This is a genomic window from Ruegeria sp. AL3, from assembly GCF_056536065.1.
The window spans coordinates 3132973-3229691 of the sequence record NZ_JBQFJG010000001.1 but is presented as its reverse complement, the minus strand read 5'-3'; the positions used below and the strand labels follow the sequence as shown (position 1 = coordinate 3229691).

97 protein-coding genes, 1 tRNA gene and 7 pseudogenes (1 of these 105 running past the window's edge) are annotated in these 96719 nt (G+C 58.7%); 69 read left to right on the top strand and 36 right to left on the bottom strand.

Annotated features, from left to right (window positions below; translation table 11 throughout):
* Window positions 1–169 precede the first annotated feature (169 nt).
* From ACR3E6_RS16375 to ACR3E6_RS16365, 3 genes and pseudogenes are all read left to right on the top strand, one after another.
* Window positions 170–593, top strand: a pseudogene (locus ACR3E6_RS16375) (acyl-CoA dehydrogenase family protein).
* Window positions 554–817, top strand: coding sequence for an acyl-CoA dehydrogenase family protein (locus tag ACR3E6_RS16370; protein ID WP_480488066.1), 264 nt, complete (start codon window positions 554–556; stop codon window positions 815–817). Before ACR3E6_RS16375 ends, ACR3E6_RS16370 begins: the two are co-directional and overlap by 40 nt.
* On the top strand, window positions 790–1329 hold the full coding sequence (locus ACR3E6_RS16365) for an acyl-CoA dehydrogenase family protein (RefSeq protein WP_480488065.1): 540 nt from the start codon (window positions 790–792) through the stop codon (window positions 1327–1329). Before ACR3E6_RS16370 ends, ACR3E6_RS16365 begins: the two co-directional genes overlap by 28 nt.
* Window positions 1330–1381: 52 nt before the next feature.
* Here ACR3E6_RS16365 and ACR3E6_RS16360 read toward each other — a convergent pair whose 3' ends face one another.
* Window positions 1382–1984 (bottom strand): OmpW/AlkL family protein, encoded by a 603-nt coding sequence (locus ACR3E6_RS16360; RefSeq protein WP_171227945.1) that lies wholly within the window; start codon window positions 1982–1984, stop codon window positions 1382–1384.
* A gap of 136 nt (window positions 1985–2120) precedes the next feature.
* Between ACR3E6_RS16360 and ACR3E6_RS16355 the strand changes: the two are divergent.
* From ACR3E6_RS16355 to ACR3E6_RS16205, 31 genes and pseudogenes are all read left to right on the top strand, one after another.
* A pseudogene (locus tag ACR3E6_RS16355) lies at window positions 2121–3649 on the top strand (AMP-binding protein).
* A gap of 361 nt (window positions 3650–4010) precedes the next feature.
* Window positions 4011–5612, top strand: a pseudogene (locus ACR3E6_RS16350) (carboxyl transferase domain-containing protein).
* 1 nt (window position 5613) lies between these two features.
* The gene (locus ACR3E6_RS16345) at window positions 5614–6039 is read left to right on the top strand and encodes an ASCH domain-containing protein (protein WP_480485206.1); all 426 of its coding nucleotides are present in this window, start codon (window positions 5614–5616) and stop codon (window positions 6037–6039) included.
* A gap of 5 nt (window positions 6040–6044) precedes the next feature.
* Window positions 6045–7977, top strand: a pseudogene (locus tag ACR3E6_RS16340) (acetyl/propionyl/methylcrotonyl-CoA carboxylase subunit alpha).
* A gap of 78 nt (window positions 7978–8055) precedes the next feature.
* Window positions 8056–8906 (top strand): annotated as a pseudogene (locus ACR3E6_RS16335) (hydroxymethylglutaryl-CoA lyase).
* A 1-nt stretch (window position 8907) separates the two neighbouring features.
* Window positions 8908–9686: pseudogene (locus tag ACR3E6_RS16330) on the top strand (crotonase/enoyl-CoA hydratase family protein).
* Between the two features lie 194 nt (window positions 9687–9880).
* Window positions 9881–10246: an NADH-quinone oxidoreductase subunit A gene (locus tag ACR3E6_RS16325; RefSeq protein ID WP_050602775.1), complete on the top strand. Its 366-nt coding sequence runs from the start codon at window positions 9881–9883 to the stop codon at window positions 10244–10246.
* A complete protein-coding gene (locus ACR3E6_RS16320; RefSeq protein WP_010442777.1) occupies window positions 10237–10770 on the top strand; it encodes a NuoB/complex I 20 kDa subunit family protein in 534 nt (177 codons plus the stop codon). The genes ACR3E6_RS16325 and ACR3E6_RS16320 overlap by 10 nt, the downstream gene beginning before the upstream one ends.
* A gap of 11 nt (window positions 10771–10781) precedes the next feature.
* Window positions 10782–11363, top strand: a pseudogene (locus ACR3E6_RS16315) (NADH-quinone oxidoreductase subunit C); the annotation flags it as partial.
* Window positions 11364–11681: 318 nt separating this feature from the next.
* On the top strand, window positions 11682–12905 hold the full coding sequence (locus ACR3E6_RS16310; RefSeq protein ID WP_480488064.1) for an NADH-quinone oxidoreductase subunit D: 1224 nt from the start codon (window positions 11682–11684) through the stop codon (window positions 12903–12905).
* A gap of 199 nt (window positions 12906–13104) precedes the next feature.
* On the top strand, window positions 13105–13377 hold the full coding sequence (locus tag ACR3E6_RS16305; protein WP_480488062.1) for a hypothetical protein: 273 nt from the start codon (window positions 13105–13107) through the stop codon (window positions 13375–13377).
* Entirely contained in the window at window positions 13377–14534 is a 1158-nt protein-coding gene (locus tag ACR3E6_RS16300) for an NADH-quinone oxidoreductase subunit E (RefSeq protein WP_480488060.1), read from the top strand. Before ACR3E6_RS16305 ends, ACR3E6_RS16300 begins: the two co-directional genes overlap by 1 nt.
* Before the next feature lie 30 nt (window positions 14535–14564).
* Window positions 14565–14786, top strand: coding sequence for a DUF5337 domain-containing protein (locus ACR3E6_RS16295; RefSeq protein ID WP_480485197.1), 222 nt, complete (start codon window positions 14565–14567; stop codon window positions 14784–14786).
* Window positions 14787–14798: 12 nt separating this feature from the next.
* Window positions 14799–16097 carry an NADH-quinone oxidoreductase subunit NuoF gene (gene nuoF / locus ACR3E6_RS16290; protein ID WP_209832595.1) on the top strand — a complete coding sequence of 433 codons (1299 nt, stop codon included), beginning with the start codon at window positions 14799–14801 and terminating at the stop codon, window positions 16095–16097.
* A gap of 5 nt (window positions 16098–16102) precedes the next feature.
* Window positions 16103–16519, top strand: a complete 417-nt coding sequence (locus ACR3E6_RS16285) for an MAPEG family protein (protein WP_210092583.1) — start codon at window positions 16103–16105, stop codon at window positions 16517–16519.
* A gap of 37 nt (window positions 16520–16556) precedes the next feature.
* Window positions 16557–16907, top strand: a complete 351-nt coding sequence (locus ACR3E6_RS16280) for a hypothetical protein (RefSeq protein ID WP_171631153.1) — start codon at window positions 16557–16559, stop codon at window positions 16905–16907.
* A 98-nt stretch (window positions 16908–17005) separates the two neighbouring features.
* Window positions 17006–17410 (top strand): DUF5333 domain-containing protein, encoded by a 405-nt coding sequence (locus ACR3E6_RS16275; protein ID WP_171631156.1) that lies wholly within the window; start codon window positions 17006–17008, stop codon window positions 17408–17410.
* Between the two features lie 5 nt (window positions 17411–17415).
* Complete coding sequence (nuoG, locus tag ACR3E6_RS16270; protein WP_480488058.1) at window positions 17416–19437, top strand: NADH-quinone oxidoreductase subunit NuoG; 2022 nt, start codon at window positions 17416–17418, stop codon at window positions 19435–19437.
* Window positions 19434–19652 carry a hypothetical protein gene (locus tag ACR3E6_RS16265; protein WP_171631160.1) on the top strand — a complete coding sequence of 73 codons (219 nt, stop codon included), beginning with the start codon at window positions 19434–19436 and terminating at the stop codon, window positions 19650–19652. The genes nuoG and ACR3E6_RS16265 overlap by 4 nt, the downstream gene beginning before the upstream one ends.
* A complete protein-coding gene (nuoH, locus tag ACR3E6_RS16260; RefSeq protein ID WP_152458581.1) occupies window positions 19645–20682 on the top strand; it encodes an NADH-quinone oxidoreductase subunit NuoH in 1038 nt (345 codons plus the stop codon). Before ACR3E6_RS16265 ends, nuoH begins: the two co-directional genes overlap by 8 nt.
* Before the next feature lies 1 nt (window position 20683).
* The gene (gene nuoI / locus ACR3E6_RS16255) at window positions 20684–21178 is read left to right on the top strand and encodes an NADH-quinone oxidoreductase subunit NuoI (protein WP_152458580.1); all 495 of its coding nucleotides are present in this window, start codon (window positions 20684–20686) and stop codon (window positions 21176–21178) included.
* On the top strand, window positions 21175–21585 hold the full coding sequence (locus tag ACR3E6_RS16250) for a carboxymuconolactone decarboxylase family protein (protein WP_170476531.1): 411 nt from the start codon (window positions 21175–21177) through the stop codon (window positions 21583–21585). Before nuoI ends, ACR3E6_RS16250 begins: the two co-directional genes overlap by 4 nt.
* The gene (locus ACR3E6_RS16245; RefSeq protein WP_480488055.1) at window positions 21582–22184 is read left to right on the top strand and encodes an NADH-quinone oxidoreductase subunit J; all 603 of its coding nucleotides are present in this window, start codon (window positions 21582–21584) and stop codon (window positions 22182–22184) included. Before ACR3E6_RS16250 ends, ACR3E6_RS16245 begins: the two co-directional genes overlap by 4 nt.
* Complete coding sequence (locus tag ACR3E6_RS16240; RefSeq protein ID WP_480488053.1) at window positions 22181–22669, top strand: hypothetical protein; 489 nt, start codon at window positions 22181–22183, stop codon at window positions 22667–22669. The genes ACR3E6_RS16245 and ACR3E6_RS16240 overlap by 4 nt, the downstream gene beginning before the upstream one ends.
* A gap of 4 nt (window positions 22670–22673) precedes the next feature.
* Window positions 22674–22979: an NADH-quinone oxidoreductase subunit NuoK gene (nuoK, locus tag ACR3E6_RS16235; RefSeq protein WP_005984024.1), complete on the top strand. Its 306-nt coding sequence runs from the start codon at window positions 22674–22676 to the stop codon at window positions 22977–22979.
* 6 nt (window positions 22980–22985) lie between these two features.
* Window positions 22986–25136 (top strand): NADH-quinone oxidoreductase subunit L, encoded by a 2151-nt coding sequence (gene nuoL, locus ACR3E6_RS16230; RefSeq protein WP_171722963.1) that lies wholly within the window; start codon window positions 22986–22988, stop codon window positions 25134–25136.
* Entirely contained in the window at window positions 25136–26680 is a 1545-nt protein-coding gene (locus ACR3E6_RS16225) for an NADH-quinone oxidoreductase subunit M (protein WP_171167325.1), read from the top strand. Before nuoL ends, ACR3E6_RS16225 begins: the two co-directional genes overlap by 1 nt.
* A gap of 15 nt (window positions 26681–26695) precedes the next feature.
* Window positions 26696–28138: an NADH-quinone oxidoreductase subunit NuoN gene (gene nuoN, locus ACR3E6_RS16220; RefSeq protein ID WP_480488050.1), complete on the top strand. Its 1443-nt coding sequence runs from the start codon at window positions 26696–26698 to the stop codon at window positions 28136–28138.
* Window positions 28139–28192: 54 nt separating this feature from the next.
* On the top strand, window positions 28193–28942 hold the full coding sequence (locus ACR3E6_RS16215) for a biotin--[acetyl-CoA-carboxylase] ligase (RefSeq protein ID WP_171631171.1): 750 nt from the start codon (window positions 28193–28195) through the stop codon (window positions 28940–28942).
* Between the two features lie 11 nt (window positions 28943–28953).
* Complete coding sequence (locus ACR3E6_RS16210) at window positions 28954–29733, top strand: type III pantothenate kinase (RefSeq protein ID WP_171631173.1); 780 nt, start codon at window positions 28954–28956, stop codon at window positions 29731–29733.
* A complete protein-coding gene (locus ACR3E6_RS16205) occupies window positions 29730–31397 on the top strand; it encodes a ribonuclease J (protein WP_480488048.1) in 1668 nt (555 codons plus the stop codon). The genes ACR3E6_RS16210 and ACR3E6_RS16205 overlap by 4 nt, the downstream gene beginning before the upstream one ends.
* A 10-nt stretch (window positions 31398–31407) precedes the next feature.
* On the opposite strand, the gene ACR3E6_RS16200 is transcribed toward ACR3E6_RS16205, so the two are convergent.
* Together ACR3E6_RS16200 and ACR3E6_RS16195 are read right to left on the bottom strand one after the other, a co-directional pair.
* On the bottom strand, window positions 31408–32109 hold the full coding sequence (locus tag ACR3E6_RS16200) for an NUDIX hydrolase (RefSeq protein ID WP_480488046.1): 702 nt from the start codon (window positions 32107–32109) through the stop codon (window positions 31408–31410).
* 25 nt (window positions 32110–32134) lie between these two features.
* The gene (locus tag ACR3E6_RS16195; protein ID WP_480488044.1) at window positions 32135–32533 is read right to left on the bottom strand and encodes a DUF983 domain-containing protein; all 399 of its coding nucleotides are present in this window, start codon (window positions 32531–32533) and stop codon (window positions 32135–32137) included.
* A 219-nt stretch (window positions 32534–32752) separates the two neighbouring features.
* On the opposite strand from ACR3E6_RS16195, the gene ACR3E6_RS16190 reads away from it, so the two are divergent.
* From ACR3E6_RS16190 to ACR3E6_RS16175, 4 genes are read left to right on the top strand one after another with little or no spacing between them, the layout of a single operon-like run.
* Window positions 32753–33223, top strand: a complete 471-nt coding sequence (locus tag ACR3E6_RS16190) for an EF-hand domain-containing protein (RefSeq protein ID WP_171631177.1) — start codon at window positions 32753–32755, stop codon at window positions 33221–33223.
* 6 nt (window positions 33224–33229) lie between these two features.
* Window positions 33230–33847, top strand: a complete 618-nt coding sequence (locus tag ACR3E6_RS16185) for an RNA polymerase sigma factor (protein WP_171631179.1) — start codon at window positions 33230–33232, stop codon at window positions 33845–33847.
* Window positions 33837–34190, top strand: a complete 354-nt coding sequence (locus ACR3E6_RS16180; RefSeq protein ID WP_171631181.1) for a hypothetical protein — start codon at window positions 33837–33839, stop codon at window positions 34188–34190. The genes ACR3E6_RS16185 and ACR3E6_RS16180 overlap by 11 nt, the downstream gene beginning before the upstream one ends.
* Window positions 34187–34660 (top strand): periplasmic heavy metal sensor, encoded by a 474-nt coding sequence (locus ACR3E6_RS16175; RefSeq protein ID WP_480488042.1) that lies wholly within the window; start codon window positions 34187–34189, stop codon window positions 34658–34660. The genes ACR3E6_RS16180 and ACR3E6_RS16175 overlap by 4 nt, the downstream gene beginning before the upstream one ends.
* Before the next feature lie 5 nt (window positions 34661–34665).
* On the opposite strand, the gene ACR3E6_RS16170 is transcribed toward ACR3E6_RS16175, so the two are convergent.
* Entirely contained in the window at window positions 34666–36066 is a 1401-nt protein-coding gene (locus ACR3E6_RS16170) for a diguanylate cyclase (RefSeq protein ID WP_480488040.1), read from the bottom strand.
* Window positions 36067–36154: 88 nt separating this feature from the next.
* On the opposite strand from ACR3E6_RS16170, the gene ACR3E6_RS16165 reads away from it, so the two are divergent.
* The 5 genes from ACR3E6_RS16165 to ACR3E6_RS16145 all read left to right on the top strand — a co-directional run bounded on the left by ACR3E6_RS16165 (window position 36155) and on the right by ACR3E6_RS16145 (window position 40529).
* Window positions 36155–36439, top strand: coding sequence for a DUF3572 domain-containing protein (locus tag ACR3E6_RS16165; RefSeq protein WP_171631188.1), 285 nt, complete (start codon window positions 36155–36157; stop codon window positions 36437–36439).
* A 24-nt stretch (window positions 36440–36463) separates the two neighbouring features.
* Entirely contained in the window at window positions 36464–37156 is a 693-nt protein-coding gene (locus ACR3E6_RS16160) for an HAD family hydrolase (protein WP_480488038.1), read from the top strand.
* Between the two features lie 118 nt (window positions 37157–37274).
* On the top strand, window positions 37275–38834 hold the full coding sequence (locus ACR3E6_RS16155; protein WP_480488036.1) for a trimethylamine methyltransferase family protein: 1560 nt from the start codon (window positions 37275–37277) through the stop codon (window positions 38832–38834).
* A gap of 118 nt (window positions 38835–38952) precedes the next feature.
* Entirely contained in the window at window positions 38953–39540 is a 588-nt protein-coding gene (locus tag ACR3E6_RS16150; RefSeq protein ID WP_171631195.1) for a heme NO-binding domain-containing protein, read from the top strand.
* Window positions 39537–40529: a GGDEF domain-containing protein gene (locus ACR3E6_RS16145; RefSeq protein WP_210092572.1), complete on the top strand. Its 993-nt coding sequence runs from the start codon at window positions 39537–39539 to the stop codon at window positions 40527–40529. The genes ACR3E6_RS16150 and ACR3E6_RS16145 overlap by 4 nt, the downstream gene beginning before the upstream one ends.
* Window positions 40530–40566: 37 nt before the next feature.
* Here the strand turns inward: ACR3E6_RS16145 and ACR3E6_RS16140 are convergent, their stop codons facing one another.
* The 8 genes from ACR3E6_RS16140 to ACR3E6_RS16105 all read right to left on the bottom strand — a co-directional run bounded on the left by ACR3E6_RS16140 (window position 40567) and on the right by ACR3E6_RS16105 (window position 48140).
* Window positions 40567–41265 carry a CbiX/SirB N-terminal domain-containing protein gene (locus tag ACR3E6_RS16140; protein WP_480488034.1) on the bottom strand — a complete coding sequence of 233 codons (699 nt, stop codon included), beginning with the start codon at window positions 41263–41265 and terminating at the stop codon, window positions 40567–40569.
* A gap of 61 nt (window positions 41266–41326) precedes the next feature.
* Window positions 41327–42259 (bottom strand): AEC family transporter, encoded by a 933-nt coding sequence (locus ACR3E6_RS16135; RefSeq protein ID WP_480488032.1) that lies wholly within the window; start codon window positions 42257–42259, stop codon window positions 41327–41329.
* 54 nt (window positions 42260–42313) lie between these two features.
* Window positions 42314–43111: an MBL fold metallo-hydrolase gene (locus tag ACR3E6_RS16130; protein WP_171631213.1), complete on the bottom strand. Its 798-nt coding sequence runs from the start codon at window positions 43109–43111 to the stop codon at window positions 42314–42316.
* Entirely contained in the window at window positions 43108–43914 is an 807-nt protein-coding gene (locus ACR3E6_RS16125) for a TatD family hydrolase (protein ID WP_480488029.1), read from the bottom strand. Before ACR3E6_RS16125 ends, ACR3E6_RS16130 begins: the two co-directional genes overlap by 4 nt.
* Window positions 43911–45032, bottom strand: coding sequence for a DNA polymerase III subunit delta' (locus tag ACR3E6_RS16120; RefSeq protein ID WP_480488027.1), 1122 nt, complete (start codon window positions 45030–45032; stop codon window positions 43911–43913). The genes ACR3E6_RS16125 and ACR3E6_RS16120 overlap by 4 nt, the downstream gene beginning before the upstream one ends.
* Before the next feature lie 3 nt (window positions 45033–45035).
* On the bottom strand, window positions 45036–45662 hold the full coding sequence (gene tmk, locus ACR3E6_RS16115; protein ID WP_171631219.1) for a dTMP kinase: 627 nt from the start codon (window positions 45660–45662) through the stop codon (window positions 45036–45038).
* Complete coding sequence (locus tag ACR3E6_RS16110; RefSeq protein ID WP_480488025.1) at window positions 45659–46825, bottom strand: D-alanyl-D-alanine carboxypeptidase family protein; 1167 nt, start codon at window positions 46823–46825, stop codon at window positions 45659–45661. Before ACR3E6_RS16110 ends, tmk begins: the two co-directional genes overlap by 4 nt.
* A gap of 16 nt (window positions 46826–46841) precedes the next feature.
* Complete coding sequence (locus ACR3E6_RS16105; protein ID WP_480488023.1) at window positions 46842–48140, bottom strand: SPOR domain-containing protein; 1299 nt, start codon at window positions 48138–48140, stop codon at window positions 46842–46844.
* A 202-nt stretch (window positions 48141–48342) separates the two neighbouring features.
* On the opposite strand from ACR3E6_RS16105, the gene ACR3E6_RS16100 reads away from it, so the two are divergent.
* Window positions 48343–48432 (top strand) — tRNA-Ser (locus ACR3E6_RS16100).
* Window positions 48433–48594: 162 nt separating this feature from the next.
* Complete coding sequence (locus ACR3E6_RS16095) at window positions 48595–48720, top strand: hypothetical protein (RefSeq protein WP_480488021.1); 126 nt, start codon at window positions 48595–48597, stop codon at window positions 48718–48720.
* Window positions 48721–48807: 87 nt separating this feature from the next.
* Here the strand turns inward: ACR3E6_RS16095 and ACR3E6_RS16090 are convergent, their stop codons facing one another.
* The 3 genes from ACR3E6_RS16090 to ACR3E6_RS16080 form a co-directional block, all read right to left on the bottom strand.
* Complete coding sequence (locus ACR3E6_RS16090) at window positions 48808–49374, bottom strand: TetR/AcrR family transcriptional regulator (protein ID WP_171631227.1); 567 nt, start codon at window positions 49372–49374, stop codon at window positions 48808–48810.
* Window positions 49365–50441: a flavin monoamine oxidase family protein gene (locus tag ACR3E6_RS16085; protein ID WP_171722979.1), complete on the bottom strand. Its 1077-nt coding sequence runs from the start codon at window positions 50439–50441 to the stop codon at window positions 49365–49367. The genes ACR3E6_RS16090 and ACR3E6_RS16085 overlap by 10 nt, the downstream gene beginning before the upstream one ends.
* Before the next feature lie 91 nt (window positions 50442–50532).
* Window positions 50533–51201 (bottom strand): cupin domain-containing protein, encoded by a 669-nt coding sequence (locus tag ACR3E6_RS16080; RefSeq protein ID WP_171722980.1) that lies wholly within the window; start codon window positions 51199–51201, stop codon window positions 50533–50535.
* 599 nt (window positions 51202–51800) lie between these two features.
* Between ACR3E6_RS16080 and ACR3E6_RS16075 the strand changes: the two genes are divergently transcribed.
* The 4 genes from ACR3E6_RS16075 to ACR3E6_RS16060 all read left to right on the top strand — a co-directional run bounded on the left by ACR3E6_RS16075 (window position 51801) and on the right by ACR3E6_RS16060 (window position 56484).
* Window positions 51801–52751, top strand: a complete 951-nt coding sequence (locus tag ACR3E6_RS16075; protein WP_257599011.1) for an ABC transporter substrate-binding protein — start codon at window positions 51801–51803, stop codon at window positions 52749–52751.
* Window positions 52752–52829: 78 nt separating this feature from the next.
* The gene (locus ACR3E6_RS16070; protein WP_170343819.1) at window positions 52830–53867 is read left to right on the top strand and encodes a quaternary amine ABC transporter ATP-binding protein; all 1038 of its coding nucleotides are present in this window, start codon (window positions 52830–52832) and stop codon (window positions 53865–53867) included.
* Entirely contained in the window at window positions 53860–55449 is a 1590-nt protein-coding gene (locus ACR3E6_RS16065; RefSeq protein WP_480488018.1) for an ABC transporter permease, read from the top strand. Before ACR3E6_RS16070 ends, ACR3E6_RS16065 begins: the two co-directional genes overlap by 8 nt.
* Window positions 55450–55503: 54 nt before the next feature.
* Window positions 55504–56484: an arginase family protein gene (locus tag ACR3E6_RS16060; RefSeq protein WP_171631238.1), complete on the top strand. Its 981-nt coding sequence runs from the start codon at window positions 55504–55506 to the stop codon at window positions 56482–56484.
* Here the strand turns inward: ACR3E6_RS16060 and ACR3E6_RS16055 are convergent.
* Window positions 56481–57449 carry an agmatinase gene (locus ACR3E6_RS16055; RefSeq protein WP_480488015.1) on the bottom strand — a complete coding sequence of 323 codons (969 nt, stop codon included), beginning with the start codon at window positions 57447–57449 and terminating at the stop codon, window positions 56481–56483. The genes ACR3E6_RS16060 and ACR3E6_RS16055 overlap by 4 nt on opposite strands.
* A 73-nt stretch (window positions 57450–57522) precedes the next feature.
* A complete protein-coding gene (locus tag ACR3E6_RS16050) occupies window positions 57523–59043 on the bottom strand; it encodes a trimethylamine methyltransferase family protein (protein WP_480488013.1) in 1521 nt (506 codons plus the stop codon).
* A gap of 181 nt (window positions 59044–59224) precedes the next feature.
* Between ACR3E6_RS16050 and ACR3E6_RS16045 the strand changes: the two genes are divergently transcribed.
* The 5 genes from ACR3E6_RS16045 (at window position 59225) to ACR3E6_RS16025 (ending at window position 66216) form a co-directional block, all read left to right on the top strand.
* Window positions 59225–61660: a GcvT family protein gene (locus ACR3E6_RS16045; protein ID WP_480488011.1), complete on the top strand. Its 2436-nt coding sequence runs from the start codon at window positions 59225–59227 to the stop codon at window positions 61658–61660.
* 90 nt (window positions 61661–61750) lie between these two features.
* On the top strand, window positions 61751–62722 hold the full coding sequence (locus ACR3E6_RS16040) for a LysR family transcriptional regulator (RefSeq protein ID WP_480488009.1): 972 nt from the start codon (window positions 61751–61753) through the stop codon (window positions 62720–62722).
* Between the two features lie 222 nt (window positions 62723–62944).
* Entirely contained in the window at window positions 62945–63553 is a 609-nt protein-coding gene (locus ACR3E6_RS16035; protein ID WP_171631249.1) for a carboxymuconolactone decarboxylase family protein, read from the top strand.
* Between the two features lie 261 nt (window positions 63554–63814).
* On the top strand, window positions 63815–64738 hold the full coding sequence (ppk2, locus tag ACR3E6_RS16030) for a polyphosphate kinase 2 (protein ID WP_480488007.1): 924 nt from the start codon (window positions 63815–63817) through the stop codon (window positions 64736–64738).
* Window positions 64739–64857: 119 nt separating this feature from the next.
* Window positions 64858–66216, top strand: coding sequence for an MATE family efflux transporter (locus ACR3E6_RS16025; RefSeq protein WP_348539499.1), 1359 nt, complete (start codon window positions 64858–64860; stop codon window positions 66214–66216).
* Here ACR3E6_RS16025 and ACR3E6_RS16020 read toward each other — a convergent pair.
* Both ACR3E6_RS16020 and ACR3E6_RS16015 read right to left on the bottom strand, forming a co-directional pair.
* Complete coding sequence (locus ACR3E6_RS16020) at window positions 66213–66614, bottom strand: hypothetical protein (RefSeq protein WP_171631253.1); 402 nt, start codon at window positions 66612–66614, stop codon at window positions 66213–66215. The genes ACR3E6_RS16025 and ACR3E6_RS16020 overlap by 4 nt on opposite strands.
* Window positions 66615–66616: 2 nt before the next feature.
* A complete protein-coding gene (locus tag ACR3E6_RS16015) occupies window positions 66617–67819 on the bottom strand; it encodes a pyridoxal phosphate-dependent aminotransferase (RefSeq protein ID WP_480488004.1) in 1203 nt (400 codons plus the stop codon).
* Between the two features lie 92 nt (window positions 67820–67911).
* Here ACR3E6_RS16015 and ACR3E6_RS16010 point away from each other — a divergent pair, with 92 nt between their 5' ends.
* The 3 genes from ACR3E6_RS16010 to ACR3E6_RS16000 all read left to right on the top strand — a co-directional run bounded on the left by ACR3E6_RS16010 (window position 67912) and on the right by ACR3E6_RS16000 (window position 69133).
* Complete coding sequence (locus ACR3E6_RS16010; RefSeq protein WP_152458492.1) at window positions 67912–68304, top strand: helix-turn-helix domain-containing protein; 393 nt, start codon at window positions 67912–67914, stop codon at window positions 68302–68304.
* A gap of 29 nt (window positions 68305–68333) precedes the next feature.
* Window positions 68334–68558: a succinate dehydrogenase assembly factor 2 gene (locus ACR3E6_RS16005; RefSeq protein WP_170344713.1), complete on the top strand. Its 225-nt coding sequence runs from the start codon at window positions 68334–68336 to the stop codon at window positions 68556–68558.
* A 77-nt stretch (window positions 68559–68635) separates the two neighbouring features.
* Window positions 68636–69133, top strand: coding sequence for a MarR family winged helix-turn-helix transcriptional regulator (locus tag ACR3E6_RS16000; protein ID WP_171231368.1), 498 nt, complete (start codon window positions 68636–68638; stop codon window positions 69131–69133).
* A gap of 117 nt (window positions 69134–69250) precedes the next feature.
* On the opposite strand, the gene ACR3E6_RS15995 is transcribed toward ACR3E6_RS16000, so the two are convergent.
* Both ACR3E6_RS15995 and ACR3E6_RS15990 read right to left on the bottom strand, forming a co-directional pair.
* Entirely contained in the window at window positions 69251–69952 is a 702-nt protein-coding gene (locus ACR3E6_RS15995) for a DUF1194 domain-containing protein (RefSeq protein ID WP_209832655.1), read from the bottom strand.
* Window positions 69949–70377, bottom strand: a complete 429-nt coding sequence (locus ACR3E6_RS15990; RefSeq protein ID WP_171631261.1) for a VOC family protein — start codon at window positions 70375–70377, stop codon at window positions 69949–69951. Before ACR3E6_RS15990 ends, ACR3E6_RS15995 begins: the two co-directional genes overlap by 4 nt.
* A 175-nt stretch (window positions 70378–70552) precedes the next feature.
* Here ACR3E6_RS15990 and thyX point away from each other — a divergent pair, with 175 nt between their 5' ends.
* Window positions 70553–71461, top strand: coding sequence for an FAD-dependent thymidylate synthase (thyX, locus tag ACR3E6_RS15985; RefSeq protein ID WP_152458489.1), 909 nt, complete (start codon window positions 70553–70555; stop codon window positions 71459–71461).
* Window positions 71462–71826: 365 nt separating this feature from the next.
* Here thyX and ACR3E6_RS15980 read toward each other — a convergent pair whose 3' ends face one another.
* Window positions 71827–72033 carry a cold-shock protein gene (locus ACR3E6_RS15980; protein ID WP_152458488.1) on the bottom strand — a complete coding sequence of 69 codons (207 nt, stop codon included), beginning with the start codon at window positions 72031–72033 and terminating at the stop codon, window positions 71827–71829.
* Between the two features lie 215 nt (window positions 72034–72248).
* Between ACR3E6_RS15980 and ACR3E6_RS15975 the strand changes: the two genes are divergently transcribed.
* Window positions 72249–72566 carry an ArsC/Spx/MgsR family protein gene (locus ACR3E6_RS15975; RefSeq protein ID WP_171631264.1) on the top strand — a complete coding sequence of 106 codons (318 nt, stop codon included), beginning with the start codon at window positions 72249–72251 and terminating at the stop codon, window positions 72564–72566.
* A 40-nt stretch (window positions 72567–72606) separates the two neighbouring features.
* A complete protein-coding gene (locus ACR3E6_RS15970; protein WP_171631266.1) occupies window positions 72607–72975 on the top strand; it encodes a hypothetical protein in 369 nt (122 codons plus the stop codon).
* A gap of 1 nt (window position 72976) precedes the next feature.
* Here the strand turns inward: ACR3E6_RS15970 and ACR3E6_RS15965 are convergent, their stop codons facing one another.
* The 5 genes from ACR3E6_RS15965 to thrS all read right to left on the bottom strand — a co-directional run bounded on the left by ACR3E6_RS15965 (window position 72977) and on the right by thrS (window position 77661).
* Window positions 72977–73495: a DoxX family protein gene (locus tag ACR3E6_RS15965; protein WP_480488000.1), complete on the bottom strand. Its 519-nt coding sequence runs from the start codon at window positions 73493–73495 to the stop codon at window positions 72977–72979.
* Entirely contained in the window at window positions 73492–74253 is a 762-nt protein-coding gene (locus ACR3E6_RS15960) for an HvfC/BufC family peptide modification chaperone (RefSeq protein WP_480487998.1), read from the bottom strand. Before ACR3E6_RS15960 ends, ACR3E6_RS15965 begins: the two co-directional genes overlap by 4 nt.
* The gene (gene bufB / locus ACR3E6_RS15955) at window positions 74250–75107 is read right to left on the bottom strand and encodes an MNIO family bufferin maturase (RefSeq protein ID WP_480487996.1); all 858 of its coding nucleotides are present in this window, start codon (window positions 75105–75107) and stop codon (window positions 74250–74252) included. Before bufB ends, ACR3E6_RS15960 begins: the two co-directional genes overlap by 4 nt.
* Window positions 75108–75178: 71 nt before the next feature.
* Window positions 75179–75481 carry a BufA1 family periplasmic bufferin-type metallophore gene (locus ACR3E6_RS15950; protein ID WP_171631275.1) on the bottom strand — a complete coding sequence of 101 codons (303 nt, stop codon included), beginning with the start codon at window positions 75479–75481 and terminating at the stop codon, window positions 75179–75181.
* A gap of 221 nt (window positions 75482–75702) precedes the next feature.
* Window positions 75703–77661: a threonine--tRNA ligase gene (gene thrS / locus ACR3E6_RS15945; protein ID WP_171631277.1), complete on the bottom strand. Its 1959-nt coding sequence runs from the start codon at window positions 77659–77661 to the stop codon at window positions 75703–75705.
* A 210-nt stretch (window positions 77662–77871) separates the two neighbouring features.
* Between thrS and ACR3E6_RS15940 the strand changes: the two genes are divergently transcribed.
* From ACR3E6_RS15940 to ACR3E6_RS15925, 4 genes are all read left to right on the top strand, one after another.
* On the top strand, window positions 77872–78621 hold the full coding sequence (locus tag ACR3E6_RS15940; protein WP_171722994.1) for an alpha/beta fold hydrolase: 750 nt from the start codon (window positions 77872–77874) through the stop codon (window positions 78619–78621).
* Entirely contained in the window at window positions 78621–79613 is a 993-nt protein-coding gene (locus ACR3E6_RS15935) for an alpha/beta hydrolase (protein WP_480487993.1), read from the top strand. Before ACR3E6_RS15940 ends, ACR3E6_RS15935 begins: the two co-directional genes overlap by 1 nt.
* A 44-nt stretch (window positions 79614–79657) precedes the next feature.
* Window positions 79658–80272, top strand: a complete 615-nt coding sequence (locus ACR3E6_RS15930; protein WP_480488162.1) for a hypothetical protein — start codon at window positions 79658–79660, stop codon at window positions 80270–80272.
* A gap of 85 nt (window positions 80273–80357) precedes the next feature.
* Window positions 80358–81068 carry an alpha/beta fold hydrolase gene (locus tag ACR3E6_RS15925; RefSeq protein ID WP_480487991.1) on the top strand — a complete coding sequence of 237 codons (711 nt, stop codon included), beginning with the start codon at window positions 80358–80360 and terminating at the stop codon, window positions 81066–81068.
* On the opposite strand, the gene ACR3E6_RS15920 is transcribed toward ACR3E6_RS15925, so the two are convergent.
* Both ACR3E6_RS15920 and phaZ read right to left on the bottom strand, forming a co-directional pair.
* Window positions 81065–81652 (bottom strand): DUF6151 family protein, encoded by a 588-nt coding sequence (locus tag ACR3E6_RS15920; protein WP_480487989.1) that lies wholly within the window; start codon window positions 81650–81652, stop codon window positions 81065–81067. The two genes, ACR3E6_RS15925 and ACR3E6_RS15920, sit on opposite strands and share 4 nt — an antisense overlap.
* A 5-nt stretch (window positions 81653–81657) precedes the next feature.
* Window positions 81658–82929, bottom strand: a complete 1272-nt coding sequence (phaZ, locus tag ACR3E6_RS15915) for a polyhydroxyalkanoate depolymerase (protein ID WP_171631288.1) — start codon at window positions 82927–82929, stop codon at window positions 81658–81660.
* Between the two features lie 111 nt (window positions 82930–83040).
* On the opposite strand from phaZ, the gene ACR3E6_RS15910 reads away from it, so the two are divergent.
* The 3 genes from ACR3E6_RS15910 to phaR all read left to right on the top strand — a co-directional run bounded on the left by ACR3E6_RS15910 (window position 83041) and on the right by phaR (window position 86107).
* Window positions 83041–84843 carry a PHA/PHB synthase family protein gene (locus tag ACR3E6_RS15910; protein WP_480487987.1) on the top strand — a complete coding sequence of 601 codons (1803 nt, stop codon included), beginning with the start codon at window positions 83041–83043 and terminating at the stop codon, window positions 84841–84843.
* A gap of 130 nt (window positions 84844–84973) precedes the next feature.
* On the top strand, window positions 84974–85420 hold the full coding sequence (locus ACR3E6_RS15905; protein ID WP_171228035.1) for a phasin family protein: 447 nt from the start codon (window positions 84974–84976) through the stop codon (window positions 85418–85420).
* A 135-nt stretch (window positions 85421–85555) separates the two neighbouring features.
* Window positions 85556–86107: a polyhydroxyalkanoate synthesis repressor PhaR gene (phaR, locus tag ACR3E6_RS15900; RefSeq protein ID WP_480487985.1), complete on the top strand. Its 552-nt coding sequence runs from the start codon at window positions 85556–85558 to the stop codon at window positions 86105–86107.
* Between the two features lie 64 nt (window positions 86108–86171).
* Here the strand turns inward: phaR and ACR3E6_RS15895 are convergent, their stop codons facing one another.
* The 7 genes from ACR3E6_RS15895 to ACR3E6_RS15865 all read right to left on the bottom strand — a co-directional run bounded on the left by ACR3E6_RS15895 (window position 86172) and on the right by ACR3E6_RS15865 (window position 95017).
* Window positions 86172–87386 carry a DegT/DnrJ/EryC1/StrS family aminotransferase gene (locus ACR3E6_RS15895; protein WP_480487983.1) on the bottom strand — a complete coding sequence of 405 codons (1215 nt, stop codon included), beginning with the start codon at window positions 87384–87386 and terminating at the stop codon, window positions 86172–86174.
* Window positions 87387–87499: 113 nt separating this feature from the next.
* Window positions 87500–88804 carry an NAD(P)/FAD-dependent oxidoreductase gene (locus ACR3E6_RS15890; protein WP_480487981.1) on the bottom strand — a complete coding sequence of 435 codons (1305 nt, stop codon included), beginning with the start codon at window positions 88802–88804 and terminating at the stop codon, window positions 87500–87502.
* A gap of 8 nt (window positions 88805–88812) precedes the next feature.
* Window positions 88813–90171: a glutamine synthetase family protein gene (locus ACR3E6_RS15885; protein WP_171631301.1), complete on the bottom strand. Its 1359-nt coding sequence runs from the start codon at window positions 90169–90171 to the stop codon at window positions 88813–88815.
* The gene (locus tag ACR3E6_RS15880; RefSeq protein WP_171723001.1) at window positions 90171–90851 is read right to left on the bottom strand and encodes a type 1 glutamine amidotransferase; all 681 of its coding nucleotides are present in this window, start codon (window positions 90849–90851) and stop codon (window positions 90171–90173) included. The genes ACR3E6_RS15885 and ACR3E6_RS15880 overlap by 1 nt, the downstream gene beginning before the upstream one ends.
* Before the next feature lie 58 nt (window positions 90852–90909).
* Window positions 90910–92229, bottom strand: a complete 1320-nt coding sequence (locus tag ACR3E6_RS15875; protein ID WP_171631306.1) for a glutamine synthetase family protein — start codon at window positions 92227–92229, stop codon at window positions 90910–90912.
* Window positions 92230–92362: 133 nt separating this feature from the next.
* Window positions 92363–94549, bottom strand: coding sequence for a xanthine dehydrogenase family protein molybdopterin-binding subunit (locus tag ACR3E6_RS15870; protein ID WP_480487978.1), 2187 nt, complete (start codon window positions 94547–94549; stop codon window positions 92363–92365).
* A gap of 3 nt (window positions 94550–94552) precedes the next feature.
* Window positions 94553–95017: a (2Fe-2S)-binding protein gene (locus ACR3E6_RS15865; RefSeq protein WP_171631310.1), complete on the bottom strand. Its 465-nt coding sequence runs from the start codon at window positions 95015–95017 to the stop codon at window positions 94553–94555.
* A 141-nt stretch (window positions 95018–95158) separates the two neighbouring features.
* On the opposite strand from ACR3E6_RS15865, the gene ACR3E6_RS15860 reads away from it, so the two are divergent.
* Entirely contained in the window at window positions 95159–95761 is a 603-nt protein-coding gene (locus ACR3E6_RS15860) for a TetR/AcrR family transcriptional regulator (RefSeq protein ID WP_171723003.1), read from the top strand.
* A 138-nt stretch (window positions 95762–95899) separates the two neighbouring features.
* Window positions 95900–96719 carry the 5' portion of a tRNA dihydrouridine(20/20a) synthase DusA gene (dusA, locus tag ACR3E6_RS15855; RefSeq protein ID WP_371807723.1) on the top strand. It continues 176 nt past the right edge of the window, so only the first 820 of its 996 coding nucleotides appear in the window; its start codon is at window positions 95900–95902; its stop codon lies beyond the right edge, outside the window.

Below are 96719 nucleotides of genomic sequence, written 5' to 3'. Positions count from 1 at the left end.
AGTCTTGACCAAGCGGGTGCGCCTGCGGCGCACGCTCGATCTTTGAAACGCCGCCCTTTTCGGGGCGGCGTTTTCTGTTTCGGACGCGCTGCCACAAAGATTGACCGGCGGCAGATTCGCTGCTAGAGATTTATTGAACACTTGTTCATTAAAGCGGAGGAAGACGCAGATGTTCATGGCCACGATGAAATTCGATCTGGGTGAGGATGTGAATGCCCTGCGCGAGATGGTGCATCGCTGGGCGCAGGAGCGAGTCAAGCCGATGGCGGCCGAGATCGACGCCACCAATGCCTTTCCGAATGAGCTGTGGAAAGAGATGGGAGACCTTGGTCTGCTGGGTGTTACCGTGCCGGAAGAGTACGGCGGTGCAGGCATGTCTTATCTGGCGCATACGATCGCCGTCGAAGAGGTCGCGCGCTTCAGCTTCGGTTTCTTTGTCATACGGGGCGCATTCGAACCTGTGCGTGAACCAGATCAAGCTGAACGGCAATGAAGAACAGAAGCAAAAGTACCTGCCGAGGCTTATCTCGGGCGAGCATGTGGGGCGCTGGCCATGTCGGAACCTTCGGCCGGGTCGGATGTGGTGTCGATGAAGCTGCGCGCCGAAAAGCGGAACGACCATTACCGTCTGAACGGCAACAAATACTGGATCACCAACGGGCCGGATGCGGATACTCTGGTGGTTTATGCCAAGACGGACCCCGATGCCGGATCAAAGGGTATTACCGCATTTCTGATCGAAAAAGAGATGAAGGGTTTTCAACCTCGCCCCATTTCGACAAGCTGGGTATGCGCGGGTCGAACACGGCTGAGCTGATCTTTGAAGATGTAGAGGTTCCGTTCGAGAACGTGTTGGGCGAAGAGGGCAAGGGTGTTGCCGTGCTCATGTCGGGGCTGGATTATGAACGGGTCGTGCTGGCAGGCATCGGGACCGGCATCATGGCCGCCTGTCTGGACGAAGTGATGCCTTATCTGGCTGAACGCAAGCAGTTCGGCAAACCCATCGGCAGCTTTCAGTTGATGCAGGGCAAGATTGCCGACATGTACACCGCGATGAACTCGGCGCGGGCCTATGTTTACGAAGTCGCCAAGGCGTGTGACCGCGGTGACGTGACCCGGCAGGATGCGGCAGCGTGTTGCCTTTACGCGTCGGAACAGGCGATGGTTCAGGCCCATCAGGCGGTTCAGGCGCTGGGCGGGGCGGGCTTCCTGTCGGATGCGCCGGTCAGCCGGATTTTCCGGGATGCCAAGCTGATGGAGATCGGTGCAGGCACCAGCGAGATTCGCCGGATGCTGATCGGCCGCGAAATGATGAATGAAATGCTCTGAAAGAAAAAACACCCTGCGGACGAGGTAACCGCAGGGCGCTTTGGAAACGGGATCAGAACCGATGGACGTAGGAAACACCGACCAGCCAGGGATCGATTTCCGCGGTGCCGATGGGGGCGCCGTTGAGCGAGACGTCCGAGTCAATGTCGAACCAGCGCACGTTCAGGCGGATCGCCCCGTTGTCGGTGACCATGTAATCCAGACCGGCCTGCAACGAGACGCCGAAGGAGTCATCGACCTTGATGTTGCCCAGGGGCGATTGCTCGTCGAAGAAGATCGTATAGTTGAGACCGGCGCCGACATAGGGTTTCCAGGCGCTGTTGGTCGGGAAGTGATAATTCAGCGACAGGGTGGGCGGCAGGTGCTTGACCGTGGCCGCGTCCGTACCGCCAAGGGCCACGGTGTGTTTGAACGGGGTCGCCGCCAGAAGCTCAATGCCCAGGTTGTCGCGAATAAAGTATTCGGCGGTGAAAATCGGGCGGGTGTCCGCGTCGATCGTCGCTGCCGCACCGGCCAGCGTGCCGTTGTCGGATTTCGGATCCAGATAGCCAACACCGATACCCAGCGTCCAGTCCCCTTGCGACTGGGCCAAAGCCGGAGCCGCCAGGGCGACCAGCGCGGTAGACAGTGTCAAAGCGGCGAGTTTCTTTGTCATATTCTTGCCTTTGGTTATGTTGATGCTCTTGGTTTCGCAAAGGCGGTGTCCGGCCACTCTGATCTGCATCAAGTTTGTGTGATGTGTCCGCCCAAGGTCAGGTCGCGAAGCATCAGGAAAACAAGGGGAATTCGCGTTGTTGCACGCTGAGCGCATACCGGGTTTGCGCTCAGGAGGAGGCTGGGACATACCGGACCGGCTGAACATGGCGCAGCAATGTCTGAACCATCCGGGTGATCAGGTGGCGCTTATTGATCTGACCGGATCAGGGCAGCGGCTGACAACCTATGGGCAACTGGCGCAAATGGCTGATGGGATTGCCCGCGCCCTGCTGGCCCGCGTCCGGCCCGGTGATCGGGTCGGAGTGCTGCTGAGCCAGTCACCCTGGTGTGCGGCAGCTCATCTGGCGATCTGGAAGATCGGCGCGATTTCGGTGCCCTTGTTCAAGTTATTCAAACGGGATGCGCTGCGGTCGCGGGCGGGCGATGCAGGCGTTCAGATCGTGCTGACTGATGCTGAAGGGGTGGATTTGCTGGGCGATCTGGCTGAACCTCTGATCGCATCCGAAATTGGCGTGGCCGGTCCTGCGCTGCCCTATGCCGCGACAGGGCCCGAGGATCCTGCCGTATTGATCTACACCTCTGGTACAACCGGCAGCCCCAAAGGCGCACTGCACGGGCACCGGGTTCTGACCGGGCATGTGCCGGGTGTCTCGATCAGCCACAATCACCTGCGCGAAGGAGACTGCCTGTGGACCCCGGCGGATTGGGCGTGGATCGGCGGGTTGTTCGATGTGCTGATGCCGGGCCTTGCGCTGGGCATTCCGGTTGTCGCGGCACGGCTTGAAAAGTTCACTCCCGAAGCCTGCGCCGAGATCATTGCGCGGGGCGGGGTGCGGAATGTGTTCTTTCCGCCGACCGCCCTGCGGATGCTCAAGGCGGCGGATCAGGCGATCCCGGGTTTGCGCTCGGTTGCGTCCGGGGGTGAACCGCTGGGGGCCGAGATGCTGGCCTGGGGCCACGGTGCGTTTGGTCTGACGATCAACGAATTCTACGGCCAGACCGAATGCAATATGGTCGTATCCTCCTGCGCCGAGGATTTCCCTGTTCAACCCGGCTGTATCGGAAAGCCGGTGCCTGGGCATGAAGTCGCGGTGATCGACGAGGATGGCATCCCGACCAGCGAGGAAGGCGATGTTGCCATCCGGCGGGGTTCGGCCTCGATGCTGCTGGAATACTGGAACAATCCGCAAGCGACGGCCGAGAAGTTCCGGGGTGACTGGCTGATCACCGGAGACCGCGGCGTGTGGGAAGGCGACTATCTGCGCTTTGTCGGTCGGGATGATGACGTGATCACCTCGGCCGGTTACCGCATCGGTCCGGCCGAGATCGAGGATTGCCTGCTGACCCATCCGGCTGTGGCCACCGTGGGCGTGGTCGGCAAGCCCGACCCGCTGCGGACCGAGATCGTCAAGGCCTACGTGGTGTTGAAACCGGGGCCGAGGCCACGGGTGCCGAGTTGCAGGGTTGGGTCAAGGACCGTCTGGCGCATTATTCGTACCCGCGCGAAGTGGCATTTCTGGAGGAACTGCCGATGACCGTGACCGGGAAGGTGATCCGCAAGGAGTTGAAGGCGCGGGCGGCGGGGGAAGATGTAGGGGAATGAAAGTACTCGATAGAATTAGTGGGCTCCGATGTCCTTGTTGCGACGCACCTGTCACGTGGAATATCGCAAATACAGCGAAGGGCAGTGAGGGCTACATACCTTTCGTCGAATGTGGAAAATGCAATGAGAAGCTCAGAGTCGCGAGCGGTTCTGGTCTCATCCACGCAATAATAGCTTGCACTCTCGTGACCGTTTTTTGGTTCGCCTTTGGAATGATGGGCTTGTTCGGCGTCGACGGCGTGTCACTGTTCCCAAGTTGGGTGCCGATTGGACTATTAGGAAAATCAATATTGTTTGGCATTGCTGTGGTTTTCATAGCTCTTCCAATTGCCAATCGGTCTTTGAAAATAGAGGTATGCAAATGAAACTCACATCCAAAGCTATGCCCGCCTCTGAGGGCTTCAAAGCCAACCGCGCAGCCCATCTCGACGCGCTGGCGCAGATATCTGCCGCCGCCGAGGCAGCCCGCATGGGGGCGGCGAGAAATCCGCGCGCGGCATGAATCCCGCGGCAAGATGCTCCCCGCCGAAGGGTGGCGAACCTGCTGGATCCGGGGTCTCCGTTCCTCGAAATCGGGGCAACAGCGGCGCATGGGATGTATGGCGGTGCCGCGCCCTGTGCTGGGGTGATTGCGGGCATTGGCCTTGTGCAGGGGCAGCAGGTTATGGTTGTGTGCAATGATGCCACCGTGAAAGGCGGCACCTACTATCCGATGACGGTCAAAAAACACCTGCGGGCGCAGGAGATTGCCGAGGAAAACCATCTGCCCTGTATCTATCTGGTCGACAGCGGTGGCGCGAACCTGCCCAATCAGGATGAGGTCTTTCCCGACCGCGATCACTTTGGCCGCATTTTCTACAATCAGGCGCGGATGAGCGCGAAGGGGATCGCTCAGATCGCCGTGGTCATGGGGTCATGCACGGCCGGTGGCGCCTATGTGCCGGCGATGTCGGATGTGACGATCATCGTCAAGGAACAGGGCACGATCTTTCTGGCCGGCCCGCCGCTGGTCAAGGCAGCAACGGGAGAGGTCGTCAGCGCCGAAGATCTGGGCGGCGGCGATGTGCACACGCGCCTGTCCGGCGTGGCCGATTATCTGGCCGAGGATGATGCGCACGCGCTGGCCTTGGCCCGTCGGGCGGTTGGGTCACTCAATCGCCGCAAGCCGCAGACGGTGGACTGGGCCAGCCCCGAAGATCCGGCCTATGACCCCGAGGAAATCCTGGGCGTTGTCCCTGCTGATCTGCGCACGCCCTATGACATCCGTGAAGTGATTGCGCGTCTGGTCGATGGGTCTCGGTTCGACGAATTCAAACCGCGCTTCGGCGAAACGCTGGTCACGGGGTTTGCCCATGTCAAAGGCTGCCCGGTTGGGATCATCGCCAACAACGGCGTGCTGTTTTCCGAGGCGGCGCAGAAGGGTGCCCATTTCGTCGAGCTGTGTTCGCAACGCAAAATCCCGCTTGTGTTCCTGCAAAACATCACCGGGTTCATGGTCGGTCGCAAATACGAGAACGAAGGCATCGCGCGGCATGGGGCCAAGATGGTGACGGCGGTGGCCACGACGTCGGTGCCCAAGATCACGATGCTGGTCGGCGGCTCGTTCGGGGCCGGGAACTATGGCATGGCCGGTCGTGCCTATCAGCCGCGCTTTCTGTGGACCTGGCCGAACTCGCGGATTTCGGTGATGGGTGGAGAGCAGGCCGCTGGCGTTCTGGCCACCGTCAAACGCGACGGGATAGAACGGCAGGGCGGCACGTGGTCCGCCGAAGAAGAGGCCGAGTTCAAACGCCCGACGCTGGAAATGTTCGAGGAACAGTCGCATCCGCTCTATGCCTCGGCGCGACTGTGGGATGACGGCATCATCGACCCGCGCAAAAGCCGCGACGTGCTGGCGCTGTCGTTGAACGCCGCGCTGAACGCTCCAATCGAGGAGACACGCTTCGGCGTGTTCAGGATGTAAAATGAGCGTGACTTTGAAAGACCTTATGGCCCGCTATCCAGGTGCGCAAACCTTCAAATTCGGCGACAACCCGGTGCTGAGTGCAGAGCTTCTGGCTTTGGTCCGTTCTGGCCGTAAAACAGCGACCTGCGATGCGCTCGGCAACTATCCGGACGGCAGCCTTGAAATGCCGAAGCCCGGTCGACGCGATATTGCGCTGAACTGGGATGACACACCGGCTTTGGTCATTGAAACCGTCGGTGTCTCGATCCAGCGCTATTGTGATGTGACCGAGGAATTCGCTTTGGCTGAAGGTGAGAATGAAACGCTTGAAGGATGGCGGGAAGATCATCGCCGTTATTTCCAACGAAACGGCGGCTTTGATCCTGAGATGAAACTCGTGTGCGAACGGTTCCGTCTCGTCGAAGATCTGGCAGTGGAAGGGTGAAAGACATGTTCAACAAAATCCTGATTGCCAACCGGGGCGAGATCGCCTGCCGCGTCATGGAAACGGCCCAGTCCATGGGCGTGTCCTGCGTTGCTGTCTATTCCGATGCGGACGCGGCGGCCAAACACGTTCAGATGGCGGACGAGGCGGTTCATATTGGCGGCCCCGCCCCGGCGGACAGCTATTTGAAGGGCGACGTCATCATTCAGGCCGCGCTGGATACCGGTGCACAGGCGATCCATCCGGGGTATGGCTTTCTGTCCGAGAACCCCGGTTTCGTGGATGCCGTGCAGGCGGCGGGGCTGACGTTCATCGGCCCTTCGGCGGATGCGATCCGCAAGATGGGCCTCAAGGACGCGGCGAAGGTTCTGATGGAGAAGGCCGGCGTTCCGGTCGTACCCGGCTATCACGGCGACAATCAGGACCCCGAGCATCTGGCCGGTGCGGCGGATGCGATCGGCTATCCGGTTCTGATCAAGGCCGTTGCGGGCGGCGGCGGCAAGGGGATGCGCCTAGTCGAACGCCCCGAGGATTTCGCGACCGCGCTCGACAGCGCGCGGGGCGAGGCCCGGACCGCCTTCGGCAATGATGCCGTACTGGTCGAAAAATTCGTGACCAAACCCCGCCATATCGAAGTGCAGGTGTTCGGCGATGGTACTCATGCCGTGCATCTGTTCGAACGCGACTGCTCGTTGCAGCGCCGCCATCAGAAGGTGATCGAAGAAGCCCCCGCCCCGGGCATGACGTCTGAGATGCGCGAGGCCATGGGTCAGGCCGGCGTGCGCGCCGCCGAGGCGATCGGCTATAAGGGCGCGGGCACGGTCGAGTTCATCGTCGATGCCTCTGACGGGCTGCGCCCCGACAGGTTCTGGTTCATGGAAATGAACACGCGCCTTCAGGTAGAGCACCCGGTGACAGAGGCCATCACGGGGATCGATCTGGTCGAGTGGCAGCTTCGCGTGGCCGCAGGCGAGCCTTCCCAAGAAGCAGGATGATCTTGCGATCTCGGGCCATGCGTTTGAGGCCCGGCTTTACGCCGAGGACGTTCCGAAAGGGTTCCTGCCCGCGACGGGAACGCTGACTCATCTGGTTTTCCCAGCCAATTGTCGCGCCGATAGCGGCGTTCGCGCCGGGGACACGATCAGCCCGTGGTACGACCCCATGATCGCCAAGGTGGTGGTGCATGGTTCGACACGTGCCGTTGCACTTGAGACGTTGAACCGGGTGCTGCAACAGACCGAAGTTGCGGGTACCGTTACCAATCTGGCCTTTCTGGGCGCGTTGACGCGTCACAAAGGATTTGCCTCGGGCGATGTCGATACGGGTCTGATCGGGCGGGACCTTGAAACGTTGGTACAGGAAGCCGAGCCGTCGGATGTTACCGCGGTTGCGGCGGCGATGACGGCACTGGACCTGGTGGATGTCGATCCGGAAACCGGGTTTTCGCTGTGGGCGCCGCTGCATCGCGCCGTGCAATTGTCCCGTCGTGACGACGTGCTGGATCTGGACGTGCAGGTCGACGGGCCGGATCGCCAGATTTGGCAGATTGGCGAAAACCGCGTCGTTGCGGAACGCACCGCCGGGCGCTGGATGTTGAACGGCGCGCCGATGCCTCGCGTTGCCGCACATAACGGGACCCTGACGGTTTTCACCGATTACGGTCAGAGCTTTGACGTCATCGATCCGCTGGACCGCGATACCAGCGCGACCGGCAACACCAATGTGATCGAGGCGCCTATGCCCGGTCTGGTCAAAGCCGTCTTTGCCACAGCGGGACAAACCGTACAGAAAGGCGATCGTCTGGCAATTTTGGAAGCGATGAAGATGGAGCATTCGCTGCTTGCGGCGCGGGACGGGATCGTTGCCGAAGTGCTGGTCGGGGATGGTTCGCAGGTCGAAGCCGGGGCTGCCTTGGTGAGGTTGGAGGAAGAAGCTTGATCTGTACCCGCGCAACGCGGCGTGCCAAGGTCAGACGATATTTGCTTGAAACGACGACAATCCAGAAGGGGGGCGGACATGGGTGAGCTGGTCGAAATCTATGAGGTCGGGCCGCGCGACGGGCTGCAAAACGAAAAACGCGAAATACCGGTCGCGGACAAGATCGCCTTGATCGACTGTCTCAGCCGGGCGGGGTTTCGCCGGATCGAAGTTGCAAGCTTCGTGTCCCCGAAATGGGTGCCGCAGATGGCGGGTTCCGCTCAGGTGCTGGGGGGGATCACGCGTGCGAATGGGGTGCGCTATGCCGCGCTGACGCCGAACATGCATGGCTATGGCGACGCGCTGGCGGCCGGGCGGACGAGATTGCCGTGTTCGCCTCGGCCTCCGAAGGATTCTCGAAGGCCAATATCAATGCCTCCATCGCCGAGTCGATCGAGCGGTTCACGCCGATTCTGGAGGCGGCGCGCCATATCGACCTGCCGGTTCGTGGCTATGTCTCATGCGTTACGGATTGCCCATATGACGGTCCGACGCCGCCCGAAAAAGTGGCTGAGGTTGCTGATCGGCTTTTCGCGCTGGGCTGTTACGAGGTTTCGCTGGGCGACACGATAGGGCAGGGAACTCCGGACAAGGTTGCACATATGCTTCTGGCAGTGCGCGAGTGGGTTCCAGTGACGCGGCTGGCGGGGCATTTCCATGACACCAACGGGCGCGCGATCGACAACATCGATGCGGCATTGGCGCTGGGCGTGCGGGTGTTCGATGCAGCAGTGGGAGGGTTGGGCGGTTGCCCCTACGCCCCGGGTGCGGCCGGTAACGTGGCGACCGAGGAGGTTGCGGCACATTTGCATCGGCTGGGATACGAAACTGGCCTGGATATCGACGTTGTTGAAGAGGCCGCGCAGATGGCCAGGGCTTTGAGGGGCTGACATGTTTGAAACGATCACGATCTCGACGGATAGGCGTGGTGTCGCGACGCTCACCCTGAACCGGCCGGAAAAACACAATGCCATGTCGGGGCAGATGATCACGGAATTGACCGACGCCGCATCGCAACTTGGTCAGGATGACGCGGTCCGGGCGGTCGTTCTGGCCGCGGCGGGCAGGACGTTTTGTGCCGGCGGTGATCTGGGGTGGATGCAGGACCAGATGGCGGCTGACAAAAAGACGCGTTTTGTCGAGGCGCGCAAACTGGCCGAGATGTTGCAGGCTCTGAACACGATGCCAAAGCCTCTGATCGGGGCGTTGCAGGGCAATGCCTTTGGGGGCGGGGTGGGCATGGCGGCCGTGTGCGATGTCGCGATCGGGGTCGACGGTCTGATGATGGGGTTGACCGAAACGCGCCTGGGCTGATCCCGCAACAATTGGCCCCTATGTCATCGCCCGCATGGGCGAAGCGCGCGCGCCGGGTCTTCATGTCGGCCCGTCTGTTCGATGCGTCCGAGGCCGTTGATCTGGGCCTGCTGGCGAAAACCGTGTCGGCAGATCGGCTTTCGGAGGCCGTTGAGGACGAAATTCGCCCCTATTTGTCTTGCGCGCCCGGGGCGGTTGCCTCTGCCAAGGCGCTGGTGCGCGCTTTGGGGCCGCGCATCGACGATGCCGTGATCGATCAGACCATAGGCGAGTTGGTCGAGCGGTGGGAAACACACGAGGCACGCGAAGGGATCGCGGCGTTTTTTGAAAAACGAAAACCTGCATGGAATAAGTAGGTTTTACAAGGTTCCGCCATGCCAATGCCAAACGCGGGTGCTGCGATTCTATGCCGCGCTGTCAAGCGCAGGTTTGATCGCGAAGGGGGCTGTGTTCGGTTGACCCTCTGACCCCGCGGGGATAGAGAATGTCCAGTCAACACGCCAATTGACGGCGCACCCGGATCGGGGCATGCGCAGGAAAGGAGCTATTCGTGGAAGACCTGCTGCGGGAGTACCTCCCGATTCTGGTGTTTCTGGCCGTTGCCGTTGGCCTTGGGATCGTCTTGATTCTGGCCGCCGTCGTACTGGCCGTCCGCAATCCCGACCCCGAAAAGGTCAGCGCATATGAATGTGGTTTCAATGCCTTCGACGATGCGCGGATGAAATTCGACGTCCGATTCTATCTGGTTTCGATTCTGTTCATCATCTTCGATCTTGAAATTGCCTTCCTGTTTCCCTGGGCCGTCGGCTTCAAGGACATCAGCGATGTCGGGTTCTGGTCCATGATGGTGTTCCTGGGTGTTCTGACCATCGGCTTTGCCTATGAATGGAAGAAAGGGGCGCTGGAATGGGAGTGATGACAGGTGCAAACACCGCTGGCGTCGACAAAGAAGTCGCCACCCAGGCCCTGAATGCCGAGCTGCAGGACAAAGGGTTCCTGCTGACCTCGACCGAAGACATCATCAACTGGGCCCGTACCGGCTCGCTGCACTGGATGACGTTTGGTCTGGCCTGCTGCGCAGTTGAGATGATGCATACCTCGATGCCGCGTTATGATGCGGAACGGTTTGGCATTGCCCCCCGAGCGTCTCCGCGTCAGTCGGATGTGATGATCGTGGCCGGAACCCTGACCAACAAGATGGCGCCCGCGCTGCGCAAGGTCTATGACCAGATGCCCGAGCCGCGCTATGTGATCTCGATGGGGTCTTGCGCGAATGGCGGTGGGTATTACCACTATTCCTATTCCGTCGTACGTGGCTGTGACCGGGTTGTTCCGGTGGACATCTACGTGCCCGGATGCCCTCCGACTGCTGAGGCACTGCTTTACGGTCTGATGCAGTTGCAACGCAAAATCCGCCGTACCGGCACAATTGTCCGCTGAGGAGAGAGCTGATGAGCGAAGCACTCAAGGAACTCGGCGCGCAGCTGGAAATCAAACGATCTGATTGCGTTCTGTCATGGGACGTGACCCATGGCGAACTGAACGTGGATGTGGCGCCGTCAAACCTTGTGGAATTCGTCGAATTCCTGAAATCCGACCAGAGCTGCAAATTCTCGTCGCTGGTGGATATCACCGGTGTGGATTACCCCGAACGCGCCAAACGGTTCGATGTGGTCTATCACTTCCTGTCGATGTACCAGAACCAGCGCATCCGGCTGCGGGTGTCGATCCGCGAGGATGACATGGTGCCCTCGATCGTCGATGTTCACCCCTCGGCCAACTGGTTCGAGCGTGAGGTGTACGACATGTTCGGCATCCTGTTCTCGGGCCACCCAGATCTGCGCCGCATCCTGACCGACTACGGCTTTCGCGGTCATCCGCTGCGCAAGGATTTTCCGACCACTGGCTATACCGAGGTCCGCTATGACGAGGCGCAGAAACGCGTCGTCTACGAGCCGGTCAGTCTCGTGCAGGAGTACCGTCAGTTTGATTTCATGTCCCCATGGGAAGGTGCGAACTACATTCTGCCGGGGATGAGAAACAGGAGACCGAATAATGGGTGGCATCTGGTGGCTGATCCTGTCTGCGCTGACCATCATTCCGATGGTGAAGATATTGCCGTTCTTCGGGATCAACAAATACTGGTGCCTGCTGTGTCTGGTTCCCTTTGGCACGATCGCCCTGCTGTGGTGGGTCGGGCTTAAACTGCAAGAGCTGGAGCGCCGCTGATGGGTCTGGGGAACTGATCGCGTTGGGGGCGCTGGGGTTCTGCTGGCCGGGGCTGCTGCCAAAGCGGCCGAGGCGGAAAAGGTTCGGGTTCGGGCCGATGCGAAAAAGAAACGAGGGCGTTGATGGACGGCTCAAGATACGATGACGGCAGCACGGACGCGCTGAGCGGAGAACAGAAGATCCGCAACTTTAACATTAACTTCGGCCCGCAACACCCTGCGGCGCACGGGGTTCTGCGTTTGGTGCTTGAACTGGACGGCGAGATTGTCGAGCGCTGCGACCCGCATATCGGCCTGCTGCACCGCGGCACCGAAAAGCTGATGGAAAGCCGAACGTATCTGCAAAACCTGCCCTATTTCGACCGTCTGGATTACGTGGCGCCGATGAACCAGGAACATGCCTGGTGTCTGGCCATCGAAAAGCTGACCGGGGTTGAAGTACCGCGTAGGGGTTCGCTGATCCGGGTTCTGTATTCCGAGATCGGTCGCATCCTCAACCACCTGCTGAACGTGACCACGCAGGCGATGGATGTGGGCGCGTTGACCCCGCCGCTCTGGGGCTTTGAAGAGCGCGAAAAGCTGATGGTGTTCTATGAGCGTGCCTGCGGGGCCCGCCTTCACGCGGCTTATTTCCGACCCGGCGGTGTGCATCAGGACCTGCCGCCGGAACTGCTGGACGATATCGAGGCCTGGAGTCACGAGTTCCCAAGCGTCCTTGATGACATTGACGGGCTGCTGACCGAAAACCGCATCTTCAAGCAGCGCAACGCCGATATCGGCGTGGTGACCGAAGATGACATCCAGAAATACGGCTTCTCGGGCGTGATGGTGCGTGGATCGGGTCTGGCCTGGGACCTGCGTCGCGCGCAGCCCTACGAGTGCTACGACGAGTTCGAATTCCAGATCCCCGTCGGCAAGAACGGCGACTGCTATGACCGCTACCTTGTCCGCATGGCGGAAATGCGCCAGTCGCTGCTGATCATCCGTCAGGCCATCGCCAAAATCCGCGAGTGCCCCGGTGACGTTCTGGCGCGCGGCAAGATCACCCCGCCAAAACGCTCGGACATGAAGACCTCGATGGAAAGCCTGATCCATCACTTCAAACTGTATACCGAAGGCTTCCACGTGCCGGCTGGTGAGGTCTATGCCGCCGTCGAGGCCCCCAAGGGCGAGTTCGGCGTCTATCTGGTCGCCGACGGCACCAACAAGCCTTATCGCGCCAAACTGCGCGCGCCGGGTTTCCTGCACCTGCAAGCCATGGACCACGTTGCCAAAGGCCACCAACTGGCCGACGTCGCCGCCATCATCGGCACCATGGACGTTGTGTTTGGGGAGATTGATCGGTGAGATGCTTTGCCCTGATTCTGGCCCTCGTGGCTGCCCTACCGGCGCAGGCCGCATCGACTCACCCGACGGCAAAAGTGCTGGAGGTTATGCGGGAAAACGGCTGTCGGCTGGATATTTCGCAAACCGAGGAGGCTTTTTCTGCGCGTGACCTGCGCCCCGAGGATGTCAGCGCCGTGATCAATTCCTGGCCGAACGGGGGTTGGCTGGTCTGGACGGTCCCGTATTCGAGATTGCGCCTGCGATTTGCGGTGCGCATGGACTTGTGCCCGAGGATACGGCAAGGCGTGCCGACGCCTTATTTGACTTCGTGCGTTTGAATGGGTGCCGTATGGTCGAAGAAGAAGCCGAGATAAAATTGCGCCCCGCCGGTTTTACACAGGCCGAAACGCCTGATCTGATTGCCTTCCTTGTCGAACAAGGTCGCGCGCATCAGAACGCCCCCTATATCATCGTGATCGGAGATGCCTGCTAATGCTGCGCCGTCTGCACCCCGAACAACCCGAAAGCTTTGCCTTCACCGCTGCCAACCAGCAATGGGCCAAAGCGCAGATTACCAAATACCCCGAGGGGCGTCAGGCCAGCGCGGTCATTCCGCTGCTGTGGCGCGCGCAGGAGCAGGAGGGCTGGCTGAGCCGTCCGGCGATTGAATCGGTCGCGGATATGCTGGGCATGGCCTATATCCGCGTGCTCGAGGTCGCCTCGTTCTACTTCATGTTCCAGCTGCAACCAGTAGGATCTGTGGCGCATATTCAGGTCTGCGGCACGACGTCCTGCATGATCTGCGGGGCCGAGGATCTGATCGCGGTCTGCAAGGAAAAGATCGCTGCCAAGCCGCATGAACTTTCTGCCGATGGCAAGCTGAGCTGGGAAGAGGTCGAGTGCCTGGGATCGTGCACCAATGCGCCGATGGCGCAGATCGGCAAGGATTACTATGAGGACCTGACCGCCGAGAGCTTTGGCAGGATCCTCGACGATCTGGTGGCGGGCAAGGTGCCGACGCCCGGTCCTCAGAATGGGCGTTACGCGGCCGAGCCGTTGAAAGGGCTTTCCAGCCTGTCCGAATATGAAGCCAGCAAGCCGAAATACAACGCGAGTGTTGAACTGGCGACAGAGCTTGGGGACACGGTCAAGCGTATCGACGGAACCGAAGTTCCGATCCTGACTCCTTGGCTTGGTAAGGATGGCAAAGCCGAAGCTTCCGGTTCCGCTCCTCAACCGCCGAAAAAGCCGGAGCCCGGCAAGACGGCGGCACAACAGAGTGCAACCAAAAAATCTACCCATACCGAACCGGCATCTCCCGAGGGCGCTGCAGCAAAGACGGATGGCCCGGACGTTCAGGAGACCCAGCCTAACACTCTAACCGCGGCACGTGACGGCAAGGCGGATGACCTTAAATTGTTGAAAGGCGTCGGCCCCAAGCTGGAAGAAACGCTAAACGAGCTGGGTTTCTATCACTATGACCAGATCGCGGCCTGGACGCCCGAACATGTGGCCTGGGTCGATGCGCGATTGAAATTCAAAGGCCGGATCGAACGCGATGGCTGGATCGAGCAGGCGACCAAGCTTGCTGCCGGTGAGGAAACCGAATTCGCCAAACGTGCCAAAGAAGACGGCACATACGAAGACTAGACGGATGCCCGTTCCGGGCTTCGGGGGAAGATGGACAAGCACAAGGAACAGGCCATAGCCCGCAAGGGCCGACATATCGGGGTGGTCATCGCCGTGACCATGCTGATCTGGCTTGCGATGAACCTGTTCATTGGCCCCGCGCTGGGTTTGACAACCCGGCATGCGCTGCTGTTTGATTTCGCCGCTCTGGCGGGATTCATCTATGCGGGCGTCAACATTTTTCAACTCTGGCGCATGCGTCAGGACAGCTGAAGGTAACACGCGATGCTGAAGGATCAGGACCGGATCTTTACCAACATCTACGGGATGCATGAACGCACGCTGAAAGGTGCGCAGGCCCGCGGGCATTGGGACGGCACTGCTGGCCTGATTGATAAAGGGCGCGACTGGATCATCCAGACGATGAAGGATTCCGGGCTGCGCGGACGCGGCGGCGCGGGTTTCCCGACCGGTCTCAAATGGTCGTTCATGCCCAAGGAAAGCGACGGGCGCCCGTCCTATCTGGTGGTCAACGCGGACGAATCCGAACCCGGCACCTGCAAAGACCGCGAGATCATGCGCCATGATCCGCATACGCTGATCGAGGGCTGCCTGATCGCGTCTTTCGCCATGAATGCCCACACCTGCTACATCTACCTGCGTGGTGAGTACATCCGCGAACGCGAGGCGTTGCAGGCCGCGATTGACGAGGCCTATGACGCGGGTCTTCTGGGCAAGAATGCCGCGGGCTCGGGCTGGGATTTCGACCTGTTTCTGCACCACGGGGCGGGCGCCTATATCTGTGGCGAGGAAACGGCGCTGATTGAAAGCCTCGAAGGTAAAAAGGGCATGCCGCGGATGAAGCCGCCGTTCCCGGCAGGTGCGGGTTTGTATGGCTGCCCGACGACCGTGAACAACGTCGAATCCATCGCCGTCGTACCTACGATCCTGCGCCGTGGGGCGGATTGGTTCGCAGGTTTCGGCCGCCAGAACAACGCGGGCACCAAGCTGTTTGCGATCTCGGGTCACGTCAACAACCCCTGCGTCGTGGAAGAGGCGATGTCAATTTCCTTCGAGGAGCTGATCGAGACCCATTGCGGCGGCATTCGCGGTGGCTGGGACAATCTGCTGGCCGTGATCCCCGGAGGATCCTCGGTTCCGTGTGTGCGCGGTGAGAACATGCGCGACGCGATCATGGATTTCGATTATCTGCGCAACGATCTCGGCTCGGGGCTTGGAACGGCGGCGGTGATCGTGATGGACAAGTCCACCGACATCATCAAGGCGATCTGGCGCCTGTCAAAATTCTACAAACACGAAAGCTGCGGCCAGTGCACGCCCTGCCGCGAAGGCACTGGCTGGATGATGCGGGTCATGGACCGCCTGGTGCGCGGCGAGGCCGAGCTGGAAGAGATTGACATGCTGTTTGATGTGACCAAACAGGTGGAAGGTCACACGATCTGCGCGCTCGGCGATGCGGCCGCCTGGCCGATCCAGGGCCTGATCCGGAATTTCCGTGAAGAAATCGAAGACCGCATCAAGGCTCAGAAATCGGGCCGTATGGGTGCGATGGCGGCGGAGTGATCGGGATGGACATGTTTGCAGAATACAGCCACGCGATTTCATCGGTTGTGCTTTTCACGCTGGTGGTTCTGTTCTTGGCCCCGTTTTCAGCGCTGGCCAAGCAGGGCAAAGGCCTCGCGCCTGGGGCGACCCCTGAGCAGGACTATTCCGACCAGGCCTATCGACTGAACCGGGCCTATCTGAACGGAACGGAAACGCTTCCGGCGTTTGTGGCTGTTGTGACTGCGGCGGTATTGCTGGGCGTCAGCCCGGTCTGGGTCAATCTGCTGGCGTCTGTCGCATTGGTTGCGCGGTTGGTGATGCTGGTGGTGCACATCAAAGGCATAGGCAAGCCGAACAGTGGCCTTCGGTCCGTGCTGTATGTATTGGGCTGGGCCTGCATGTTTGTGATTGGGCTTATGGCATTGGTGGCGGCTTTCTGATGGCGTCCCGGCAGATGAGAACACGAAGAGGGATAGTATGAAGGCCTCAAGAACCCTTGTAGTCCTGCTGGCACTGGCAAGCGTGTCCGCCTGCGGCATCATCAAGCCGTCGGAAGATCGTATTCTGTTCGATGGAAAAGCGTTCAAGGCAAAGGCGAAGGCGGTCGACAAGAAAGCATCGCCAACGGACTTTACCGTTGTGGTAAAGGGTGCGTCCGCATCGCTGGACGGCGCACGTGAGGCCGGCCGTCATGAAGGAACCAAGTTTTGCGTGCAGAATTTCGGGTCTTCGCGGATCGATTGGAAAGTGGGGCCGGACACCGAACCGCAAAACCTGCGCATCAGTGATGATCAATTGACCTTTGCGGGAAAATGCCAACGGCCATGACGCGCGGTTTTGCATATCACGACACGGATTGCCGGCCGCTATTGCCTAGCAAGACCGGACCGGTTCGTTTTGGTGCGTCCAAAACGAAGGGAAAATCCATGTCTATTGCCAAAACACTTGCGCTGGCTACCTTGGTCACATTGCCTGCCGTTGCAAATGCGAAGCCGCCCTTGAGGGATGTCAAAGAGATCGACGACGAACTCTATTACATCGCGATCGCAAATGAAATTTCGGAATATTGCCCCTCGATCAGCGGGCGTCGATTGAAAGCGATCAGTGTGATGTGGGGGCTGCGCTCCAAGGCGAACAAACTGGGGTATTCGGACACCGAAATCCGCACTTACGTCGAATCGGATGCTGAAAAAGACCGGATGCGCGCCAAGGGCGAGGCGTATCTGGCTTCGAATGGCGTGACCTATGACAACCCCAACACATTCTGCACTCTGGGGCAGAAGGAAATCCAAAGAAACAGCGCCATTGGCGTTTATTTGAGGGCGAATTGAAAGCCATGTCTGACCTCCGCAAGATCAATATCGACGGACAGGAAATCGAAGTCGATGGCGCGATGACCCTGATCCAGGCTTGTGAACAAGCCGGGGTCGAAGTGCCGCGCTTTTGTTATCACGAGCGTCTGTCGATCGCTGGCAATTGCCGGATGTGCCTGGTCGAGGTCGTCGGCGGGCCGCCGAAACCTGCGGCCTCCTGCGCGATGCAGGTGCGTGACCTGCGTCCGGGGCCTGAAGGTCAACCCCCGGTGGTCAAGACGAACTCGCCCATGGTCAAAAAGGCCCGCGAAGGCGTGATGGAGTTCCTGCTGATCAACCATCCGCTGGATTGCCCGATCTGTGATCAGGGTGGCGAATGCGACCTTCAGGATCAGGCGATGGCCTATGGCATGTCCGGATCCCGTTTCAAGGAAGCAAAGCGGGCGGTCGATGATCTGGATCTTGGCCCGCTGGTTGGCACCGCAATGACCCGCTGCATCAGCTGCACGCGCTGCGTGCGCTTCACCACCGAAGTTGCCGGGATAACTCAGATGGGTCAGACCGGGCGCGGTGAGGATGCCGAGATCACCTCGTATCTGAACCAGACGCTGGATTCGAATTTGCAGGGCAACATCATCGATCTGTGCCCTGTCGGGGCGCTGACCTCCAAGCCCTACGCCTTTACTGCACGTCCGTGGGAATTGACCAAAACCGAAAGCATCGATGTGATGGATGCGTTGGGATCGAACATACGCGTCGATACCAAAGGCCGTGAAGTCATGCGTTTCCTGCCGCGCAATCATGACGGCGTGAACGAGGAATGGATCAGCGACAAGACCCGCTTTGTCTGGGATGGCCTGCGCCGTCAGCGTTTGGACAAGCCCTATGTCCGTAAAAACGGCAAGCTGCGCCCGGCCTCATGGTCCGAGGCGCTTACCAAGGCAGCAGAGGCGCTGAAAGGCGCCGAGAAACCCGCCGGTATCGTGGGCGATCTGGCTCCGGTCGAGGCGGCGTTTGCGCTGAAACAGATGATCGAAGGGCAGGGTGGTGTTGTCGAATGCCGTGCCGATGGCGCAAAGCTTCCGGCGGGCAATCGTGGCGCTTACGCTGGCACCGCCGCGATTGAAGATATCGACACCGCGGAACGTATCCTGCTGATCGGTACCAACCCACGTGACGAAGCGCCTGTCCTGAACGCGCGCATCCGCAAGGCGTGGGCGCATGGGGCCGAAGTCGCTTTGGTCGGTCCTGCGGTCGATCTGACATATGAGTATCAGCATGTTGGCGATGATCGAACAGCGCTGCAAAAAGTTGTCGACATGGGCGGAGATGATGAGATCAAGGGAAAACGGTCGTTGGTCATCATCGGTCAGGGCGCTTTGCAGGAAGCGGACGGCGCCGCCGTGCTGGCTGCTGCGCAAGCCATCGCGGCCAATACAGAAAGTGGTCTGATCGTTTTGCACACTGCGGCATCGCGCGTTGGTGCGATGGATGTGGGTGCCACGAACGAAGGCGGAATGGACGCGATCAGCGCCGCCGACGTGATCTACAACCTTGGTGCGGATGAGGTCGAGATCGGCGAAGGCGCCTTTGTGATCTATCAGGGCAGCCATGGTGACCGGGGCGCACACCGCGCCGATGTGATCCTGCCAGGCGCGGCCTATACCGAGGAAAACGGCGTGTTCGTAAACACCGAAGGTCGCCCTCAACTGGCGATGCGGGCCGGTTTTGCGCCGGGTGAGGCGAAGGAAAACTGGGCCATCCTGCGCGCCTTGTCGGCCGAACTGGGCGCAACACTGCCCTACGACTCTCTGGCACAGTTGCGCACGGCCTTGATCGAGGCGGTTCCGCATCTGGCCCGTATCGACGAAGTGATCGAGAACGATGTGAAAGCTCTCGACGCCGGTATTCTGGGCAACGCAGCTTTCCGCTATGCGATCAAGGACTTCTACCTGACCAACCCGATCGCACGGGCTTCACAGTTGATGGCCGAGCTTTCGGCACAGGCGCAGGCCCGCAAATCCGAGAAGATCGCGGCGGAATGACCCAGACCATTTTCATATCGCAGATCGGCGCATCCGGTGCCGGGCGGCAGTTGGCCGCGCCTGATTTGCGTGTGAAACCGAATATTAAGGGTGGCGCAATGGCGGCAGATGCTGTTTACACCAACGCGCCGACCCAGCCGCAGTTTGCGCAGGCTTCTGGCCTTTGCATCGCGCGCGGAAAACGGAATACCCACGGTGTGAGGACCAATGGCTGAATTCTTTAACACCCCAGGCGGAATAGCCATCATCATTCTGGCGCAAGTGCTTGCCGTTGTTGCCTTTGTGATGATTTCACTGTTGTTCCTTGTTTACGGGGACCGCAAGATCTGGGCCGCTGTCCAGATGCGCCGAGGCCCCAACGTGGTGGGCGTCTATGGCTTGCTGCAATCGGTGGCGGATGCCCTGAAATATGTGGTGAAAGAGGTCGTCATTCCTGCGGGCGCCGACCGGACGGTCTTTATCCTCGCACCGCTGACATCCTTCGTTCTGGCGATGATCGCCTGGGCGGTGATCCCGTTCAACGATGGCTGGGTTCTGTCGGATATCAACGTCGCGATCCTCTATGTATTCGCGGTGTCTTCGCTCGAGGTTTATGGCGTGATCATGGGCGGTTGGGCGTCGAACTCAAAGTACCCGTTCTTGGGCTCGCTGCGCTCGGCCGCGCAGATGATTTCGTACGAGGTTTCGATCGGCCTGATCATCATCGGTGTGATCATTTCGACCGGCTCGATGAATTTTGGCGACATCGTGCGCGCTCAGGACGGCTCGTTCGGCTTCTTCAGCTGGTACTGGCTGCCGCATTTCCCGATGGTGTTCCTGTTCTTCATCTCGGCCCTGGCCGAAACCAACCGACCACCGTTTGACTTGCCCGAGGCGGAATCGGAACTGGTCGCCGGTTATCAGGTCGAATATTCGGCCACGCCTTTCCTGCTGTTCATGGCAGGCGAATACATCGCCATCTTCCTGATGTGCGCGCTGACCTCTCTGCTGTTCTTCGGCGGCTGGCTGTCCCCGATCCCTGGCCTGCCGGACGGCGTTCTGTGGATGGTGGCCAAGATGGCGTTCTTCTTCTTCATCTTCGCAATGGTCAAGGCGATCACACCCCGCTACCGCTATGACCAGCTGATGCGGCTGGGCTGGAAAGTGTTCCTGCCATTCTCGCTGGCTTGGGTGGTTTTCGTGGCCTTTGCGGCGAAATTCGACTGGTTCTGGGGCGCATTTGCCCGTTGGAGCGTAGGAGGCTGATATGACCCAAATCGACTACACCCGCGCTGCCAAGTACTTCCTTCTACAGGACTTCTGGGTCGGCATGAAGCTGGGGCTGAAGTATTTCTTCGCGCCCAAGGCCACGGTGAACTATCCGCACGAAAAGGGCCCGCTATCCCCACGTTTCCGCGGCGAACACGCTCTGCGCCGCTATCCGAATGGTGAAGAACGCTGCATCGCCTGCAAACTCTGCGAGGCGATCTGCCCGGCCCAAGCCATCACCATCGACGCTGAACCGCGCGAGGACGGCAGCCGCCGCACCACGCGCTATGACATCGACATGACCAAGTGCATCTATTGCGGCTTCTGTCAGGAAGCTTGCCCGGTCGATGCCATCGTCGAAGGCCCGAATTTCGAATTCGCAACGGAAACCCGCGAAGAGCTGTTCTATGACAAGCAGAAACTGCTGGACAACGGCGAACGCTGGGAAGCCGAGATCGCCCGCAATCTGGAACTGGACGCGCCTTACCGATGAGTGACAGCCCGACAAATCCGTTCGAGCTGATGATGAAGCAGGCTCAGGACATGGCCAAGGCGATGAACCCGGCGATGGAAAGCTTCTCGCCCAAGGGGTTCGAGGCGCTGTGGCCAACCATGCCGAAAGAGGTCATGGAGATGATGTTTGGCAACACCGTCAACAAAGACGGGCTGGATGCCAAAACCCGCCTTCTGCTGACGCTGGCCGGGCTGACCTGTCAGGGCGCTCAGGCGGACTCGGCAGTGCGTCAGACCGTGCGCCACGCTTTGGAGGCGGGTGCCAAGAAACAAGAGATCGTGGAAACGATCGGTCAGATGTCGGTCTTTGCCGGCATCCCGGCCATGACCCGCGCGCTGGATCTGGCGCAAGAGGTCATGGGCGACAACGAGGATGAGGATCAATGACCGTCTTTGCCTTCTACCTGTTTGCCATCAGCGCCATCACCGGCGGGCTGTTCACGGTGATCAGCCGTCAGCCAGTGCACTCGGTGCTGTGGCTGATCCTGTCCTTCCTGTCTGCGGCGGGGCTGTTCGTGCTGCTGGGGGCCGAGTTCGTGGCGATGCTGTTGATCATCGTCTACGTGGGCGCGGTCGCTGTGCTTTTCCTCTTCGTTGTGATGATGTTGGATGTGGACTTTGCCGAGCTAAAGGCCGAGATGGCGCGCTATATGCCGCTGGCCCTGCTGATCGGTCTGGTCATCCTGATGCAATTTGTCTTGGCTTTCGGCGCCTGGGACAGCGCGCAGGGTGCTGCCGAAAATCTGGCGCAGCCGGTCCCGACTGACCGCCACAACACCGAGGCGCTGGGTGTCATCCTTTACGATCAGTACTTTCTTCTGTTCCAACTTGCGGGCCTGATCCTGCTGGTGGCTATGATCGGCGCCATCGTTTTGACGCTGCGCCACCGTCAGGATATCAAGCGTCAGGACATCGTCGGCCAGATGATGCGCGATCCGGCCAAGGCGATGGAATTGAAGGACGTGAAACCGGGGCAGGGGTTGTGAGGTTCAAAGCCGTGATATCTGGGCTAAGTTTCGCTTTTTTCCCCGCGACTGTTTTCGCAGCGGGTATCGAAGCTTGCGAAGCTCTTCCGATTATGTCGCATCACGTGTTCGAGACGAACCACAGAATCGTTGGCAACGGCGTTGTCTCTTACTCTGAGATTGGCTCTATCTGCACCGACGAATTGGGATGCACACATACTGAGTTTGTTTTGTTTGCGGCTTGTGAAAGCGGTCAAACGATGCGCGTCGTAGCGAATCTTGAACGGGACTTCGACGGTACTCATTTGGATCGCGTCGATGAAGCAATTGAAGTTGTCCAAGTACTAGCATCTGCTGAAACAAGTTATTCGTGGACTTCGGCAACAAAAGCCTTTGAGCGAAAGGCATTCCAGATCGACGACTACATTGAATCGAAAGAAAACTGCGCCTGTGCAATGGCGTTTCCCGAGCTTCGCAACGGGAAAGAGAAATTCGAGGGACTCTAAGACGATGATCGGACTTGAACACTATCTTACGGTCGCGGCGACGCTGTTCGTCATCGGCATCTTCGGTCTCTTCCTGAACCGCAAGAACGTCATCATCCTGCTGATGAGCATCGAGCTGATGCTGCTGGCGGTGAATATCAACCTCGTGGCGTTTTCCAGCTTCCTTGGCGATCTGGTCGGGCAGGTGTTCACGCTGTTCGTGCTGACCGTTGCGGCGGCCGAGGCGGCGATTGGTCTGGCCATTCTGGTCTGCTTCTTCCGCAACCGCGGCACCATCGCGGTTGAAGACGTCAATATGATGAAGGGGTAAGAGAACATGGAAACCACCATCCTCTTTGCCCCGCTGGTGGGCGCGCTGCTCTGCGGGTTTGGCTGGAGATTCATTGGCGAGAAGGCCGCCATGTGGACGGCCACGGGCCTGCTGTTTCTGGCTTGTCTGCTGTCATGGCTCGTGTTCTTCTCGTTCGACGGGCTCACACAACAGATCGAGATCATGCGCTGGATCGAAAGCGGGTCGCTCTCGACCTCGTGGGCCATCCGTCTGGACCGGCTGACCGCCATCATGCTGATCGTGGTCACCACGGTTTCGGCGCTCGTGCATCTCTACAGCTTTGGCTACATGGATCACGACCCGCAATGGCGCGAAGGCGAAAGCTATAAGCCGCGTTTCTTTGCCTATCTGTCCTTCTTTACCTTCGCGATGCTGATGCTGGTGACGGCGGACAACCTTGTGCAGATGTTCTTTGGCTGGGAAGGCGTGGGTGTTGCCTCGTATCTGCTGATCGGCTTCTACTATCGCAAGCCGTCGGCAAATGCTGCGGCGATGAAAGCGTTCATCGTCAACCGTGTGGGCGATTTTGGCTTTGCTCTGGGCATCTTCGCGCTGTTCTTCCTGACCGACAGCATCAACTTTTCGGACATTTTCGCATCGGCACCCGCGCTTGCAGAAGAAAAGCTACATTTCCTGTGGGGCGAATGGACCGCGGTCGAGGTGATCTGTGTTCTGCTGTTCATCGGTGCGATGGGTAAATCCGCGCAGCTGATCCTGCACACCTGGTTGCCGGACGCGATGGAAGGCCCGACGCCGGTGTCGGCCCTGATCCACGCGGCCACCATGGTGACAGCGGGCGTGTTCCTTGTCTGCCGCATGTCGCCGCTGATGGAGTTCGCGCCGGGTGCGACCGGGTTCATCACTTTCCTTGGGGCCTCGACAGCGTTCTTCGCGGCGACCGTGGGTCTGGTACAGACCGACATCAAGCGCGTCATTGCGTATTCGACCTGTTCCCAGCTGGGATACATGTTCGTGGCCGCGGGCGTCGGCATGTATTCGGCGGCGATGTTCCACCTGTTCACGCACGCTTTCTTCAAGGCGCTGCTGTTCCTCGGTGCGGGGTCCGTGATCCACGCCATGCATCACGAGCAGGAGATGACGGAATATGGCGGTCTGCGCAAAAAGATCCCTTACACCTTCTGGGCGATGATGATCGGAACGCTGGCCATCACGGGTGTCGGCATTCCGCTTACCACAATCGGTTTTGCCGGGTTCCTGTCTAAAGACGCGATCATCGAAAGCGCCTATGCGGGCGGAACCGGCTACGCCTTCTGGATGCTGGTGATCGCGGCGATGTTCACCTCGTTCTATAGCTGGCGTCTGATTTTCCTGACCTTCTATGGCAAACCGCGTGGCGACAAGCATACGCATGACCACGCACATGAAAGCCCGATGACCATGCTGGTGCCGCTTGGCGTTCTGTCGCTGGGTGCGGTGTTTGCCGGGATGATCTGGTATGGCAATTTCTTTGGCCATGCGGACAAGGTCGGCAAGTTCTACGGTATTCCGGTTGCCGAAGCGTCAGAACATGCCGAGGCCGGTGATCATGCGGCGGCGGATGCTTCGCACGGTGAAGACAGCCATGCGGATGAAAGCCACGCGGCTGACAGTCATGCCGATGAAGGTCATGGTGAGAAGGATGCAAAGGGTGGCGATCATCACTATGTCTTTGCGGGCCAGCCCGGCGAGGGCGCGCTTTACATGGCGCCGGACAACCATGTTCTGGACGATGCGCATGCGGCTCCGAAATGGGTCAAGGTTTCACCCTTCGTCGCCATGTTGCTTGGCTTTGTCGTGGCCTATTGGTTCTACATCGTGAATACGTCGCTGCCGGCACGTCTGGCTGCAAATCAGCGTCCGCTGTACCTGTTCCTTCTGAACAAGTGGTATTTCGACGAAATCTACGATGCGGTCTTCGTAAAACCCACTGTGGCGCTTGGCCGCTTCCTGTGGAAACGCGGTGACGGCAATACAATCGATGGCTTCCTGAACGGAGTAGCAATGGGCGTTGTTCCCTTCTTCACCCGCCTCGCCGGCAAGGCGCAGACCGGGTACATCTTTACCTATGCCTTCTGGATGGTGCTGGGCATCGCGGCCCTTGTCACCTGGATGTCGATCGGCGGAGGGGCCCAGTAATGGATTATATCCTTTCGATCGTCACGTTTATCCCCGCCATCGCCGCAGGCATTCTGGCCTTGTTCCTGCAAGGTGACGATGCGGCGGCACAGCGGAACGCCAAGTGGATTGCTCTGCTGGCCACCACTGTGACCTTCCTGGTTTCCATCGGCATCTATACAGGCTTTGACCCGTCGAACCCCGGTTTCCAGATGGTGGAAGAGGGTGAGTGGCTGATGGGCCTCAAATACAAGATGGGTGTTGATGGCATCAGTGTCCTGTTCGTTCTGCTGACGACCTTCATCATGCCGCTGACCATTCTGGCCAGCTGGAATGTCACGGACCGTGTCAAGGAATACATGGTTGCCTTCCTGCTGCTGGAAACGCTGATGCTGGGCGTCTTCATGGCGCTTGATCTGGTACTGTTCTACCTGTTCTTCGAAGCAGGTCTTATTCCGATGTTCCTGATCATTGGGATATGGGGCGGCAAGGATCGGATCTACGCCAGCTTCAAGTTCTTCCTCTACACCTTCCTCGGCTCGGTCTTGATGCTGGTCGCCATGGTTGCAATGTATGCGGATGCGGGCACTACGGATATTGCCGCGCTGATGACGCACCAGTTCTCGTCCGAGGGCTTCAGCGTGCTGGGCATCTATGTTGTCGGTGGCATGCAGACCCTGATGTTCCTGGCCTTCTTTGCCTCGTTCGCGGTGAAAATGCCGATGTGGCCGGTGCATACCTGGTTGCCGGACGCCCACGTTCAGGCGCCCACGGCGGGATCGGTCGTACTGGCCGCGATCCTTCTGAAGATGGGCGGCTATGGCTTCCTGCGGTTCAGCCTGCCGATGTTCCCGGTGGGTTCGGCCGTGATGACCGATCTGGTGCTGTGGATGTCTGCCATCGCGGTTGTCTATACCTCTTTGGTGGCGCTGGTGCAGGAGGATATGAAGAAACTGATCGCCTATTCCTCGGTCGCGCATATGGGCTTTGTGACCATGGGTATTTTCGCGGCAAACCAGCAGGGCATCGATGGCGCGATCTTCCAGATGCTCAGCCACGGGTTCATCTCGGCCGCGCTGTTCCTGTGCGTTGGCGTGATCTATGACCGGATGCACACCCGCGATATCGAGGCTTATGGCGGTCTGGTGATCCGGATGCCAGCCTACGCGCTGGTCTTCATGTTGTTTACCATGGCCAATGTGGGCCTGCCGGGCACCAGTGGCTTCATCGGTGAATTCCTGACCCTGATGGGCGCGTTCCAGGTCAACACCTGGGTAACGGCGGTGGCAGCGACCGGTGTGATCTTCTCGGCGGCTTATGCGCTGTGGCTCTACCGCCGGGTCGTGTTTGGCGATCTGATCAAGGAAAGCCTTAAGGCGATGACCGACATGAGCTCGCGCGAGCGATTGATCTTCGCCCCGCTGATCGTGATGACCATCCTGCTGGGTGTCTACCCGTCGCTGGTGACCGATGTAATCGGGCAATCCACAGCGGCTCTGATTTCGAACTATGACACGGCTCTGGCCGCGGCTGAGGCTGCGACCCAGACAGCCGCTTCGCATTAAGGGAGCTTTGGAGACATGATCCAGGCTGATCTGACAATCATCCTGCCGGAAATCGTTCTGGCGCTTTATGCGATGGCGGCGCTGCTGGGGGCTGTCTACACGACAAAGGACGGACTGGCGCCTTTGCTGGTCTGGACCACGGCAGGTCTTATGGCCCTTCTGGCAATCTGGATTGCAACTCAGGGCGGGGGTACAAACGTGGCCTTCAACGGCATGTTCGTCGATGACGGCTTTGCCCGCTTTGCCAAGGTTGCTATCCTTTTGTCGGCGGGTGCAGTACTGGTCATGAGCCAGGAATACATGGCGCGCCGCGATCTGCTGCGTTTTGAATATCCTTTGCTGGTGGCACTGGCCGCCGTGGGGATGATGATGATGGTCAGCGCAGGCGATCTGATGTCGCTTTACATGGGGCTCGAGCTGCAATCGCTGTCGCTCTATGTCGTGGCCGCTCTGCGTCGTGACAGCGCGAAATCGACCGAGGCAGGTCTGAAGTATTTTGTGCTGGGTGCGCTGAGCTCGGGTCTGCTGCTTTATGGCGCGTCGCTGGTCTATGGCTTCACCGGCACCACGTTGTTCTCGGGCATCATCCAGACAGTTCACCATGGCGATGTTTCGTTGGGGCTGCTGTTTGGCCTGATCTTCCTGATCTCGGGTCTGGCCTTCAAGGTCTCGGCCGTACCGTTCCATATGTGGACGCCGGACGTTTACGAGGGGTCTCCGACACCGATCACGGCTTTCTTTGCCACGGCGCCCAAGGTTGCGGCGATGGCGTTGTTCGCGCGCCTGTTGCATGACGCGTTCGGCGGCATTGTCAAAGACTGGCAGCAAGTGATTGTCCTGCTGTCCGTGCTGTCGATGTTGCTGGGGGCCGTGGCCGCGATCGGGCAGCGCGACATCAAGCGACTGATGGCGTTTTCGTCGATTGCCCATATGGGCTATGCGCTGATTGGCCTGGCCGCTGGTACCGAGCTGGGTATCAAGGCCATGCTCATGTATCTGGCCATCTACGTGACCATGAATATCGGCACCTTCGCCTTCATTCTGATGATGGAACGTGACGGCAAACCCATCACTGACATTGACGCTCTGCGGCAATACTCCAAGCGTGATCCGGGCAAGGCGCTGGCGGTGCTGATCCTGATGTTCAGCCTGGCGGGCGTGCCTCCGATGCTTGGTTTCTTTGCGAAATTCGGCGTCTGGCAGGCGGGCGTCAGTGCGGGTCTGACCGGTCTGGTCGTCGTCTCGGCCATCGCTTCGGTCATCGGTGCCTTCTATTACCTGCGGATCGTGTTCTACATGTATTTCGGGGCCGAGAACGAAGAGCCGATCGAAACCCGGTCGACCCCTGTTCTGTGGGTGGCATTGATGGGGTCTGCGGCCCTAATGCTGGTCGGCATCTTCTATCAGTTCGGCGTCGAGGGCGCGGCAGCTGCCGCGGCGGCCACGCTTGTCAATTGATCGTTTCACACATCCGGAAAGAGGGGCTCGGTCGCGCGACCGGGCCTTTTTGATATGACAAAATGGCCCCAAGGCTATGGCCTGCACGAGGTGCAGGAAGTCGACAGCACGCTGAATGAAGCGGCGCGGATTGCTCCGAATGCGCGTGGTCCCGTCTGGATCATGGCGCATCACCAGACGGCGGCGCGCGGGCGGCGCGGACGAAGCTGGGCCAACCCGATGGGCAACCTGGCGGCGACCTTGCTGATGCGTCCTCAGGGCGCGCCGGAACAGGCGGCTTTGCGCAGTTTCGTGGCGGCGCTGGCCCTTTTTGACGCGTGTGTCGCCGTTACCGGGCGGGCTGCCGGACTGTCGCTGAAATGGCCCAATGACGTGCTGCTGAACGGCGGCAAGCTTGCCGGTATCCTGCTGGAAAGCACGGGGCAGGGGCATGGCGTGGCGCATCTGTCCATCGGCATCGGAGTGAATCTGGCCAATGCCCCGGATGCGGACGCGGTAGAGCCCGGCGCGGTTCGTCCCGTCTCACTTCTTTCGGAAACCGGGGCACATGTCTCGCCCGAGGATTTTCTGACCGAACTGGCCGCGGCCTATGCCGGGTATGAAACCCAATTCGTCACCTATGGGTTCGAACCGATCCGCACTGCCTGGCTGTCCCGCGCGGCCCGGTTGGGCGAGGTCATCACTGCGCGGACCGGTACGTCGGAAACGGTTGGAACCTTCGAAACGGTGGACGCAGGTGGTAACCTTGTCTTAAACACCGCCAAAGGCCGCGTGAGCATTCCTGCGGCGGATGTCTATTTCTGAGAGGGGCGCGGATGCTTCTGGCCATCGATTGCGGCAATACCAATACCGTCTTCTCGATCTGGGACGGTGAGGAATTTCTGTGCACCCTGCGCACCTCGACCCACCATGCGCGCACGGCAGACGCGTATTTCACCTGGTATTCGACGCTGGTGAAACATTATGGGATCGAGGCGAATATCTCGGATGTCATCATTGCCTCGACCGTGCCACGTGTCGTGTTCAACCTGCGCATCTTTGCCGATCGCTTTTTTGGTTGCAGACCATTGGTTGTGGGCAAGCCCGATTGCCTGTTGCCTGTCCCTCCGCGTGTGGATGAAGGCACGGTGCCCGGCCCGGATCGACTGGCCAATGCCGTGGGCGCTTTTGACCGCCATGGTGGCAATGTGGTTGTCGTGGACTTTGGTACCGCAACAAATTTCGACGTTGTCGCCGCGGACGGTGCCTATGTGGGGGGCGTTATCGCTCCGGGTGTGAACCTCAGCCTTGAGGCTTTGCATCAGGGCGCAGCCGCACTGCCGCATATCGACATCACGCGTCCCGAGAAGGTGATCGGTACAAATACGGTTGGTTGTATTCAATCGGGCGTGTATTGGGGATATTCCGGTTTGATCGAGGGGCTGATCGCCCGGATCAAGGCCGAGTATGGAATGCCGATGAAAGTCGTTGGAACCGGAGGGCTGGCCCCCTTGTTCGATCAGGCCGACGTGGGGTTCGACGCAATCGAAGATGATCTGACGATGCACGGCCTGACCGTGATCCATCGCTACAACAAGGATAATGGCTCCGTATGAGCAGTGAAAGATTGATCTACCTGCCGCTGGGTGGCGCGGGCGAAATTGGCATGAACGCCTATGTGTACGGCTACGGTGAACCGGGAAAGGAACGCCTGATCCTTGTGGATCTGGGCGTCACTTTTCCTGATATGGACACAACGCCGGGCGTTGACCTTATCCATGCCGATATCTTTTGGCTGAAAGAGCGTGCCGACCGGCTGGATGGTGTTTTCATCACGCACGCCCATGAAGACCACGTCGGTGCCGTGGCCCATTGTTATGAAGCTTTGGGCGCGCCGGTCTATGCGCGCGCCTTCACGGCCAATATCGCGCGCCGCAAGATGGAAGAACACGCGCACCCGACCGAGGCGGTCACGACTGTTTCCGCCTGGCCTGAACAGGTGTCCGTCGGGCCGTTCACGGTTGGCTTCCTTCCTGTTTCGCACTCGATTCCCGAAAGTGCAGCACTGGTCATCGACACACCCGCAGGGCGTGTCGTGCATTCGGGCGACTTCAAGCTGGATGCTGCACCCGTCGTTGGAGAGGCCTTTGACCCTGACCTGTGGGCCGAGGTTGCCAAGACCGGCATCAAGGCGCTGGTCTGTGACAGTACGAATGTGTTTTCGACCCATCCGGGGCGTTCAGAATCCGAAGTTGGCCCCGAGATTGTCAAGCTGGTCGAAGGCGCGGAAGGTATGGTCGTGGCGACCACCTTTGCGTCAAACGTCGCGCGGGTCAAAACGCTGGCCGAAGCAGGTGCGCGGGCCGGGCGTTCCGTCGTTCTGCTGGGGCGCGCGATGCGTCGGATGATCGAAGCAGCGACCGAAACCGGTATTCTTGCGGATTTTCCAAAGGTGATCAGCGCCGAAGAGGCTCTGGACCTTCCGCGCCAGAACCTGATGCTGATCGTGACCGGCAGCCAGGGGGAACGACGGGCCGCAAGCGCCCAACTGGCCCGTGGCAAGTACCGTGGTCTGGAACTGGCCGAGGGCGATCTGTTCCTGTTTTCCTCGAAGACCATTCCCGGGAACGAGCGGGGCGTGATCTTCATCATGAACCAGCTCAGCGAAAAGGGCGTGGATGTCGTTGATGACAGTTCGGGCCTTTATCATGTCTCGGGCCATGCGAACCGGCCGGACCTCGAGAAAGTGCACGCACTGACTGATCCGCAATTCGTGATCCCGATGCACGGCGAACACCGGCACCTGCGCGAGCATGTCAAACTGGCAGAGCAGGGCGGCAGAACCGGAGTGCTGGCGGTGAACGGCACCATGCTGGATCTCAGCGGCAATGCGCCTGTGGTCGTTGATTATGTTGAAACCGGTCGCACATATCTGGACGGCACCGTGAAGATTGGTGCCCTTGACGGCGTGGTGCGGGACCGTATCCGCATGGCTTTGAACGGCCATGTTACAGTGACGGTGGTTCTGGACGAAGAAGACGAACCGCTGGGCGAGCCGTGGTGCGATACCATGGGGCTGCCCGAAACCGGCACGTCCCGTGCCGCGTTGGTCGAAGTGCTGGAAGAGGATCTGAACCAGTTCCTGATGCGGGCCGCTGCCAAGACCCTGCGCGATGACGACAAGCTGGAAGATGAAATGCGCCGCATCGTGCGGCAGACAGCCAAAGCGGAAATTGGCAAAAAGCCCGAAGTGACGGTGGTGGTCAGCCGGATGCGGTGAAACCGATCCGTCAGTCGTGGGTTGACATCGGATAGCCCCTGAGACGCAGGAACAGGTTGGCCTCTTCGTTGTTTTTGTAGAATGGAACTGACGATGGCGGCTCGGGGGACGTAACCCGGGCCGCTATTTCCGCCAGAACGACCTCGGTGATAAACGGCAGATCCAGATCCCGTGCCCGATCCAGTGGCACCCATTGCAGGTGCGACAGCTCATCCGAGGCGTGACTGAAATCATCCACATCACCTTGCAGAGCGTCGGCGTCGACCAGAAAGAACCGCGCATCGAACCGGCGGGGACGGCCCGGTGGAGTTACCGCGCGAAAGACGAACTGAAGCGCAGCCGCAGTTGGCAGGTAACCCAACGCGGCAAAGCTCTGCCAATCGTCAGGTACCTGACCGGGCCATGTGCCCGGCTGGCCGAGAACAAGACCGGTTTCTTCCCAAAGCTCGCGTATGGCGGCCGCGGCGAGGGCGTATTGAATCCCCGGCTCGGCCTGTTCGCCCAAACGTTCAAAGCACAGATCCGGCAAATCCGTTGCCAATGTAACATCCGCGTCAGCCGGATCAACCGCGCCACCGGGAAAGACGAACTTGTTCGGCATGAAGGCCGCTTTGGACCCGCGCTGCCCCATAAGGATCGAGGGGTTTGTCCATCTGTCCCGCAGCACGATAACCGTCGCTGCGTCCCGGATGGCGGTTTTGTCGGGTGTCATGTCCAAACTGGTCAACTGGGTCGGGTCACGCGGTTTTTCCAAAGCCATGCATGCGGCGTGCCCACTGATACGCCACCACTGCACCTTTCAGGCGTGGCAACAGGTACAGGGACAGGGCGACGCAGGCGACGGAAAAGCCGATGGCCATCGTCCACGGATCGGGCCGCCAATGCACGTACGACACGTGCAGAGCAGGCGCCAGCAGGTGGCCGACCAGCAGGATTGTCAGGTAGGCGGGCCCATCATCTGCGCGATGGTGAAACAACTCCTGCCCGCAGTTCGAGCAGGAGTCATTGACCTTGAGATAGCTGTGCAACAGCTTGCCTTCCCCGCAGTTGGGGCATTTGCAGCGAAACCCCTTGACCAGGGCTGGCCATGTCTCACGCTCACCTTCAGAGGTCGTCTCGATCGTCTGATCCGTCATAATGTAACTCGCGAAGTAATCTTTTGCGGATAATGGGCCTGATCGTGGAAATTTAAAAGGGGGGTGCGTCGCTTTGCAACGTCTGCCCGGCACCTCGTCTTGGGGCGGTCCTGAACCTTTCAAAAATAATATCGAATTCAGCGACGGAATTCCTGGCGCGGCCCGTTTGAATGGGTATGAGCGGCGGCACTCGGGCCGCGTCAACAAAAGGAAACGGAAATGAAAAACGTTACATTCATCTCGGCCATTGTCATGTCGGCGGTTGCGATTACCGGTACTTCTGTTTTGGCCGCTGGCTCGGGTGGCCGCGAGCCGGTGTCTTTTCAGGAACTGGACGCCGATGGCGATGGTCAGGTGACGCAACAAGAGATGGAGGCGCACCGAACCGCTCGTTTCACCGAGGCGGACACCAATGGGGATGGAAAGCTGAGCCAGGAAGAAATGCAGGCTGCCGCCCAGAAGAAAGCCAGTGATCGGGTTGCCAGGATGTTCGAAAACAACGACGCGAACAAAGATGGCTTCCTCAGCCAGGATGAGTTGCCGAAACCGCGCCGGGCTGACAAGATGTTTGATCGGATGGATGCGGACAACAGTGGCGGAATCTCGGAACAGGAATTTGCCGATGCCAAAGATCGGATGGGACGGCACCATAAGAAAAAGCATCAAAAATCGGATACAAGCGATAACTGATGCAGGATGGAGGATCTGACCTCCCACCCACAAGATGTTCGCGGCGCGGATTGCGCCGCGAACACACTCAGCGACGATGCGTTGCTGAGGCAATTCGCTGATGGTGAGGCGGGGGCGGCACGGATCCTGACCGATCGTTTGGGGCCACGCTGTTACTCGGTTGCTTTGCGCATGTTGGGCAATCGGGCCGAGGCGGAAGACGTGACGCAGGATGCGATGATGCGGTTGTGGCAGATGGCGCCGAATTGGGTTTCGGGTCAGGCCAAGGTATCCACCTGGCTGTATCGGGTGACGCTGAACCTGTGCGTGGACATCAGGCGCAAGAAGACACCCGACAGGTTGTCGGACGTTCCCGAACCCGAAGATGGCAAGGCCAGCGTTGTTGACCGCATGCAGGACGAGGCGCGCAAGGATGCCTTGCAGTTGGCTTTGGCTGAGCTGCCCGAGCGGCAGCGACAAGCGGTCGTGCTGCGCCATATTGAAGAGCTGCCCAACCCCGAGATTGCCGGGATAATGGGCATTTCGGTAGAAGCAGTTGAAAGCCTGACCGCAAGAGGCAAGCGCAGCCTGACCGCGATCTTGGCCGGACGACGCGAAGAACTGGGGTATGACAATGGCGGATGAAGACCTGGAACTTGATCATTTGTTTGCACAGGCACAGCGGCAGCGACCGGCACTGCCGGACGATCTTGCCGTGCGCATCCAGACGGATGCTGAAACTGTTCGCCTCGGTCGTCTTGCGCCTGCACCGCAGCCGATGCCTTCGATATGGAACAGGTTGATAAGCAATGTAGGAGGATGGCAGGGCCTTGGCGGGCTTGTCGCCGCAAGCGCTGCCGGGGTCTGGATCGGGTTTTCCGCACCGGCCTTTCTGCCGGACCCGGCCAGCCTGTTGACGTCAGAGGAGACATCCTTCCTCGTGGCCGACCTTGGATTTGACTCGAGTTTTTTGGAGAGCACGGAATGAACGCTGATCCCAAGCCCAAACGCAAGTGGGTGCCTGTCGTCCTGGCCTTGTCACTGGCGCTGAACCTGCTGGTTGTCGGTGTCGCTGTGGGCACCGTATTGCGCCTCAAAGGTGGGGATCATGCCAAATCACCGCCCGGCTTCGGCCCCGCGTTGTACCGGGCCCTGCCCAAGGATGATCGAAAGGCGATGCGGGGCGAGCTGACGGGCCTGCACAAAAAAGGATCAAAGGGTCGTACTCAGGATTTTGAAGCGCTCAGTCAGGCTTTGCGCGCAACGCCCTTCGACCCGGTCGCCGTTCAGGTTCTGTTGCAACAACAAGCACAGGCCACCGCCGATTTGCAGCAGGCCTTGCAAACGCAATGGCTGGCACGTGTGACCGCCATGAGCAATGATGAACGGCAGGCTTATGCAGACCGATTGCAGGAAGTCGTCAAACGCGGGCCGCATGGGCACAAAAAAAGAGACTGAACAGATCAGGCCGCACTTTGCCTGATACTCACCTGATTGCGCCCTGCCTTCTTCGCAGCATACAGCGCTTTATCCGCGGATTTGATCAGGTTTTCCACGCTTTCAGCCGCATAGTCTTGCCGGGCGAAACCGACCTGAGACAACTTCAACCCGATACTGACCGTCACATCAACTTGTGCCCCATGGTCCGGTAACAGGAACGGGGACTGACAGATGCTGTCACAAACGGTTTCGGCCAGGTTCAACGCCTGTTTGGGCGATACATCGGGCACGCCGATCATGAACTCTTCCCCCCCGATGCGGGCGACAAATCCACGGGATCCCAAGGCATGTTGCATACGTTCCGCCGCTTGCGTCAAAACGTAATCGCCGCTTGCATGGCCATGGCCATCATTGATTGCCTTGAAGTGATCCAGATCGGCCAGCATGATCGCAAAACTGCGCCCCGTTCTGGCGGATTGGCGCGCGATTTGATCCAGCGCGCGCATGGCGTAGCGGCGATTGTGCAGCCCGGTCAACGGGTCGATCCAGGATTCCGCGATGCCTCTTTTGAGAGAGACCCGCATCTGATCCAGTCGCGCTTTGCGGGCAATCTGGTTTTCAAGCCGCAGCAGGATCTCCTGCGCGCAGAACCCGCCCAGACAGACAGCATCGGCCCCTCGGTCCAGAGCTTCCGAAGCCTGTCCGGCGTCTTCGTCTTTCAGCACCCCGATCAAAACCGTGTGCCGGGTCACGCCGCGTGATCTGAGGTCGGCAAGGTTATTGAGGCCGGCCGGGTTCGAGCCCAGTTCAACCACGATCGCATCGGGAACAGAGCCGGACAAAACACCCCGCAGGTTCGACTGAAGATGCCAGTTCAAATCAAATTGACGTTGATCTTCCAGAGCCTTTTGCCAAAGCGTGCCGTTTCGGGCCGTGTGGGTCAGGATATCAACCCGCGCCGCTTTGGACGGTCTGATTATGGGTTGGACCGGCTCTGCGAAGCCAATCGATTGCGATCCGTTGCTGACCTGCAAATCCTGAGTGGCCGCACGAGCACGCAAAAGGCTGCGAATGCGCGCCAATAATATGGTGTCTTTGAACGGGTGCGTCAGAACATCATCCAGCCCGTCCTTTAACGCCCGCAGCCGGGCGTCCCGGTCATTTTGCGCGGCAATCGCCACGACCGGAACGTCGTCAAGGCCGGGTTCCTTCACAATCGCCTTCTTCACATCCGCAGCCGTTCCATCCGGCAACGTCTGAGCCGTCAGAACCAGATCCGGTTGCGTACGCCGCACGAGCGCGGGCAACCCTTCAAGCTTTTCGCCCTGCACCACGTGATACCAGGCCGCCGTCAGCTGTACCTTCAGCATGATGCGATTGGTCGATACCCCGTCGAGGACAAGGATGGTTCCCTGCACAGACATAGTTGTTCACCGTTGATTGCATGCGTGAACAAAGTGTTTATGACTCTGGTTAACAAACCCTTTCCAAGACCGGATCTGACCCAAGTTTATGCCGATATCCTCTGATTCCGCCCAAACTCTTGCGCTGACGGCCCTGGCCTGGCTGGTCAGCAATGACGAGCTTTTGCCTGTCTTTCTGGGCTCTACGGGCGCATCGATCGAGGATGTCCGCGATCGGGCAAGCGATCCCGAGTTTCTGGCGTCGGTTCTTGATTTTCTGGTGCTTGACGATTCGTGGGTCATGGCGTTTTGTGATGCCAATTCACTCGCCTATGATCTTCCCGCCCAGGCAAGGGCGGTATTGTCTGGCGGCGCTGAGATACACTGGACATAGCCATATTTTCCGCAGGAGCACCGGATGCCGATAGATGCGATCATCTTTGACAAAGATGGCACGCTGTTTGACTTTGCAAATACGTGGGGAGGGTTCGGGCGCTCCATGCTGTTGCGCCTGTCCAACGGGGACGAAGATCGCGCCACCGAGCTTGGCCGTATCATCGGATATGATTTCGAGCAAGGGAGATATACCGAAGACAGCATTGTAATCGCCGCCACGGTCGAGGAAATCGCAGAAGTCTTGATTGCCCATGTCTATGGCGCGACCTTACATGAGATCATCGATTTGATGAACTCCGAGGCCGCCTCGGCCCCGCAGGTGCCCGCTGTTCCATTGGTTCCGTTCCTGGAAGGTCTGCAAGATGCCGGAATCAAGCTGGGCGTTGCGACGAATGACAGTGAACATCCCGCTTTGCAGCATCTCGAATCTGTCGGAATAAGGGGGCATTTCGATTTCGTCGCCGGGTATGACAGTGGTCACGGGTTCAAGCCGGGACCGGGCCAGTTGCTGGCCTTTGCCGCCCATATCGGGGTCGAGCCATCTCGTATCGCGATGGTGGGTGACAGTCTTCATGACTTGCAGGCCGGGCGCGCGGCGGGGATGACCACGATCGGTGTTTTGACCGGTTTGGCCGAGGCCGATGCTTTGGCTCCGATGGCGGATGTGATATTGCCGGATATCGGTCATATTCCCGAATGGTTGGCCAAAATCTGATTTTCAAATCCGAGATTCGACAAAACGGGATGAAAAACCGACATATTCTGTCGCAGACGGAGCGGCCATAGGCGTCTCTTCGGGGCTTGCTTGACGAAAGCAAGAACAGGAGGCACCGATGGCCGAAACCAAAACACGCAAGCGCCGCGGAGGAGGGCGCGCAGGGGCGGCTGCGCGCAGGGGCAGTGCAGCGATTGACCAGATGCCCTGGGATCCGCCGGTCAACATCGATCGACCCACAGAACCTTTGGATCAGGCCGGCATCGAAGCGATCCATGAAGGGGCGATGCGCATCCTCGAAGAGATCGGGATCGAGTTTTACAACGAAGAGGCAATAGGCATCCTGCGCGAAGCCGGTTGCACCATCGACGGCGACAATGTCCGCATGGGGCGGGACTTTGTCATGGAGATGATCGCCAAGGCTCCCAGCCGGTTTTCGATCACCCCTCGCAATCCGGATCGCAAGATCGAAATCGGCGGGAAGAACATCCTGTTCGGCAACGTCTCTTCCCCGCCGAATTACTGGGACATGGAGATCGGGAAAAAAGTTCCGGGCAATCGCGAGATGTGCCGGAACCTTCTGAAGCTGACGCAATACTTCAATTGCATCCATTTCGCGGGCGGATACCCGGTCGAGCCGGTCGATATCCACGCCAGCGTTCGCCATCTGGATGTGCTGTACGACAAGCTGACCCTGACCGACAAGGCCATGCACGCCTATTCACTGGGCAAGGAACGCGTCGAAGATGTCATGGAAATGGTGCGCATCGCAGGAGGGTTGAGCCATGAGGAGTTCGAGGCCGCGCCGCGCATGTATACCAATATCAACTCTACCTCGCCGCTGAAACACGATCACCCGATGATCGACGGGTGTCTGCGCCTGGCGCGGCGCGGTCAAGCGATTGTTGTCACGCCCTTTACGCTGGCGGGTGCGATGGCCCCCGTAACCATGGCAGGCGCCGTGGCGCAATCCTTGGCCGAGGCGCTGTGCGCCATTGCGCTGTTCCAATACGTGCGCCCCGGTATTCCCTGTGTGATCGGTACATTCACGTCGAATGTGGATATGAAATCCGGCGCGCCCGCCTTTGGAACACCGGAATACATGCGTTCGACCCAGATGACCGGCCAGATGGCGCGGTTCTATGGTTTGCCCATGCGGTCTTCGGGTGTTTGTGCGGCAAATGTGCCGGACGGGCAGTCTGTGTGGGAGACTTCGAACTCGCTTTGGGCCGCCGTGCAATCGGGCACCAATATGGTCTACCACGCAGCCGGTTGGCTTGAGGGTGGCCTGATCGCCAGTCCGGAAAAATTCATCATGGATTGCGAAATCCTACAGCAAATTCAACGCTATATGAACCCCGAGTTGACCGCCACAGGGCCGGACGAGATTGCATTGGATGCGATCAAGGCAGTCGGCAATGACGGTCATTTCTTTGGCATTCAGCATACGCAGGATCGCTATACCACGGCCTTCTATCAACCCTTCCTGAGTGATTGGAAAAACTATGAAGGATGGGAGGTCGCCGGCGGCATCTGGACGGCAGAACGCGCGCATCACATGTTCAAGGAGATTATCTCGAGCTTTGACGCCCCCCCGATCGATGAAGGCATTCGCGAGGAACTGGCCGCTTTTGTCGAACGCCGCAAAGCGGAAGGCGGCGCGCCCACGGATTTTTGATCGGACAGGTGGTCTCGAGCTGATACTCGGTTGAATTCGCTATAACTCAGGGTGGATTTTGGCTATTTGTTAAGGTTTTTCCGGCCACAGTGCACAGGACACCAAACTGGGGCATCTGATGCATGGTCTGATCAATCGGGCGATACAGTCCTTTGTCTGTGCGACCTACGGGCGATCCTGCTGGTTGCGCGTGACCGAAGCCGCGCGGCTGGGGTTTGTCGAGTTCGAGGCCATGCTCGTCTATGACGATGACATGACGTCCAAGGTAATGGAGGCGCTGAGCGCCGACCTTGATCGACCGCCAGCCGAAGTCTTTGAGGACCTGGGAACGTACCTCGTATCTCATCCGAATATGGAAGGGCTGCGCCGCCTTCTCAGGTTCGGCGGTGTCAGCTACGTGGAATTTCTTCATTCGCTCGACGATCTGGCGGACCGCGTGCGGCTGGCCGTGTCTGATTTGACCCTGCCGGCCTTGGAATTGAGAGAGCTGTCAGCCACGGAATTTCAGCTGAGTTGCTCTCCGGGCCTGCCTGGGTATTCCAATGTCATGGTTGGGGTCCTGCGCGCAATGGCGGATGACTATGGTGCGCTGGTGATGCTGTCACACGAGGGGCAGCAGCAAGGCAGTGATGTCATTTCCATCATGTTGGTTGAAAGCGCTTTTGCCGAGGGGCGGCATTTTGATCTGGGGGCTCGGAACGGATGACAGACACCCAAGAACTGGCTGGTCTACTGGAAACGCTTTGCCCGATGTTCCTGTTGGTGGACCAAAATGGGCATATTCGGCAGGCAGGTCCGACCCTGCAAAAGTTGCGACCTGAACTGCCGCTGGTGGGGCAGGGATTTCTGGATGTGTTTGAACTGATCCGCCCCAGAACGATCACCACCATTCCCGCCCTGATGTCAATGGCGGGGGCGAAGCTGCATCTGAGGTTTCATGATGAACCCCGCACAACCCTGAAAGGCTTGGTCGCTCCTTTGCCGCATTCCGGTGGTGCGGTCATCAATCTGTCATTTGGTATCTCGATTTTGGATGCGGTGCGGGACTATGCGCTGACAAGTGCTGATTTCTCGGGCACGGATCTGGCGATTGAGCTATTGTATCTGGTCGAAGCCAAATCCGCCGCGATGGAGGCATCCCGCTCTCTCAACCTTCGGCTGCAGGGTGCGATGCTTGCAGCCGAAGAGCAGGCCTTTACCGACACATTGACCGGACTGAAGAACCGCAGGGCGATGGATCACTTGCTCGAGCATTTGATTTCGGGAAATTCCACCTTCGCGCTCATGCATCTGGATCTGGATTTTTTCAAATCTGTAAATGACAAGCTGGGCCATGCCGCGGGTGATTTCGTCTTGCAGCAGGCCGCCCGCATCATGCAACAGGAGACACGAAGCAACGACACTGTGGCCCGGGTCGGCGGGGATGAATTCGTCATTGTTTTCAAGGATCTGACTCGGGAAGATACTCTGGCCTGCATTGCTGGGCGTCTGATATCAAGGTTGAATGAACCGATGACGTTTCAGAATCAGAGTTGTTCGATCTCGGCCAGTATTGGCACTGCCTTGTCCACGCAGTTCGACTGCCCCAACGCCGCCGACATTCTTCACGCAGCAGACTTGGCCCTTTATCAGGCCAAGCGCGACGGCCGGTCTTGCCATCGCATGTATTCAGCGTTGAGCAAGGCGCAAACCTGAATTCGTTCAGAAAACACGATGGGCACGTATCGGGGCTTCAGGCTGAATCGAATGCCGCATTTATCTTTTTCGCAATCTGTTGCCGGATCGGAGGCAACTCTCCCACCACCGGCAGGACCACGCCTGAAAACCCCGCGCTATCCAGCTCTTGCGGGACGTCTTCCTGCACATGCCCTCCGGCACAGGCAAAGAACGGAAGGCACAGCGCCTGATCTTCGGTACCGTTTGCAGCGTCAGATATGGAAGGTGGCTCTTCGACGAAACCGACGCGAACGGATTTGAACGCCACCAGTCCCGCAAGCTGTTTCGCAAACTGCAACGCCACGGTCGACGGGTTCCGGCTGCGCCCGGAACCATGCGCGGCAATGACCAGATCGGTGGACCGAGCAGCCCAGTGTTTGTCGGACAATTCCGATCGCAGGGCCTCTGCGGTCAGGGCCGGCAGGTCCGGGTCAATTCCAAGCGGGTCCAAAATCCGTGCCGGATGGTGCCCAAGCCGTTTGGGTAGAGCGCTGGTGACAAACCACCCTTTTGCCATGAAAAGTGGATAGATGACCGAGTTTTCGGGCGCGCGGTCAAGCTTCGACTCCAACGCACCCGGCGCTGCCAGAGTGGCCGAATCCACCGCTATGTGCCCGGTAAGCGCGTTGACCTTGGCGGCGAATGCCGCAAGTGCAGCTTCGGCCGGTTCCGGGTCTGACGGTTGGCCATGAGCGACAATTATGGCATGTGACATGCGGATCTCCTGCAGCGTTGCGCGATAGGTGTTTCACATCAACCTGAAGTCAACACCTCAGTTAGCCCAAAAGTGTCAGCCATAGCCAGACGGTCAGAATGGACGAGGCCGTTCCGATAAGTACCGCCGACGCTGCGACCCGTTTTGCGCGACCATACATGTTGGCGAAGATATAGGCGTTGAAACCCGGAGCCATGGCGGCATTCAAAACCCCCGACCGAAACAGATCCTGCGGCAGGCCCGTGGATTTGCCGAACACCCACACCAGGCTGGGATGCAGCATCAAAGAGATACAGCAAACATACGCAATGGTGCGCAGGTCGCCCTCGGGCTTGTATTTGACCAGCACACCGCCCAAGGCAAACAACGCCCCGGGCAGGGCAGCACGGGTGATCAACCCCAGTGCTTCGTCGACCACCGCAGGGATTGCCAGGCCGGACAGGTTGACTAGAAACCCAAGGGCGATACCAAGGATCAGCGCGTTCTTGAACATTGCAGACAATACAGACCGTGCCATGCGCATGCCACCATGACCGCGATTTCGCACGACCTCCATCACCGTGATCCCGACGCCGTAACAAAACGGAGAATGGAAGGCGATGATCGCGTAGTTGCCGGTCAGGTTCTCGGGCCCATATGCGCGTTCGGTTATCGGCAAACCCAACAGGACAGAGTTTGAGAACAGGCAACAAAACCCGATGGCAACGCAATCTTCCCAATCGCGCCCGAAAATGATGCGTGCGCCGAACAGACCTGTTGTGAAACACAGGGCGGCAGCGGAATAGAAACTGGCCAAAAGCCGGGGGTCGAAACTGGCGCTGAGGTCCAGATGCGCGATGGCCAGGAACAAAAGGCAGGGAATCGCAAAGCCTTGGGTGAACTTCATCAGCCCATCGACATGCGCTTCTTTGAAGTACCCCGTGCGTGTTGCCGTATACCCGGCCCCGATTACAAGGAAAACCGGAAGAATGACGTCGATCAGGCTTTGCAGCATGTGGCCCCCGTGCGACGGGCCTGCTGCGATATCATGCGGGCGACGGGCAGCGGCCTACTGCGACTGATGGATCACCATCCCGTCGAAGGCGGGGGTGATGTGGTCGGGGGTTTCAGCATCGACGGTGGCATAATCGAGATCGATATGCATGTTGGTCAGAACCGCGCGCTTCGGTTGGAGTTCTTCGATCCACCCAAGCGTCTTTTCCAGATGCGCATGCGTTGGATGAGGCGAGCGGCGCAGGGCATCGATGACAAGGCAGTCCAGCCCTTTCATTTCGGGCCAGGCGTCGTCGTAGATCTCGGCGACATCCGGAAGATAGGCGAGTTGCCCTATGCGGAATCCAAGGGAATCGATCGAACCGTGATTCACTTTGAAAGGACGCAACGGAATCGGGCCGCCGGGGCCGTCGATTTCAAATGGACCGTCGATAGACTTGAGCTCGAGTATTGGAGGATAAGGGGAGCCTTCCGGCTGAATGAACGCGTATCCAAACCGCCCCAACAAGGCGTTCTGGGTGTCGCCATCCGCCCAAACGGGAACGCGGGTTTTCATGTTGAACACGATCATGCGCAAGTCATCGATTCCATGCACATGGTCTGCGTGAGAGTGCGTATAGACGACCCCGTCCAACCGCCCTGTACCTGTATCCAGCAACTGGCTGCGCATATCTGGCGTTGTGTCGATCAGAACCGAGGTTGTCCCATCTGGCCCGTCGCGTTCGACCAGCATCGAACAGCGGCGCCGAATGTTCTTGGGGTTCGCAGGGTCACAATCGCCCCACTGACCGCCCAGCCGCGGCACGCCGCCAGAGGACCCGCAGCCCAGAATTGTAAATCGGAAGCCGGTCATGCGGCGGCCTTGTCTGATGCCGCTTTGGTAAACAGCCGGTCGAAGTTCGCCTGTGTCTGGTCAGCAAAGGCGGCATAGTCCATGCCAAAGATTTCAGCCCCCTTTTGGGCCGTGTGCACAGTATAGGCCGGCTCGTTTCGTTTGCCGCGATAGGGCGGCGGGGCCAGATAGGGCGCGTCAGTTTCCACCAGAATGCGGTCCACCGGGGCGTTTGCGAAGATATCGCGCAACTCCTGGCTTTTGGGAAAGGCTGCGATGCCGGACATGGACAGATAAAACCCCAGCTCCAGCGCGGCCTTGGCCAATTGAGCAGACGATGAGAAGCAGTGCATGACGCAGGAATAGGGTGCGCTGCGATATTCTTCAGCCAGAATGCGGGCCATATCTTCATCAGCTGCGCGGGCGTGAATGATCAGGGGCAACCCGGTGCGCTGGGCCGCTTCGATATGGATGCGCAGTGACTGTTTCTGCACTTCGGCACTGTCGGCGGTATAGTGGTAGTCCAAGCCGGTTTCACCGATACCGACGAATTTGGGATGCCGTGTCAGGGCGACCAGATCATCGACCGAGGCCAATGGCTCGTCCGCGGCGCTCATCGGATGTGTGCCGGCGGCATAGAAGACCGGCGCGTGGGCTTCGGCAATCGCACGGACGGCGGGTTCGTTGCGCAGTTTGGTGCAGATCGTCACCATCCGGGTCACGCCAGCCTGGGCAGCACGCGCGATGATGTCGTCCAACTGGCCTTCGAAATCCGGGAAGTCCAGATGGCAATGGCTGTCGGTAATCTGGGGGGTGTCGCTCATCTGTTCTGACCGGCAGTTTCCTGTATCTTGAACACCGTATCTAGGACCAGAGCGGCAGGGTCAAGGTTGACTGCCTGACCATGTCGCGCTCGGGCTGTGATCGTTGCGGCGACCTCGGCCCAGCGACGGGCTTGATTTGGCGATGCTGACAGACGCGCCAGTGTTTCACCCTCGTTGGGGGCGGCTTCAGGCAGCGGGGGCGTGCCCGTTGCCCCGGTCAGTGCCAGCCGTGACAGAGCGATGTCGATCAGGGTAAGCAAAAGTTCGAACCGGTCCGCCGCACCACGCTGTGCTGCCGCTTCGGCCAGGGCCAGCGCGCGCTGGCGGTCCATGCGGGGCAGGGTTCCCAGAATGGCGATCAGTTCGGCATAGATGTCCAGACCACCCAGATTGATCAAACGCACGGCGTCTCCGACTGAACCCGCTGCAAGCGCGGCAAGGTGTTCTGTCTGCGCGGGAAATTCGGTTTCCGTTTGTGACAGGGCGGCTTGCATGTCTTGCGCGTTCAGCGGGCCGAGGCGCAGCGTGCGACAGCGTGAACGGATGGTTGGCAACAGGCGCGAGGGTTGATGCGATACCAGCAAAAGGGTGGTGCGGGCAGGCGGCTCTTCCAGCATTTTCAGCAACGCGTTGGCGGCGCTGACGTTCATTTCGTCTGCTGAATCCACGATCACGACGCGGCGGCCGCCGTCCGCGGAGGACAGGCCAAAAAACTTTCCAAGCTTGCGGATGTCATCCACGACGATCTCACCGCGCAGCCGTCCCTGATCGTTCAGTGACCGGGTTATTGCCGCCAAACCCGGTTCCGCCCCGGCCTGAATGCGATGGGCCACCGGGTGATCGGGATCGATATCGAGCGTCTCGGGCGGAGGCGGCGCGCCGAACAACCCGCCATCCTCGGTCGGCGGAGTGGAAAGCAGAAATCTTGCAATTCGCCAGGCGAGGGTCGCCTTGCCGACACCGCGTGGCCCTGTCAGCAGCCAACCGTGATGCAAACGGTCCGAGGTGTAGGCGGTCAGGAATGCCTGTTCAGCCGCGTCCTGGCCAAAAAGCCGAACGGTTTCGCGCGGATGTGGTGCGCCCTGCACCTGATCCGGAGAAGGGATATCGTCGCTCATCGTCTACCGCAGTGCTGCCTGGACGATTTCTGTCACATCCTGCGCAACGCTGTCCATGTCCCTGTTGCCATCCACGATGTGAAACCTGTCGGGGAACTCATCGGCCAGCGCCAGAAAACCGGCACGCATTTTCTTTTGTAAATCCGGGCCAAAGTCCTCGAAACGTTCTTCGGTGCCTTGTCGCCCCTTGGCGCGTGCCAGGCCCGTTTCGGGGTCCATGTCGATCAGCAGCGTCATGTCCGGTTCGCGCCCGATCATCAGGCTGTGCAACTGATCCACCAGATTTCGCAGGTCACCCCGGGACAAGCCCTGATACATACGTGTGCTGTCAGCAAAGCGGTCGCAGATCACAACCTTCCCTGCCGCCAGAGCCGGCTCGATTGTACGCTCCAAATGGTCGCGGCGGGCTGCTGTGAACAGCAGAATCTCGGTCTCGGCCGACCAGCGATCCGGGTCGCCCTCCAAAACCAAACTGCGAATTTCCTCGGCCCCTGCAGAACCGCCGGGTTCGCGCGTCAGTACCACCTCGTGACCCTGCGCGCGCAGATGTTCCGCCAGCATCCGTGCCTGTGTTGACTTGCCTGAACCGTCAATGCCTTCGAAGGTCAGAAATAACCCCGCTTTCGTCACATCGACTCCAGCGGGTTGTTGATCACGTCTTTCAATACGATACCGCCGACGGTCAGCATGCGCACCACAAACCCGCCAATCGCAACATCTTCGGCTGCCACCAGCGGGCGCCGGATTTCCGGCAGCCCTTCGGGCTTGATAACCAGTTCGGCCAGCTGCTGACCTTTTTTGACGGGCGCGTTGATCGGGCCCTCATAGACCACTTCGGCCTCGACATTCTGAGCGCCCAGAACCGGGAACAGCACATTCAGATCACCTTCGGGAACAAGCCCCACGGTCTTTTTCTCGCCCATCCACAGTTTGGCTTCGGCTATCGGCGTTTCCGCGGTGGCAACTGTCCTCTCGACAAAATTTCGAAACGACCAGTTAACCACGGCCTCAGCCTCCTCTGCCCGTTGGCCGGTGCTGTCGAGACCCGTCAGCACAAAGATCACACGCCTGTCGCCTTGTTTGGCGGACCCGACAAGGCCATAGCCCGCTTCTTGCGTGTGGCCGGTTTTCAGGCCATCTGCGCCGATATCCAGCCGCAGCAACGGGTTGCGGTTGCGGGCGTTCGAGGGCGCGCGGCCATCGAATTCGAAAACTTCTTCGGCGAAAAGGGGATAGTATTCCGGAAAGTCAGTGATCAGCCGGTCTGCAAGAACGGCCAGATCATGAACTGACATCATATGCCCGGCGGCGGGCCAGCCGTTTGAATTTGCGAAGTTCGAATTGTTCATGCCCATCTGCTTGGCCCGCTGGGTCATGTATCGCGCAAACCCTGCTTCGGTGCCATCCGGGCTGAGCGCTTCGGCAATGACGACGCAGGCGTCATTGCCCGACAAAACGATAATGCCGCGCAGCAGATCTTCGACACGTACGCGATCCTGCGTATTCAGGAACATCGTCGAGCCGCCATAGCTCATCGCGTGTTCCGAAACAGGCAGAGTTTCGTCCAGCGTCAAGCGCCCGTCCCGCAATGCTTCGAACGCAACATAAAGCGTCATGAGCTTGGACATCGACGCAGGCGGCAACGGTTGGTCGGCTTCTTTCGACAGCAGCACGGTACCGGTGGTTTGGTCGATCACGTAAGCCGCGCGGGCGGATGTATCAAAAGCCTGGGCCGGTATCGCCAGAACGGCAAGCCCAAGAGCCAGAACAGATGTTCGTATTGAGGACAGCATGTTAAGCCTCCCTGAATTAGTCGGTTACCGTGAACGCATCTTTGAAGCCAAGGTCTTTCACGTCCTTTTGAAAGGCTTTGCGCTCGGCCCTTGTTGCGGCGGGGCCTACCAGCACGCGCCACACTGTACTATTCGCTGTTTTCAGTTCCCGAACAACCGTGGGCATTCCGTTGCGACGCGCCTTTTGGGCTGCTGACTTGGCGTTCGCCTCAACGCTGAAGGTTCCAATCTGTACATACGGCTTGCTCAAAGACGTCGTCGATGTCGCGGCGGCGGCAACAGGCGTGGCGTCTGACGCATCTATTGCGGCAGCGGCCCCTTCTACCGGGTCCAGCGGTGTTTCGGTGATCGCGGCAGGGTCTTTCTTTTGCCACCATTTCCGTTTGGCAGGTTTTTCGGCAGGGGGCGTGACCGGTGCATCCGACAAAGAGGGCGACGCCACGGCCGCAGCGGCTTCGGCGGCTACGTCTGCGCTGTCGGTCGCTGTATCTGCCGCGGCCACGGCAGTTCCCGCAGCCGCAGCTGTGGGGGCTTTCTTCTGCCACCATTTCCGCTTGGCGGGTTTATCGGCAGGTGCTTCGACCTGATCGTCGGCTGATGTAGGCGTCTCGGCATCTTCGCTTGCGGGCTCGACGTCCTCAGCCGTTTCATCGGATGAACTGGCTGCACCGGCTGCAACCGCAGTCGTACCAGCCGCGGCGGCGGCTGGTTCCTTTTTCTGCCACCACTTCCGTTTGACCGGTTTTTCCGGCTCTGCGGACGCTTGCGTGTCGGAAGCTCCATCAGCAACCGCAGCCGTGGTTTCGGCGGCTGATTCTTCTGCTTCTGGCGCATCTTCCGACGACGGTTCTTCCAGCTTTTCCCGGCGCAGTGCGACGACACTGACTTTTGTCGGCGCACCCGCAAGCATTCCCAGCTCTTTCGCGGCAGCGGACGAGACCTGAAGCGCAGGCCCGGGCAGGTTGCGCTCGCGCCGGAACAGGGCGCCGGTCACCGATTTGTTGTTGGACGTGTTTTTGATCACGACACGTTCAGGTTGGGACGCATCCGGGTGCGCAACCCATATCCCGCCAAGAGAAGGCCGGCCATCCCAAAGCCCTGCTTCGGTTGTCTGAAAAACCTCAGGGGCCTCGATATCACGCTGAGAGCCGGTGGCCACCTCGGGCAGGAGTTCCGTCTTGCCCGAATTGTCTTCCGGTTTTTCAGCCGAGTCAGAAGTTGAAAAAACCTCTTCGCATCCGGCCAGTATCGTCAAAGTCAACGCCAGATACGCCAGCCGTTTAGGCCCCGGGCGTGTCTCGATCGCTCGCTTCATCTGCTTTTCCCTTGCCTGAAGGGGTTTCGTTTTCCGAACCCCACTGCCGGTCTGCTGGTTCTGGATGCCAGCCTGTTGCGGTCTTTCCTGCGGATCATAACGTGGCTGAAGTGTCATGGAAAGACCGCTGCACAGGCTTCGGCAAGATTTCCCGATTTCGACTTGCCTCTGGTCGAACTTCGCCTTAGACCCTGCTTTCGACGGGGAGGTGGCAGAGTGGTCGAATGCGGCGGTCTTGAAAACCGTTGGGCGTGAGAGCGTCCCCAGGGTTCGAATCCCTGTCTCCCCGCCATAAAAATGGCAAATCCGACCACACGCTGACCACGTCCCGTATTTTACGAACCTACGATTTCTTCAGAAAATTCCCATGTCTGGTTCGTGTTCTAGTCCCCGCTTGGTCTGAGCATGCTTTGCGAGTCGCTTTTGGCCGGCACCTTTCGAGTGTTCTTCAGCCATGGAGAAATTTTTTTGTGACCTGTGGTGGACGCAATCTGGTGGTCAGTACATCCAGCCTCGGCCAATTCGCTTGCTGCGCTGTATCGCAGGCAATATCGACATCTACAAAGACCGCCCCGAATGATCACCCGAAATGGGGCTGGGGCAGGGGAGGCGGGCAGGCGCCTCAACAATCGACGCGGCCATTCTGTATGCGCAAGCTTGGGCCGTGTCACAAACATCGCGCAGTTAGAACCTCCACGGCGTCGTCAAAGGTTTGGGTGCTCTTCTCGACCCGAGCCGTCAGATGAGCGCCTTCCAGCAAGGCCAATGCCGCGCGTGCTTCTGCTTTCGGATCCTCAACGCCCGTGATCGAATGATCTGTTTTGCCAAGCGCAAAGACATTCTCGATCCACCGGGTCAACATGCGCCGGAACTCGCGGATTTTGTCGGTGACCTCATTTGACAAGCTTTCCCGGCTGATGATCAGCGACACACATAAGCATAGGGTTTTTCCGTCGTTCAAAGCCGCGCGATACAGCGCGATCAGTGCACGCATGCGCGCGCCCGCCGTTTCGCAAGTTTCCTCGATCTCGACGCAGCGTCCGGTAAGCTCGGTATGGTAGCGTGTCATCAAAGCTGCAGAAAGCGCGGCTTTGGTCGGGAAGTGATAGTGGATCGATGCCTTGCGGATGCCCACATCATTGGCAAGGTCGGCATAGCTGAAGCCGTCGAAGCCTTTGCTGCGTACGGCAAATTCGGCAGAATTCAGCAAAGCGGTTTTTGTATCTATTTCCATGCCACGTTCATCCTATTTGCGCTCAACAATGCCGCGGTGTTTTCTGCCGCTTCCAATGCACCTTCCAGATATCCCCCAAATTGCGCGGCTGTTTCGGTGCCACTGAAGATGATCCGGTCTTCCCAGATCCGCGTCATGGCCTTGGGCATGCCGTATTGCGGATGGGCATGTACGGGCTGAAGATCCAGGTTGGTTGCTGTGAAGCGATCAAACGCCCAGTCTTTTAACAAAAGCGCATTGGGGCTGGTCGCCTTGCGCCCGAACAATCGCCCCAGCTGAGCCAGAACCTGCTGCCGCAACGCCCCTTCATCCCGGCGAGCTTGCGCAGGGATGCCGATGAAACCGAACAGCGCGAAGGGACCACCGCTGGCAGGCGACGCGTCGTGGATTTCCACCATGGGACCGCGCCGGCTCATAGCATCCCCTGACAATCCGTCTTTGCGCCAGAACGGAGTGTCATAGACCGCAACTGCTTTGGCCTGACCGGCCATCCAGGTCGCGATGTGCCGCATGGCTGACAACGTGCCATCGGGCAGGGCGGGCTCATAGGTCAACTCGGCCGCGATACGTGGGGGCATGGCAAGTACCACACGGCTTGCCCAAATATGCTGTCCAGATTGCGAGGTGACCCGAACTCCGCCTTTGGTGCGGGCCAAGGCGGTGATCTGCGTGGACAGGTGAATTGCTCCATCCGGCAACCGTGCCGACAGCGCATCCGTCAAAGCAGCGAGCCCCCCGACCAGGCGATAAGACCCTTCCATGGATGAAAACCCACGGCCCCGCACAACACGGCCCTGTTCATCTTCGAAGCTCAGCGCGCCGGAGCTGAATTGGTCAAACCGGTGCAGGCCCAGTCGGTCTGTCAGCGCTGCGATACGTGGCTGCCCGGGCCAGAACCAAGCCGGACCCATGTCCAGATGGGCGCGCCCCTGAACCTCGGTCAGAATGCGCCCGCCCAGACGGCTGCGCGCCTCAGCAACCAGCACCTCCTGACCCTGATCCACAAGCTGTGTCGCCAGGCCAAGCCCTGAAAGTCCGCCACCGATGATGAGCGTATCAGTGCGCATGGGTCAAACCCCCTCAGTTGAAGGACGCAGGTCCAGCTTTTGGGCCCAACTCGACCGGGGTTGTTGCGCCAGGGTTTTGTTCAGACATCGGTTACACCGCCGGCGGTTGGGCGTAAGGCAGGTGGCCTGTCTTCATCCAGATCTTGGCCCCGTCCGCCCCAGCAACGGCCGTCAGGCTGTGGCCTTCAGGCAGGCGCAGCCAATCGTTTTTGACCAGTTCGTCCCCGCCTTCGGTGACCGACCCGTCGATGATCAGAACCTCGATCCCGCCGGGGGCGTCCGAGCGCAGCGTCGCGCCCGCGTCCAGATGGGCGTAGGTCACGATCTCGCGCGCATCCTCATGCAGGACTGCGGTGGCGATACCGTTTGCGGGTGCGCGCAGCTCATCCACCATGTTTTTGCGAAACTGGGTTCGGTCGTTCAGGTCGAACTGCCAAAGCTTGACGAAGATCGTGCATCCCGGTTCCGACCCCGGTGTGTGTTGCGAGGTTGGCGGGTTGCGTACATAGGTCCCCGCCGGATAGTCACCATGTTCATCCTGAAATACACCGTCAAGGACAATGAACTCCTCGCCACCCGTATGGGTATGGGCAGAGAAATGACTGCCCGGCGCATAACGTACGATAGTGGTGGCCCGTGCGACCTCGCCTCCGATCCTGTCCAGCATCCTGCGATCCACACCCTTCATGGGTGAGGCCTGCCATTCCAGCTGGTCCGAGTGAACGACAACGCGGTCAGAGAAGTCCGAATTGATTTCCATGGGGTCAGTTCTCTTCCTTGATTGCAGCAAGGATGACTATCTACCAGTAGGTAGGCAAATGCCAACTGAAATGTTGGTATAGGCGACACCTTACACAGAGTGTTGAACGGTTTCTTGTCAGTGTGGCTTGGTTCCACGGTTAGGTGACGCAATTGCCGGGAAGAAGTGCCACGCCTTTTTTGGGGGCGGGTGCGATACGCAAGATCAGGCGCATTAAGTATCTGAATGATATCAATTGCTTCGTGCGAAAGGACAGCTTCACCACCCGTTTCGAAACTGGTTGTGCCTTCTGCACGGGGCATTTCGGTGCTCAAGAAACCAGCGGGAATTTTCGGATTCTGAGGTTTCGGAGGGGCAATGTTGAATTGCAGGAAGTCGAAACAAACTTGCGAAAATACCGCATTCAAGAGGTATAAAAACGTATTCCTTGAAGGGCAGCGCATCCGCATGCTTCACTTTTGGAGCCATGTAAGCCTGTGATTTTGCTGGCCCAAAAAAACCCGAAAGGCACGGCCTTTCCACACAAAAAAACTTAGCGCACCACTACCCGAAAGGGTGAGAAAAACAAGCGCGGAAACGACCCAACACGGAGATATCAGATGAAAAAAACTGCAACGCTACTTGGAAGCGCATCCTTCGCGATTGCCGGGCCGGTCATGGCCGCGGATATCGTGATCGGTGTGCCCAACTGGGCCTCGGTGAACGCCACGGCACATATTCTTGAAGTCGTGATCGAAGAAAACCTCGGCCTGGATGTGGAATTGCAAAACGGCACGAACCCGATTGTGTTTGAAGCCATGGACAGCGGTTCGATGCATGTCCATCCTGAAGTGTGGATGCCCAATCAGCAGAACCTGCACGATACCTATGTCAAGGAAAACGGCACCGTCGTCATGAACCAAAACCCGGTTCAGGCCGAGCAGGGCATGTGCGTGCCGACCTATATCGCGGAACAATATGACATCAAGTCGATCGATGATCTGAGCGACCCCGACAAGGTTGCGATTTTCGATACCGATGGCAACGGAACACCCGAGGTATGGATCGGTGCGCCGGGTTGGGCGTCGACCGTCGTCGAGAAGATCCGGGCCAAGTCCTATGGCTATGACCAGATCTTCGAACTGACGGAATACGAGGAAACCATTGCCTATGCCAATTTGGCGAACGCGACAAAGGCGGGCGATCCGTGGATCGGGTTTTGCTACAGCCCGCACTATATCTTCGTGACACAGGATCTGACGGTTCTGGAAGAACCACCCCACGACCCGGCCACCTGGACAATCGTTCAGCCCACGGATGATCCGGATTGGTTGTCCAAGTCCGAGGCGTCCTCGGCCTGGAACGGGGCAACGCTTCACCTGCACTATGCCAAGGAACTGGAAGAGAGCTATCCCGAAGTGGCCGCCCTGTTCAGCAACTATCAGATGACAGGCGACGATCTGAGCGCGATGGGCAAGGCGCTGGCCGTCGACAACATCGAAGCCGCTGAGTTCGCCAAGGAATGGGTGGCTGCGAATGAAGACACCGTCATCGGCTGGCTGACCAACTAAACAATCACTCTTTGGGCCGTCGCGCAAAACCGCGGCGGCCTTTTTCTGTCGGGCAGGGCATCGCCCTGTGGGGGATAAATGGACGAACCTGTCGTAAAATTAGAAAACGTTTGGAAGATCTTTGGCTCGCGTGCAGAAGAGGCAATGGAAGCGGTCAGAAACGAAGGCATAGGCAAGCCGGAAGTTCTGGAGCGGTTCAACTGTGTTGTCGGCGTTCAGGGCGCCACGTTCGAAGTGCCGAGGGGTGAGATTTTCTGTATCATGGGGCTGTCCGGCTCGGGCAAGTCCACATTGGTGCGCCACGTGAATCGATTGATCGAACCGACGGCGGGTCGGATCGAAATTCTGGGTCACGATGTTTCGAAACTGTCGGAAGCCGAGTTGCGCCGCATTCGCGCCCAGCAAATCGGTATGGTCTTTCAGCACATGGCGCTGATGCCGCATCGTTCCGTGCGTGATAATGTGGCCTATCCATTGGAGATCCGAAAGGTTTCCAAGTCAAAGCGCTGGGCCGTCTCGGATCACGCGCTGAGCCTTGTGAATCTGACAGGTTACGAGGACCGTCTGCCCAAAGAGCTTTCGGGCGGGATGCAGCAACGCGTGGGGATCGCGCGGGCGCTGGCTTCGGACCCGGAAATCCTGTTGATGGATGAACCGTTCTCGGCCCTCGATCCGCTGATCCGTCTGCAATTGCAGGACCAGTTCAAAGCACTTGTGGCACAGCTGAAGAAGACCACGCTGTTCATCACCCACGATCTGGACGAAGCCATTCGGATCGGCCACCGGATTGCGATCATGAAGGACGGCGTCATCGTGCAGATCGGAACACCCGAAGACATCGTCATGAACCCGTCCGACGATTACGTGCGCGAATTCGTTCAGGGCATCTCAAAACTCAAACTGGTCAAGGCGCATTCCATCATGGAGCCGGTGGACAGTTATTCAGGGCCACTTGACGGTGCGCCCCGAGCGGACGAGGGCGCGGATCTGGATCAACTGATCGACCTGGCCGTGAATTCTGATCTGCCGGTCGTCATCACGGATGCGGGCGTTGATGTGGGCGTCGTGACCAAGCCGCGCCTGTTGCGCGGTATCCAAGGGGGCAAAAATGACTGATGCTGCAACAGAGATGAAAGTTACGGCCGCCTCTGATATCGAGGTCGATCGCGAGGCCCTGGACCTTTCCATCAAAGAGTTCGCGGGTCCGAACGGCGACTACTATGTCAACGCCTTCCACAAGATTCATGATGCGACCAGCGCGATTCCCAACACATTCAACAAATGGGCCGCGTTGCTGGGGCCGTTCTGGTCTGCGTCACGCGCCATTTGGGGCATGTTCTGGACCTTTCTGATCCTTGAGATCATCGCGTGGGTTCAGATCGGCAGGGGCGCGTGGGGCAATCCCGGCGCCGATTTCGCGGACCGCGCCGCCCGTCAGCAGGAACGCGCGGCCGAACTGTTGGCGCGCGCAGCGGATGCCACGGAACAGGCCGATATCGACCGTTTCACCAAACTGGCCGAGAACATACAGAAAGCCGCGGCCACAAGCCTGGAAAGGGCCGCCGCCGCCCAGTCCGAGGCGGCAGGCATCCTGATTACCGGGTTGTTGATGTTGCTGGTGTTCAAGTTGGTTCAAGGGTTCTACGCCGACCGCGTCTACGAAAAACAGTATTCGAACTGGCGCATTGATCCGGACAGCACGGAAAGCGGGCGTTCGACCCGTAATATCGTCATGGGTGCGATCCTTGTCGCAGCAATCGGACCCTTGATCGTGTACAAGTTCACCGTGAACGCATCCCTTCCATTGTTGGACGCGTTCCCGGAACAACAAGTCTCTGCGATGTTTCTTGGCGAAGGCAACGGCACGCTGTTTTCGAGCCTGGCAAACTGGATGGAGGCCAGGATTGATGCTGCAGCGGCAGCTGGAGGCGACGTATTCGACGGGATCGTGGCGGGTGTCCGGTCGGTGCTTGATGCGCTGACGATTGCACTGATCGGGTCACCCTGGCCGGTGGTCATGCTGGTCATCTGTGTGACGGCCTGGCGTGCGGCGGGACCAAGGGTTGCCATCTTCACCGCATCTTCCCTGGCCTATATCGCGTTGCTGGGGTACTGGGACGTGGCGATGGAAACGGTTGCTCTGGTCGGTGCGGCGGTGTTGCTGTGCGTCGTTTTCGGCATTCCGCTGGGTATCTGGTTCGGCAAGTCGCAGCGCGCCTATCGCGCGGCGGAACCGGTTCTGGACCTGATGCAGACGCTTCCTGCCTTCGTCTACCTTATCCCGATCATCGCCTTTTTCGGCACCGGCAACCCGCCGGGAATTCTGGCCACCATCATCTTTGGCATGCCGCCGGTGATCCGCCTGACGGCGCTGGGCATGCAAGGGGTTCCGGAAAGCATCAAGGAGGCTGCGGTAGCCTTTGGCGCGTCGAAATGGCAACTGTTGAAGGATGTTGAAATCCCGCTGGCGCTGCCATCGATCATGACCGGTGTGAACCAGACGATCCTGATGTGCCTGTCCATGGTCGTGATCATCTCACTGATTGGCGGGGGCGGTTTGGGCAAGGAAATCCTCGAGGCGCTGCAATACGCGGCCAAGGGGCCGGGCCTGCTGGGGGGCTTTGCGATCCTGTTTCTTGCCATGGTCATGGACCGGATCGTGCAGGGCGCGTTCCGACGAAAAGACGAAAAACTCTGAACGCAAACGCCCCCGGTTCTGATCGGGGGCGCTTTTCTTTGATCCGAGGAAACCATGACAGATCCGTATGAACAATCGATGATGGACAACCTGTATTGGTGGGGCGTGCCCACACTGTTCCGGTGTCCCAATGTCGGGCCCGAAGGGCAGGATATCGCACTGGCGGGCGTGCCGCATTCGACGGGCAACGGCACGACCGAAAGGGACCAGCACCTGGGACCACGCGCGTTGCGGCATGTCTCGGCAGTACAACGCAGGGTGCATTCGGTCTTTGAAATTGATCCCTGGCAGAGTGCGCGGATCGCGGATGTTGGTGATGTGCCTTTTCCAAAGGCCAACGACAACGAAGATTGCATCGAACGCATCACTGAATTCTACAAGACCATAGACACGGCCGGAGCGCGCCCCGTTTCCGTCGGAGGCGACCATTCCATCACCGGTGGCATTGTTCAGGCCCTGGGTGGCGGCAAGCTTGCAGGCGGGCAGCCGGTCAGCTTTCTGCATCTGGACGCGCATACGGACGTCTTCACCAAGGTTGATCACTTTCTGGGGGCCAAGAAATCCGCGGCTCACTGGGGGGCCTATCTGGCTGATCAGGGGCAGGTGGATCCAACCCGGTCGATGCAGATCGGTCTGCGCGGCCATCCACGCAGTCTGGACTGGCTGCAACCGTCTTACGATTACGGGTACAATATCGTCACCATGCGAGAGTTCCGACAGCGCGGATTGCAGGACGTCGTGGCGCAGACCAAAGAGGTTTTGGGTGACCGCCCGGTTTACATCACCTTCGATCTGGATTGTCTTGACCCAACCGTCGCGCCGGCCGTGTCAAATCTGGAACCGGGTGAGAAGGGGTTTGACATCGATGAGGCGGTCGGCATCCTGCGTGCGGCGCGCGGTTTGAACATCATCGGCGGCGATGTCGTCTGCATGATGCCCACCAAGGACAACCCCAACAACATCACCGCGCTGACGGCGGCGGCCGTGATGTTCGAGATGATTTCGATGATTGCCGAGAACGTCGCGCGGGCCTAGCGCCGCGCGTCGATCGCCTGTGCCAGAACGCAAAGCAGCTCGAACATCAGCGAGATGCCAAGCCACGCCGTTCCACCTTGGGGGTCGAATGGCGGCGACACTTCGACAAGATCGGCGCCAACAAGGTTCAGGCCGGACATCCTGCGAATGACCTGCTGGGCCTGAAAGCTGTTGGGCCCGCCGATTTCAGGTGTTCCCGTGCCGGGGGCGTAAGTTGGATCGACAAAGTCGATGTCATAGGTGCAATAGGTCGGCTGCATGCCGACGATATCGCGTACCTCGTTCATGACGTCGTCTATGCCCCGGTCGAACAGCTCTTCGACGCGAATGATGCGGATGCCCTGCGCCTCGCCCCATTCGATATCTTCAGTGTTGTAGGCCGTGCCACGGATTCCGACTTGTACAAAACGCTTCGGGTCCACCAATCTTTCCTCGACCGCGCGGCGGAACGGGGTGCCGTGGGTGAATTTGTGACCTCCGAAATAAGTGTCGAACAAGTCGGTGTGACTGTCGAACTGGATCAGGCCAACAGGACTTGAAGCGGCCAGGGCTCGCAGGACGGGCAGGGTGGTCAGGTGATCCCCTCCTGCGGTCAATGGTGTGATGTTGCGGGTTCGAAGATCAGTGTAGAAACGCGTGACCCGATCCAGCGTGTCTTCTATGTCGACGGGATTGGGGGCGACGTCTCCTAGATCTGCGCAGTTCACCATTGAAAACGGTGCCACACCCGTAACCGGGTTCATCGCCCTGATCATCGTGGAATAATCTCTTAATTGCCGCGGACCATGCCGGGCGCCGGGGCGATTGGTGGTTCCGCCGTCCCAAGGGATACCGACGATGCCCAGTTCGACTTCCGAGATACGTTCGTGCGCCAGATCCAACATGGGCAGGCGCATGAATGCGGGTATGCCGGCAAATCGGGCCAGTTCCATGGCGGATACCGGTTGAAAAAATGAATCGGCCATGATGCCCCATCCTCTGCAAGTTTCCTCAGCGACCCTAACGGTTCAGGACCAGGCAGGAAATGCCCGCGGCTCTTCAAGACAGGATATGAAAACGCCGGCGGATTTCGGCGTCTTGTTCCGGGGTGAGATATTCGGGGTAATGCGTGCGCAACACCTCTTGAGCGGCGCGCCGTGCGGATGACCACGCATCCATCGCGCCATCGGTTTGCCAGGTGCGGGGCTCCTGACGATCGGCGAGTTTCGGATAGAAATAGTCTCGTTCCATGGCTTCATAGGTTTGCTCGCTGCCCAGAAAATGCCCATCGCCCAAAACCGAATGGCATATGGCGTCAAAGCCAAGATTGGCTTCGGTGACCTCGATCCCGCGCAAGACGCGATACGTGTGCGAGTGCATTTCGTTGTCGAGAACGAAGGCCTCGAAGCTGACCCCGAGCAGAGATGCCGTCATGCCCGAGCTTTCATAGATCAGATTGCCTCCTGCCAGCGCTGCCGCCAGCGATGTGATGCCTTTTTCTGCCCCATGCTGGGCGTCGATGGCCTTGGCATCCGCCATCGAGGCGGCCACACCCGACGGCAAACCCAGCCAGTTCGTGATTTGCGCCGACGCCGCATTCAGGATTGCGGTCTCGCCGCTGCCCCCTGCGAATGAGCCGGTCCTGAGATCTACGATGAAGGGCCAGTTGGAAAAGATCATCGGAAAGCCGGGTTTGATCGCATTGACCATCACGAGACTGGCCAGCGTTTCGGCCAGTGACTGCGCCAGAAATCCGGCCAGAGTTGCCGGGGCGGTTGCGCCCGCCTGCGCGGCCGTGATGCAGGACATCGGAATGTTATGGGCGATGCATTCATAAACCACATCCACTGCATCCTCGCCGTATCGCATTGGCGAAATGATCGGACTTATATGCGCTTTGAGGAAGGGGCGTTTGGCGAATTCCCCGACCCCTCCGGCGACGATGTCCAGCATCTCGACGATCGGGCCAACATGTTCCGCCAACGTGAAAGACGTTGCCATTGGCTTGGTTGTGTTGCGTACCAAAGCGTAAACGGTGTTGACGTCCAGATCGAACACATCCGGGACATCGGTTGCCACGCAGCATCGGGTGAACCAACTGACATTGGCCAGCGTGTCCTGTAGCCGGGTGAAATCATGCAGATCGGCCAGGGTGGAGGGGCGATAAAGCCCACTGTTGATATCAAGGGTCTGAACCGCAGCACCGCCGGTGCCAAAATACACGCGGTCGCCACCCACCTCGATGGATCGTTTTTCATCCCGGCCATGAAAGGTAAAGCTCTTCGCGGCCGAGGCGATGGCCTGTTTGACCATTGAACGGGGAAAAACCAGCCGGTTCTGTTCCCGATCCTGGGCACCCGCCGCCCTGAGGTCGAAGGCCAGCCTGTCCGGCACGTCTCCCATCCCCAGCTTTTCCAGCAAACGCAGCGCCGTGTCATAGATCTTCTCGATTTCCGATATGCTCAAGGGCTTGAATGCCCCGCCTTTCTGACCGGGGGGGCAAGGATCAATGACGGGCTTGGCCGCACGCTGTGCATGCCGTGCTTTGCGTCCGCTTCGTTTGATGCTGTCGGATGGCATGTGTTTTCGTCACCTAGCGTTTTCCTGCACCGTAGGACCCAAGTTGTCCCGGTATCAAAGAAGAAGTGCCGTTTTCAGAATCCGAAATCGCGGTTTCGATTTTCCGGCACCCGTATCTGCCCTGTTGTCTGCGCATCCCGTTATTCAGCAAGACTGGTGCCGAAGTTGAAGGAGCAATGCCATGAAGTCGCGTACCAGAGCCGTTGTGATAGGGGGCGGGATCGCCGGATGTTCGACGCTCTACCACCTGACCCGGGAAGGGTGGACCGACGTGGTTTTGGTCGAACGGAATGAACTGACCTCGGGCACGACATGGCATTCGGCGGCGCAGGTCACCAATTTCGGCATGAACCAGACGATGGTCAGCCTGAAATCCCATTCGATCCGTCTGTACAAGGAACTGGCCGACGATCCGGATTATCCTATCAACTATCACCACGCAGACGGTGGGATACGTCTGGCGAATACTGAAGGGCAGATGCAAGGCTATCTTCACTTCGCGTCCATGGCGCGGGGGATGGACGTGCATTTCGAGGTGATCGACGCGGATGAATGTGCCCGGCGACACCCGTTGATTTCGACCGACAATCTCATCGGCGGGCTTTGGGATCCGCTGGACGGCGACATTGATCCGGCGCAATTGTGCCAGGCCCTTGCGCGCCGGGCACGCAAGGCGGGTGCCGAGGTGTATCGAAATACGCCGGTGACCGCGCTGACACAGCACAGCGATGACACCTGGACGGTGCATACCGAGCACGGGGATATCGACTGTGATGTCGTCGTCAACGCCTGTGGTTACAGGGTCAACGAAGTCGGCGCCATGATGGGTGTGCATCATCCTGTGTCGTCCATGGAACATCAGTATTTCCTGTCCGAAGAGATTGAGGCTATCCGGGATGCCGGGCATCGGATGCCGCTGCTGCGCTGCCCGATCAGCGACTATTATTGCCGACAGGAAAAGAACGGGCTGCTGCTTGGGTTCTACGAGCAGGGATGCAAAACCTGGGGTATGGACGGTATTGATCCGAACTTCGTGAACGCGCTGTGCCCGGATGATCTGGACCGTGTAACCGATGTTCTGGAAGGGGCCTTTGCGCGCATGCCCGCCTTGATGGAGGTTGGCATTCACACCGTGGTCAACGGGCCGATCACCTATACCATTGATGGTGCCCCATTGGTCGGTCCGATTCCGGGCAAGCGCAACGCGTACTGCATCATTGGACTGCGGGCCGGGCTGGGTGAAGGTGGCGGTCACGGGTGGTTGCTGGCACAGCAGATCGTGCATGGCGATGCATGTTATGACACGTGGTGCCTCGACCCGCGGAGGTTTTCGGGTCATGCCAATGTGGAACTCACCGCGCTCAAGGCGATTGAAGATTATCAGAACGAATTCAGGTTCCACTTTCCGCATGAACATCGCCCCGCGGGCCGACCCGCCAAAACGACCCCTCTGACGCCTGTTCTGGCATCCGAAGGGGCCGAGTTCACCGTGGTCAACGGATGGGAAAGGGTGGACTATTTCAAACCCGATCCCGATTTCTCGCCAACGCTCAGTTTCGATTTTGACGAAACCTTCGATTTGGTGGCCGCCGAAGTCGAAAGCATTCGAACCGGCGTCGGGCTTGCAGAGGTAAACGGGTTCAACCGTATCGAGATCACGGGACTGGACAGGCACGCATTCCTGGATCGGTTGTTTTGCGGGCTTGTTCCTCGGCGTGAGGGGCGTGTCGGGTTGGGATACCTGTTGAACGACCAGGGTATGATCAAGGCAGAGGCGACGGTTGCCAATCTGCCCGCCAGCCACAGGGGGGCGGCCCGCGTTTGGTATGGTTCCGCCGCGGCAAGCGAGTTTCACGACATGGATTGGTTGCGCCTGCATCTGCGCAGCGATGAGGACGTTCAGTTGCGCAGCCTGACAAATGATCAAACCATTCTGGTTCTGGCTGGCCCGAAGTCGCGTTCTGTCTTGTCAGCCTGCGCCAGAGGAGATTGGTCGGCAGATGCGTTCCCGTGGCTCAGCGTGCGCGAGTGCTTTGTCGGTATTGCTCCGGCGACGGTCATGAACCTGAGTTACTCGGGCGAGCTGGCCTATGAAATCCATGTTCCAAATGCCTCGCTCTATGCGGCCTATCTTGCCTTGCGCGAGGCCGGCGAAACGTATGGGCTGAAACAGTTCGGTGCCAGGGCCGTTGAATCCATGCGCATGGAGAAGAGCTTTTTGCACTGGAAAGCCGATCTGATCACCGAATTTGATCCTTTTGAAACCGGGCTGGATCGGTTTGTCCGACTGGACAAGGGCGTCTTCGTGGGGCGTGATGCCCTGTTGAGACGGAAGTCCGAAGGACAACGACGCAAGCTGGTCCCCTTGCGCATCGATTCAACCCTTGGCCCGGCGCATCCCGGCGCATCACTGATGCAGGATGACACTGTCGTTGGCACCATCACGTCGGGCGAATGGGGGTATCGCACGGAGCTGAATCTGGCGCACGCTTTCATTCATCCGTCCCTGGCGCAGCTTGGCCGCGAAATGGAGCTGGACAGCTGTGGTAAACGAATTGGTGCAACGGTTATCAGCCCAAGCCCGTACGACCCGGATTTTGTGCGGATGAAAGCCTAGAATCGACCGTTTTGATCAACTTCTTCATTGCCGCATGGGCAAAACTTTGCTTCGCTAGTTTCGAACAAATCGAAACAATGGTCGGTTGCCGTGTCCAAATCTCTGAGTCTTCGATGGCTGGAAGTGTTTCAGTTGATCGCCAAATCCGGATCGATTCAGCAAGTCGCATCAGAAACAGACTTGTCGATCAGCACGGTTTCGAACCACCTGCGCAGCCTTGAACGCGCGTTGGGGATTGAATTGGTCGACCATGGGCGTCGCCCGATGGGCCTGACGCCGGCGGGCGAGGTGTTTGCCCGCTATGTGCGTGAGGGTCTAACTGTGCTGAAGCGCGGTGAGGCCGAGATACGAACGGGAAACTGGCAGCATGCGACGGATCTGCGGCTGGCTTTGATCGATGACTTCGACAACCAGATCGCGCCCGACCTTGTTCGTTTTCTGGCGCAGGCTCTGCCGCGGTGCAATTTCCGCCATTTCACGCGCCCAAGCCACGAAATTCTTGCCAAACTTCAGGAACACAAGCTTGACGTGGGCGTCGCCACACGACCGCTTGGTCGTACCGAGGGGCTGATCGAATACCCGTTGATGAGAGACCCCTTCATCGTCGTGGTTCCCAACAAGTTCGAAGGATCCCCGGACGAGCTGTTCAACCCGGATGCCGATTTGCCATTGTTGAGGTATTCGCGTGACTATGTGATCGGCAAGCAGATTGAAACTCAACTGGCCCGAAGCAAGTTCAGCCTGCCCAACCGGTTTGAACTGGAGTGCAACCAATCCATCATCGGCTTGGTCGCGCAGGGCAGTGGCTGGGCAATCACGACCGCGGCGTGCTTTCACCGAACGCAGAGGTTTCACAACAGCGTAAAGGCCATGCCCTTTCCCGGCAGCAACTTCGTTCGCACAGTGTCGCTGTTTACAACCGAAGTATACCCGGCAACGACGTCGGAGCTGATCCAGAAGGCCATGAGCAAATTGATACGTCAGCATTTCACAAGACCGATGTGTGCCCGGCACAATTGGCTGAAGAATGAGTTCCGCACCATGGAGATAGAGGGCGCCTAGCCCAATCTGACCGGGTTGCCGAACAGCTGGTGGTTGAGGACGAATGCTCGGACGGCTTTGGCTGGACAGGCCGTGCAGGTGTTTCGGAAAACCGGGCCGATGTTCAAATTGCGGTCTGCGCTGGTTCGGGTTCTTTCTGACGGGGTGTCGAATTCGTCTCGCCTCGGGCTCAAAGCGCTTCTAGTCTCTGAACGACAGGCAATCACGTCAACAGGAAGCCAAATGAGCTGGATCAGAACCATCCCCTTCGAGCAAGCCACAGGCAGGCTGAAGAAACTCTATGACCGCGTCACGGGCCCGGGCAACAATGTGGACAATATCATGATGGCGCATTCGTTGCGCCCGCATTCGATGGAAGGGCACATGGCGATCTACAAGGCGGTGCTGCATCACTCGGGCAACAAGACACCGAAATGGTTTCTTGAGGTGCTGGGCGTGTGGGTCAGCTCTCTGAACCGTTGCGGATATTGCGTCGAACACCATTTCGCAGGGTTGCAGCGGTTGCTGGCCAACGAAGAACGGGGAAACGCGATCCGGGCGGCGATCGAAGCCCGCGATCCGGCGGCCGCGCCATTGGATGCAGCGCAGGTGGCGGCCATGACCTATGCGCGCAAACTGACCGAGGATCCGGGCGATCTGGTCGAAGCGGATGTGATCGCGCTGCGCACGGCAGGGTGGGATGATGGAGAAATCCTCGAGATCAATCAGGTCTGTTCCTACTTCTCTTATGCGAACCGCACGGTTCTGGGGCTGGGATGCTCGACGGAAGGCGACGAATTGGGTCTGTCGCCCAACAACTCTGACAACCCTGACGATTGGGGGCATAGATGAAACCTGAAACAAGGGGATCAGCGATCCGGTGCGCCAAACGGGCGCCAGCTTTGGCCATGTTGGCCGAGGTCGATTAGACGATCCTATTGAGGATTCAGGCAAGGGCCGCTCGGGCATAGCTTGAAAAACGACGTTTGTATCGGACCCTTGTATCCAGTGCGGAATTTGTGGGTTTTTGAGGCATCAATTTGACCCCAATCAAAGCGCATCCATGGCCTTTCTGCTAGCTCCTTTCCGGGACAACAGAAAAGGAAAGATTTCATGGAAGCCATTGCTCGGGTCGAAACAAATTCAACTCAGGTCAAGACCGGGCCGACGCCGGTTGCAGACGTCGCAGAGCCCAGCCCTGAAAAGATCCGGCAGGCGTTTGAAAGCGGCAAGTACCCCTATGGCCGCAAGATGGCGCGGTCGGTGTACGAAGAACAGAAGGCCAAGCTTCAGGCAGAGTTGCTGAAGGTTCAGTTGTGGGCGCAGGAAACCGGGCAGCGTTTCGTTCTGCTGTTCGAAGGGCGCGATGCTGCCGGCAAGGGCGGTACGATAAAGCGCTTCATGGAGCACCTCAATCCGCGTCAGGCCAGGGTCGTGGCCTTGAATAAACCCACTTGGGAGGAAAAGGGGCAGTGGTATTATCAGCGCTATGTTCAGGAACTGCCAACGGTTGGCGAAATGGTGTTCTACGACCGGTCCTGGTACAACCGCGCGGGTGTCGAGCGGGTGATGGGCTTCTGCTCTCCCAATGAATATCTGGAGTTCATGCGGCAGACGCCAGAGTTGGAGCGGATGCTGGTACGTTCGGGCATCCAGCTTTACAAATACTGGTTCTCGGTCACGCAGGAAGAACAGCAGCGTCGTTTCAAAAGTCGCGAGACGGATCCTCTAAAACAGTGGAAATTGTCACCAATTGACAAGGCCAGCCTCAGCAAGTGGGACGATTACACCGAAGCTAAAGAGGCCATGTTCTTTTACACCGATACCGCGGACGCGCCGTGGACGATCATCAAGTCGAATGACAAAAAACGCGCGCGGCTGAATTGTATGCGCCATTTCCTGTCGACGCTGGACTATCCGGGCAAGGATCACGACATTGTGGGTGAACCCGATCCGTTGATCGTGGGGCAGGCGCATCACGTGATTCACCGCTCCGAGCATATTCTGGGTACGACACTGCATCCGGACGCTCGTTAATCACGCCGGTGCCCGCCTGGACCGTGCAAGCGGGCACCGAGGTATCATGTTGACATTTTAGCGATCATCTCTTGTCTCGCGCCAAGCCCGCGCATATGGCTGGTGCGATGACAAAAGTGATGACATATCCGGCCCACTTTCGGGCAATTGCCGTGCTTGGCCTGCCGTTGATCGGCGGCCATCTGGCGCAGTTTGCCATCGGCCTGACCGACACCGTCATGCTGGGCTGGTACGGGGTCGAGGCGCTGGCAGCGGTTACCCTGGCCAGCAGCTATTATTTCGTTCTGTTTTTGTTTGGTGCGGGGTTTGGCTGGGCTGTCATGCCGATGGTTGCCACCGCAGCGGCAGAAGGGGACGAAACCAGCATTCGCCGCTCGACCCGCATGGGGCTGTGGTTGTCACTGCTATACGCTGCGGTGGTCATGCCGTTGTTGTGGTGGTCCTATCCGATCCTGATCGCCATGAAACAAGAGCCGCATATCGCTGAAACCGCGTCGGAATATTTGCGCATTGCCGGTTGGGGATTGTTTCCGGCTCTCATCGTTATGGTGTTGAAATCCTACCTTGCGGCCCTGGAGCGAACCCAGATCGTGCTGTGGATCACGGTTACGGCGGCGGTTGTGAACGGGTTTACCAACTATGCGCTGATCTTTGGCAACTGGGGCGCGCCGGAACTGGGTGTGATGGGCGCTGCGATCGCTTCGATCGCGACACAGGTCGTTTCACTGGTCGCGGTTGTCGTCTATGTCGTCCGGACCTTGCCGGAACACAGCCTGTTCCAGCGCTTCTGGCGTCCGGATTGGGAAATGTTCATCAGCGTGTGGAAACTGGGCGTGCCCATTGGCCTGACAACCCTGGCCGAGGTGTCGCTGTTTGCAACATCCGCCGTGATGATGGGCTGGCTGGGTCAGGTCCCGCTGGCCGCGCACGGGATCGCCCTGAATTTGGCGTCGGCCACATTCATGGTGCATCTGGGGCTGTCAAATGCGGCCACCATCCGGGCCGGCAACGCGTTGGGCCGCCGTGACAAGGCGCATCTGGAGAAAGGTGCGATTGCCGTGACAGGCATGTCGCTGGTCATGTCCGTCGTGACCGTCATCCTGTTCCTGACATATGCCGAGCCGCTGATTTCCCTGTTCATGGAGGCCGATGATCCGCAGCGCGGACAAATTCTGGCTATCGGGACAGGATTGCTGGCCATGGCTGCCCTGTTCCAACTGGTCGACGGGGCGCAGGTGATTGCGCTGGGACTGCTGCGTGGTTTGCAGGATGCCAAGATACCGATGGTTATGGCGGCGCTCAGCTATTGGGTGGTGGGAATTCCGGCGTCCTACTATTTCGGCTTCGTCCGTCAGATGGACGGCATCGGTGTCTGGCTGGGGCTGGTGCTTGGCCTGGCATTCGCGGCGGTGCTGCTGATGGCCCGGTTCTGGATGCATTCGGTGCGGCAGATGCAGGCGCCGGCGGAACCGGCCTAGTCTTTGCTCAACCGGTCGGCTTTTTTCCGAACCAGAACCGTGCGCAGATCGTGCATCGCCATCAGCAATCTGTCGGTTACATCCTCAAGCTGTTCGTCGCTTGCCTTGGACTGCGCCCATTGCGTTGTCAGGTTCAAATAGTCGACAGCGCGGTGAATGTCGTCGATGTCGCGCTGGGCCAATATGGCCCGGCGCTCGTCCATCCATTGGGCGATCTCTGCCTGATCCCGTTCGGACAAAACCCGTTGCCCGTGTGGCTTGACCTCACCGTTGCGGATGTTGATGACGGCGATCTGGTCCATCTCGATCCGGCGCTGGCGGTTTTCCGTATCGATCCGAAACACCGCGGCCCCGTTTTCACGGATGCGAAAATAGTATTCGGGCAGGTCGGCAGACATGTTTACCTCAGCGATGCACAAAAGCGCTGTATACGAGCGCAGGCTTCGGTCAGGGCTGCGTCTGACGTCGCATAGCTGACCCGGAAGTTGGGTGACAGGCCGAAGGCCGCGCCAAACACGACGGCGACATCCGCCTCTTCCAGTAGGGCCGTGGCAAAGGCTTCATCGTTTTCGATGACGGTTCCCGCGGGTGTTGTTTTGCCAATCAGCCCGGCGATCGAGGGGTAGACATAAAACGCGCCCTCGGGTGTCGGGCAGGTTATGCCGTCAATCTCGTCCAACATCCGCACCACCAGATCACGGCGGCGTTTGAACGTTTCATTGTTCGGGGCCAGAAAATCCTGTGTTCCGTTCAGCGCTTCCACCGCCGCCCACTGGCTTATCGAGCAGGGGTTCGAGGTGGATTGCGACTGGATCTTGCGCATCGCCGAGATAAGTTCGACCGGACCGGCCGCATAACCGATGCGCCAGCCGGTCATGGCGTAGGCTTTCGAAACACCGTTGCAGGTGAGCGTCCTGTCATACAGGCCGGGTTCCACCTCGGCAGGCGTGCAGAATTCAAACCCATCATAAGCCAGGTGTTCATACATGTCGTCCGACATGATCCAGACATGCGGATGGCGCATCAGAACATCGGTAAGGGCCTTGAGCTCATCCCGGCTGTACCCTGCGCCTGTCGGGTTCGAGGGCGAGTTGAAGATGAACCACTTTGTCCTTGGGGTGATGGCGGCTTCCAGTTGTTCTGCCGTCAGCTTGAAGCTGTTGGCCAGCGTCGTTTCAACAACAACAGGCTTTCCACCTGCCAGCAAAACCATGTCGGGGTAGCTTACCCAATATGGCGCGGGGATGATCACCTCATCACCATCATTCATTGTTGCCATCAAGGCGTTGTACAGCGTCTGCTTGCCGCCCGTTCCAACCGAGATCTGCGCGGGCGTGTAGTCAAGCCCATGATCGCGCTTCATCTTGGCGCAAACCGCCTGCTTCAGTTCCGGAATGCCGTCCGGTGCGGTGTACTTGGTTTTTCCGGCTGCAATCGCTGCAACAGCGGCGTCCTTGATGTTTTGCGGGGTGTCGAAATCCGGCTCACCCGCGCTCAGGCCGATCACGTCGCGCCCGGCAACTTTCAACTCGGCGGCCTTGGCTGTCATGGCGATCGTGGGCGATGGTTTGACGCGTGACAGTGTCGCAGACAGGAAACTCATGGATGGCCTCGGTTTGTATGTTCAACCCGACTGTCATAGGGTGCGCCGGAATGACGATCAAGCCGTATGGACAAAGTGAATTGGAGACCCCGATGAATGATGAAAAAGACTGGTATGGACCTGAGTCTGCGACATTCGGGGACCGTTTGGCAGGCGCGCGCGAAGCGGCCGGAATGACCCAGGCAGAGCTGGCGCGCCGCCTTGGCGTCAAGAAGACGACGATTGTCGATTGGGAAAACGATCTGTCCGAGCCGCGTGCGAACCGGTTGTCGATGATGGCGGGGCTGGTCAATGTCTCGATCATGTGGCTGCTGACCGGTGAGGGCGAAGGCATGGATGCCCCGGTGGAAGAGGGCGAAGGTGGAATGGAACTGTCGACCGCGGTGGCCGAACTGCGCGCCATCCGAGGAGAGATGCGGGTTTGCGCTGAACGTGCGGCGCGACTGGAAAAGAAAATGCGTCTGATGCTGGAGCAGAAGAATTGAGTGAACCCCGGGACGTACGCATCAAGCGAATGAAAATGCGATCCATGCGGCGCGGGATCAAAGAGATGGACATCATCCTTTCCGCTTATGCCGATCGCAACCTGGCCGATATGGATGCCGCCGGGCTGGATGTCTTTGACGCGCTGCTGCACGAAAACGATCAGGACCTGTATCAATGGGTCACAGGTCAGGTGCAGCCGCCGGCGCAGTTTGCCAGTTTGATTTCAAACATCGCGCAGACCTTTCAGAAATAAGACAATACCGGCTTAACCGATTTTTCGGACTTTCAGGTCATCGTGTCTCAAACAGCACGACTGAATCGGAGGGTCGGATGAGTATCGAAATGCAGGTCTCCGGGCTGGGAGCCAAGGGGTTCATGACCAGCTATCTTGAGGCGCTGGCCCTGGTGGAGCGGCTGCACCGGTTGCTGCTGGACGTCATCAAGGATGAATTCGAGCGCGTCGGCGTGCTGGAAATCAACGCGGTTCAGGCGTTGCTGCTGTTCAATATCGGCGATCACGAAGTGACGGCGGGTGAGCTGAAAAGCCGCGGCTACTATCAGGGCAGCAATGTCAGCTACAACCTCAAGAAGCTGGTTGAGATGGGGTATATGCACCACCAGAGATGCGAGATTGACCGCCGCTCTGTCCGCGTGCGTCTGACTCCACGAGGCAGGGAAATCCGCAATATCGTGTCCGACCTGTTTGCGCGTCACGCCGAAGGATTGCAAAGCAGAGGCGTGTTGGAGTTGGAAGGTATCGAAGACATCACCACGTCGCTGCGCCGGGTGGAGCGATATTGGACCGACCAGATCCGATACATCTACTGACCGCAGCTGTGCGTCGCGCAGAACCAAATCCGTCCTGCACTGATGCACAGGCCTGGCGGCCTTGTTCAAATGCGGGTCCAGAGAGCAGGCCCGCAAAAGCAGCACTCAGGCGCGGATTTATTGCGGGTCTTCATCAAGCGCACCAATCTGCAAACCGCTCAATTCCCGTTTCAGCTTTTTCCGCATGGCCCGTTCGAAATCTTCGAACCCCTGAGCGACCTCCAAAAAGGCACCGGGACCATGCAGGACGTTGTTTTCAAAAAACGGGATCAGAAAAAGTTCGCCTTCAAAATCCGCCGCGTTGATTACGAGGCCATTGACCACCACATTCTGAAAAGCGAAGTGCCGATAGGCTATCCGTGGTCCGTAGCCATCATTGTTGGAACCATCTCCGGACAGGTCAATCGTTTGAAACAAGCAGTCGGGTGCCTGGTTCATCAAGGTTGACCCGTAAGCCAGGGCATAGCCCATGGCGGTCGCTGATCCGGTATCTGATCTCACAGAGGCACTTATCTGACCGGAGGCGAAAAGCAGGTCGGCAACATCTTCTATCAGCATCCAATTCAAAATGACGTGCTGGGTGGAACGACCGCTCCATTCGTAAACAGCCAAAGCAACCGGCATGGGAGAGGAGAAAAAAGCCTCCTGCACTTCGGGTGCGATCAGCGCAGCCGCCAAACCCTGCCGTTGCAGCACGTCCTCGGCCTCATCGACCGACACTGAAATGTCCATGGCCAATGCAAGGGCCAGACGACACGTCTCGGCCTTGATCGGGCTGGCCAGCACGGCCAACCCAAGCGTTATGACCCACCGGATCACCAGTGGCCAACGCTTTCCATGCTGGCCCAAGGTTCCTTCGGCTCCAGAGCATCCCCGTTTTGCAAAAGCTCGATCGAGATATTGTCGGGTGAGCGTACAAATGCCATGCGACCATCACGCGGAGGGCGATTGATCGTGACACCATTATCCTGAAGGTGCTGGCAAACCTCGTAGATGTTGTCGACGCCATATGCGAGGTGACCGAAATGGCGGCTGTCGCTGGGAAGGCCGTCATCACCGTCCCAGTTGTAGGTCAGCTCGATCGGCGCATCCTCCTGCCCCGGAGGGGCCATGAAAATCAGTGAAAACCGCCCGGCGTCGCTGTCATAGCGGCGTGTTTCCTTCAAGCCCAGAAGCTTGTAAAACGCCATGGATTTTTCCAGATCCTTCACGCGGACCATGGTGTGAAGATATGTCAGCGCCATTTTGGCCATCCTTTTCGACTCAGTTTGCATTGAGCTTAGCGCGCCGACCTAATGTGTCGAGACCGCCGGGTCTGGCGAATTGAAATTTGCGTGGGTTGCGGCATATATCGCGGTTTCGATGTTGCGGCTGGCGAGATATAGTAGGGGGCGACTCATTGCCAGAAAGGAAAACCTGATGCCGCTGTCCGCTGACCAACAGGCCGAGATCGAAGCGCAACGTGCGCAATCGCATCCCACTCGTCGCGTCGTTTCAGCGGGAATGGAAGATCACCTGTACACCGCGCATCAGGTTCTGGATCACGGCTTTGTCCGCGTGATTGATTACATGGGCGATGATGCGGCCATCTGTCAGGCCGCGCGTGTGTCCTACGGCAAAGGAACCAAATCGGTTCAGAATGACGAAGGTCTGATCCGGTACCTGATGCGGCACTGGCATTCGACCCCTTTCGAAATGTGCGAGGTCAAACTGCATGTAAAGCTGCCGGTCTTCGTGGCGCGGCAGTGGATTCGGCACCGTACGGCCAATGTGAATGAATACTCGGCGCGATATTCAATTCTGGATCGTGAATTCTATATTCCCGCACCCGAACATGTGGCCGCCCAATCAGAGGTGAACAATCAGGGCCGTGGTTCTGCTCTGGAAGGTGAAGAGGCCGCGCGTGTTCTGGACATCCTTAAGGCCGACAGCGCCCGGTGCTATGACAATTACGAGTCGATGATCAGCCAGGACGGGCAACAGGGGCTGGCACGAGAATTGGCCCGGATGAACTTGCCCGCAAACATCTATACGCAGTGGTATTGGAAGGTCGACCTGCACAACCTGTTCCATTTTCTGCGGCTGCGCGCTGACCCTCATGCTCAATATGAGATCCGCGTCTACGCTGATACGATGTGCAAGATCGTCGCCGACTGGGTGCCCTTTGCCTATAAAGCCTTCGAGGATTACCGTCTTGGGGCCGTCAACCTGTCGGCTCAGATGGTTGAAAGCCTGCGCCGCATGCTGGCGGGTGAGGACGTCACGCAGGAAAGCTCGGGCATGACGGCTCGGGAGTGGCGCGAGTTCGAAGAGATCATTCGCAAATAGAATTCGAATTACCGCGCGCCTATTTTTTTCGGATTGTCATGCCAAGCGATCCATCGCCTAAGCAGAGTGTGGGCTTTTGCGACGCATGCACGATGACCTGAAACCGGAACGAAGGGCGTCGCAACGTGCCAGCGTCGCCCCGAGCGCACAATGAAAGCCTGGGAAATCCGGTTTGCGGGCGGGGCTGGGATCTGGTTGCGGGAAACCGGGGTATCCGACACCACTGCAACGGATATACACCATTGACGCCGCGCAAATGAACAATCCGCGCGCGGGTAATGGAACAGGCCCGGTAGGGGGTGGTTGACGGCCGGAAATTGGCCGCCAACCTTAATGGATTCATCCCGCAATCAGTGGGGATGTCGTTACAACGGCTTCAATTCCGCAGCCATTTGTCGGCCGTCGCGCCCGTCCTGCAACTCGTACGAGACTTTCTGATTGTCTGCGAGTCCGGTGAGGCCGGACCGTTCTACGGCCGAGATATGTACAAACACATCTTTGCCCCCTTCATCAGGGGCAATAAAACCATAACCTTTAGTGGTATTGAACCATTTCACGGTGCCGGTTGGCATGTCCCGTGTCTCCTTCTACTTGCGCATTGTCCCACAAATTGGTGGGGGCTGTGGTCAGCGTCGCCACAAAAAAAGACTGTTTGGCACTTTCTGAACAGTCCGTTTCGTGTGTTTCGCCTTTTTCAACATTGCACGGTGAAGTAAAAAATCAAGAATAACCGCCGGAAACTGGCAAGTTTGCCTAAAATGCAATCAAATGCAGGAGCAGTAAAAACATGCGCCTTTATGGATTGAAAACCTGTGACACCTGTCGCAAAGCATTGAAAACGTTACCAGACGCAGAGTTTGTGGATGTCCGCAGTGATGGCGTGCCGGATGCTGTGCTGTCGCAGGCTCTTGCTGGCTTCGGCGAGGCTTTGCTCAACACCAGGTCAACGACATGGCGCGGATTGGATGACAACCAGCGCGCGAAAGCACCTTTAGAGCTTTTGAAACAGCATCCCACCCTGATGAAGCGCCCGTTGATCGAGAAAGACGGAGAGCTGTTTCTTGGCTGGACCGCGGAAACTCGCACGCAGCTTGGTATTTCTTAAGGAATGCTTATGTGCCTGCAAGCAACAGTGAGGACGTTCAATGCGTAATGCCGCCATGATCTTGGGCGTGATTGCCGGGCTGATCGGGATGATCGTCGGGTTTTTCGGGTATGCGAAGGTGGTCGTCATCGATCACGTCGGCGAGATAGACGGCGTTCTGAGGCAGGTAGACAACCCTGACCTGATTCAGGCTGTGTCGATCATCGCGCCTTTGTTGGCCATTGCCGGGGGCGCGATGGCGCCCGCGCGCGCTCTTGTTGCGGGGATCCTGCTGCTGATTTCGGCGGGGGCGATGTATTATGCATTTGGATTCGGTGTGTTCACCATGTTCCCGATCGCGTTTGCCGGGGTTGCCGGGGTGCTTGGGCTGGCAGCAGGTAAACCGGACCAGCCCAAAGCGCATTTCTAGGTCACTTCAGGCGCAGGATCCGATCAAGTGAGATGGGGCCCGCGCCGTTGATCACGATCACCAGCATCAGGAACGTCCACATCGTGCGCTGATCCATAATGGATGGCGCCGCGTCGAACAGGCTGCCCAGTTTCACGCCATGGCCGATGACATCGACCAGGGTCTGCACCCAGATGAAACCGATCATACCCAAGGCCGCCAGGCGGGTGAACAGACCGACCAGCAGCAGCGCAGGCAGGACGAATTCTGCAACCGTGCCAAAGAAAATGACGACCCGTTGAAAGAGCGTCATTTGGGATACGTCGTAAAGGACGGCTTCGGCTGCTTTGGGGAAAATCTGACCGAAGGCACCGGCCGAAGGTGAAAAGATCGAGCCGTCGATCTTCAGCATCGCCGAGTTCCAGTAATAGACCAGAAGAACCGCGACAAAGACCAGTCGCGCCAGCGTGGGTGTAAGCCAGTTGGACGCCAGGTCCACTTTTCCCAGAACGTTGTTGTGAAGTGAGATCAGGGCAGTCATGTCTCCAGCCTTTCGATAGTCACAGAAGTTATTGCACCGCCCTGCAAAAGCAGTGCCAGAGTGGTTCCAAGGTCAAATTCCGGTTGCGCCGCAGCGGTTTTTTCAAATGCTTCGCCGATCGTGTCGCCGCCTTGCATATTAGCGATCCAATCGGCGCCGCCGGCTGGCAGCAACTGGGCAACCGGGTCGAATTCCGGGCGTGTGATCAAAACATCCTCAGCTCGCGCATCTGGTTTCGGCGCGTTGGTTTCGGTGTTGAAACGCCAGATCGCGTGAATGGGCCAGTCCGAGCGTACCACCCGCATGGCCGGGGCAAAACGCAGCCGGGTTCGCATGACCTGTTCGGGGTCTACTGCCAGCGCGTCTGCCGGGGCGGGTTGGCTGTCGGCGGCGTGGTACGACTTGCGCAACGCAAGTTCCAGCTGCGCCACATCCGGCAGGTAACCAAGATGGGAAAGCTGCGGCATTTCGGCCAGAAATTCGGGAAAGGCTTCACCGTAGAACATCATCAGCGGTGATGATGGCGGGTGCTGGCGCAGAAATATCCCGGCCAGCCCGTCCATGTTCTGTGGCCCCAGCAACTTGGTGATGACTGGGAACGCCTGATGCATCGCTTCGGTCAAGGACACGGCGACATTGTTGCGATAGACGCTGAACCGACGACCGGCTGGCTGCGCCTGGGCGTCCAGCAAACCTTCGGGGACAGGGGTTGACGCATCCATCATGGCCGCGCGAAATTCGGATTGCGAAACGCTCATGCCGGGATCCGTTCCAGGGCGGTCTGCGCGCGAACGGCTTCTTCCCGCAAAATGGACCAGTCCGGTACGTCGGTATCCCACTCGATCAGGACGGGTTTCGGCCCCGTACGTTCCAGCACGTAATCCAACAGCGCCCAGACCGGATCGACGACTTCACGCCCGTGGCTGTCGATCAGCAGCGGGTGGCCGTGATCGTCTTCCTCCTCGTCATGGCCCCCAAGGTGAATTTCTTCAACTTTTTCAAGTGGATAGGCGTCGATGTAACCCTGAGGAGAGAAATCCAGATTGGTGGCAGAGACAAAGACGTTATTGACATCCAGCAACAAGCCACTTCCGGTGCGACGTGCAATTTCGCGAAGAAAGTCCGGCTCGGACCAGGTGCTTTCTTCAAAAGCCAAATAGCTTGAGGGATTTTCCAACAGCATTTGCCGTCCGACGGTGTCCTGAACCTGATCGATATGATCGCAAACGCGCGTCAGTGTTGCGTCGGTATAGGGCAGGGGCAGCAGGTCGTTGTAGAAATGGGTGTCATGTGTGGACCAGGCTAGGTGCTCGGAAAAGCTGGCGGGATTCAGCCAGCCCACCAGATGTTTCAGCCGGGCCAGGTGATCAGGGTCCAGCGCGCCTTCGCCGCCGATGGACAGGCCAACGCCATGGACCGAGATCGGAAATTGTTCGGAAAGGTGGCGCAGCTGCGCCAGAGGCCGCCCGCCGTCGCCCATGTAGTTCTCGGCATGGATTTCCAACCATGCGACGGGCTGTGCGTGTTCAAGTATCTGAGCGAAGTGTTGCGGCTTGTAACCAACGCCCGGCGCTGCGGGCAGACGGTTCGACCGGTGGGCATCATCCAGCATGGGTCAGTTCCTTGATCACGAAAGGGAAGGGGCGGGCGATGGTGCCCGCCCCTGAATTCGTCAGGCCGTTCTTATGCGGGCAGATCGCGATCCAGGGCTTCCAGCGAGCCTTTGCGCGGGCTGCCGTCTGCCTGCGCGGGCAGTTCGATATCCGCGCAGGTGCCTGCGTCAACCAGGGTCCATGCATTGCCCTGATAATCAACGGTCGAGGTGCCCGCGCAGGTGGTGCCGGGGCCCGCGGCGCAGTCGTTCTGACCGGCCAGCGATACGCCATAGCATTTTTCCTTTGCCTGAGCGGATGCAGTGGTTGCGGCGCCCGATACGGCGGCTGCGACTGCGGTTGCGATAACCAGGGACTTGGCTGTGTTCGACATCTCGGTAATCCTCTTGATGACTGGGTATGTCTGCTTGTGACAATGACAAAGGTAGTAGCTTGGTAGACAGAGTTGAATTCACGAGCCCGTGTCTCACAAGCACGTCAAAGGGCGGCGTGCCCTCTTGCAGCGTAAAGCATTGTTTTTGATGAAGAAAGAGTGAATTGTTTCAATCTGGCCCCAATTCGGGGGCCAGATTCCCAGCAATATGCTGCCGATTGTTACAGCAAATCCGGTGGGGTGGCTGCCTGCGACAGCTCGTTTGTTACAACGTCAAGCGGTTGAACCTGCGTCTGTTTTTCACCCAGACGTCGGACGCTGACGGTGCGCTCTTCAACCTCGCGGTGGCCGACGGCCAGAATGACCGGCACCTTGCCGACCGAATGCTCGCGGACCTTGTAGTTGATCTTCTCGTTGCGGATATCCGCCTCGGCGCGGACACCCGCAGCTTTGAGCGTTTCAACCACTTCCAGAACATACTCATCCGCTTCGGAGGTGATCGAGGCCACGACGACCTGACGCGGGGCCAGCCAGAACGGCAGTTTGCCCGCGTGTTCTTCGATCAGGATACCGATGAACCGTTCGAAGGATCCCAGCGTCGCGCGGTGCAGCATGACGGGGCGGTGTTTGCCGCCGTCGGCGCCAATATAGGTGGCGTCCAGGCGTTCAGGCAGAACGAAGTCCACCTGGAAGGTGCCGCACTGCCAGTCGCGACCGATGGCATCTGTCAGGACGAACTCCAGCTTTGGACCGTAGAAGGCGCCTTCACCCGGGTTCAGTTCGGGTTCGATCCCGGCTGCTCGGGTTGCAGAGAGCAGGGCGGATTCTGCCTTGTCCCAGACCTCATCTGAACCAGCCCGCGTTTCAGGACGGTCCGAGAATTTCACCGCAAACTTTTCGAATCCCAGATCCTTGTAGATCACGCTGAGGAAACGGATGAACTCGGCGGTTTCGGCCTCGATCTGTTCCTCGGTCGAAAAGATGTGGGCGTCGTCTTGCGTAAAACCGCGCACGCGCATGATGCCGTGCAATGCGCCCGAGGGTTCGTACCGGTTGCACGACCCGAATTCGGCCATACGCAACGGCAGATCGCGATAGGATTTCAGGCCCTGTTTGAAGATTTCAACATGGCAGGGGCAGTTCATCGGCTTGAGCGCGTTAACGGCTTTCTCGCGGGCATGTTCTTCGTCCACTTCGACGATGAACATATTCTCCTGATACTTGTCCCAGTGGCCGGACCGTTCCCACAGCTTGCGGTCAACGACCTGCGGCGTGTTCACCTCGACATAACCGCCCTTGCGCTGCTGTCGGCGCATGTAGTCCTGCAGCAGGGTGTAGATGGTCCAGCCGTTGGGATGCCAGAAGATCTGACCGGGCGCTTCCTCCTGCATGTGGAACAGGTCCATCTCGCGGCCCAGCTTGCGGTGGTCGCGTTTGGCGGCTTCTTCCAGCATATGCAGGTAGGCTTTCAACTTTTCCTTGCCGGTAAAGGCCACGCCGTAGATGCGCTGCAACATCGCGCGATCGCTGTCGCCGCGCCAATAGGCACCCGCGATGGACATCAGCTTGAACGCATCCCCCGGAACCTGCCCGGTATGTTGCAGGTGCGGACCTCGGCAAAGATCCTGCCAATGGCCGTGCCAGTACATGCGCAGCGGCTCGTCGCCGGGAATAGCCTCGATCAGCTCGACCTTGTAGGGCTCGTTATTGGCCTTGTAGAACTCGATCGCGCGCTCGCGGTCCCAGACCTCGGTGGTGACGGGATCACGCTTGTTTATGATCTCTTTCATCTTTTTCTCGATGAGGCCGAGATCTTCGGGCGTGAACGGCTCTTCGCGGTCGAAGTCATAATACCAGCCGTTTTCGATGACGGGGCCGATGGTGACCTTGGTGGCGGGCCAGATCTCCTGAACCGCGCGCGCCATGATATGGGCCAGATCGTGGCGGATCAGCTCATTGGCCTGGGCCTCATCCTTCATAGTGTGGATGGCGATCTGTGCGTCGGATTCGATGGGCCATTGCAGGTCCCAGTGCTGGCCGTCAACGGTGGCCGAGATGGCCTTTTTGGCCAGCGAGGTTGAGATGTCGGCAGCCACCTGCGCGGGCGTGACGCCTGCGGCGAAGGTGCGTGCATTGCCATCGGGAAAGGTAAGAGAGACGGATTGAGAATCCAGGGCCATATCGGCTCTCCTCGTCGGTTTGGCGCCCACTGAACGCCCGGTTGCGGGTTATGTGTGTTCGGCCCATGTGGCAGGTGGATGGGCCTGTGTCAAGAGTGGGGCGAGGGGCCAGCCTCTCGCGCTCCCCGGAGTAATTGGAAAAAGATGAAGTGGGCGGAATTGCACTCGGGGGTGGGGCGTGCATGATGCTGGAAAAGGAAAGAGGGTTTCATGGCAGCGACGGATTTTCTGGAGACGCCGCAGGGGCGGCGACTGGCTTATCACAAGACCGAAGGGGCAGGACCGACCATCGTTTTTCTGGGCGGGCTCAAATCGGACATGGAAGGCACCAAGGCCGTGCATCTGGAAGCCTGGGCACAGGCGCGTGGGCAATCGTTCTTGCGGTTCGATTATTCCGGCCACGGGGAAAGCTCGGGCGCGTTCACCGAGGGCTGTATCGGTGACTGGCATCAGGACACATTGGCTGCGGTAAAGGCATTGACGGACGGACCTTTGATCGTGGTTGGCTCATCAATGGGAGGATGGCAGGCATTGCTGCTGGCCAAGGTCATGCCCGAGCGAATTGCGGGCATGGTCACAATCGCCGCCGCGCCGGATTTCACCGAGGACGGGTACTGGGCTTCGTTCAGCGACGAACAAAAAGCTGCGCTGGACTCTGTCGGCCATGTCGAGCTGCCGTCCGACTATATGGAACCCTATATCATCACCAAGCGCATGATCGAAGACGGACGCCAGAATTTGGTTCTGCGGGACGCTCTGGATCTGCCGTTCCCGGTTCGTTTCCTGCAAGGTACCACAGACACGGCGGTTTCGACCGAAACAGCCGTGCGGCTGCTGGAACATGCTGCGGGTCCTGACATGCGGCTGTTGTTGGTCAAGGGGGCTGATCATCGCTTCTCGGACGAGATGTGCCTGGGTTTGATCGAGACCGCGGTTCTTGATGTGTTGGGAGAAGCCTGATGCGGCGCTTTGGTTGGTTTCTGGGGCGCGCTCTTCTGGCGCTGGTTGTTCTTGGCGGCCTGGTCTACTGGTTCGGCCCGCGCGAGGAAGTGAACCTGCACCCGACCTTTGATCCTCGGAAATTTGGTGAAGGTGTTCAGGTTTTTTTTGAAAGCACCGAGTCTGCCTATGATGACATCGTTCCGGGTGTCGAAAAGCGCGTGATCTGGCAGGAGGGGTTCAAGGAACAGCGCACGCCGTATTCTGTTCTGTACATCCACGGTTTTTCAGCAAGTTCCGAGGAAATCCGCCCTGTTCCTGATCTGGTGGCTGACGCTTTGGGCGCCAATCTGGTCTACACGCGGTTGCAGGGTCACGGTCGGGATGGGCCGGCGATGGCCGAGGGTACGGCCTCGGGCTGGATGCAGGACACCGCCGAAGGGCTGGCAGCGGCGCGTGCGGTCGGGGAAAAGGTGATCGTCATTTCCACCTCGACCGGAGGAACGCTGGCGGCGGCCGCTGCGTTGGATGCCGACCTCAGCCAGGATGTGGTCGGCATGGTTTTTGTCTCGCCGAACTTTGGTGTGAATACCGTCGCGGCGTGGGTGCCTTCGTTGCCTTGGGCCAGAAGTTGGTTGCCCGTTCTCATGGGGCAAGAACGCGATGTGTCAGGGCCGGACCCCGAGAAGAACAGGTACTGGACGTCGGTCTACCCGTGGGAAGCCGTCGTGCCGATGTCCGTGCTGGTGGATACGGTCTATGCGCTGGATTTCTCTGACGCCCTAATACCCGCCTTGTTCTGGTTTTCGGATGATGATCAGGTTGTGCGGCCGGACCGGACGCACAAGGTTGCCGAGGCCTGGGGCGCTCCGGCAACGGTCAGGCTGGTGACGATGGGGCCGGGTGACGATCCGTCTTCACATGTTATCGCGGGGCGGTTGATGTCGCCGGGTCAAACCGATGCCACCGTTGCTGGTATTCTGGAGTGGCTCAAGGGCTTGGGGGTGGAATAAACCCTGATCGGAAAAAAGGATGCAAGATGCGTAAGCCGGGCAGTATGTGGAGCCTTGAGACCTTGGGTCGTGTCCGCTTGTCCCGGCACTTCTTCATGCGCGATTTTCTGTATTCGGAAATCGGCAACTTCCACCAAAAGCAGAATATTCCGGACAACCCGGATCTGGCGATCGAAACAGGCCGCGCCTTTTGCGAAACTCTTCTTGACCCTTTGGAGGAGACATTTGGCCGGGTCGCGGTCAGGTCGGGTTATCGTTCATCGTCCTTGAACCGGTTTGGCAATGAAAACAAGCTGAACTGCGCCCGAAACGATCACCCGCTGGAATGCCACATCTGGGATCGCGGGGAAGGGGATGCGCGGATCGCCGGGGCATCCATCGTCATCCCGTGGTTCGCGGATCAATATGCGCAGGGCAGGGACTGGCGGGATCTGGCGTGGTGGATGCACGATTATCTGGAGTATTCCGAAATCTGGTTCTTTCCCAAGCTCTGTGCGTTCAACCTTGTGTGGCGGCCCAGGCCGCAACGCCGGATCGACAGCTATATTGCTCCGCGTGGGTGTCTGTTGAGGCCCCGCGCTGAGCCCGGTGAAGACCTTGCGGCCCGGCAATCCCGTTACGCCGATTTCCCGGCGTTTCGGGCCATCGCCTACCCGTGAAGTTTTCCTTGCCCGGCTTTGGCAAAACTCTCATCCTGACAACAACTGGAAGGACTCGGAAAACCGAGCAGATGGAGACCCCCGCGTGATCGAGCCGCTGGTGTTGTTGCCTGGGTTGATGTGTGATGCCCGGCTGTTTCGACCTCAGATCGAGGTGTTGTCACGGTCACGGCCTGTCACTGTTGCACCTGTTTCCGGAGGCGAGCGCATTGAAGAGATCGCCTCGGGGCTGTTGGATCAGCTTCCCCATCGGTTTGCCCTGGTCGGCCTGAGCATGGGCGGTGTGGTGGCGTTGGAGTTGATCCGGCGGGCACCGGAACGGGTGTCGCGCCTGTGCCTGATGTCGACGGACGCTCAGGCCGATACACCTCAGATCGCGGCCAGTCGCGAGGACCTGATCATTGGTGCCCTGGGTGGGCGGCTGGAAGAGGTCATGCGCCAACTGGTCGGCACCGATACATTGGCACCGGGGCCCAGGCGAATCCCAATTCTGAATGATCTTTTGACAATGGCGAATGACATGGGCGGCGAGGCATTCGTGCGTCAAATGCGTGCCTTGCAGCGCCGGCCCGACCAACAGGGAACGTTGCGCCGCATCAAGGTTCCCACTTTGATCATGTGCGGCGCCCATGACACGCTAACCCCGGTCAGACGGCATTCTTTCATGTCAGACCTGATACCGGAGGCAGCGTTGGAGGTCGTCGAAAATGCCGGACATCTTCTGCCGCTTGAAGCGCCCGATGCCGTGAACAAAGCCTTGGAAACCTGGCTGAACATCCCGCAAAGGTGTGTCTAGGGGTAAAGCGCCGCCCGTTCGTCTTTCGAAATGACTTTCGGTACGACCGCGGGCTTGCCGGTCTTAGGGTCGAAAAACGGCGTATTCTTCCAGCGTCCTGACAGGCGCGATTGCAGGGCGCGGCGCAAAAGGCCAAACGCCGCAAACCTTACCTTTTCGTGTTTTTGTTTTCCATCGGGTCGAGGGACAAACCCCCGGGTCGTCACCGGCCCCAATGCGGAAACATCACCGGTAATCCTGCCGACGATAAACCCTGCAAAGGGCAAACGTGCAGTCTGTGGCGTTGTCGCCAGCGGGGCGTTGCAGCAGCTGGCATACCATCGCAGCATACCATTTGGGCTGAGTTTCATGGCCGAAAGGAATTGGCTCCCGGCGGTGATTTCGATTTCATCCGGTGCCATCTGGAAAATGTCCACCGGGCCGGGCGCCGGGTCGGGCTGCCCGAAATACAGTTGCGCCGCACGGCAGTCATGACAAAAACACTCGACATGGGTTCCAAGCCGAACGCCCCGGTCCGAGATTTGACCCTTCAACTGGCCGCAACAGCAGGAAAAGGCGAGGCCACCATGTAATGGCCCGCCCATGTTCATCAGGCTACCTTGTTGGTGTTCGCAGCGCGGCGACGTTTCTTGCGGCTGTTTTCGTTCATGAAATCAATCACAAGCGGGCGAATGTTATCGCGCCAGCTGCGGCCCGCGAAAATGCCATAGTGGCCCGCGCCGGGTTCTACGTGGCTGGCCTTTTTGCTGTCTGGCAAACCGGTGCACAGGTCCAGTGCAGCAATACATTGTCCGGGCGCCGAGATATCGTCATTCGCACCTTCGACCGATTTCACGGCAACATCGGTGATTTTGCCGATATCCACCTTGTGGCCGGCGACAACAAATTCGTTTCGTGCGATCTCGCGGTTCTTGAACACGCGTTCGACAGTTGACAGATAGAACTCGGCCGTCATGTCCATCACCGCAAGATATTCGTCATAGAAACGGTTATGGGCATCCAGGTCCGAGGCTTCGTTGCGGATAACACGCTGAATCTGATCGGAAAACGCCTTGGAGTGGCGATCGGCGTTCATCGACATGAACGACGCCAGTTGCAGCAGGCCGGGATAGACCATACGCCCGACACCTTTGTACTTGAATCCGACCCGTTGAATCATGGTTTCTTCCAGCTGACCCATCGTAACACGTCGTCCAAAGTCGGTGACGTCGGTCGGAGTCGCGTCCGGGTCCACCGGCCCGCCAATCAGTGTCAGAGTGCTGGGTTGAGCCTTGGGTTCGACTTCGGCCAGATAGGCGGTCGCTGCCAATGTCAGCGGGGCCGGCTGACAAACCGCCACGACATGCGTGTCGGGCCCCAGTTCCTTCATGAAATCTACAAGGTAGAGCGTGTAGTCTTCGACATCGAACTTGCCGGCAGACACAGGAATATCGCGCGCATTATGCCAATCGGTGATGTAAACTTCGCAATTGACCAGCAGGCTTTTGACAGTCGAACGCAGCAGCGTGGCGTAATGGCCGGACATGGGCGCAACCAGCAGGACCTTGCGCGGTTGTTCTTCCCGGCCGTTGACACGGAAATGAACCAGATCGCCGAAGGGGCGTTCCAGAACGGTCGTAATCTCGACCAGATGGTCTTTGCCGTCCTCGCAGGTGAAGGTTCGAATGCCCCAGTCAGGTTTGACGACCATTCGCTGGAAGGTCCGTTCGGTGACTTCACCCCATGCGGCCATCCAGCTGAACGCCGGGTTAGGTGTCATGGAAAACAGGGGGTAGGACGCCATCGCGCTTGCGGTTGCACCAAGCCATTGGTTGGTGTTACGCATGGACTCCATAAGGTCGTAGGTCATCATGTAGCGCATAAATGGGGCCTCCTGAGTGTCAGCCTGAGAGTTCGGACCATTCGCCGCTTTGCCCCCCAGCACCCACGACGTTATTCTGCATGGCAGCGAGGTTAGGGTGGAATTGTTAAAATGACAACAAGTGAAGACCAAATGCCGGACGTGTCCGAAGAACATATTGAACGCATTAAAGAAAATATGGAAAGGGTCGAGCAGCTCGCGAAGCGCCTGGTCGAGATCATGGCGTCAAAAAAGTCGCACACGCCCGCGCTGGACGGCCCGAATCAAGAGCTTTTTGCACGAGCAGCAACAGCCTATTGGGCCGAGGCATGGCAAAATCCCGCCAAGTTGTTGGAGCAACAGATAGAATTCTGGGGCAAGTCGGTTCTCAACTTTGCCGAAGCGCAGAAAGCGCTGACGACCGGAGAGGTGGAAACCGAGGAAACCAAGCCCGGTGACAAGCGTTTTTCCAATCCCCTTTGGGAGACAAACCCTTATTTCCGACTGATCCGGCAGCAATACCTGACGAACGCGGAAGCGATTGCGCAGGCTGTCTCGTCGGTTGATGATCTGGATGCCAAAGACAAACGACGCCTACAGTATTTCTCGCAGCAGATCATCGACATGATGGCGCCCACGAATTTTCTGGCGACTAACCCGGATGCCCTGCAAAAGGCGGTCGAGACCGAAGGTCAGTCACTGATAAAAGGGTTGGAGAACCTTGTTTCAGACCTTGAGGCCAATGATGGCGAGTTGGTCGTCAAACTGGCGGATGAAAGCGCGTTCGAGGTTGGTGGAAACCTGGCGACAACGCCGGGAGAAGTCATATATCGCAACCGGATGATGGAGCTGATCCAATACAAGCCGGCGACTGAAACGGTTTATGAGACGCCCATCGTTCTGTTCCCGCCCTGGATCAACAAGTTCTATATTCTGGATCTGAAAGCCCAGAACAGCATGATCAAATGGATCACCGAACAGGGCTATACCCTGTTTGTCGTAAGCTGGGTGAACCCGGATGAAAGCTATGCCGAAACCGGCATGGAAGACTATATTCAGGACGGTTTCCTGACCGCAATCGAAACGGCCAAGAAGATCTGCAAGGTCAAACAGGTCAACGCTGTGGGTTATTGCATCGCGGGCACGACGCTGAGTCTGACCCTGTCCTTGCTGAAACAGCGTGGCGACAAATCGGTGAAATCCGCAACGCTGTTCACGGCACTGACGGATTTTTCTGATCAGGGTGAGTTTACGCCATTCCTGCAAAACGACTTCATCGACGGGATCGAAGAGGAAGTAAATAAGGAAGGCGTTCTGCGGTCGTGGATCATGGCGCGCACCATGTCGTTTCTGCGATCACGCGACCTGATCTATGGTCCGGCCATTCGCAGCTATATGATGGGGGAAGTGCCTCCGGCCTTTGATCTGCTCTACTGGAACGGCGATGGTGCAAACCTGCCAGCAAAAATGGCCGTGGAATATCTGCGAGGCCTCTGCCAGCGCAACGAGTTCGCGACCGACGGTTTCGAGTTGATGGGGCACAAGTTGAAACTCGAAGACGTGGATGTGCCGCTGATGGCCATAACCTGCGAAACCGATCACATCGCGGCATGGAAAGACTGTTACCGCGGCGTGCAGAAAATGGGCTCGCGGTCCAAAACCTTCGTGGTTTCAGAATCGGGTCATATTGCGGGTATCGTGAACCCGCCCAGCAAGAAGAAATATGGCCACTACACCAACCCGGATATGAAGTCGGATGCCAGCACCTGGCTGAAAGAAGCTGATTTTCACGAAGGATCCTGGTGGCCCATGTGGGACGCGTGGTTGAAGAAGCGGTCTGGCAAGCAGGTTCCGGCCCGTGAGCCGGGTGATTCGAAGCACCCGAGCCTTGCATCCGCACCCGGGACTTACGTTGTGGCGAAACCAAACGACTGATTTCATTTTGAAACTTAAAAATTCTGCGTCGCAGCAAGAAAAAACTTGCAATGCTGCGGTGCAGCAATCATATTGTCCTCAAGCTGATGAAACCCGGGGTGGGCCCGGACCGGCTAAAAGGATTAGGACAATGGCAAAGACCCAAGACTTTACCGCGATCATGAAAGACATGATGGGTGCATTTCCGGTGGACACCACCGCGATGGAAGGCGCATTCAAATCGACCGCTTCGCTGAACGAGAAGCTGTCGGGCGTTGCTCTGGACGCTGCTGAGAAATCGGCCGAGATCTCGAACAAATGGACCAAGGACACCCTGGCCAAGCTGAGCGAGATGTCGAAAGCCAAGGCAGAGCCTGCTGACTACGCAAAAGCCGCAACCGACTTCGCAAGCGCGTCGGCTGAAGTTGCAGCCGAAAACCTGGCCGCTTTCGCTGAAATCGCGAAAAAAGTTCAGACCGAAACCGTCGAGCTGCTGATGGCTGCCGGCAAAGACGCCGCGGAAGAAGCAACCGCTGCCGTCAAAAAGGCGACCAACGAGGTCACCACCGCAGCCAAGAAAGCTGCAACTGCAAAGTAAGAAACGTCCGCGAAGCGCACCCAACCCTCCCATTAGGTGCAATCGCGTTGGGCAGGTCCATTGACCTGCCCTTTCTTTTTGTGCTGCACTCGCATAACCTGTGCTGCAACGCATCATCCTTGGGGAGGGAACCCGGTGTCGGACCAAGAAAAACCGCTGCTTATCAAGCGCTATGCCAGCCGTCGACTATACAATACCGAGACCAGCGATTACGTGACGCTCGAAGATATCGCGGGCTTCATCCGCGACGGGCGAGAAGTGCAGATCATTGATCTGAAAACCGGCGATGACCTGACTCGCCAGTATCTTCTGCAAATCATTGCCGAACATGAAAGCCGGGGTGAAAATGTGCTGCCGGTGAATGTACTGAATGATCTGGTGCGCAGTTACATGCTGCCGGGCGGGGGGGTGATGCCCCAGTTTCTGCAAAGCTCGTTCGAGATGCTGCGCGAAAGCCAAAACAAGATGATGGAAAACATGAGCGCGATGAATCCGATGTCTCAGATGCCGGGTTTTGACGCGTTGCAGGCGCAGCAACAGGCTTTCCTGAAGGCGATGACCAGCGGGCTGTCCAGCGGATGGTCCAGCCCGGAAAAGGAAGAGGACAAGTCCGAACCGAAAGAGGATCTGGACGACATCAAGAAACAGCTGGCCGAGTTGCAGCAAAAACTGTCCAACCTGAACTGATCCGTTCCGAACAAAGAATCAGGCCCGCATCGTGCGGGCCTTTCTTGTTCAAAGTGCCGCTGTCTTAAGTGCCATAAACCGGCATCGGGCCTGTCACTTCGCCAACCGATGCCAGCAGGATGTCTGCAATCACGTCCAGCTCTTCGCGGGTCAGGCGGACTGGCAGGCGCACGTCGCAGGCCTTCATCAGCATGTCGCGCGTCTTGGGCAGGTCGAAAGTTTCCGGAAGGAATTGCCAGTTCCAGAAAGCGCGGGCGTTGTCTTCGCTCAGACCAAAAACCTGAACCTTGACGCCGCGTGCTTCGGACGCTGCGGCAAAGGCGCGGATCTCATGTTCCTGCATTCCGACAAGATTGAACTGGATCGAATCCGGCGCACGCTGCTCGGGGGGCAGCGGGGCGGGGACCTCGATATGAGACGAGGTGTTCAGGCGACCGGCCACGTAATCGTGGTTTGCCAGGCCATCGCGGACACGGCGTGGCAGTTCCGGAAGTTGAGGGCGGATCACGGCGGCGCTGAGGTTGCTTAGGCGAAGGTTGTACAGCGGCAGCTTGTTCTGCCAGCGGGCAAAGGCCTCTTCCAATTCGGGTGAGTTGTCGCCCTGCGGACCTTTGTGCTTCTTCCAATTGTGTTCATACGCGCCCGACATGATGACGGCACGCGCGACAAGATCTGCATCATTCGTGATCAGGATGCCACCTTCGCCGGCATTGATCATCTTGTAGGATTGGAACGAGAAACATCCGACCTTTCCGATCGTACCGATATTGCGGCCATGCCATGTGGTGCCCAGCGAATGCGCGGCATCCTCGATCACCGGAATGTTTCGTGCGTCGCACAAGGCCATGATCGCATCCATGTCGGATGTATGCCCGCGCATGTGGCTGATGATGACTGCCTGAACGTTGTCCAGCTTGGCCTCGAAATCGGCCATGTCGATGCGATAGTTTTCACCCACTTCGCACAGAACCGGAATGCAGTCGGCGTGGACGACCGATGACGGCACGGCCGCGAAGGTGAAGCCGGGGATCAGAACACGCGCATCGCGGGGCAGGCCCAGTGCTTTGAGCGACAGAAACAGCGCGGCCGAGCAGGACGATACCGCCAAGGCGTATTTCGTGCCCAACAGTTCCGCGAACTCGGCTTCCAGCAGGGCCACCGGGGCATCCTGCGGTGCGGTATAGCGGAACAGGTCACCTGATTGCATCAGGGCCTCGATCGCGTCCTTGGCGGCGGCAGGGATGGGTTCGGCGTCGTGAACGTTGGGGGGCAGCGTCATATTTGGAATTCCCGAATTCTATCTTTGGGAAAGATAAAGATAATCAGGAGGCAATCCAAGCCCCCAATCGCCGGGCAGGCGAAAATTCACCAATCTGTCGCAATTTACGTGGATCAGACCCCAAGCCGGTCGCGCAGTGCGAACCATGTCATGGCCAGCACCAGAAGCGGGCTGCGCAGGGCAGGGCCGCCTGGAAAAGACAGCGCGGGCACCCGTGCCATCGTGTCAAACCCTTCGGCCTGACCCTGAATCGCCATCGCCATGAGTTGTCCGGCATGGGTCGCAGTGCCGACACCGTGACCGGAATATCCCGAAGCCGAAAGAATATTAGGTGCGACACGGGCCAGATACGGCATCCGCCGCATGGTGATGGCCAGCGTTCCGCCCCAGGCATAGTCGATCTTCACATCCCGCAAATGCGGGAAAATCTCGGTCATGGGTTTGCGGACCTTGGCGGCGACATCTGATGGAAAGCGATAGCCATAGCTTTCGCCGCCTCCGAACAAGAGGCGACCATCGGCGCTGAGGCGAAAATAGTTCACCACGAATTTCGTGTCCGCCACCGCAACATCCCGGGTCAAAACCTGGGCGGTGTCCTCTCCAAGGGGTTCGGTGGCCGCAATGAAATTGTTGATGGGCATGACCCTGGCGGCGACGGAACGATTGAGGTCGCCCAGATACCCGTTGCAGGCCAGAATGACGTGCTTGGCCCGAACATTGCCGTGTGCAGTTAGGATGACAGCCGTCTGGCCCTCGTCAATCCCGGTCACTTCGGTGCTTTCATGGACGCGAACGCCCGCTTTGGCCGCGGCTTGCGCCAATCCCAACGCAAAGTTCAGAGGGTGCAGATGCGCCGCACCCATATCCAGATACCCCCCTTGATAGGCTGGTGACGGGCACAGCGAATGACCCGCGTTTTCGTCCAACAGCTCGATCTGGTCGTATCCGTACCGCTCGGAAAGATGGCCGGCGTGGTCATGCAGTTCTTTTTGCTCGGATTTGCTCAGGCCCAGAACGGCGACACCGGGTTTCAGGTCACAGGCGATCTGGTGTTTTGCAATCAGGGATTTGACCAGATCCTTGGCGTCTTCAGCCAGTTCCCAAAGCCTGGCGGCGTCGGCATCGCCTACAAGACGCTCGAGGTCTTCCTGGTCCACCCGCTGCGCGCTGCCCAACTGCCCGCCGTTTCGGCCCGACGCGCCAAAGCCGACGCGGTGCGCTTCAAGCAGCACGACGTCGAACCCGGCTTCGGCCAGATGAAGGGCCGCGGACAGCCCCGTATAGCCGCCACCGACAACGCATACATCCGCCCTGGTGTCTTCTGACAACGCGGGAAAGCGATCCATCGGATGTGCCGTCGCGGCATACCAGCTGTCAGGGTACTCGCCCTTGCGGTCATTGGAATAGAGCAGGTTCACGGAAGGTCTCAGACGTTGATCAGCAGATGTTCACGTTCCCACGGAGAGATGACCTGTAGGAACTCCTCATACTCGGCCCGTTTGACGATGCCGTAAACGCGGGCGAATTCGGGGCCCAGAACCTCGTGCAGGGCGGTGGCTTCGTCGAACAGATCCAGCGCTTCGCCCATGACCTGCGGGATATCGCCCTCGCCTTCATAAGCGTCGCCATAGAACTGACGACGTGGGCGTTCCTGCTCGACCAGGCCAAGATAGCCGCAGGCCAGCGACAACGCGATGCCCAGATACGGGTTGCAATCCATCCCGGCGATGCGGTTCTCGACGCGCCGCGATTCCGGGCCGGACAGGGGCACGCGAATGCCGGTGGTGCGGTTGTCACGGGCCCATTCCAGGTTGATCGGTGCCGCGTGATCCTTCACATAGCGCCGGTAGGAATTCACATAAGGCGCCATGACCGCCAGACCGGAGGGCAGGTGGTTCTGCAAACCGGCGATAAAGTGGTAAAACGCGTCCGTCTCACCCCCTTGAGGACCAGAGAAGATGTTCTGGCCGGTTTCCATGTCGATGATCGAGTGATGGATATGCATGGCCGAGCCCGGCTCTTCCTCGATCGGTTTTGCCATGAAGGTGGCAAAACAATTGTGGCGCAGCGCGGCCTCGCGGATCAGGCGTTTGAAATAGAAGACTTCATCGGCCAGTTTCACCGGATTGCCGTGACGCAGGTTGATTTCCAACTGCCCGGCGCCGCCTTCCTGGGTGATGCCGTCGATCTCGAACCCCTGATGCTCGGCGAAATCATAGATGTCGTCGATCACCGGGCCAAACTCGTCCACGGCCGTCATGGAATAGGCCTGTCGCGCCGCGGCCGGACGGCCGGAACGCCCCATCATGGGTTTGATGCCCTGCGCCGGGTCCACGTTGGGGGCAACCAGAAAGAACTCCATCTCTGGTGCAACAACCGGCTTCCACCCCTTGTCATGATAAAGCTGGACAACACGCTTGAGCACGTTGCGCGGGCTGTAAGGGATCGGATTGTCATCCCGGTCGTAGGCGTCGTGGATCACCTGCAATGTCCAATCCCCCGTCCACGGCGCAGCGGAAGTGGTCGAGAAATCGGGCTTCAGGATCATATCCTTTTCGATGAACCCGTCATCGCCGGCAGCTTCGCCCCAGCCCCCTGTGATGGTCTGGTAGAAGATGCTGTCGGGCAGGTGGAAATAGGATTGCTTTGCGAATTTTGATGCAGGCACCGCCTTGCCGCGCGCAATACCCGGCAGGTCCGAAATGATGCATTCAACTTCGTCCAGTCGTTGCCCATGGAAATATGCCTTTGCGGCTTCCGGCAGTTTATCAGTCCAATCAGCCATCAGGCTCTCTCTTTCTTTAGAAACTCGGCCATGTGGCGCGCAATTTTGGCGTTGTCGTCCGGGGCCGTCTCGCGATTTGCGGCTTCGCGCATCAGGTCTTCGGGTACCACGCCCTTGCCCCGTGTCCGCATCAGGCCTGCCACGAATCCGTTGTTGAATTCCGGGTGGGCCTGAACTGTCCAGATTGTATCCCCATAAGCCAGCATCGCGTTTTTGCAGAAGGCATTCCGGCCCAGAACCCGCGCTTCTTTCGGCAATTCGACAACCTGATCCTGGTGCCAGGCATTCAGCCATAGTCTGTTGCCGTCATATTCGTATTCCGTACGACCTACGGCCCATCCTTTCGAGAATTTCTCGACCTTGCCACCCAGTGCCTGAGCAATGATCTGATGGCCAAAGCAAACGCCGATCAGGGGTTTTCCACTTTCCCAGATCTCGCGCACCAACGCTTCCAGCGGGGCGATCCAGGGAAGGTCCTCGTAAACCCCGTGGCGCGATCCGGTAATGATCCATCCATCCGCATCATCCGCACCATCGGGGAAGGTGCCGTCCACGACGGCGAAGGTCACGAACTCGAACCCGTTGTCACGCAGCAACGCGGGGAAAAGTTCGTTATAATCCCCGAATTCTTCCTGTAGCACTTCGGGGGTGTGGCCGGTTTGTAGGATACCGATTTTCATGTGTCACCAAATTTGATCAAATTAATCCTAGCCGAGACTGGTTGACGCGGCAAGGGGGTCAAACCGTCTCGAGATAGCTCAACCAGTGATCCTCGGGCGGGATGTTCGCAAATCGGGTGATCTCTTGTCGTTTGGTCATGGTCAGATAGCGGATCAGGTCAGCGGGGAACAGCCGGGCCACCAAAGGATCCGTGGAGAACCTGTCAATCGCGCTCGACCAATCCGGCATCAGTTGAGGCAGGTCCGCGATGTCATAGGCGTTCCCCGTAATCGGGGCAGGGGGGATCAAGCCGTCCTCGATGCCGACAAGTGCCGCGCCCAGAACCGCGGTCAACATCAGATACGGGTTTATGTCCCCGCCGGCGACACGGTGTTCGATGCGCCGTGCGGCCGGGGCCCCGCCCGGGATGCGAATGGCAGCGGTTCGGTTTTCATAGGCCCAGCAGGCGCCCGTGGGCGCATGTGCACCCGGTATAAGCCGTGTGTAGGAGTTGCCGTGGGGTGCAAATATCAGCGAGCTGCCCGGCATGGCTGCGACACAGCCAGCTACGGCAGACCGCAATATCTCGGTGCCTTCCGGCCCGTTGTTGTCGAACACATTGTGCCCGTTCTGGTCCACCACCGAGAAATGCACATGCATTCCGTTGCCTGCGTCATCGGCATAAGGTTTGGACATGAAGGTGGCCGCAAATCCGTGCCTGCGCGCCAACCCACGCGTCAATGCCTTGAAAAACCACGTATCATCGGCACAGCGCATGGCGTCCTGATGGTTCAGGTTGATCTCGAACTGGCCGATGCCGCTTTCGGAAATCGCCGTCTGCGCGGGGATGCCCATTGCGGCGCAGCCATCGTACAGGTCGGTAAAGAACGCCTCGAACGCGTCCATTTCGGCAACCGACAGAACGGCCTCATCCGCAAGGCGCCGCCCTGTGATCGGATTCACCGGTGGTTGCGGCTGCGCGCCAGAAGCGTCAACGAGTGTGAACTCCAACTCTGTCGCGGCAACAACGGACCAGCCGCGTTGCGCATAGCGGTCGAGTATGGCGGACAGGGCATGCCGCGGGTCGCCCGGGAAGGGCACGCCGTCATCATCATACAGACACATCGGAACCAGCGCTGTTTCCGTATCCAGCCAGGGCACGGGGACCGGGCCGCGTTCGGTCGGGCGCAGCACCCCATCTGCGTCGCCGGTTTCAAAGACCAGCGGGCTTCCTTCGATATCAGCGCCCCACAAGTCTACGTTCAGTGCCGAAAACGGCATTCGCACGGCGCCTTTTCCCAGTTTGTCGGCATAGCCAGGGGGCACGCGTTTGCCACGCATTTGACCGTTCAGGTCACATGCCGCGACGCGAAAATTGTGCAGGGCTCTCAGATCCATTGGGGGCTCCGTCGGTGAAACTCCCCAGTGATTTACTTCAATGGATGTGCTTTGTCACCAAATTTGATCAAATTTTGGCTTGGGTTTTCAAGGAACGCCCCGCGCCGGTACAGACCGGCGCGGAGAGCTGTTTTCAGGCAAAGCTTACGCCATGTTCTTCCATGGGCAATTGCGCCACATGCAAACCTGACAGGGCTTTGATCGCATTGGCCAAAGCCGGTGCTGACGGTGGCGTGCCGGGTTCTCCGACGCCGGTCGGTGCTTCGGCCGATGGCACGATATGCACGTCCATTGCGGCAATATCCCCGATGCGCAGCGGTTCGTAATCCGGGAAGTTGTATTGATCCACCGCCCCACTTGTCAGGGTGATCTGGTCACGCATCACATGGCCAATGCCATAGCCGATGCCGCCTTCCATCTGGGCCCGCACGATATCGGGGTTCACGGCGATACCGCAATCCACGGCACACGTGACCTTTTCAATCCTGATGCCATTTTCCGGATCGCCCGAGATTTCGACCACTTCAGCCGCGTAAGACCCAAAGGACTTGTGAACGGCAATCCCCTGCGACCGGCCCTCTGGCGCATTGCCCCAGTTTGCCTTTTCGGCCGCCAGCTTCAAAACAGCTGCTTTGCGCTGCTGGTCCAGGTTGCTGCTGTCGGAAAGATGGGCCAGACGGAATTCCACCGGATCACGACCGGCGGCCTCGGCCACCAGATCCATCATGGTTTCCATCGTATAGGCGGTGTGGGTGTGCCCGACCGAGCGCCACCACAGAACCGTCGTCGCCTTTGGCGTGTCGGTCAGACCCACCGCCATGCCGGGGATGCTGTAGGGGCTGTCCGAAACGCCTTCGACCGAGCTGTGGTCGATGCCGTCATGAACCAGAACAGCCTCGAACGGGGTGCCCTTGATCACGGATTGGCCGGCAATCTGGTGCTGCCACCCGACGATGTTGCCTTCGGCGTCCAGACCCACACGAACCTTGTGGCCAAAGGCCGGTCGGTAATACCCGCTGCGAATGTCGTCTTCGCGCGTCCAGACCAGTTTCACCGGGCGAGAGCGGTCAGTGACGACAAAGGCCAGGGCGGCCTCGACCTGATAATCCGCATCCGGGGTGGCGCGGCGCCCGAAAGACCCGCCTGCCAGCATGGTTTTGATGTGGATCTTCTCGGCGGGCAGGCCAAAGATCTGCTGGTAGGCCATATGAGGACCCGTCGGCATCTGTGCCCCGTCATGCAGAACGATGTCTCCGTCTGCGGTCTGCTCGATGGTGCAGTTCAGCGGTTCCATAGGGGCATGGGCCAGCAGTGGGAAGTAGAACGTTTTTTCGACGGCCTTGTCCGCTCCGTCGATGGCGGCTGCCACAGCGGCAAAATCCGCCTTGTTGACGTTATACGTGGGCTCAGCCTCCAGCGCGTCCATGATCTCGGCCTTGATCTGGTCCGAGTTGCGGGTTTCCGCGCCGGACATGTCCCATTCGACCTCAAGCACATCGCGTGCCTGAATCGCGGCCCAGGTGTTCTCGGCGTACACCGCGACGCCCGCCTGATTGGGCAGAACAGCGGCGCTGATATAGCCTTTGACCTCTTTCGATGCGCTGTCATCAAAGCCCAGCGCGATGCCGCCCTTCGCTTCGGGGCGTTTGATCATGGCGATCATCTGGTTGGGCAGGTGAACGTCCATGGCAAACATCGCCTGGCCGTTGCTTTTGATTGCCGTATCCTTGCGGCGCACCGTTTCATTTCCGATCAGACGGAATTCGGACGGGTCCTTCAGGCGTGGCTCTGCCGGAGCGTCCAGTTGCGACGCAGCAGACACAAATTCAGCGATCGGAGCCGACTTGTCGCCTGCCTTCACGATGCCGTCTTCGATGGTGATGCCAGATGAATCCACGCCCCAGCTTTGCGCGGCGGCGTTGATCAGCATTTCGCGCGCGGCAGCACCGGCCTGACGGTATTGCAGCCACGAATTCGCCATCGCGGTCGAACCGCCGGTGCCCTGGAACGGGCCGAACAGCAGGTTGTTGTAGACATTCGGATCCGAGGGGGCGAACTCGTACTCGATCTGATCCATGGTCAGGCCGATTTCTTCGGCAATCAGCGTCGGCAGTCCGGTCGCCGGGCCCTGACCTTTTTCAAAATGTTTGACGATGGCGGTCACGGTGCCATCGGCATCGATCTTCACAAATGGATTGAACTGCGCGGTCTCGGACGAGGCCGCGGCCAGCACACCATCAGGGCGGGCGCCAACCAGCAGGACGGCACCGGCAGCGGCGGCGCCTTTCAGAAACCAACGGCGAGAGGTGTTGATGGTCATGGATCAGGCCTCCAGAATTTCAGACGCGCGTTGGATGCCGGCGCGGATGCGTTGATAGGTGGCGCAGCGGCAGGCATTGCCGGACATGTACTCGTCAATCTCCTGGACCGACGGCTTCGGGTTCTCGGACAACAGCCCGACAGCCGACATCACCTGACCCGACTGGCAATAGCCGCACTGGACGACATCCAGTTCTACCCAGGCCTGTTGTACGGCAGCGCCGATCTTGTCGTCACCGACAGCTTCGATAGTCGTGACTTCGGCGTCTTCGACGTCTTCAATGAATGTCTGACAGGAACGGACGGGCTCACCATTCACGTGCACGGTGCAGGCCCCGCAGGATGCCACGCCGCAGCCGAATTTTGTGCCGGTCAGTTTCAGTTCGTCTCGGATCACCCAGAGAAGAGGCGTTCCGGGTTCGGCATCAACCTCGAGGGTCGTGCCGTTCAGGTTCAATTTAAGAGCCATGATGAGGGGGTCTCCTGTTGGTGCTGGTTTCCGTAACTGGTAAACTCGCAGGTTTACTTGTGGCATATGGTTTTGCCTCTGTAAACTCCTGCGTTTACCTAGTGTTTGACCAGGGCACGTCAATAGGTCTATAGCTCTGACATGAACGAATGCAGCGCACAGAATGCGTCCAAGCGCGCACAGATCATCGAAGCTGCCGTGGCCGAGTTCCAGGAAAAGGGCTTTGCCGCGGCCAGTATGGATCGCATTTCAGCAAGGGCCGAAGTGTCCAAGCGTACGCTGTACAAGTACTTTGAAAGTAAAGAAAACCTGTTCCGCTCCATCGTGGTCGAATTGTCCAGCCGCTTTGCTGAAGTGCTGGAAATTCGGTATGAAAAAGGTCGCGATATTCGTACGCAACTGACTGAACTGGCCTGGGCCGAAGGGCGCATTCTGATGCGGCCCGATGTTATCGCGATGGCCCGGATGGTGATCAGCGAAACCTTGCGCAACCCGACGCTTGCGGCGGAAGCGCAGGGCAAGCTGGACAAGACAGCGACATTCATTGCCATGCTCAAAGATGCGGCAGAGGATGGGCAGCTTCGGATCGATGATCCGGAACGGGCCGGGCGCGAATTCATCGGCCTGATCAAGGCGCGCGCCTTCTGGCCACTGCTGTTTACGGGTGGGGCGCTCAGCGAAGCCGAGATGACGGAAACGATCGAAAGCAGTGTCCAGATGGTGATGAGCCGATATGGTGTCTAATCGATAGCAACTCACTGATGATGGTCGCAGTCGGGACGTCGTCAGAGGAATGTGTTAGGGCTTTTCGACTTGATTCGGGTGGGCAAAGCCACTGACAGTCCATCGGATTTCGAAGCATAGCAGGACGGAGGCGTTGCTGTGACATGCAAGGCAACACAGGCTGCGCGTTTAAGCGTGGCACCCATGATGGATTGGACAGACCGCCACTGCCGCTATTTTCATCGGCTCCTCAGCGCGGAAACGTTGCTGTATACCGAGATGGTGACGGCGCCGGCGCTCGTGCGGGGCGGGGCGTTGCATCTGTTGGACTACTCTCCCGAGGAACACCCGGTTGCTTTGCAACTCGGCGGCTCCGACCCGGAAGAACTGGCGCAGGCCGCGAGACTGGGGGCTGAGGCCGGGTATGATGAGATCAATCTGAACTGCGGCTGTCCGTCGGATCGGGTGCAATCCGGCACTTTTGGCGCGGTCTTGATGAAAGACCCGGCCCGCGTTGCCGACTGCGTGACTGCCATGCGCGAAGCGGTGAATGTGGATGTCACCGTTAAATGCCGCATCGGAGTCGATGATCAGGAGCCCGAAGATGTATTGCCCGCGTTTCTTGAGCACATCAGCGCGGCAGGTTGCCAAAGGGTGACAATCCATGCCCGCAAGGCATGGCTGCAAGGGCTGAGCCCAAAGGAAAACCGGGATATCCCACCTTTGAACTATGACCTTGTGCATCGGATGAAGGATGAGTTTTCGGATCTTCACATATCGATCAATGGCGGCATCAACACGCTGGACGAGGCAGCCGCACATCTGGAAGCCGGTCTGGATGGGGTGATGATCGGCCGGGCCGCGTATCATCAGCCGGGCGATGTCCTGTCGGATGCTGACCGACGCATCTTTGGTACCGGAACGACGCGTGATCCGTTCGCGATCGTTCAACATATGGTACCTTATGTGGAACGGCACC

Excerpts from the sequence above, each read along its gene's own strand:
- ACR3E6_RS16370 (WP_480488066.1), top strand. The coding sequence starts at position 554 with ATGTCGGAACCTTCGGCCGGGTCGGATGTGGTGTCGATGAAGCTGCGC.
- ACR3E6_RS16365 (WP_480488065.1), top strand. The coding sequence starts at position 790 with ATGCGCGGGTCGAACACGGCTGAGCTGATCTTTGAAGATGTAGAGGTT.
- ACR3E6_RS16360 (WP_171227945.1), bottom strand. The coding sequence starts at position 1,984 with ATGACAAAGAAACTCGCCGCTTTGACACTGTCTACCGCGCTGGTCGCC.
- ACR3E6_RS16345 (WP_480485206.1), top strand. The coding sequence starts at position 5,614 with ATGAGCGTGACTTTGAAAGACCTTATGGCCCGCTATCCAGGTGCGCAA.
- ACR3E6_RS16320 (WP_010442777.1), top strand. The coding sequence starts at position 10,237 with ATGGGAGTGATGACAGGTGCAAACACCGCTGGCGTCGACAAAGAAGTC.
- ACR3E6_RS16310 (WP_480488064.1), top strand. The coding sequence starts at position 11,682 with ATGGACGGCTCAAGATACGATGACGGCAGCACGGACGCGCTGAGCGGA.
- ACR3E6_RS16300 (WP_480488060.1), top strand. The coding sequence starts at position 13,377 with ATGCTGCGCCGTCTGCACCCCGAACAACCCGAAAGCTTTGCCTTCACC.
- ACR3E6_RS16295 (WP_480485197.1), top strand. The coding sequence starts at position 14,565 with ATGGACAAGCACAAGGAACAGGCCATAGCCCGCAAGGGCCGACATATC.
- nuoF (WP_209832595.1), top strand. The coding sequence starts at position 14,799 with ATGCTGAAGGATCAGGACCGGATCTTTACCAACATCTACGGGATGCAT.
- ACR3E6_RS16285 (WP_210092583.1), top strand. The coding sequence starts at position 16,103 with ATGGACATGTTTGCAGAATACAGCCACGCGATTTCATCGGTTGTGCTT.
- ACR3E6_RS16280 (WP_171631153.1), top strand. The coding sequence starts at position 16,557 with ATGAAGGCCTCAAGAACCCTTGTAGTCCTGCTGGCACTGGCAAGCGTG.
- ACR3E6_RS16275 (WP_171631156.1), top strand. The coding sequence starts at position 17,006 with ATGTCTATTGCCAAAACACTTGCGCTGGCTACCTTGGTCACATTGCCT.
- nuoG (WP_480488058.1), top strand. The coding sequence starts at position 17,416 with ATGTCTGACCTCCGCAAGATCAATATCGACGGACAGGAAATCGAAGTC.
- ACR3E6_RS16265 (WP_171631160.1), top strand. The coding sequence starts at position 19,434 with ATGACCCAGACCATTTTCATATCGCAGATCGGCGCATCCGGTGCCGGG.
- nuoH (WP_152458581.1), top strand. The coding sequence starts at position 19,645 with ATGGCTGAATTCTTTAACACCCCAGGCGGAATAGCCATCATCATTCTG.
- nuoI (WP_152458580.1), top strand. The coding sequence starts at position 20,684 with ATGACCCAAATCGACTACACCCGCGCTGCCAAGTACTTCCTTCTACAG.
- ACR3E6_RS16250 (WP_170476531.1), top strand. The coding sequence starts at position 21,175 with ATGAGTGACAGCCCGACAAATCCGTTCGAGCTGATGATGAAGCAGGCT.
- ACR3E6_RS16245 (WP_480488055.1), top strand. The coding sequence starts at position 21,582 with ATGACCGTCTTTGCCTTCTACCTGTTTGCCATCAGCGCCATCACCGGC.
- nuoK (WP_005984024.1), top strand. The coding sequence starts at position 22,674 with ATGATCGGACTTGAACACTATCTTACGGTCGCGGCGACGCTGTTCGTC.
- nuoL (WP_171722963.1), top strand. The coding sequence starts at position 22,986 with ATGGAAACCACCATCCTCTTTGCCCCGCTGGTGGGCGCGCTGCTCTGC.
- ACR3E6_RS16225 (WP_171167325.1), top strand. The coding sequence starts at position 25,136 with ATGGATTATATCCTTTCGATCGTCACGTTTATCCCCGCCATCGCCGCA.
- nuoN (WP_480488050.1), top strand. The coding sequence starts at position 26,696 with ATGATCCAGGCTGATCTGACAATCATCCTGCCGGAAATCGTTCTGGCG.
- ACR3E6_RS16215 (WP_171631171.1), top strand. The coding sequence starts at position 28,193 with ATGACAAAATGGCCCCAAGGCTATGGCCTGCACGAGGTGCAGGAAGTC.
- ACR3E6_RS16210 (WP_171631173.1), top strand. The coding sequence starts at position 28,954 with ATGCTTCTGGCCATCGATTGCGGCAATACCAATACCGTCTTCTCGATC.
- ACR3E6_RS16205 (WP_480488048.1), top strand. The coding sequence starts at position 29,730 with ATGAGCAGTGAAAGATTGATCTACCTGCCGCTGGGTGGCGCGGGCGAA.
- ACR3E6_RS16200 (WP_480488046.1), bottom strand. The coding sequence starts at position 32,109 with ATGACACCCGACAAAACCGCCATCCGGGACGCAGCGACGGTTATCGTG.
- ACR3E6_RS16195 (WP_480488044.1), bottom strand. The coding sequence starts at position 32,533 with ATGACGGATCAGACGATCGAGACGACCTCTGAAGGTGAGCGTGAGACA.
- ACR3E6_RS16190 (WP_171631177.1), top strand. The coding sequence starts at position 32,753 with ATGAAAAACGTTACATTCATCTCGGCCATTGTCATGTCGGCGGTTGCG.
- ACR3E6_RS16185 (WP_171631179.1), top strand. The coding sequence starts at position 33,230 with ATGGAGGATCTGACCTCCCACCCACAAGATGTTCGCGGCGCGGATTGC.
- ACR3E6_RS16180 (WP_171631181.1), top strand. The coding sequence starts at position 33,837 with ATGGCGGATGAAGACCTGGAACTTGATCATTTGTTTGCACAGGCACAG.
- ACR3E6_RS16175 (WP_480488042.1), top strand. The coding sequence starts at position 34,187 with ATGAACGCTGATCCCAAGCCCAAACGCAAGTGGGTGCCTGTCGTCCTG.
- ACR3E6_RS16170 (WP_480488040.1), bottom strand. The coding sequence starts at position 36,066 with ATGTCTGTGCAGGGAACCATCCTTGTCCTCGACGGGGTATCGACCAAT.
- ACR3E6_RS16165 (WP_171631188.1), top strand. The coding sequence starts at position 36,155 with ATGCCGATATCCTCTGATTCCGCCCAAACTCTTGCGCTGACGGCCCTG.
- ACR3E6_RS16160 (WP_480488038.1), top strand. The coding sequence starts at position 36,464 with ATGCCGATAGATGCGATCATCTTTGACAAAGATGGCACGCTGTTTGAC.
- ACR3E6_RS16155 (WP_480488036.1), top strand. The coding sequence starts at position 37,275 with ATGGCCGAAACCAAAACACGCAAGCGCCGCGGAGGAGGGCGCGCAGGG.
- ACR3E6_RS16150 (WP_171631195.1), top strand. The coding sequence starts at position 38,953 with ATGCATGGTCTGATCAATCGGGCGATACAGTCCTTTGTCTGTGCGACC.
- ACR3E6_RS16145 (WP_210092572.1), top strand. The coding sequence starts at position 39,537 with ATGACAGACACCCAAGAACTGGCTGGTCTACTGGAAACGCTTTGCCCG.
- ACR3E6_RS16140 (WP_480488034.1), bottom strand. The coding sequence starts at position 41,265 with ATGTCACATGCCATAATTGTCGCTCATGGCCAACCGTCAGACCCGGAA.
- ACR3E6_RS16135 (WP_480488032.1), bottom strand. The coding sequence starts at position 42,259 with ATGCTGCAAAGCCTGATCGACGTCATTCTTCCGGTTTTCCTTGTAATC.
- ACR3E6_RS16130 (WP_171631213.1), bottom strand. The coding sequence starts at position 43,111 with ATGACCGGCTTCCGATTTACAATTCTGGGCTGCGGGTCCTCTGGCGGC.
- ACR3E6_RS16125 (WP_480488029.1), bottom strand. The coding sequence starts at position 43,914 with ATGAGCGACACCCCCCAGATTACCGACAGCCATTGCCATCTGGACTTC.
- ACR3E6_RS16120 (WP_480488027.1), bottom strand. The coding sequence starts at position 45,032 with ATGAGCGACGATATCCCTTCTCCGGATCAGGTGCAGGGCGCACCACAT.
- ACR3E6_RS16110 (WP_480488025.1), bottom strand. The coding sequence starts at position 46,825 with ATGCTGTCCTCAATACGAACATCTGTTCTGGCTCTTGGGCTTGCCGTT.
- ACR3E6_RS16105 (WP_480488023.1), bottom strand. The coding sequence starts at position 48,140 with ATGAAGCGAGCGATCGAGACACGCCCGGGGCCTAAACGGCTGGCGTAT.
- ACR3E6_RS16095 (WP_480488021.1), top strand. The coding sequence starts at position 48,595 with ATGGAGAAATTTTTTTGTGACCTGTGGTGGACGCAATCTGGTGGTCAG.
- ACR3E6_RS16090 (WP_171631227.1), bottom strand. The coding sequence starts at position 49,374 with ATGGAAATAGATACAAAAACCGCTTTGCTGAATTCTGCCGAATTTGCC.
- ACR3E6_RS16085 (WP_171722979.1), bottom strand. The coding sequence starts at position 50,441 with ATGCGCACTGATACGCTCATCATCGGTGGCGGACTTTCAGGGCTTGGC.
- ACR3E6_RS16080 (WP_171722980.1), bottom strand. The coding sequence starts at position 51,201 with ATGGAAATCAATTCGGACTTCTCTGACCGCGTTGTCGTTCACTCGGAC.
- ACR3E6_RS16075 (WP_257599011.1), top strand. The coding sequence starts at position 51,801 with ATGAAAAAAACTGCAACGCTACTTGGAAGCGCATCCTTCGCGATTGCC.
- ACR3E6_RS16070 (WP_170343819.1), top strand. The coding sequence starts at position 52,830 with ATGGACGAACCTGTCGTAAAATTAGAAAACGTTTGGAAGATCTTTGGC.
- ACR3E6_RS16065 (WP_480488018.1), top strand. The coding sequence starts at position 53,860 with ATGACTGATGCTGCAACAGAGATGAAAGTTACGGCCGCCTCTGATATC.
- ACR3E6_RS16060 (WP_171631238.1), top strand. The coding sequence starts at position 55,504 with ATGACAGATCCGTATGAACAATCGATGATGGACAACCTGTATTGGTGG.
- ACR3E6_RS16055 (WP_480488015.1), bottom strand. The coding sequence starts at position 57,449 with ATGGCCGATTCATTTTTTCAACCGGTATCCGCCATGGAACTGGCCCGA.
- ACR3E6_RS16050 (WP_480488013.1), bottom strand. The coding sequence starts at position 59,043 with ATGCCATCCGACAGCATCAAACGAAGCGGACGCAAAGCACGGCATGCA.
- ACR3E6_RS16045 (WP_480488011.1), top strand. The coding sequence starts at position 59,225 with ATGAAGTCGCGTACCAGAGCCGTTGTGATAGGGGGCGGGATCGCCGGA.
- ACR3E6_RS16035 (WP_171631249.1), top strand. The coding sequence starts at position 62,945 with ATGAGCTGGATCAGAACCATCCCCTTCGAGCAAGCCACAGGCAGGCTG.
- ppk2 (WP_480488007.1), top strand. The coding sequence starts at position 63,815 with ATGGAAGCCATTGCTCGGGTCGAAACAAATTCAACTCAGGTCAAGACC.
- ACR3E6_RS16025 (WP_348539499.1), top strand. The coding sequence starts at position 64,858 with ATGACATATCCGGCCCACTTTCGGGCAATTGCCGTGCTTGGCCTGCCG.
- ACR3E6_RS16020 (WP_171631253.1), bottom strand. The coding sequence starts at position 66,614 with ATGTCTGCCGACCTGCCCGAATACTATTTTCGCATCCGTGAAAACGGG.
- ACR3E6_RS16015 (WP_480488004.1), bottom strand. The coding sequence starts at position 67,819 with ATGAGTTTCCTGTCTGCGACACTGTCACGCGTCAAACCATCGCCCACG.
- ACR3E6_RS16010 (WP_152458492.1), top strand. The coding sequence starts at position 67,912 with ATGAATGATGAAAAAGACTGGTATGGACCTGAGTCTGCGACATTCGGG.
- ACR3E6_RS16005 (WP_170344713.1), top strand. The coding sequence starts at position 68,334 with ATGAAAATGCGATCCATGCGGCGCGGGATCAAAGAGATGGACATCATC.
- ACR3E6_RS16000 (WP_171231368.1), top strand. The coding sequence starts at position 68,636 with ATGAGTATCGAAATGCAGGTCTCCGGGCTGGGAGCCAAGGGGTTCATG.
- ACR3E6_RS15990 (WP_171631261.1), bottom strand. The coding sequence starts at position 70,377 with ATGGCGCTGACATATCTTCACACCATGGTCCGCGTGAAGGATCTGGAA.
- thyX (WP_152458489.1), top strand. The coding sequence starts at position 70,553 with ATGCCGCTGTCCGCTGACCAACAGGCCGAGATCGAAGCGCAACGTGCG.
- ACR3E6_RS15980 (WP_152458488.1), bottom strand. The coding sequence starts at position 72,033 with ATGCCAACCGGCACCGTGAAATGGTTCAATACCACTAAAGGTTATGGT.
- ACR3E6_RS15975 (WP_171631264.1), top strand. The coding sequence starts at position 72,249 with ATGCGCCTTTATGGATTGAAAACCTGTGACACCTGTCGCAAAGCATTG.
- ACR3E6_RS15970 (WP_171631266.1), top strand. The coding sequence starts at position 72,607 with ATGCGTAATGCCGCCATGATCTTGGGCGTGATTGCCGGGCTGATCGGG.
- ACR3E6_RS15965 (WP_480488000.1), bottom strand. The coding sequence starts at position 73,495 with ATGACTGCCCTGATCTCACTTCACAACAACGTTCTGGGAAAAGTGGAC.
- ACR3E6_RS15960 (WP_480487998.1), bottom strand. The coding sequence starts at position 74,253 with ATGAGCGTTTCGCAATCCGAATTTCGCGCGGCCATGATGGATGCGTCA.
- bufB (WP_480487996.1), bottom strand. The coding sequence starts at position 75,107 with ATGCTGGATGATGCCCACCGGTCGAACCGTCTGCCCGCAGCGCCGGGC.
- ACR3E6_RS15950 (WP_171631275.1), bottom strand. The coding sequence starts at position 75,481 with ATGTCGAACACAGCCAAGTCCCTGGTTATCGCAACCGCAGTCGCAGCC.
- thrS (WP_171631277.1), bottom strand. The coding sequence starts at position 77,661 with ATGGCCCTGGATTCTCAATCCGTCTCTCTTACCTTTCCCGATGGCAAT.
- ACR3E6_RS15940 (WP_171722994.1), top strand. The coding sequence starts at position 77,872 with ATGGCAGCGACGGATTTTCTGGAGACGCCGCAGGGGCGGCGACTGGCT.
- ACR3E6_RS15935 (WP_480487993.1), top strand. The coding sequence starts at position 78,621 with ATGCGGCGCTTTGGTTGGTTTCTGGGGCGCGCTCTTCTGGCGCTGGTT.
- ACR3E6_RS15930 (WP_480488162.1), top strand. The coding sequence starts at position 79,658 with ATGTGGAGCCTTGAGACCTTGGGTCGTGTCCGCTTGTCCCGGCACTTC.
- ACR3E6_RS15920 (WP_480487989.1), bottom strand. The coding sequence starts at position 81,652 with ATGGGCGGGCCATTACATGGTGGCCTCGCCTTTTCCTGCTGTTGCGGC.
- phaZ (WP_171631288.1), bottom strand. The coding sequence starts at position 82,929 with ATGCGCTACATGATGACCTACGACCTTATGGAGTCCATGCGTAACACC.
- ACR3E6_RS15910 (WP_480487987.1), top strand. The coding sequence starts at position 83,041 with ATGACAACAAGTGAAGACCAAATGCCGGACGTGTCCGAAGAACATATT.
- ACR3E6_RS15905 (WP_171228035.1), top strand. The coding sequence starts at position 84,974 with ATGGCAAAGACCCAAGACTTTACCGCGATCATGAAAGACATGATGGGT.
- ACR3E6_RS15895 (WP_480487983.1), bottom strand. The coding sequence starts at position 87,386 with ATGACGCTGCCCCCCAACGTTCACGACGCCGAACCCATCCCTGCCGCC.
- ACR3E6_RS15885 (WP_171631301.1), bottom strand. The coding sequence starts at position 90,171 with ATGGCTGATTGGACTGATAAACTGCCGGAAGCCGCAAAGGCATATTTC.
- ACR3E6_RS15880 (WP_171723001.1), bottom strand. The coding sequence starts at position 90,851 with ATGAAAATCGGTATCCTACAAACCGGCCACACCCCCGAAGTGCTACAG.
- ACR3E6_RS15875 (WP_171631306.1), bottom strand. The coding sequence starts at position 92,229 with ATGGATCTGAGAGCCCTGCACAATTTTCGCGTCGCGGCATGTGACCTG.
- ACR3E6_RS15870 (WP_480487978.1), bottom strand. The coding sequence starts at position 94,549 with ATGACCATCAACACCTCTCGCCGTTGGTTTCTGAAAGGCGCCGCCGCT.
- ACR3E6_RS15865 (WP_171631310.1), bottom strand. The coding sequence starts at position 95,017 with ATGGCTCTTAAATTGAACCTGAACGGCACGACCCTCGAGGTTGATGCC.
- ACR3E6_RS15860 (WP_171723003.1), top strand. The coding sequence starts at position 95,159 with ATGAACGAATGCAGCGCACAGAATGCGTCCAAGCGCGCACAGATCATC.